This is a genomic window from Streptomyces sp. HPF1205 (genome assembly GCF_020400825.1).
GTDB lineage: Bacteria > Actinomycetota > Actinomycetes > Streptomycetales > Streptomycetaceae > Actinacidiphila.
The window spans coordinates 113,919-227,096 of sequence record NZ_JAINVH010000008.1 but is presented as its reverse complement, the minus strand read 5'-3'; the positions used below and the strand labels follow the sequence as shown (position 1 = coordinate 227,096).

Here is a 113,178-nt window from a genome sequence, read left to right as displayed (position 1 = left end):
GCTCCAGGCACCGCGCCTGGTCGCCCCGGCTGCTGAGCGTGTCCGGGTGCGCCGGGCCGAGGACGCGCTCGCGGGCGTCGGCGACCTCCTCGTAGCGGGCGAGCGCGGCGTCCCAGCGGCCGAGCCAGCCGAGGGCCACGGCGACCTCGCGTTTGCTGACGAGGGTGTCGGGGTGTTCGGGGCCGAGGACGCGCTCGCGGAGCGCGGCCACCTCGTGGGCCTCGGCGAGCGCCCGGTCCCAGTGGCCCAGCCGGCCGAGGTTGACGCCCAGGGCGTGCCGGGCGCGCAGGGTCTCCGGGTCGGCGGACCCGGCGGTGCGGGTACGGGCGGCGGCGAGGTCCTCGAAGAGCGCGAGGGCCTCCGCCGTCCGGCCGAGCCGCCCGAGGCAGATCCCCGTCTCGTAGCGGGCGGCGAGGGTGTCGGGGTGGTCGGCGCCCAGAAGGCGGGCCCGCGCCGCCGCGACCTCCTGGTAGGTCCCGAGCGCGTCGGCCCAGTGCCCGGCCCGGCCCAGCGCGTGCGCCACCTCGAACCGGGTGACCAGCGTGTCGGGGTGGTCCGCGCCGAGCACCTGGGTGCGCGCCTCGGCGACGTCGAGGACCATCGCGTACGCCTCGTCCGTACGGCCCAGTTCCTTGAGGTTGAAGGCCAGGTTGTGCCTGCAGTGCAGGGTGTCGGGGTGGTGCGGGCCGACCGTGCGCTCCCTGGCGGCGAGCACCTCCCGGTAGACCTGGTGGGCCTCCAGGTGGCGGCCGAGCTGCTCCATGGCGTACGCGGCCTCGTGCCGGGCGGCGAGCGTGCCGGGGTCCTCCGGGCCGAGGACCCGGCCGCGTACGGCGGCGACGTACTCGTACAGCGGCAGCGCCTCCTCGGTCCTGCCGAGCCGGGTGAGGCAGTACGCGGCCTCGTACCTGCTGGTGAGCGTGTCGGGGTGCTCGGCGCCGAGGGCGCGGTCGCGGCCGGCGGCGACCGCGCTGTGCCGCTCGTACGCCTGCCGCCAGTCGCCGGTCCCGGCCAGTTCGGCGGCCTCGGCGTGGCGGGCGGCCAGCGCGGCCGGGTCCGGCGGTGCGGCGGAGGGGGCGCCGGAGCGGGTGGACCAGGCGCCGGTCAGCTCGTCGTGCGGGGGCGCGGTGACCTGGGCGCGGGTGGAGCGGGCGGCGGCGCCGGTGGTCAGGCCGCTGGCCCAGGCGGGCACGGGAGCGGGCGCCGGAGCCGGCGGCGGGACCCGGGCGGTGGCCACGGCTCCCGTGCCGGCCCGCATCATCTTCAGCCGGCCGCACACGTCGGCGGCGGTCTGCGGCCGGTCCTCGGGGTCCTTCGCGAGCAGGTCGAGGATCAGGCGTTCGAGGTCGGTGGGCAGTTCCGGGCGCTTCTCGCGCGGCGGTCGCGGCGGGGTGTCGCGGTGGCCGACCAGGATCGCCCAGGCGTCGCCGAGGTCGAACGGCGGCGCGCCGGTGGCGAGTTCGTACAGCACGCAGCCCAGCGAGTACAGGTCGCTGCGGTGGTCCACCTCGGAGTCGCCGATCTGCTCGGGCGACATGTAGTGCGGCGTGCCCATGGCCACGCCGGTGCCGGTCAGCCGGGAGGTGAAGCCGATGTCGTGGCCCAGCCGGGCGATGCCGAAGTCGCAGATCTTCACGGCGCCGTCGGTGAGCCGGATGATGTTGGCCGGTTTCAGGTCCCGGTGCACGATGCCCTGGTCGTGTGTGTACGCCAGGGCCGCGGCCACCTGCTCGGCGATGTCGCTGATGTCGGGGACGGGCAGGGGGTGGCGGCGGGCGTCGTCCAGCACCTGGAGCAGGTTGCGGCCGTCGAGCAGTTCCATGACCAGGAACAGCACGCCGTCGTCCTCGCCGAAGTCGTGGACGACGGTGATGCCGTGGTGCTGGAGAGAGGCGGCGACCCGCGCCTCGCGGCGGAAGCGCTCCTGCAGGACACGGGTGAACCCGGCGTCACCGCTGTGTCCGCCGGTGGGCTTGAGGCACTTGACCGCGACGCGGCGGCCCAGCGACTCGTCCAGCGCGCGCCACACCTCGCCCATGCCGCCCCGGCCGATCAGTTCCTGCAGCCGGTACCGGTTCTGGACGAGCGTGCCGCCGCTGCCGTCGCCCGCCGTACGCCCGGGTGTCCCGCCGCCCGGGCGCTGGTGCCCGCCGTGCTGTCCAGCCGCCATCGCGTGCCGCCGCCCCCGTACTCCTCGGTGCTTCCCCGCACACAGTATGGCCGTGACCAACCGCGCACGGCACAGCGCATCAGGGCATGTCCCCTCAAAGGTGTCGGCGTCGGGCCGAGCGCGGCGAGGCCGCCGGGGGCAGGCGGCGGGGCGATGGGTGCGTGCCGGGACCGAGCCGGCCGACGGCCTTGAGGATGTGGCCGGGCGGCAACTGCCAGCGCAGGGTGGACGGGATCGCGCGCAGCAGCCGCCCGACGGCGCGCAGCCTGCGGTCCGTGGCGGCGGCCGACGGCGGTACCCGGCCGTACAGTTCGTGGGCGTACGGCGGCAGCGCCGCGAAGGCGGTCTCCGCGACGGTCCGCCACAGCGCCAGCCGCGCCGGGAGCAGCGGCCACGGCACGGGCGGCGCCTTCAGGAAGCGGGCCACCTCCCGCGCCTCCGCGGTGGCGGCGAGCCGGGGGCGGACCTCCTCGAAGTAGCGGCTCAGCTCCGCGGTGTCGGCGGGGACCTGGGCGGGGTCGAGACCGACCAGCCGTGCCGCCTCGCGCTGCTCGTCCACGTAGGCGTCCGCGTGCGCGTCGGTGAGCGGATAGCCGGAGCGGCGTGCGACGTCGAGGTAGGAGTCGATCTCGGCGCAGTGCACCCACAGCAGCAGTTCGGGCTCGTCCGTCCCGTAGCGCTCGCCCGTCTCCGGGTCGGTCGCGGAGAGCCTGCGGTGTATGCCGCGCACGCGGGCGCCGGCCCGCTCGGCGGCCAGCGTGGTGCCGTAGGTGATCCCCCCGACGAAGGACGCGGTCCGCAGCAAACGTCCCCAGGCGTCCTGGCGGAAGTCGGAGTTCTGCACCACCGCGCGGACGGCTTTCGGGTGCAGGGCCTGCAGGTACAGCGCGCGTACCCCGCCGATCCACATGATCGGGTCGCCGTGCAGTTGCCAGGTCACCGAATCGGGTCCGAACAGGCCGGGGTCCGCGTCGCGCATGGCGCCTCCTTCTCCCGCCCACGGTAGCCGCTGCGGCCCGCCGTCCGGAGCGGGGCGGCGAAGCGGGTGACGCGCCGCGGCCGGCCGGTGGACGTCCCGCGGCGCCGCCGGCCGGGGGGCGTCCCGGCAGGGGCGGACGCCGGCGGACCGGCGGGGGGGCCGTCGGTCCGCGCACGGGCGTGACGCGGCGCGACGGGGGCGACACGCCGGGTGGCCCGGATCCGGCGCGGTCGTGGGCGATACTGCAGGTTCCGCTGGTGGGCGGCCGGTCCACCGGCCCGCGGACGGAGGCGAGGGCGCACACACGTATGGCCGACGGCCGGGAGCAGGAGCACCGCGACGGGGCGGCCCCGGACCGGCCCGTGTCGGGGCCGCCGCGGCGCGCCGCGCGGTCCGGCCCCGTCCGGGTGCCGCGGTGGCGGGCCGCCGCCCTCGTCATCCCGCGCCGGTCCGCCCGCGGCCCCGGTGTCGCGGCGCGGCCCACGGGCGGGCGCCGGATCGTGCGCGCGCTGGCGGTGGGGCTCGCCGCGCTCGTGCTCCTGACGGCGGGGGCCGGCGCGTACGTGTACCTGCGGCTGAACGGCAATCTCAGGCAGCTCCCGCTGTTCGGCGGTGTGTACGGGGACGCGGGCACCGAGCGGCCGGACGCCTTCGGCCGTACTCCGCTCAACGTCCTGGTCATCGGATCCGACACGCGCGCCGACCCGGCCGACTGCCGGCTCGGCGGGGACTGCGGACCCGGCCGGAACGCCGACGTCGAAATGCTGCTGCACCTGTCGGCCGACCGTTCGCACGCCACCGCGCTGAGCATCCCGCGCGACACCGTCACCGACCTGCCGGCCTGCCGCAGGCCGCGGGGCGGCGTCGCCCCGGCCAGGCGCGGCCCGGTCAACTCCTCGCTGCAGTACGGGCCCGGCTGCACGGTCGCCGCCGTCCACACCCTGACGGGGATCCCGATCGACCACTTCGTCCTCGTCGACTTCGCGGGAGTGGTGCGCATGTCGGACGCGGTGGGCGGGGTGCCGGTGTGCGTGGACCGCGACGTGTACGACCCGTACTCGCGGCTGAAGCTGGCCAGGGGCCGGCACGCGCTCGCGGGGCAGGCGGCGCTGGAGTTCCTCCGCTCGCGGCACGCCTTCGGCGACGGCAGCGACCTGGGGCGCGCCGACGCCCAGCACCTCTACCTGGTCTCGCTGCTGCGCCGGATGCGCGGCAGCGGTTCGCCGGCCGACCCGGCCGGGCTGCTGTCGCTGGCGGACGCGGCGACCAGGTCGCTGACCGTGGACCCGGGCCTGGCCGCGGTGTCCAGGCTGGCCGGGCTGGCCTCGGACGTGCGCAAGGTGCCGGCCGAACGGTTCTCGTTCACCACCATGCCGAGTGCCCCCGATCCGTCGGACCCCGCCCGCCTGGTGGTCGCCCCGGCGGCCCGGGGCCTGTTCGCCGCGCTGGCCGCCGACCGGGCGCCGCGGATCGCCGCAGGGGCCGGCTCCGGCGGCGGTCGGCGCGGGCCGGCCCCGCGACCGGCCGCGACCCCCACCACGACAGGGGCCGCGACCGGGGCCGCGACCGGGGCGGGCACCGCCCGAGCCTCGGACGAGGCGCTGGGGAGCACGGCGCCCGCCCCGGCCGCGCCCGGCATCACCGCGGCGTCGGGCACGGCGTGCGCCGAGGTCGCCACCGGGCGGACCGTGACCGTGGGCGGGCGGGCGATGACCCCGACGCAGGCGTTCGCCGCGACGCCCCGCGTCCCGGTCTCGGCGAAGTGAGGTCGCGCGGGGCGCGGGCTGCGGGAGCGGGAGCCACGGGGGGCGGGGCGAGCGATGGGGCACGGCGCAAGCGCGGGCGTGCGAAAAGGCCGCGTGCGGACGGCCGCGCTCCCCGGTCACCCGTCACCTGTCACCTGTCGGCGGACAGCAGACGGGAAGCACGCCCGGCCCCTGCCCCGGCCGAGGGGCCCGGTCGGGGCTCAGTGGGGGCTCGGTCGGGGCCCGGTCGAGGCTCAGTTGAGGTGGTTGCGCCAGTCCGCGGGCACTCGTCCCCCCGGTCCCGGCACCGGCTGGTCCGCGGGGTGGCTGTGCGGCGCGGCCAGCTCCGGACCGTCCTCGACGTAGGTGCTGGCCTCGTAGTCCCAGAACCAGTCCTCGCCGGGCTCGAAGCTCTGGATGACCGAGTGCCCGGTGGCCGCGGCGTGCCCCCTGGCGTGCTGGGCCGGCGAGGAGTCGCAGCAGCCGATGTGGCCGCAGGTCGCGCACCGGCGCAGGTGCAGCCACCAGCCGGCGGCGGTGTCGCATTCGGCACAGCCGGTGCCGCTGGGCACGGCGGTCGGGTCGATGCCCGGGCTCGTGGTCATCACTTCTCCTCGGTGGATGTCTCAGGTTGCGGGGTGGTCAGCGGAAGGCGGACCAGGAAGCGGGTGTCGCCCGGTTCGGACTCGGCCTGGAGGTCGCCGTGGTGCTTGTTGACCACGATCCGCCAGGAGATGTCCAGGCCGAGGCCGGTGCCCTGGCCGACCGGTTTGGTGGTGAAGAACGGTTCGAAGATCCGCTCGCGGATCTCGGGGGCGATGCCGGGGCCGGTGTCGCGGAACTCGACCAGGAGCTGGTCGTGGTCCAGGGCGGTGCGCACGGTGAGCGTGCCGCTGCCCTCCATGGCGGCCACGGCGTTGTCGATGAGGTTCGTCCAGACCTGGTTGAGCTCGCCCGGGTAGGCGGGGATCCTCGGCAGGCCGCGGTCGAACTCCTTGACGACCCGTACCCCCTCGCCGATCTTGCCGCTGAGCATGTGCAGGGTGCTCTCCAGCAGTTCGTGGACGTCGACCACCTGGTACGGCGCCCGGTCCAGCTGCGAGTACTGGCGGGCGGCGCCGACCAGCGCCTCGATCCTGGTGACGGAGTCCTCAATCTCGTCCATCAGCAGCTCGGTCTCGACCGTGTAGTTCAGCCACCGCACCGCGCTCTCCAGCGTGGCGGAACCGGCGGTGCCCTCCACCTGGTCCAGCCAGGCGGTGTCCAGCCCGGCCTGGACGAAGGTCGACGCGAGGTCCCAGCCGCCGCGTACGCCGTGCTCGTCGAGCCAGTCGGCGATCTCGTCCTCGCGGTCGGAGGCCTCCAGCGGGGTCAGCGGCTCGACCCGGCCGGCCTTCTCGACCGCCTTCTCCTGGAGTTTGAAGAGGGACTCGATGGTGGACCGGTCGTAGTCCTGGTCGGCCCCGGCGATGAAGCTCAGCTTGTGGCGCATGCCGGCGACGCGCTCACGCAGGGTGGAGGTGGCGCGCAGCGCGGCCGCCGCCGGGTTGTTCAGCTCGTGGGTGAGGCCGGCCGACAGCGAGCCCAGGGCGAGCAGCCGCTCGCGCTGGCCGATGGCCTGCTTGGTGGACTGGCCGCCGAAGAACAGCCCCTCCAGCAGGTGCACGGCCATCGGGAACCACTCGTGCATGAGCTTGGCGAAGTTGTCGGCGGACAGCACGTAGAAGCGGGACGGCTCGGTGACCCGGATCGAGTTGGTGTAGACCTGCGGGACGCGGTCGCCGAGGTACGCCTGGAACGCGCCCGCGTACACCCCGCGCTGCGAGGTCCTGCTGGTCTCGATGTCGTCGGCGCCCACCCGGCGGGAGACGACCACCGTGCCTTCCAGCAGGACGTAGAAGCAGGTGGCGGGTTCGCCCTCGCGGTAGAGGAAGCCGGGTTCCGCCGTCTCCACCCGGCCCTGGTCGCACAGCCAGTCCAGCTGCCGCTGGTCGAGCTTCTCGAAGAGGAACAGCGTGCGCAGTTCGTCGACGCTGCACACGTTCCGGCTGACGGTCATAGCCGCTCCAGGTAGCGGTGGACGAGCATGACGGCCATGGCGCCCTCGCCGACCGCTGACGCGACCCGCTTGGCGGACTCGGCCCGTGCGTCCCCGGCGACGAACACGCCGGGCACGCTGGTCTCCAGGTGGTACGGCGGCCGGTCCAGCGGCCAGCCCTCGGGGCGCTCGCCGGCGGCCGCGAGGTCGGGGCCGGCGACAACGAAGCCGCGCGGGTCGCGCAGCACGACTCCGTCGAGCCAGTCCGTCCTCGGCGCCGCGCCGATGAACACGAACAGGAACTGGGCGTCCACGTCCTGCGTCCGCCCCGTCCTGGAGTCGCGCAGGGTGATCCCCTCCAGGTGGTCGGTGCCGTGGACGCCGGCCACCTCGGTGCAGGTGCGCACCCGGATTCGCGGGGTGTTCTCGATCTGCTGGATCAGGTAGTGCGACATGGAGGCGGTCAGGGACTCGCCGCGCACCAGGAGGGTCACCGAGCGGGCGCCCCTGGCCAGGTACATCGCGGCCTGTCCGGCGGAGTTGGCGCCGCCGACTATGTAGACGTCCTGGTCCCGGCACGCCGGTGCCTCGGTGAGCGCGGAGCCGTAGTAGACGCCGCGGCCGGTGAGGACGTCCAGTCCGGGGGCGCCGAGCTGCCGGTAGGAGACGCCGGTGGCCAGAATGACGGTGTGCGCGGCCACGCTGGAGCCGTCGGCCAGCCGGACGGTCCTGGAGGAGCCGTTGATCTCCAGGCCGGTGACCTCGCAGGCGGTGAGGATCTCGGCGCCGAACCTGGCGGCCTGGCGGTGCGCCCGGTCGGTGAGCTGGCCGCCGGAGACGCCGTCGGGGAAGCCCAGGTAGTTCTCGATCCGGGAGCTCTGTCCCGCCTGGCCGCCGGTGGCGGTGGCTTCGACCAGTACGGTGCGCAGGCCCTCGGAGGCGCCGTAGACGGCCGCGCCCAGGCCCGCCGGGCCGCCGCCGATGACGATGAGGTCGTAGAAGCGGGAGCTGGGGCTGGTGGCGAGCCCGACGCTGCTGGCCAGGTCCTGGTCGGAGGGTTCCACCAGGGCCTTGCCGTCCGGGGTGATCACCACCGGCAGCCGTTCGCCGTCCTCCTCGGCGGCCGCGAGCAGAGCCTGCCCCTCGGGTTCGTCCCACGAGTACCAGCGGTAGGGCACCTGGTTGCGGGCGAGGAACTCGCGGACCCCCGAGGAGCGGGCCGACCAGCGGTGCCCCACGACCTTGGTCTCCTTCACCGGCCGGTGGTCCTCGCGGCGCCAGGCGGCCAGCAGGTCGTCGACCACCGGGTAGAGCTTCTCCTCCGGCGGGTCCCAGGGCTTGAGCAGGTAGTGGTCGAGGTCGACCACGTTGATGGCGTCGATGGCGGCGCCGGTGTCGGCGTACGCGGTCAGCAGCACGCGACGGGCGCCGGGGTAGACGTCCATGGCCTGTTCGAGGAATTCGATGCCGTTCATCTCCGGCATCCGGTAGTCGGCGAGGATCACCGCCACCGAGTCGCCGCGCAGCCTGAGGTCCCGCAGCGCCTCCAGCGCCGACCTCCCGGAGTCGGCGCGGACGATGCGGTGCGACTCGCCGTAGCGTCGCCGCAGGTCGCGGGCGACCGCCCGCGACACCGCTGGGTCGTCGTCGACGGTCACGATCACGGTTCGTGTCGCGCCGCCGGGTTGTGTCCCCGGCATGCTGCCCCCATCCGTACGGCCGGGCCCGGGCGGGCCCGGCGTCACCGGCGCCTCGCCGGCCGCGGCCGAGCGCGCCGGAGTGCCTCGCTGTCGTGCGCCGCCGCCGCTCCTCGCGGGTCTTCCTCGCCGCCGTCGGCACCGGTCCCGCGCTGATCGGACGATCAACGCCAGTCCCATCGTATGCACGGCGTCCACTCGGTGCAGTCCTGCTTTACGCGGGATTGTCCGGTTGCTCCCGCCGCTTCCTCCGTGGGCGGACAGCGGGCGGGGGCGACGACGAGGGAAACCGGACGGCACTCAGTTCCCTGGGCCGGCTCCGCTCAGGTGTCCCCGCCGTCGCGCAGGGCGGCCTCGACACGCTGGACGACCTGCCACATGGGGGTACCCGAGCGGGTGATCAGGACGACGGTGTCCTCGGGGCCGCGCCAGGTGCGGCGGACCAGGTCCAGGGCGGCCTCGACGCGCTCGGCGACGTCGCCCTGGCCGCCCGAGCGCAGCCAGGAGCGAAGGCCGTGGTTGTGGGCGGCCACCACCGCGGCGGCAACGAGGTGGGCGCGGACGCCGCCGTCGGGCAGGCCGGCGAAGCGGCGTTCGAGGAAGGAGGCCAGGGCGCGCTCGTAGCGCCACACGACGGAGATCTCGGCCGCCTTGAGCGCGGGCACCCGCCGGGTGAGGGCGTAGCGGCGGACCGAGAAGGCGGGGTTCTCGGCGTACATCCGCAGGACCACCCGGGCGGCGCCGCAGGCGGTGTCCACCGGGTCCTGCCCGGGGTGGTCGGCGTCCAGGTAGGCCACCATGTCGGCCAGGGCGCGCTCGTGGTCGGGGAAGACCACGTCCTCCTTGCTGGGGAAGTAGCGGAAGAAGGAACGCCGCCCGACACCGGCCAGCTTGACGATGTCGTCGACGGTGGTGTGCTCGTAGCCGCGCTCGGTGAACAGGTCGAAGGCGGCGGCCACCAGCAGGTCGCGCATCGGCGGCCGCTCGTCGCCGTGTCCGGCGGGCCGGGGCGCGGCACCCGGGTCCTTGGTCTGGCTCATCGCCCCATTACACCGCAGCCCGGGATCACGTGGCACCCGGTGTGCATAATGAGGGTACTGGGTACCCTCATAAGGAGTCGGGCATGTCAACGTCGTCGGAGTTCGACTTTTTCCGGACGTCCGAGGAGCACGAGATGCTCCGGGACGCGGTGCGCTCGCTGGCGGAGGCCAAGATCGCCCCGTTCGCGGCGGAGGTGGACGAGCTGGGCCGCTTCCCCGAGGAGGCCCGCGAGGCACTGGAGGCCAACGACCTGCACGCGGTGCACGTCCCCGAGGCGTACGACGGCGCGGGCGCGGACGCGCTGTCCACGGTGATCGTCATCGAGGAGGTCGCCCGGGTGTGCGCCTCCTCCTCCCTCATCCCCGCGGTCAACAAGCTCGGTTCGCTGCCGGTGCAGCTCTCCGGCTCCGAGGAGCTCAAGAGCAGGTACCTGGGCGCCCTGGCCCGCAAGAAGGGCATGTTCTCCTACTGCCTGTCCGAGCCCGAGGCGGGCTCCGACGCGGCGGGCATGACCACCCGCGCGGTCCGCGACGGCGACACTTACGTGCTCAACGGCGTCAAGCGGTGGATCACCAACGCGGGGGTGTCGCAGTTCTACACGGTCATGGCGGTGACCGACCCCGGCAAGCGCTCGAAGGGCATCTCGGCGTTCGTGGTGGAGAAGGACGACGAGGGCGTGTCCTTCGGCGCGCCGGAGAAGAAGCTGGGCATCAAGGGCTCGCCGACCCGCGAGGTGTACTTCGACAACGTCCGCATCCCCGCGGACCGGATGATCGGCGAGGAGGGCACGGGCTTCGCGACCGCCATGCGCACCCTCGACCACACCCGGGTGACGATCGCGGCCCAGGCGCTGGGCATCGCGCAGGGCGCCCTGGACTACGCCAAGGGGTACGTCCAGGAGCGCCGGCAGTTCGGGAAGGCCATCGCCGAGTTCCAGGGCATCCAGTTCATGCTCGCGGACATGGCGATGAAGCTGGAGGCGGCCCGGCAGCTGACGTACGCGGCGGCCGCCCGGTCCGAGCGCTCCGACGGCGACCTGACCTTCTTCGGCGCGGCGGCCAAGTGTTTCGCCTCCGACGTGGCGATGGAGATCACGACGGACGCGGTGCAGCTCCTCGGCGGCTACGGCTACACCCGGGACTACCCGCTGGAGCGGATGATGCGCGACGCGAAGATCACCCAGATCTACGAGGGGACCAACCAGGTCCAGCGCATAGTGATGGCCCGCAACCTGCCGTAGCCCCACTCCTGCCGTGGGGGGCGCGCGGGACGCGCGCGGCAGCGGGGACTCCCCCGGCGGGCCGCGACGACGCCGCGTGCCCGCCCGTTCGCGCCCGGCGCGGTCGCGGCGGACCGCGCCCGCCGCGGCCCGCCGCGCTCCCGCCGAGGGCCGCCGTCCTGGAGAAGAACCCGGCCCGACGGCATACCGTGGGTCCTAGCGGATGGGCCCCCGCCGGCGCCGGGCCGGTGCCGGGCTCCGCGGATCCGCCGTGACCTGGAAGGACCACCACCCGAGCCGGGCTGCCGGTAGCACCAGGAGGTAGCGATGAGGATGCTGATCAACGTCCCCGAGACCGTGGTCGCGGACGCCCTGCGCGGGATCGCGGTGGCGCACCCCGAGCTGACCGTCGACGTCGAGCACCGGGTGATCATGCGCAAGGGTGCGCCGTACGAGGGCAAGGTGGGCCTGGTCTCCGGCGGCGGCTCCGGCCACGAGCCGCTGCACGGCGGTTTCGTGGGCCTGGGAATGCTGACCGCGGCCTGTCCCGGCGAGGTCTTCACCTCCCCCGTACCGGACCAGATGGTACGGGCGGCGGCCGCGGTGGACAGCGGGGCCGGCGTGCTGTTCGTCGTCAAGAACTACACCGGGGACGTGCTCAACTTCGACATGGCCGCCGAGCTCGCCGAGGACGAGGGCGTACAGGTGGCGAAGGTGCTGGTCAACGACGACGTGGCGGTCACCGACAGCCTCTACACGGCGGGGCGGCGCGGCACAGGGGCGACGCTGTTCGTGGAGAAGATCGCGGGGGCCGCGGCGGAGGAGGGCGCGCCGCTGGACCGGGTGGCCGCGATCGCGCACCGGGTCAACGAGATGTCGCGCAGCTTCGGCGTGGCGCTGAGCGCGGTCACCACACCCGCCAAGGGCGGCCCCACCTTCGACCTGCCGGACGGCGAGCTGGAGCTGGGTATCGGCATCCACGGGGAGCCCGGCCGGGAGCGGCGGGCGATGATGACCTCGGGCGAGATCGCCGACTTCGCGGTGGACGCGGTGGTGGAGGACCTGCGGCCGGACGCCCCGGTGCTGCTGCTGGTCAACGGAATGGGCGCGACTCCCCTGCTGGAGCTGTACGGTTTCGCGGCGGAGGTGCACCGGGTACTGGACGAACGCCGGGTCCCGGTGGCCCGTACGCTCGTCGGCAACTACGTGACCTCACTGGACATGGCGGGCGCCTCGGTGACGATCTGCCAGGTCGACGAGGAGCTGCTGCGACTGTGGGACGCGCCGGTCTCCACCCCGGCGCTGCGCTGGGGCTGCTGAGCCGACCGTCCGAACCTGCTGCTGAAAGGGCACGGTATGAACGCCCCGACCGGTTCCGCCGTCGACGCGGCCTTCGTGCGCCGCTGGCTCGACATCGCGACCGAGGCCGTCGAACGCGAGGCCGACCATCTCACCCAGCTCGACTCCCCCATCGGCGACGCCGACCACGGCGGCAACATGCGGCGCGGCTTCCGGGCCGCCCGCACCTCCATCGCACAGGAACCGCCGGACACCCCCGGCGGAGCGCTGGTCGCGGTGGGACGGCAGCTCATCAGTACGGTCGGCGGGGCGTCCGGCCCGCTGTACGGGACGCTGCTGCGGCGCGCGGGCAAGGCGCTCGGCGAGGAGGCGTCGGTGACGGCGGCGCAACTGCGCGACGCGCTGCGGGCCGGGATCGACGGGGTGGCGCAGCTCGGCGGCGCCGTGCCCGGTGACAAGACGATGCTGGACGCGCTGCTGCCCGCGCTGGAAGCGTTCGGCGGCGCGCTGGACGCGGGCGGGGCGCTGGCCGACGCCCTGGACGCGGCGGCGCAGGCCTCGGACGAGGGCGCGAAGGCCACGATTCCGATGCGCGCCCGCAAGGGCCGGGCCAGTTATCTCGGCGAGCGCAGCATCGGCCACCAGGACCCGGGGGCCACGTCGTCGGCGCTCCTGATAGCGGCGCTGGCGCAGACCGCTCGGGAGGGCCGGCCATGACCTATCCACCGGATCCGGCCGCCCCCGTACCCCCGGACGCGGCCACGACGGCGCGCCGTCTGGTCGGTGTCGTCCTGGTCTCGCACAGCGCCTCGGTCGCCGCGACCGTCGCGGAACTGGCGGTCGGCCTCACCGGCGGGGCCGCGGACGTGCCCGTGGCGCCCGCGGGCGGCGGTCCCGACGGCGGGCTGGGTACCAGCTCGGACCTGATCGCGGAGGCCGCTCGTTCGGTCGACCGCGGCGCGGGTGTCGCCTTCCTCGCCGACCTCGGCAGCGCCGTGCTGACCGTGAAGGCACTGCTGGCGGACGGCGAGCTGCCGCCGGACTCCCGCCTGGTGGACGCGCCCTTCCTCGAAGGGGCGGTGGCCGCCGTCGTCTCGGCGTCGGCGGGGGCGGACCTCGCCACGGTCGCCGCGTCGGCGGAGGAGGCGTACACCTACCGCAAGACGTGAGGACGCCGCCTTCCCGCCCGCGACCGCACCCGGCACAAAGGGGTGCGGTCGCGGGCGGGACGGGCTTGAGCGGCCCTCGGGACGTCAGCGGCCGTAGGACATCAGCGCGCGGACCATCCGGCAGGTGATGTCGGACGGGGGGTGTACGCCGATGCGCTCGGCGGTGTCGCGTATCAGCCGGTTGCCCGCCTGGGCCGGCTCGTAGACGCCCGAGTCGAGCAGGGCGATCACCAGCCGCATGGTCTTCAGCCGGCGGTTGTGGGCGATGTACCACTCGCGCGGCCGTCCGGCCGGCAGCGGCTTCTTCGGGAACGCGGTCAGGTGGGACGACGGGGTGGGGTGGGGCATCGGCAGGGGCAGTACGGCAGCGGCCATCGGCATCCTCCAGAGCGTCGGCCTACCCTTTCGAACACTCTCGATTTTACCGCCAAGCACTGACAAAGGCCGCTGGCCGGACGCCGTTTGACGCGTCGTCCACGCCGGTTGACGAGCCGTCGGCGGGCGGCCGGGCGCCGCGCACCCGGCCGGGGTTCAGGACACTCCGAACGGCCGCCCGCCCAGCAGTACGTACGCGTGGTGCGCGGCGGCGAAGTAACGCGGGTCGGGGTTCACGGCGTACTCGCGCCGCGCCGCCTCCGAGATCTTGATGGCGTGCTCGTCGCGCATCTCCACCGCCCGCTCGATGATCTGCCGCTGCACATCGGGGTCGTCGCCGTCGACGGCCGGCTCGGCCGGCCGGCGGCCCCGGCCGGTGAAGATGTTCAGCAGCGTTCCGCTGACGTCGCGCACCGCCTCGTAGGAGGGGCGGGCGAACTCGGCGGGCAGGTGCGGCAGCACCATCCGCAAGGCGGCGGGCGCCGTGACCGTGTGGACGGCCGGCACGGGGTTGCCGCCGGGCTGCATCGTCACGTAGTGGCCCGCGCCGATGGCGGTGAGCTCGGCGAGCGCGGCGTCCACGGAGGTGCCGAGCTTGGCGTCGGCGGCGGCGAACAGCTTGGACGCGGGCCGGCGGCCCAGCGTCTTGACGGTGCCCACCACCTTGGCGCCGCGCGCCATGGCGCTGCTCGGCGGCTGGTACATCCCCGCCCAGAAGGCCAGTCCGTTGGCGAGCTCGTGCAACTGGAGCTCGCTGGGGGTGTCGACGGTGGCGATGCCGCGCACCGCGTGTGCGGTGCGGATGAGGCCGTGGGTGAGTCCGGCGAGCATGCCCGGGGTGAGCCGTGGCCACCACCTGACCAGCGTCTCGTGCCAGCCGAGCTCGTCGATCTGGCGGCGGAAGAGCACGGCCCAGTCGGTCAGCCGCCGCGTCTCGCCGAGGGCCGGACGCCACGAGGCGGCGTCGTCGGGGTCGAGGGGGGCGAGGCGGTCCGGCGGCTCGCCGAGGCCCCGCAGGCCGGCGTACCAGTCGACCCATGCGGGCACCCGGTCGCCGTGGCCGAGGGTGGCCAGTGCCTCGGCGCCCATCGGGGCGTGGATGGCGAATCCGCGGAGCTGGTTTCCGTGGCCGAAGAAGAATCCGGCGTGTTCGAGGCGCTCCAGGGCCTCGTTGACAGCGTCGTCGTACTGCGCTTCCGGCATGGCGGTCGGACGTCCCCTCAAAGGCGTGCGGACGGCACCACGGTAAGCGCGGCGGCGGGCCCCCGCACCCCGTGGTGACGGAGTGCCGGGGCCCTGCCGGGTGGCGCCCGGCCGCGGTCGGATCGTGCGTGTCGACGGCCGGCGGCCGCGGGTCAGCTGTGGACGGGCGCGTCCTGTACGGCCGTCCCGGCCTCGGCCGCCGCGATCTCCTCCTCCGTCATCGGCAGGCCGTGCGGGTTGGCGGAGGCGCCCTCGAACTTCTTGACGAACAGGCACGACAGGGCGCCGATGCCCATCACGACGACGCCGACCAGCAGCGTGGGCCGCATCGCGTCGATGAAGCCGTGGCTGAACACCGAGGTGCCGGCGGCCTGGACCTGATGGGCGACGTCCGCCGGGACGCTGCCGGGCAGCTTCATGCCGGAGGTGTTGCCCGCCACCTCCAGGTGCTTGCCGGCGTTGTCGAAGCCGCGCAGGAAGCCCTCGCGGTACGGGGCGGGCACGCTGCCGGCCTGCTTGGCCGCCTGGTCCTTCAGCGAGGACGCCAGCTGCCCCTGCAGGACGGCGCCGATGACAGCGCCGGCCAGCACCGAACCGACCTGCCGCAGCGCGTTGTTGACGCCGGAGGCGGCGCCGGTCAGCCTGGGCGGCACGTTGCGCATCACCTCACTGGCCATCGGCGAGAAGGTGCAGCCGGCGCCCGCGCCCATGATGAACAGCGGCGCGACCAGGCCGGTCCAGCTCTTGCCGACGTCCGCGACCGCCATGATCCAGGCCAGGCCGCCGCCGAAGAGCGTCAGACCGGTCATCAGGATCCACCGGCCGCCGACCTTCTCGGCCAGGACCGTCGCCGGGCCCGCCATCACGAAGGTGCCGATCGACAGCGGCAGCAGCGCCACACCGGCCTTGACCGCGCTGTAGCCGAGCACCGACTGCAGGTAGACGGTGATCGGCAGGAACAGGCCGACGATGCCGAACGAGATCGCGATGCCCACGAAGTTCATCAGCGTGAAGTTGCGGTCCCTGAACAGCGAGAACGGCACGAGCGGCTCGTTGTCCTGCTGGCCGCGCTGGTAGACCAGGAAGATCACGCCGACCACGACGGCGGCGCCGATGACGGCCCAGATACCGCCGTTCCAGTCGTACTTCTGACCCTCGATCAGCGCGAAGGACAGCAGGAACAGCGCGATCGAGGACAGCACCACCCCGGGGACGTCGAAGCGGTGCCTGACCTGCCGGGTGGGCTTGGGGAACCACATCACGCCGCCGATCACGGCGAGCACGCCGAGCGGCACGTTGACGAAGAAGATCCACCGCCAGTCGAGGTCGGACACCAGCACACCGCCGACCGTCGGGCCCGCGGCGCCGGAGACGCCGGCCACGATGCCCCAGATACCGAGCGCGACGCCGCGCTTCTCCGCGGGGAACACGTCGACGATCATCGACAGGGTCTGCGGCAGCAGCATCGCGGCCCCCACGCCCTGCACGGCGCGGAAGGCGATCAGCACCGACGCGCTGCCGGACAGGCCGCACGCCAGGCTGGACAGGGTGAACAGCGCCACACCGTAGACGAAGAGGTTCTTCTTGCCGATCAGGTCGCCGAGACGACCGGAGGTGATCATCAGCACGGCCAGCGCCAGGGTGTACGCGTTGGTGATCCACAGGATCTGGTCCAGCGACGCGTTCAGGTGGTCGACCATGTCGGGAATGGCGATGTTGACGATCGTCAGGTCGAGAAGTGTCATGAAGAACCCGATGGACAGCACCGTCAGGATCGCCCACGGGTTACCCCGCAACTTGTTCACAATTCCTCCTTGTGAGCCCGGTGCGCTTCCGTGCGACGCTCAGCTCCATGCCCCCAAGAGGTGCCGGGCGGCGTGGGGTGTGACATCGGGATCGGACGGTGAGTTCTGCGTCACAGACCCGCGAGTACGTGTCACAGTCCGGGGTCCGTTCCGGCTCCGCGAAAAGCGGCCGGGCCGCCGGGCCCGGGTGATGCCCGGGCCCGGCGCGCCGGCACCGGGTGATCCGCCGGCTTCGCCGACACGTCCGGCACCGCCGGAACAGTCGCGTCCCGGTCGGTCAGAACATGCCGCCACCGGCGTGCACGGTCTGGCCGGTGATCCAGCGGGCCTGGTCGGAGGCGAGGAAGGCGACGATGTCGGCGATGTCCTCGGGTTCGCCCATCCGGCCCAGCGGGGTCTGGAACATCAGCTGCTGCTTGAGCTCGGCGGGCACGTTGTCGCCTTCCTCGGTGCCCGCGGTGACACCGGGCAGCACACTGTTGACGGTGACGTGGCGCGCGCCGATCTCCTTTGCCATGGTCCTGGTCAGGGAGTCGATGGCGGCCTTGCTCGCGGTGTAGAGGCCGGCGGTCGGCCGGTTGCTGGTGACGATGCCGGAGGAGATGTTGATGATCCGGCCGCCCTCCCGCAGCCGCCGGGCGGCCTCCCGCATGGCGACGAAGGTGGCCCGGGTGTTGGTGGCGAAGTGCAGGTCGAAGTCCTCGTCGGTGGCCATGGCCAGCGGCGCGAACCTGCCGACGCCGACGTTGTTGACCAGGATGTCGAGTCCGCCGAAGCTCTCCTGGGCCACGTCGAAGAGGCCGGGCACGGCCTGCGGGTCGGTGACGTCGGCGGCGGCCGCCACGGCCCGGCCGCCGTTCGCCTCGATCTTGGCCACCACCTTGGCGGCGGCGTCGGCGTCGGTGCGGTACGTGACGACCACCGAGACGCCGTCCGCGCCGAGCCGTTCGGCGATGGCCCGGCCGATTCCGCGCGAGCTGCCGGTGACGAGAGCGACCTTGTCCTGGGACATGGGTGTACCACCTTCGGTTGACGGGATGCGATGCGGACCGCTGGTGCGGTGGTGACGGCGAAGGCGGCCGCGACCGCGTTCGGGTCACGGCCGCCTCGGACCTCGCCTTCGCGCGGGGAGGCGCGTGCGGGGCAGCAAAAAAGCCCCCTGATCGCGGTCGGTACCGCGGGGGGCTGATTTCGAACAGGCGAGGTCGCCGCAAAGAGCGTGACAGATACAAGCGGAGGCCGTCAACCCGCTTGGGGGAGGCGGGTGATCCTCCGCGGGCCCGCGCCCGCGAGCCGGCCAGGCCGTCAGGAACGGTCAGCGCCTCACGCCGGGGGCCCCGGGCGCCCGGCGGCGTGATGAGCGTCACCCCGGTGGCACGATGCGATCGCGTCCGCGTGACGGCCGCGAGGTCGCTCGTCCCGCCGGTACGGGAGCGGGCGCGCGCACCAGGGCGTTCGGGCCGCCGCGACGGGGGCGGACGCGGGCGGGGTGTCCGTCCGGGCGCCCGGTAGGCGCTCGTCCGTCAGGGCGCCCGGTAGCCGGTGGCGAGACCGGGGGCGGGCGCGGGCGCGAACCAGGTGGGGTCCTCCCGCAGCGCCAGCTCGATCCTGCCGCGGGCGATGGGGCCGAGCGGCGGCAGCTCGTCGAGGGCGAACCAGCGCACGTCCAGGGACTCGTCGTCGTTCACCCGCGCGGCGCCGCCCACCGCGCGGCAGCGCAGCACGATGTCCAGGTACTGGGCGCGATCGCCGTTGGGGTACACCACCGGCTCGTTGGTGAAGACGCTCAGCACCCGCTCCACCACCGCGGACACGCCGGTCTCCTCCTCGATCTCGCGGACCGCGGCCTCGGCCGGCTGCTCACCGGGATCGGGGATGCCACTGATCAGTGCCCACTTCCCGGTGTCGGCACGCTGGTTGAGCAGGACCCGGCCGCGGTTGTCGAAGACCACCATCACGACACCGGGCAGGAACAGCAGGGTGTCCCCCGCCTTCGCGCGGATGTCCTGGATGAACTCGGGGATCGCCATGCCGAGAGCCTACGAGAACGGCGGTGAACGCCACACCGGTATCAGGTTTCACAGCTTGGTCGAACTTCCCGCACGACCTGTCCACACCTGGTCCTTCACCCGTTACGGTGACCCGGAGACAGCGCCCACGAGGGGAACGCGGGCGTGACGGCATCCCGTCGCGCCCGGGTGCGGCAGGGGGTCCCGGGGGATGGACATGACGGCGGGCGGACCGCCGGACACGGTACGCGCGGCCCGTGCGAGCGGTCCCCGCCCCGAGCGGGCGCCCGCGAACACGGGCGGCGGCGCGCTGGACGCGGCCGGCGTGGTGGTGCTCACGTGCTGCGCGGTCTGGACGCTGGTCACCGCGGCCGGGCGGCAGGCCAGGCCCGAGGGCACGCTGCTCGCCCTGCTCGCCGTCACCGCGGGGTACGCGGCCGGCCGGATCCTCGGCGCCCTGCTGCCGGTTCTCGCGCCCGCGGCGGCCGCGGCGGCCGTACTCGCCCTCGTCCTCGCCCCGCCGTCCCGGCTGACCGGCCGGCCCGACGCTCCCCCGCTCGGTTACCACAACGCGGACGCCGCCCTCCTGGTGCTGGCCGCGGGCGCGGCGTGCTGCGCGGCGTGGGCGGCCCGGGGCGCGTTACGGCGGGCGGGACTGCGGGTGGCCGCCCTCGGCGCCGCCGTCGCCGCGCTGACACTGGGCTCGGCGGCGGGCTTCGCCGCAGGGATCGCGGTCGTGCTGTGCTCCTCGGCCGCCGCCAGGATGCGCGGCCGGCTGCTGGGTCTGGCGGGGCTGGCGCTGGCCGCCGTGGTCGTGGTCGGCGGGAGCTGCGCGGTGGCCGAGGACGCGCTGCCGTCGGGCCTGTCGGCGTCGCTGACCGGCCAGCTGACCCGGCCGCGGGTCGAGCTGTGGCATCAGGCCGTCACGCTGGCGGAGCACCACCCGTTGCGCGGTGTGGGACCCGACCGGTTCGCCGACGTGAGCGCCGAGGTGCCGCCACCCGACGGCGCGGCCGCGTCCTCCCCGCAGTCCGCCCCCTTGCAGCTCGCCGCCGAACAGGGTCTGCCCGGCGCGGCCTTGCTCGGCACCGCTTTCGGCTGGGTGCTGTGCGCCCTGTGGCGCTCCCCCCGGCCCACACCGGTCGTCCTCACCGCGGCGGCCGCGCTGACCGGCCTCGCCCTGCTGGCGAGCGTCGACCACGTGCTGAGCTACGCGGTGGTGACGTCGGGAGCCGGTTACCTCGCGGGAGTGGCGACGGCCCGCCCGCTGGCCGAGGAGGACACCGGTCGACCCGCGCCCGAGACGGTGCCGCCGGGGACGGTGTAAGGACCGCGTCCTTGGGTGTGCGGTCATTACGGCGGCAGCCAGGCGGTCAGGCGCTCAGCGGTCAGGGCTCAAGTGCTCAGGAGTCGCCCGAGGCGCGGGTGCGCACCCGCAGCCGGTCCCGGATCGCCTGGACCGCGCCCTCGGCGTCGTCCACGGTGACGGTGAAGCTGTGGCCGCCGCCCAGGTGGATGACGAACCCCGGGCCGCGCCGGACCACCACGGCGGTGCCCTTCTCGGGACGCCAGCGGTATCCCCAGCCGCCCCAGGCGCGCGGGCTGATCAAAGGGACGGTCTGGCAGTCGCTCACCTGGTCCAGCGGAATACGGCGGCGCGGCACACCGATGTGCCCGCACCGCACGTGCACGGCATCCCGGTCGACGCGCACGTGCACATGGGTGAACGCGACGGTGCCGAACAGCACCAGCAGCCCCACCGCCAGGCACCCCACCACCGACATCACCAGCGGCGCGAGCCCCGAGGTCTCCGGACCGTCCACCGCCAGCAGGATGCCCAGCGCCAGGCAGGCCGCGCCCCCGCAGGCGAGCAGCCACTGGATGCGGTTGCGGGCCCGGCCCGTCCACTCCTGGGGCGCCCGGGCCTCTTGCCGGGGAGCGTGCGTCATGGCACGAAGGGTACTCATCGGACGGACCGATGGCACCGGTCCCGGGTCACGCTGTGACGGACGTCGCCGCCAAAGCCGCACCTTCGGAGTACTCCAGGGCCTCGGGCGGCAGCGCGCTCAGGCGCCCGCCGAGGATCACCTCGAGGGTGCCCGTGCGGCCGTCCGGGACGGGGCCGAGCGCGTCGATCCTGCGCAGCGCCTGGGCGGCCACCGCGTCCGCCGACCCGTACAGCACCGCGCCCGGCACCGCGGCGCCGATCCGGTCCGCGACCAGCTCGTAGTGCGTGCACCCCAGGACGACGGCGCCCACACCACGGGGGGTCAGCACCGCGGCGGCCTTGACCGCGGCGGCCACGGCCTCGGTGTCGGCGCTCTGCACCGCGTCGGCGAGGCCCGGGCAGGGCACCTCGGTGACCTCCGCGCCGTTGCCGAACTCGGCGATCAGCCTGCGCTGGTAGTCGCTGCCGGTCGTCGCGGGGGTGGCCCAGATCGCGACGGCCCGGTGCGCGGCGGCGGCAGGTTTGACGGCCGGCACGGTGCCGATGACCGGCAGCAGCGGCTCGAAGGCCGCCCGCAGCGCCGGCAGGGCGTGCACGGAGGCCGTGTTGCAGGCCACGACGAGGGCGTCCAGCCCGTGGGCCGCCGCGTGCCGCGCGCAGGCGAGCGCCTTGTCGGCCACGTCCTCGGCGCTCCTCGGCCCCCAGGGCATGCTCTGCGGGTCGGCCGCCAGCACGAGGTCCGCGTCCGGGCGCAGCCTTCGTACGGCCGCCGCCGCGGGCAGCAGCCCGATCCCCGAATCCACCAGACCGATCTTCACGCGCCTACCATACGGGGCGCGGCCGCGGGCCCCGCGCAGGGGCGGCGCGCCGCCCGGCGGCCTCGGACCGGCGCGAACTCGCCGTGGCCGGCGGGCCGGACGGCGTCCGGTGGCAGACTGCCCCGCGTGGACGTGATGATCGCAATCGCCTGCGCCTGCCTTGCCGCTTGGGTGTGGCTGGTCGCCGGGCAGGGGATGTTCTGGCGGACCGACGTACGGCTGCCGCGGAAGAGCGCGCCCGAACACTGGCCGGACGTCGCCGTGGTGGTGCCCGCCCGGGACGAGGCCGAGGTGCTCGGGGTGAGCCTGCCCTCCCTGCTCGCCCAGTCCTATCCGGGCAGGGCGGAGGTCTTCCTGGTGGACGACGGCAGCACGGACGGCACCGGAGACCTCGCCAAGGCCCTCGCCGAGCGGCACGGTGGCCTCCCGTTGACCGTGACGTCCCCCGGGGAGCCCCCCGCCGGCTGGACCGGCAAGCTGTGGGCCGTACGCCACGGCATCACCCTGGCGCGCGAGTCGACCGGCGCCGAGTTCCTGCTGCTGACCGACGCGGACATCGCGCACCGCCCGCAGAGCCTGCGCGACCTGACCGCCGCCGCTTGCGGCGGCGGCCTGGACATGGTGTCCCAGATGGCCCGCCTGCGGGTCGAGACGGGCTGGGAGCGCCTGATCGTGCCCGCGTTCGTGTACTTCTTCGCCCAGCTCTACCCGTTCCGCTGGATCAACCGCCCCCGCTCGCGCACCGCCGCGGCGGCCGGCGGCTGCGTCCTGATCCGCTCCTGCGCGGTCACGGCCGCCGGGGTGCCGGACACCATCCGGCAGTCCGTCATCGACGACGTGGCGCTGGCCAAGGCGGTCAAGCGCTCGGGCGGCACCATCTGGCTCGGACTGGCCGACCAGGTGGACAGCGTCCGCCCCTACCCCGGCCTCGGCGAGCTGTGGCGGATGGTCGCCCGCAGCGCCTACGCCCAACTCCGCCACAACCCGGCGCTGCTGCTCGGCACCGTACTGGGCCTGGCGCTGGTCTACCTGGTTCCCCCCGCGGCCGCGATCGGCGGCGCGGCGGCCGGGGCGTGGCCCCTGTGCGCCCTCGGCCTGGGCGCCTGGGCGCTGATGGCGGGCTCCTACCTGCCGATGCTGCGGTACTACGGCCAACCCTGGTGGCTGGCCCCGCTGTTGCCGTACACGGCGGCCCTCTACCTGGGCATGACCGTGGACTCCGCGGTGCAGCACTACCGCGGCCGCGGCGCCGCGTGGAAGGGCCGCACCTACGCGCGGCCGGACACCGGCGCCTGACTACCGGAACGGTCGCCGGGCGCCGGGCGGCGTCGTGAGGGGCTCGCTTCAGCTGTCACATGCGCGCCTTTTACCTGATCACAGCCCCGGGCATTGACCGATTCCGGGGGATTCGCCCACTTGTGGGACCGAGGTCACGGACGGCACCCAAAACAACCTTCTAATCGGTCTCCCCAACGACCACATCGTGGGATTACCTTATGGCCCATGACCACCCCCCGCGGTTCTTACGGTGGCGGCTCCGGCGGCTACTACCCGTCCTCCTCGTCCTTCCCGGACACCCCGATCTACGACAGCCTGGTGGCTGAACGCGGCACCCCGCAGATCGCGCCCATCCGCGTCCCCGCCGCCTACTCCTCGTACGACTCCGGGGGTTACAACTCCTACGGCGGCGGCAACCTGCCCGCGCTGCCCGCCCTTCCGGCGCTGCCGTCCGGTCCGTCCGCGCAGCCGCCGCAGTACGCACACCCCCAGCCGTCCTCGAACGGCTATCCGGCGCCGGGCGGCTACCAGCAGCAGCCGGCCCCGTACATCCCCCAGCAGGCGGCGCCCCGCGCGGGCGGCCACAACGGCTACGGGGGCGGCTACCCGCCCCAGGCGCCGCAGCCCTCGCCGTCGGGGTACGAGGCCGCGCGCCCGGTGCCGCCGCGTCCCGTGCCGCCCCGGCAGGTGCCCGGCGGCCACGCCGAGGAGCCGTACCAGCGGCGCAATCTGGGCCTGGGGGTCCCGCCCGCGCAGCCGGGGGGCTACTACCAGGGCTGACCCGCGCGGCGAGCCTGCGAGGATGGCCTCATGACCACGACCTCGCCCCGAGTGAGCGCGCTGCACATCTATCCGGTCAAGTCGCTGCGCGGAATCAGCACGCGCCAGGCGGTCCTGGAGCCGTGGGGGCTCGCGGGAGACCGCCGCTGGGCGCTGGTCGACGCGCGGACGCAGAAGGTCGTCACGCAGCGGGAGGAGCCGCGCCTGGCACTGGCCGCGGCGCTGCCCCTGGAGGGCGGCGGGCTGCGGCTGGCCGCGCCGGGCATGCCGCCGCTGGAGGTTCCGCCGCCGCGGGGCGGGCCGCTGGAGACCGTGCGGATCTTCACGGACAAGGTCGACGCCGTGGCGGCGGACGACGCGGCCGGCGACTGGTTCGGCGCGTACCTGGGCGTCCCGGTACGGCTCGTGCATCTTGACGACCCGGCGGTGCGGCGGCCGGTCGACCCGGACTTCGCGCTCCCCGGCGACACGGTGAGCCTGGCCGACGGCTTCCCGCTGCTGCTCACCACGTCCGCCTCGCTGGCCTCCCTCAACTCGCTGATAGCGGAGGGCGACCGGGCCGCCGAGGGACCGCTGCCGATGAGCCGTTTCCGGCCCAACGTGGTCGTCGAGGGCACCGAGGCGTGGGCCGAGGACGACTGGCAGCGGGTGCGGATCGGCGAGGTCACCTTCCGTGTGCCCAAGCCGTGCGCGCGGTGCGTGGTCACCACCACCGACCAGGAGACCGCCGAGCGCGGCAAGGAGCCGCTGCGCACCCTCGCCAAGCACCGCAACTTCGGCACGAAGCTGCTTTTCGGCCAGAACATGATTCCCGAAGGATCCGGAACCCTTCGGGTGGGCGATCCGTTGACCAGGGTGGAGTAGCGCGGCGATGCGTCGCGCCCGCGCCCCCGCGGGACGAGGCGGGCCCACGCATGAGTCGCGCCGTCTGCGGTAGTCGAACGGGTGTGAAGGGGGTGGCCGCCGGTGAGTCGACGGAAGGGTCGCGGTCGTCGCAAGAGGCTCAGGAAGGCGGCGTGGCGCTGGCGCCGCAATCCGCTGCGCCGGACCACCGACGTGGTCGAGGCATGGCTCGGGCTGGTCACCGCGGCCTTGCTGTGCCTGGTGCCGCTGCTCGGGTGGTGGGCGGGCCACTCGGCGGACCGCGCCCTGCAGCGTGTGGTGCGCACCCAGCGCGCCGAGCGGACCCTGGTGCCCGCGCGGGTCGCCCCCGCGGGCGGCACGGGCGGCGGGTCGTCCGCCGCCGACCCGGACCCGCGGCACATCCAGCGGCTGAGCTGGACCGCCCCCGACCACTCGACGCACGTGGCCGGCGTGCCGGTCGACCTGGAGGTGTGGAAGTCCGGCCGCATCCTGCTGTGGACGGACCACAAGGGCGCCCTGGTGCCACCGCCGCTGGACTCGGCGACCGCGGCCACCCACTCGGTGCTCGCCGGCACCGCTGCGGCCACCTCGGCGGCGGGTCTGCTGCTGATAGCCCGCAAGCTGGTGATGTGGCGTCTGATGCGCCGCCGGCTGGACTCCTGGGAGCGGGAGTGGGCCCGGGTGGGCCAGGACTGGGGCCGCGCGGGCGCCGGCGGCTGACGGCACGTCCGGGCACGGGGGCCGCCGGCCGGTCCCGACCGCCCATGCGTGTCACGAACACGTCCGCTCTCGCGCTACGGTTGGTCCCCTGGTCGGCCGACGCAAGAGGTGGGGGCAGAGCAGCCCGATGGCACATGGCGTGGTGCAGGTCACCAACCCGAGCAGTTCGCGGTGGCGCCGCCGCACTGGTGAGTACGACACGCTCGCCGCCGCCCTGGAGGCGGCCACCGACGGCGACGTCCTGACGGTGGGCGAGGGAACCTACCGGGAGAACCTGGTGGTGGACCGGGCGGTCACCCTGCGGTGCGCGGGCGGTCCCGGCACCGTGCGGATCTCCCCGCCCGCGGGCGTCGCGGTCACGATCCGGTCGGCCGCCGTCGTGCACGACCTGCAGGTCGAGGGCCAGGACGCCTCGGCGGCCGCGCTGCTGGTGGAGGGCGGCGCCCCGGAACTGACGGGCGTGCGGATCAGCACCCGTTCCGCGGTGGGCCTGGAGATACGCGCCGGGGCCCGCCCGACGGTGCGGCTGTGCTCGGTGGACAACCCGGCCGGCGTGGGCATCAGCGTCCTGGACGGCGGCGGCGGGCTGTTCGAGGAGTGCGAGGTGGTCGCGGCCGGCCAGAGCGGGATCGCCGTACGCGGGGGCGCCACCCCGCGCCTTGAGCGCTGCCGGGTGCACCACACCTCGGGCTCGGGCCTGTCGGTGACCGGCGAGAACACCTCGCTGGAGGCGGTCGGCTGCGAGGTGTTCGAGATCCGCGGCACCGGAGTCCAGCTCTCCGCGCGCGCCACCGCCCAGCTCACCGACTGCCGGGTGCACCGGACCACCGGCGACGGCATAAGCCTGGACACCGACGCCGTCCTCGCACTGGCCGACTGCGACATCCACGACGTGCCGGAGAACGCGGTCGACCTGCGGGCCCGCTCGGTGCTGACGCTCACCCGCTGCACGGTGCGCCGGTTCGGCCGCAACGGCCTGTCGGTGTGGGACCCGGGCACCCGCGTCGACGCCAACCAGAGCGAGATCCACGACAGCACGGGCGACTACCCGGCGGTGTGGGTCAGCGACGGCGCGGTGGCGATACTCGACGCGTGCCGCGTGCACGACGTGCCCGACGCGCTCTTCGTCCTCGACCGCGGGTCGCGCGCCGACGTGGTGGACAGCGACTTCGACCGGATCCGCAACACCGCCGTGTCGGTCAGCGACGGTGCCAACGTACAGCTCGACGACTGCCGCATCCGCGAGGCCGCCACCGGCGCCTGGTTCCGCGACCACGGGAGCGGCGGCACCCTGGCCGAGGTCACCATCGACGGCACGTCGACCGGGGTGATCGTCACCAAGGGCGCCGACCCCACGCTGGAGCGCTGCACGGTCACCGACCCTTCCGAAGCGGGGGTGTACGTCTCGGCCGAGGGCCGCGGCACCTTCACCTCCTGCCGGGTGACCGGCAGCCGCGGCTTCGGCTTCCACATCATCGACGGCTGCCGCTCCACCCTGACCCGGTGCCGTACCGAGCGGTGCGCGCGCGGCGGCTACGAGTTCGCGGAGCCGGGTCCCGTGACCGAGGACTGCACCAGCGACCGCGCCGCGACCGACGATGCGCCGACGCCCGTCCCGGAGCCGGTGCGCCAGACCGCCGGCCAGTCGTACGGGCTGCTGGGCGGGGCACCGCAGGGGCCGCCGGCGGCGACGGGAGCCGGGCAGGACGTACGGGTGGCGGCCCGCGACAGCGAGGACGTGCTGGCCGACCTGGACGCCCTGGTGGGCCTGGACAGCGTCAAGCGCGAGGTGCGCACCCTCATCGACCTGATCTCGGTGGGCCGCCGCCGCGAACAGGCCGGCCTGAAGGCCCCTTCGCCCCGCAGGCACCTGGTCTTCACCGGCTCCCCCGGCACGGGCAAGACCACGGTCGCGCGGCTGTACGGGGAGATCCTCGCGTCGCTGGGCGTCCTGGAGCTCGGGCACCTGGTGGAGGTGGCCCGTGTGGACCTGGTCGGCGAGCACATCGGGTCGACCGCGATCCGCACCCAGGAGGCGTTCGAACGGGCCCGTGGTGGGGTGCTGTTCATCGACGAGGCCTACGCGCTCGCACCCGAGGACGCCGGGCGGGACTTCGGGCGCGAGGCCATCGACACGCTGGTGAAGCTGATGGAGGACCACCGGGAGGCGGTGGTGGTGATCGTCGCCGGGTACACCGCCGAGATGGAGCGGTTCCTGTCCGCCAACCCCGGTGTCGCCTCGCGCTTCTCACGCACCATCACTTTCGGCGACTACAACTCCGACGAGCTGCTGCGGATCGTGGAGTCGCAGGCCCGCGAGCACCAGTACCAGCTCGGCGAGGACACCGCGGAAGCGCTGCTGAAGTACTTCACCGCGCTGCCCAAGGGGCCCGCCTTCGGCAACGGACGCGCGGCGCGGCAGACGTTCGAGGCGATGGTCGAACGGCACGCGGTGCGTCTGGCGCACGTCGCCGAGCCGACGCACGAGGAGCTGCAGCTCCTGTATCCGGAGGACCTGCCGAACCTGCCCTGAACGGGCGGCGGGCCCGCTCGCTCGGGCGGCGGGCGGCCGCGCGCCCGGACCGGCCGCGAGCGCAGGTCGCCGGCGGTCGTGAGCGCTGCCCGGCGGCCACCCGCCGTACACGTGGCACCCGGTGTCATGGTATGGATGACCGCAGCAGTTCGGGGCCCGCCGCCCGGCCGGGCGGCGCACGGCGGCCCCGGCCTGTCGGCGGGGGGACGCCATGGGGGACCATGGATGACGACCGACAACGACACGGACGGGACGGGGTCACGGGTGAGCGACAACCACAACCTCCTCGCGGAGCAGCGGCGAGCCCTGATCCTCGACGAGGTGCGGCGGCGCGGCGGCGTGCGGGTCAACGAGCTGACCCGGCGGCTGAACGTCTCCGACATGACCGTGCGCCGCGACCTGGACGCGCTGGCCCGGCAGGGCGTGGTGGAGAAGGTGCACGGCGGCGCGGTCCCGGTGATCGAGGCGAGCAGTCACGAACCGGGCTTCGAGGCCAAGTCCGGCCTGGAGCTGGGCGCCAAGGAGGCCATCGGCCGGGCGGCCGCCGCCTTGGTGCCGCCCGGCAGCGCCATCGCCCTGGCCGGCGGCACCACGGCCTTCGCGCTCGCCCACCACCTGCTGGACGTGCCCGACCTGACGGTGGTGACCAACTCGGTGCGGGTCGCCGACGTCTTCCAGTCCGGTCAGCGCCGGGGCCAGAACCACGGCGACAACGCGGCGACCGTGGTGATCACCGGCGGCGTGCGCACCCCGTCGGAGACGCTGGTCGGCCCGGTCGCGGACCGGGCCATCCAGTCACTGCACTTCGACCTGCTCTTCCTGGGCGTGCACGGCATCTCGGTGGAGGCCGGCCTGTCCACCCCGAACCTGGCCGAGGCCGAGACCAACCGGCAGTTCGTACGCTCCGCCCGTCGCGTCGTGGTGATCGCCGACCACACCAAGTGGGGGACCGTGGGCCTGAGTTCCTTCGCGTCCCTGGAGGACGTCGACACCCTGGTGACGGACGCGGGCATTCCCGAGGTGCTCCGCGAGGAGATCGCGGAGCACCTCTCGGACCTGATCGTCGCGGGCGAGCCCCCCGCGGAGGGCACCGGGCAGGGCGCGTAGCCCGTACGCGGCGGCCACGGCGCGATTCAGGTGCGGCTGAGCCGCCCGCAGCCGTGCCGGCCGTCGTCGATGGGCTTGCTGCGGTCGTACGGGTCGAGGGCGGGACCGGAAGGGGTCGGCGCCCCGCTGGGGACGGCGGTGGCCGGGCCCGAGGCGAACTCCGGGTGCAGCCTCCCGTCGTCGATCCCGCAGGCGCTGTTGCCGATGTCCGCGTCCCAGTGGCTGACGGTGAGCGTGCCGGGTGGAGTGCGCCGGTAGCGGGCCGGGTCGACGACCTGGAAGGTGACGACCCTGCGCACGATGGTGCGGGCGATCTCCGGTGACGGACCGTCGTCCCGGGTCCTGCGGACCGGGTAGACGAAGGTGTAGTCGGCATCGATGGCGACGCCGCCGTAGCTGCCCTTGTGTACGGTCATCCGGCCGCGCACCTTCACCGTGTCCCCGGCGAGCCGCACTTCGGGCCCGAACCGCGAGAAGAGAGTGTCGGAGGTGGCGTCCTTCGCCGGGTGCGCGAGCTGCCGCTCGATCCTCGCCAGCGTGCCTCCGTCGGGGTCGATGAGCGCGAGGGCGGCGTCCGGTCTCCCGCCGGCCAGCACGGCGGGATCGAGGTTCGCCGCGACGAGGAACTGCTTGGCCTCCTTCAAGGCGGCGGCGACCCGCGCTTTGCCGGTGGTGCCGTAGGCGGCGGCCTCGGGCAGCACGATGGCCGCGGGCCCCGACTGCCAGTCCGCGGCGGGCGAGCCGGCGAACGGCCGCTTCAGCGTGGGCACGTCGGGGTCCACCGGCTGCGGCGCGGCGGTCGGCGCGACGGTCTCCGGCGGCAGCGTGGTGGGGGCGGGGGCCGCCGAGCCGCCGTGCCTCCAGCCCTTGCCGGTCACCAGCGACCAGGCGCGGCCCGGCGCAAGGGCGACGAGCACCAGGAGGACGACCAGCAGGATGCCCAGCGCCGCGCGGAGCCTGCCGCGGCGGCGCAGCCGCCGCTCGGCGGCGTCGGTGCTGCCGGAGCGCCAGGCCGTGGGGCCCGTGGAGCCGCGCCTTCCCGACCAGCGCCGCTTGGCCTCGGCGGCGGCCCGCTCGTCCTCCTCACGCAGTCTGCGGGCGACCATGCGGGCACGGGCGGAGGGTTCCTTGGGGGCGCTGGCCCGTATCGCGCGCTCGGTGTCGCGCGCGAACTGCTCCCACACGTCGTCCGGAAGGGACGGCTCCTCCTCGGGAGCGGGCGTTGCATCTGCGGTCACGGGTCGGCTTCTCGTCTCGTCCGGGTCTTCCGGGCACGGCCGGGGAGGCGAGTGATGCGCTCGGTGCCCCCCACGGGCGGATCCACGGTTGCGGCCCACTATTACCTTCCGGACCGGCGCGCCCACAAGTTCGTTCGAGTTCCGCTCCCCCGCCGAGCGCCACCGCCCCGGCGCCCGCGCCACCACCCGGCACCTATGCCTCTGGCTCGGCGCCTATGCGTCGGACAGGCACACAGGCGCCCGTTCCACGGGCTCAGCGGTACTCGGCGTACCGGCGCCGCAGTCCGACGGCGACCAGGGCCGCGGCCGCCCCCAGTGCGCCGGCGGGTACGGCCGGCCAGCCGTCGAGCGCGCCGCGGGCGTCGTCCACCTGGCGGGTGAAGTCGTCCAGCCGGCTCGCGGCCAGGCCGTCGAGGGTCGTGGCGAAATCCCAGAAGTCGAAGGCGACGGCGCCGCGGGCCACATCGGTGAGGGTCCGCGCGGCGCCTTCGGTGTCACCGGCGGCCTGCTGGGCGCGCAGCTTCCTGTCGTCTGCGCGGAAGTGGCCGAAACGAGTGAGGACGTCCTCGTAGGCGGGGCGCTCGGCCGCCCCGGCGTACCCGTCGGGCGAGAGCAGGACGCCGAGTTCCTTGGTCATCGCGTCGAAGCGGGCCTCGTCCTGGGCGGCGAAGCTCCCGTGCACGAACCAGCGGCTCTCGGTGGCGGCCGCCTGGGCGGCGACGGCCCTGGCCTCGGCGAGCCGGTTCCAGGGGCGCAGGCCCTCGCGGCTCGCGCTGCTCACCGTCCCGGCCGCGGAGACGAGGGCGAGGCCGCCCGCCAAGGCGACGGCCAGGACGGCGGCGGTGGCGGCGACCAGTGCCGGGTTGAGCAGCCGCCGGTAGTCGCGGGCCAGTTCCCGCTGCCACCGCAACAGGTGCAGCAGGGTCAGCGTGCCGAGCACGCCGACGGCCAGGGCCCAGCGCCGCGCGGCGTCGTGGGCCTCGTCCCGCAACTGCCCGGCCTGGGCCTGGTAGCCCGCCGACAGGGCGTCCACGTCTTTGAGCAGGGTGTCCGTCATCACGTCGCCGGCCTGCACGTTCATGGACACGGCGACGGCAGGCGGCTTGCCCGGCGGCCGGACGGGGTCCTGGTCGTCGACGTAGGAGGCCTGGCCGCTGATGTCGTCGTAGCGGCCCAGAGCGTCGAAGATCGCCCGGAGGTCGGTGGCGTGCGCGGTGTCGGCGCTCAGCCGCCGCAGCAGGTCGCTGATCTGGGCACGGCGCTGCCGCGCGGTGATCAGGGCGTTGATCTCGTCGCCGACGATCTCGCTGTGGGTGGCGTCGACGACGACGGTCCCGGGAGCGAGGGTGTCGGCGCGCTGGGCGTCCAGGTCGGACAGGGCGAAGCGCAACTGGTCGGCCACGGCGGCGCGTTCGGCGACCGAGGTCCGCAGCCGGCCGATGTCGTGGCGGACCGACACCGACCCGATGACGGCCGTCGCGCACAGCGCCGCGAGCAGGACCACGGCCATCACCGCGCGGACGGTGAGCTGGGCCGGTCCCCGTCGCCGGCGCGGCCGCCGCCACCGCGGGCGTGGCTCCGGCCGCCGGCCCGCCGGGGCGGCCTGAGGAGCGGACCGTTCACCCTGTGTCACCGGCCGCGTGACCTGAGGCGTCGTCATGCCGTGACGCTAGGCGGCGTGCGCGACGTGCCGGTGGCCTCCAGGTGACCCGGCGGTTGCCTGGCTGTACCGGAACCGCCGCGAAGCGGGATCAGCCGCCTGCGGAGTGACGGGGCGTCATCCCCGCGTCGTTCCCGCGTCGATCCCGTCGGGCGGCGGGTTCCTCGGGGTGGGGCGGTTCCGGCCGCCACAGCGGGTGCTCCTCGCGGACCCACCGCCGCGGCACGTACCCGGTGCGCAGGCCCCGGCGGGCATCGGGGTCCTTCACGGCCAGCCAGACGTGGCCGGTGATCACCACGGCGATCAGCAGCGCCAGCCAGTCGTGCACGAAGGTCGCTCCGGTACGCCACACCAGCGGGGAGAGCCGGGGGAACCACATCAGCAGCCCGGTCCCCGTCATGACCAGGACGGCGCCGACGGTGAAGGCGGCGTAGAGCTTCTGCCCGGCGTTGAACTTGCCTGCCAGGGCGGGCTCGCGCCGGCGGGTGCGGGCCACCGTGCGCAGCCAGCGCCAGTCGTGCGGGAAGAACCTGCCCAGCCGGCCGGCGTCCGCGCGGAAGGCCCGCGAGACCAGGCCCATGACGACGGGGACCGGGAGCAGGATGCCCGACCACTCGTGAACGGTGACCACCAGTCGCCGGCGGCCGACGATCTCGGCGAGCTGCGGGACGTACAGGCAGGCGGCGGTGGCCACGCACACGCCCATCAGCCAGGTGAGCGAACGGTGCACCCACGTCTCGGCGCGGGTGAAGCGGCGCACCCCGGCGGCGGCCCGCGACTGCTCGGCCCGGGCGAGCGCCTCATGAAGTCGGGTCATCGCTCCGGCCGTTCGACTTTCCGACCCAGGCGTCCACGTCATAGCCGTAACGCTCCCAGTACCCCGTCTCGACGTCGTCGGTGACCGTGATGCGGCCCAGCCATTTCGCGGACTTGTAGAAGTACATGGGCGCCGCGTAGAGCCGCACGGGGCCGCCGTGGGCGGCGGTCACCGGTTTGTCGTTCATGGTGAGCGCGACCAGCATGTCGGGGCGGCGGGCCTGGGCGAGTGTGAGGCTCTCGGTGTAGACGCCGTCGAAGCAGGTGAAGTGCAGCGCCTTGCCCTGGGGCTTGACGCCCGCAGCGTCCAGCAGGTCCGACAGGCGCACCCCGGAGAACGCCGTCCCGGGCACCCGCCAGCCGGTGACGCACTGCACGTCGCGCACCAGCCGGGTCTGCGGCAGCGCGCGCAGGTCGGACAGACGGTACGTGGCCGGCCGCTCGACCAGCCCGTCGACGGTCAGCCGGTAGTCGGTCTCACCGCGGTGCGGGATGGAGTTGGACACCGAGTAGAACCGGAACCCGCCGCCTCCCGGCAGCAGTCCGGTCACCCCCGTGGGGTCCTTCGCGCTGATCGAGGCGAGTACGGTGTCCAGCCTGTCCTGCACCGCGCCGCCGACCGCGACCCCCGCGACGCCGAGTCCGAGCATGCCGAGCACCACGCGGCGCCCCACGGGCGTGCCCCGGCCTTCTTCCGCGAGCCCCCCGGCCGGCTCCCCGCTCAGGGGGTACGGCGTGCTGTCGTCCATGTACCGATTCGAGCACGCGCGGGGCCCGGTGACCAGGGGCGGCGGGGGAACGTCAGCGTTTCGTCACATCCTCGGCGGGTGCGCGCCGCGGGCGGCCTCACGCGCGTCGACCTCGGCGAGCAGCGCCGCGAGTTCCCGGTTGAAGGCTTCGGGCCGCTCCAGGTTGGGCATGTGCCCGGCGCCTTCGATGACCGCGAGCCGGGAGTCGGGCAGGCGCTCGTGCATGAACTCGGCGTCGGAGACCGGGGTGAAGACGTCCTCGCGGCCCACCACGACGAGCACGGGCACGTCGATCGCTCCGAGCAGCTCCGTGTAATCCGGCCGTTCGGCCCGCCCGCGCAGCGCGGCCGCGGCGCCCAGCGGGGGCGTGCGCACCATCATCTGCCGCACGTGCGCGGCGACCTCGGGCATGCCGCGTACGTTCGCCGGGCTCACCATCGAGTCCAGCACCTCGTGCGCGTACCCCGCCATGCCCTCCCGCTCCAGCCGGTCCGCCCTGGCGTACCGCTCCTCGCGGCCCCGCGGGGTGTCCGGCCGGGCGAAGGTGTCCGCGAGGACCAGCCCCGCGACCCGGTCCGCGAACAGCCGGCGGAACTCCAGGGCGATCTGGCCGCCCATGCTCAGCCCGCACACGACCACCCGGTCGAGCCCGAGCGCGTCCAGCACCGCGGCCACGTCCCGCGCGAACGTCCCGAATCCGGTGGTGCCCGGCACCACCGTGGTCCGCCCGTACCCCCTGAGGTCCGGCGCGACCTTGCGCCGCGGGCCTGTGCCCGCGCCCGCGGCCATCTGCGGGGCCCACATCGTCCGATCGAACGGGTGGCCGTGCACGAACACCACGGCGGTCCGGTCCCCCGCCCCCGCCTCCTCGTACTCCACCCTGATCCCCGCGACCGCGAGACCGCCCACCGCGTCCCTCCTTCTGCGCCAGCCCGTGAACTCGATGCTATGGATGGCCTTTTCCCGGAGCAATCCCTATATTGATCTCGGTGCAATCGAGGAGCGGCCGCGATGTCGGCCTCCCGTGGGCGCGGAGAACCGGGCGGAGAACCGGGCGGAGGGCGTGGGCGTGGGCGTGGCGCGGGATTACCGGCGGGTCGCCGACATCGTGGCCGGGCAGATCGCGCGGGGCCGGTGGCGGGCCGGGGACCGGCTGCCCACGCAGCGGGCGTTCGCGAAGCGGTACGGGATCGCGCAGTCCACGGCGAGCAGGGTGTACGCGGAACTGACCCGCCGGGGGCTGGTGGTGGGTGAGGTGGGACGGGGGACGTTCGTGCGGGCGGCGCCGCCCCAGGAGGGTCCCGCGCTGGCGGAGCCGGCCCCCGCCCGGGTGGATCTGGAGCTGAACTACCCCATCGTCGCGGGCCAGACCGAACTGCTGGCGGCGGGCCTGGCCCGGCTGGCCCGGCCGGACGTCCTGGCCTCGGCTCTGCGCCCGGCCGCGGCGACCGGGACCGCCCACGCCCGCCGGGCGGTGGCCGCGTTCCTGGCCCACGCCGGCTGGACCCCCGACCCGGACACCGTCCTGTTCGCGGGAAACGGCCGTCAGGCCATCGCCGCCGCCCTCGCGGCCCTCGTCCCGCCGGGCGGCCGCCTGGGCGTCGAGGCGTTCACGTACCCCGTGGTCAAGGCGATCACCGCCCGCCTGGGCATCGTCCCGGTCCCGATCGCCTGCGACGGCGACGGCCTGGACCCCGGCGCGCTGCGCGCCGCCCACCAGGACGCGCCGCTGGCCGCCGTCTACGTGCAGCCGACGCTGCACAATCCGCTGGGGACGACCATGCCGGAGCCCCGCAGGGCGGAACTGGCCGCCGTACTGCGGGCGACGGGGCTCACGGCCGTGGAGGACTCGATCTGGTCGTTCCTGCGCGACGACGCCCCGCCGCCGCTGGCCGCGTACGCCCCGGAGCGGGTGGTCCTCGCCGACAGCCTGTCCAAGCGGCTGGCACCCGGCCTCACCCTGGGCTTCGCGCTCACCCCGCCCGACTACGCCGAGCGGCTGTCGTCGGCCCTGCGGTCAGGGGCGTGGACGACCACGGGCTACGCCCTGGAAGCCGCCGCGGGATGGCTCACCGACGGTTCGGCCGCGACCATAGCGGCGGCCAAGCGCGAGGACGCGGCACGGCGGCAGCACATCGCCGCGCAGACCATGGCGGGCTTCACCCTCCGCGCCGACCCGCGTGCCTATTTCTGCTGGTGGGACCTGCCGGAGCCATGGCGGCCCGACACCTTTGTCGCGGCCGCGGGCCGCCGCGGCATCGCGGTCACGCCGGCCGCCTCCTTCGTGGTCGGTCCCCACCGCGCTCCGAACGCCATCCGTTTCGGCCTCGCCTCTCCCCCGCTGCCGGTCCTGCGCCAGGCGTTGACCGCTTTGGCGTCGCTGGCCCGCGGCGCACCCGACGACGTACCGGAGGGGTGACGCGGTCGGCGCGGTCCGCCGCCAGCGGTTGCGGCCGGGTGGAGTACGGGTCACCCTGAAGACGCATCACGGAGTACTGCAGCAGTCACTCTACGCAATTCCGCTCATGTGTTCCCATCGGAGCGGCGTACGGCCAGGGCCGCGGACAGCGCGGCCCGGCCCCGCCGCGGAGGGAGTCGCAGCCGTGATCATGCAAGCCGACCAAGCCGATCCGGCGGTCCGGGAGTGCGCGCTCGAACTGGAGGCGCATCCCTACCGGATCCAGCAGATCCGCCGCATCGTGTCCGCCCAACTGCGCTACTGGCGCCTCGACCCGCTCATCGACGCGGCGTCCTCCGGCATCAGCGAGCTGCTCGCCAACGTCCACCGCCACGCCCGGCCCGACAAGAAGTGCGCGGTGAGGCTGACCCTGGGAGGCGGCCGTCTGACGGTGGCCGTCACCGACCACGACCGCCGCCTTCCGCATCTGCAGCCCGTCGAGCCCACCGCCACCAGCGGGCGCGGTCTGACCATGGTCGAGGCGGTGAGCGACGCGTGGGGCACGGACCTGCTCCCCGACGACGGCGGCAAGGTCGTCTGGTTCGTCCTGCGCACGCCGGCCCCGGTGCCCGCACCGACCTTGGTGCCGCTGCGGACGGCCGTGCCGTTCGAACGGACCGAACCGTTCGAGGAGATCGGCCGGGCCCTGCCCGGACGGCTCCCCGTCGCCGCCTCTGTCGCGTGACCCCCGCCGCGGCCCAAAGGCGAAGCCCCCGCCCCTGGTGCCGGACGAGCGCCCACGGCAGCACAGGACCGGCCGCCGTCTCCCCACAAGGGAGGCGGCGGCCGGTCCGCCGTGTCGCAGGCCTGCCTGCCGCGGGCGCGTGCCGCGTCGTTCCTCAGTCCGCAGCGATCGCCCGCAGCACGTCCAGCCGCGCCGCGCGCCTGGCCGGCCGCCATCCGGCCAGCGCCCCCGCCAGAACTCCGACCAGCACGACCACGGCCAAGGACACCGGGGGGACCGAGAAGGCGCCCGTGCCCGTGGTGTCGGTGGCCCGTACCAGCGCCCAGCCGATGAACACCCCGAGGCCCAGGCCGCCGGCCGTGCCGAAGGCGGCGACGACGACGGACTCCCACCGCACCATGGCCCGCGTCTGGGCCCTGGTCTGGCCGACCGCACGCAGCAGCCCCAGCTCGCGGGTGCGTTCGTGCACCGCGAGGGTCAGCGTGTTGGCGATGCCGAGCAGGGCGATCAGCACGGCGAGCGCCAGCAGCGCGTAGACCAGGGTCAGGAAGGTGTTGATGCCGGCCGCCGACGACGCGGCGTACTCGCTCTTCGTCCGCACGTCCGGACTGCCGAAGGGCACCACCGCCTTCTCGACGGCCGCCTTACCGGCCTCGATGGTCACTCCCGGCCTGAAGTCGATCGCCACCAGCGTGTCCTTGTCCTGCACGCGGTGCGGCGCCCAGGCGGCACGCGTCATCAGGTAGTCGCCCGCCAGGTCCGCCTGACCGTAGACCGCGCCCACGGTGAAGGGCAGCCGCCTGCCGTCGGTGAAGGCGAGTGTGACGCGGCTGCCGGTGGTCCAGCCGTGCTTGTCGGCCTCGTTCCGGGACACGGCGATGGCGTGGGTGCCCAGACCGGCGAGCGAGCCGCGCACGGTGCCGAGGTCCAGCAGCCGCGACAGCGCCACCGGGTCGGTGACCGTCAACCGGCGTCCGGCGCCATCGACTTCCGCGAGCCCCTGGCCGAGCCCGACCGCGTCCTTCACCTGCGGCAGCCGGGCGACGGCCGGCGCCAGCCGGGGGCTGATGCCGCTGCCGCCGGCCCCGTACACGGGTTCGCTGATGGCCACGTCCCCCGCGAAGGACCGGTTCACCGTCCGGTCCATGGTGGCCTTCATCGAAGCGCCGAGCACGGCGAAGAGGGAGACGACCGCCACGCCGATCATCAGCGCGGTCGCCGTGGCGGCCGTGCGCCCGGGACTGCGCAGGGCGTTGCGGCGGGCGAGCGCGCCCGTAACTCCTCGCAGCCTGGCGACGGGCGCGCCCAGCGCCCTTACCGCGAAGGAGGAGGCGACCGGACCGAGCGCCACGAAGGCCGCGAGGGTGAGCACCGCGCCCAGAGCCGCGGCCGGCACATTGGTGCCCGCCACTCCCACCACGGTGAGCGTGACACCCGCCGCCGCCGTGACCGTGCCGGTGACGGTCCTGCGCCGGGAGGCGCCGGTGGCGTCGACGGCGGTCTCGCGCAGCGCGGCGATCGGCGCGGTACGGCCGGCGCGTACGGCGGGCAGCACGGCGGATCCCACGCACACCAGCACCCCGACCGCCAGTGGTACGGCCATCGCCGCCGCCTTGATGACGAGGCCGCTGCGCGGGAAGGGAAACCCGGCGGCCGGGAACAGCGCCTGCAGTCCCGCCGCGATGCCGATGCCCCCGGCCAGGCCGGCGAGCGAGGCCAGCAGCGCCACGACCGTGGCCTCGGCAATGGTCGCGCCGAGCACCTGGCGGCGGGTCGCGCCGAGCGCCCTCAGCAGCGCGTTCTCCCGGGTGCGTTGGGCGACGACGATCGCGAAGGTGTTGTGGATGCTGAACGTGGCCACCAGCAGCGCGATCCCCGCGAACACCAGGAGCAGGCTCGTGAAGACGGTGAGGAAGGCCCCAGCCGTCGACGATTCGGTCTCCTCGCTCGCCTTCTGCCCGGTGATGGCCTCGTAGTGCGCCGGCAGCACCCGCGCCACCCGCCGGGTCAGCTCCTCCTGCCCGATCCCCGGCTCGGCGCGCACCTTGACGGTGGTGGCCTCACCTGGCGCGGGCATCAGGTGGCGCTGCGCGTCCGCGAGCGTCAGCGCGGTGTACGTGGACCCGCCCTGCTGGTCCTGGCCGCCGAAGGTGGCGATGCCGACGATGGTGATCCTCACCGGGTCGGGGGTGCGCAGGATCGTCGTGTCGCCGATGCGCAGCTTGGCCCGGTCGGCGGTCGAGCGAAGGATCACCGCGTCACCCGGGCGGGCGGGGGCGTGCCCCTGGACAAGTTCGTACGGGTTGAGCCGCGGGTCGGTGATCCAGTTGGAGGCGACGGTCGGGCCCCTGTTCCGCATCGACTTGCCGTCACGGGCGACGAGCTGCCCCGCGCCCTCTATGTCGGGCACGGCGGCCGCCACACCGGGCACCTCGCGGATGGTGCCGATCAGGTCGGTCGGCACGGGTTCACGGCTGCCCGGGCCCGGACCCGCCTTGATCTGGTCGGCGCCGCGCACGACGGTGTCGGTCCCGTTGTTGGCGTCCGCGAACAGCCTGCCGAAACTGTGCCGCAGGGTGTCCCCCATGACCATGGTGCCGGCCAGGAACGCCACGCCCAGGAAGACGGCGAGGAAGGTGCCCGCGAACCGCCGCTTGTGGGCGCGCAGGGCCGCGAGTCCGATCCGCGCCGAGGCGCGGACCGCGCTCCCGCCGGGACTTCGGCGCGCGCCGGGCCCGGCCTTCCCGCCCGGACTTCCACGGTGGGCGGTGCCGGTGGAGACGCTCATCGGGACACTCCCCCGCCGCGCCCGTCGAACGCCTTCATCCGGTCCAGCACCCTGGCCGCGGTCGGCGCGGCCATCCGGTCCACGAGGCGGCCGTCGGCGAGGAACACCACCTCGTCGGCGTGCGCGGCCGCGCCCGGGTCGTGCGTGACCATCACCACGGTGCGGCCCATGTCGCGCACCGCCCGGCCGAGCAGGTCCAGCACCTCGCCGCCGGAGCGCGAGTCGAGGTTGCCGGTGGGTTCGTCCGCGAACACCACCTCGGGGCGGCCGGCCAGGGCACGCGCGACCGCGACGCGCTGCTGCTGGCCGCCGGACAGCTCGCTCGGCCGGTGCCGCAGCCGGCCGCCGAGGCCGACGACGTCGATCAGGGCGTCCACCCAGGCGTCGTCGGTGCGGCGGCCGGCCAGGTCCAGGGGCAGGGTGATGTTCTCGGCGACCGTGAGGGTGGGCACGAGGTTGAACGCCTGGAAGACGAAGCCGACGCGCTCGCGGCGCAGCAGCGTCAACTCCCGGTCGCTCAGGGAGCCGAGCGCGGTCCCGCCGATGTAGGCGGTTCCCGACGTCAGCGTGTCCAGTCCCGCGGCGCAGTGCATGAGCGTCGACTTGCCCGAGCCCGAGGGGCCCATGATCGCGGTGAACCGCCCCGCGGGGAACCCCACGGTCACCGCGTCCAGGGCGCGGACGGCCGCGTCCCCCGAGCCGTACACCTTGGCGGCGTCGACCACGCGGGCCGCGGTCTTCGTGTCCAGGTCCGTCGTTCCGGCGCTCACGCCGCGCCGCCCTTCCGGTCGCGCGGCGCCCTGGCGAAGTGCTCCTCCAGCACCGACATGCGCCGCCAGTACTCCTCTTCGTCGATCTCCCCGGCGGCGAACCGCCTGCCGAGCACGGCCATCGGCGAGTTCTCGCCGCCCGGGCCGCCGGGGCCGCCCACGCGGTGCTGCCACGGCCCGCCGCGCCGCCATCCGGTCCGCCGTACCAGCGTGATCACGGTGGCCACGACGGCCGCCCAGACCAGCGGCATCAGCAGCACCCAGGGGCCGGGGCCTCCGCCATGCCAGGCGAGTGTCGTCATCGCCCGTCACCTCCTTGTCGCCTGTCTTTCGTCCGACACTTCGAGCCTCCCGTTCGGCGGGGGCCGCGTCGTCGTCCCGGCAGCGGCGGCGGCGCTGCTACGGCGGGAGTAGACGGCGGTCGCCCGACTGCTCCGGACGGGGGCCCGAAGGAGCGGGCCACGCGGGCGCACGGCAGGGCGGCGGCAAGCGGACGGCGGCCGGACGCGGTTGTCCCCGGGGGCGGGGAGCGCCCGGCCGGGGCGGATTGTCAGTGGGTGCCCGTAGAGTCCTGGACATGCGGTGTACGGGGATTCGGTGGCGCGACGGGCGGCCCGCGTGGGGCTGGCGCGACGAGCGCGGCGGGACACGGCTGAGCCCGGTGGCGGTGGGCGGGGCCGTGCGGTTCGCCGTGGCGGCGGACGGCCTCAGGCTGTGCGGCGGGGTGGCCAGGGGCGGAAGGTGGACCGCCTGCCCGTACGCGGCCGAGCTGGCTCCGGGCGCGCGCGGCGACCAGTGCGCCCGGTGCGCCGCGCTCGACCGCTCCTCGTCCGTGGCGGCGGACACCCGTGCCGACGACCCCCGCCCGTACAGCGTCTACCTGGCGTACTTCGGCCCGGGCCTGCGCAAGGTCGGGATCACCGCGACCGTGCGCGGTGCCGCCCGCCTGCTGGAGCAGGCCGCGGTGTGCTTCACCTTCCTCGGTGAGGGTCCGCTGATGACGGCGCGCCGCACCGAGGCGGTCCTGGGCGCCGCTCTGCGCATCCCCGACCGGGTCGCGAGCGAGGCCAAGCGCGACGCCCGCTTCCGCCTGCCGCCGGTTGAGCGGCGCGCCGCCGAACTCCGGGCGGCGTACGAGGAGGTGACGGGCCTTGGCGGAAGCCTGCCCGACTCCCTGCGCCCGAGCCCCTTCGCACCGGTCGACCACGCCGCCCTCTTCGGGCTCGACGGAGTGGGAGCGGGCCCGGACGCCGAGGTCACCGCGCTCCCGCCGGGCAGCGTCCTCGCCGGCACCGTCACGGCCGTCGCCGGCCACGACTTGTACGTGCGGACGGCGGGGCGCGGCCTGCTGCTGGTGGACACCCGCCTCACCGCCGGCCTGACACTCATAGCTACGAGCGCCACGGCGACCACGGTTCCGGCCGCCCCGGTGCGCCCGGCGTCGGCGGAGCCCCGGCCGCTGTTCTGACAACGCGCGGCCAAGGCGCCGACCCGCGCCCGCGCGTACCGCGCGTGGACGGCGGCCGTGCGGTCCCGGCCGGATCCGCCGACTCGCGCCCGCGTACCGCACCCCGTGCCGACCGCACCGGTTGCGCCTACCGCCCTGCGTCCGCGCTGGGGAGGGCGCCTTCCGCCACGTCGGCGGCCGTTCGCCGCGCCGAGGGCAGGGACCGGCCCCGCGACCCCTCGCAGCGCCTACCCGAGGACCGAAAGCGGATCGTCGAGCACCGGCTGCCAGGCAAGCTCCGCTGCCCCCACGAGGCTGTTGTGGTCCAGCGCGCACGCGAGCAGCGGCACGCTGCCGCTGCGGCCCCACAAGCTGCGGTCGGCGACCACGGAACGCAGGGCTTCCGGGTCGGCGTCGAGCAGGTGCCGATGCAGCCCGCCGAGGAGGATCCGGTCGGGGTTGAGGACGTTGACCAGTCCGGCCAGCCCCCGCCCCAGCCGGTCGATCAGCACATGGGCGGCGGCCCGCACCGACGGGTCGGCGTACTCCTCCCGGAGCAGGTCGCGCGCCTGCTGGAAGAGCGACACCTCGGGTCCGGGGTCGCGTCCCGCCGCCTCCAGGAAGGCGAGCGGGTCCGCCTCGACGTCCAGGCAGCCGCGGCTGCCGCAGTGGCAGGGCCGGCCGTCCGGCACCACGGTCAGGTGCCCCACCTCAAGGGCGAGGCCGGAGCTGCCGGTGTGCAGCCGTCCCCCGAGCACGAGCGCCCCGCCGACCCCTCGGTGGCCGGAGGCGACCACCAGGAGGTGCTGGGCGTCACGGCCGGCGCCGTGCCGGTGCTCGGCGAGGGCCGCCACGTTGACGTCATTGCCCACGAACGACGGCACCTGCTCGCCGTCCGGCCCGAGTACGCCCAGCCGTGCGAGCTGAGCGGCGAAGATCTCGCGCACCGGCGCGCCCGCGGGCCAGGCCAGGTGGAGCGGATTGAGCGCGGTGCCCTCGGGTTCGGCGACCGCGGACGGCACGGCGAGCCCGGCGCCGACGCAGACGCGGCCCGACTCGCGCAGCAGCTCCGCTCCCGCCTCCACCACCGCGCCCAGGACGTGCGCGGGATCGGCCGGCACAGTCATGCTCCCGGGCGCGGTGGCCACGATCTCCCCGCCGAGCCCCACGAGCGCGGCGCGGAAGCCGTCGGCGTGCACCTGCGCGGCGAGGGCCACGGGGCCGCCCGGGGCCACGTCGAGCCGGTGCGAGGGGCGGCCCTGCGCGCCGGACGGGCCCAACGGCCGGGTGTCGACCCGGATCAGCCCGAGCGCCTCCAGCTCGGCGGCGACCGCCCCCGCCGTCGCCCGGGTGACCCCGAGCCCGGCGGTGAGCAGCGCGCGGGTCGGTGCCCGCCCGGTGTGCACGAGCGAAAGCGCGGGGCCGAGAGCCCCCCGGCCCCGCTCAAGCCTTGTCCGAATCTGCGTCACCCCTCTATTCTCACTTTGTGCCGAAGCTAAACAAAATAGGGACGGCGCTGTCCCGCTCGCACCACCGCCCCGCCGCCGACCCGGTCCTGCGGCGCCTGCGCATCGCCCTCACCGCCTTCTTCGCCGTCGACGGCTTCCTGTTCGCCGGCTGGGTGGTCCGTATCCCCGCCATCAAGGCACAGGTCGGCGCCTCCGCGGGGCAACTGGGCCTGGCCCTGCTCGGCGTGTCCGCAGGCGCGGTGGCCACCATGGTGCTCACCGGCCGGATGTGCCGCTCCTTCGGCAGCGAGCGGGTCACGGTGGTCACCGGGGTGATGCTGTCGCTGAGCATCGCCCTGCCGCCGCGTACCCACTCGGCCCTGGCCCTGGGCCTGGTGCTGCTCTGCTTCGGCACTTCCTACGGCGGCCTCAACGTGGCCATGAACAGCGCCGCCGTCGACCTGGTGGCGGCCCTGCGCCGCCCGGTGATGTCCGGCTTCCACGCCGCCTACAGCCTCGGCGGCCTGATCGGCGCGGGCCTCGGCGGCCTGCTGGCGCCGCACTTGTCGCCCGCGACCCATCTGCTGCTGCTCACTCCGGTGGGTCTGGTCGTGGTCGCGGCGGCCGGCCGGGTCGTGCTGGCTCACCCGATCGGTCGTCCACCGGCCCGCGCGCACGAGGCCGGCGCGCGCCGGGCGGAGGCGCGAGGAGAGGAGGAGCGTCAGGACGGGGCCCGGCGGCGCCGGGGGGAGGGCGGCGCGCTGCTGGTCGCCGTCTTCGGCCTGATCGCGGCGTGCACGGCGTACGGCGAGGGCGCGCTCGCGGAGTGGGGCCCGCTGCACATCCAGCAGGACCTGCACGGCGGTCCCGGCATCGCGGCGGCGGGGTACGCCTGCGTGGCCATGGCCATGACGCTGGGCCGGCTGTCCGGCACCACCCTGATCATCCGGCTCGGCCGAACCCGCGCGCTCGTACTCGGCGGCCTCACGGCGTGCGCCGGCATGCTCCTGGGCGCGCTGGCCCCGGCGCTGTGGCTGGTCATGGCGGGCTTCGCGCTGACCGGTCTGGGCCTGGCCAACCTCTTCCCGACCGCGATCGCCCTGGCGGGCGAACTGACCGCCCCAGCGGGGTGGCCGCCGCCTCCACCCTGGGTTACGGCGGCATGCTCCTCGGGCCGCCCTCGATCGGCTTCCTCGCCGACTCCTTCGGACTGCCGACCGCCCTCACCACGGTCGCGGCACTGGCGGCCGTCGCGGCGGGGATCGCGTGGGCGGTACGGCGCGAGGGGCCGGGCTCCGCCGCCTGAGAGCGCCGGGCCGCGTCGCGTCCCCCGCGGGCCCGGCCGACTTTGACGTACATCACAGGCGCCGGCCGGCCGCCCGCACGGCATGCTTGTCGGTACACTCGGGGCGCCGCCCCGTACCGAGCCGGGCACCCGCAGGAGGAGTGATGCGTATACCGGCGTGGGCGGCCGCCGCCGCCAGGCCCGTGGTCAAGGAGCGGGTCTCGAGGGTGTACCTGTGCGTCGTCGGTGCGGCGCTGGTGCTGGTCCTCCTCGATTCCGCGCTGTTCTCGCAGCGCCGGCTCTCGCCGACCGGGGTGCTGCTGCTCCTGCTGACCCTGCCCTGGACCCCGCCGCTGTGGTCGGTGTTCGCCGCGCTGGGTGGGATGGACAAGTACACGACCGCGTACGGCTGGTGGGGGTGGTCGCTGACGCTGCTGGCGGCGGTGGTGTCGGCCCTGGTCAACGCGACGCTGCTCGGCTGGGCCGCCCGCGTGCGCCGCCGCCGGGTACCGGCGCGCCGAGCGCCCGGACGGCGCCGGTCCGTGTAAGCGCCACCGTCCTCCTGCACAATCCTCCTGTGGAGACCACCGATTTCATCGAGGTACTGCGCCGGGAGGGTCCGCTGCTGGCCGACGCGGCGCACGGCGCGGGTCTGGACGCCCGTGTGCCGCCCTGTCCCGGCTGGAAGGTCCGCGACTTGCTGGTGCACACCGGAGCGGTGCACCGCTGGGCGGCGGACTACGTCCTCGGCTGCGGCACCGAGCCGACCGAATGGGACGAGACCGCGCCGGTGGACACGAAACTGGTCGACTGGTACCGCGAGGTGCACGGCAGGCTCGCCGACGCGCTCGGCACCGCCCCCGCCGACACCGCCTGCTGGTACTTCCTGCCCGCGCCCTCGCCGCTGGAGGGCTGGGCCCGCCGGCAGGCCCACGAGACCACCGTCCACCGGATCGACGCCGAGGCGGCGCTCGGCGTCGGCCACTCGGCGGTGGACGCCTCGTTCGCGGCCGACGGTGTCGACGAACTGCTCACCGGTTTCCACGCCAGAGCCCGCAGCAAGGTCCGCACCGCGCAGCCGCGCACCATGCTCGTACGCTCCCTCGACACCGGCCACGACTGGTTGGTGCGCCTGTCCGCGGAGCCGCCCGTGACCGAGCGCTCGCCCGCGGGCGCCGGCGCCGGCGCCGACTGCACGGTGAGCGGCGAGGCCGGCGACCTCTACCTGGCGCTGTGGAACCGCGGCCCGTACGAGACCCTGTCCGTCGAGGGCGACAGGTCGCTGCTCGAACTGTGGCAGCGGACGGGAGCCATCACATGAGCCGCGCTGCCGCGACAGTGCCGCCCGAACGGGCCCGCGGGTAGCCGGTACCGAGCCGCCGGGTTACCCGGCGGCTCGCGGTGGCCGAGGCGGTCGAACGCCCGGGCGGGCGCGCCGGACCGCCCGGCTCAGCCCAGCTCCGACTCCGTCAGCGCCTTCGCGTCCTTGGGCAGCATCCGTTCGAGTACGGCCAGATGGCCGGGGCGTGCCCGTTCGTACCGCTCGCGGCCGGCGGCGGTGATGGCGACGCGCACCCCGCGCCGGTCCTCGTCGCAGATGCCGCGGTCCACCAGGCCCTCCTTCTCCAGCCGGGCGACCAGCCGGGAGAGGGCGCTCTGACTGAGATGGACGCGGTCGGCGAGTTCCTGGACGCGGAAGGAGCAGCCGCCGTCCTGCGGGTCGCCACCGGCGAGCACGTCGAGAACCTCGAAGTCACTGGCGCCGAGCCCGAACTGGTGCAGTTCGCGATCGATCTCACAGGCCGTACGCGCGTGGATGGCGAGGATCTCCCGCCACTCCGCCATGAGCGCTCGGTCCTTCACATCGCCGGTCATGACCAGAGGGTAGCAAAAAACGGACGAGAATGCACGTTCATTAAATGCGCTTGCATTGAATGCGCGTGCATGTAAGTCTGTCGTCATGACCTCTCCGTCAACTACCGTCCCCCGCACCGAAGACCGATGGAGTGCCCGCCAGTGGGGCACGCTCTTCGTGCTCTGCGGCGCGCTGTTCCTCGACGCCCTCGACGTGTCGATGGTCGGCGTTGCGCTTCCCTCGATCGGTGCCGACCTGCATCTTTCGACTTCCTCACTGCAGTGGGTCGTCAGCGGTTACATCCTCGGTTACGGCGGTCTGCTGCTGCTCGGCGGCCGGGCGGCCGACCTGCTCGGAAGGCGCCGGGTCTTCCTGACCGCACTCGCCGTCTTCGCCGTGGCCTCCCTGCTGGGCGGACTCGTCGACTCCGGTTCGCTGCTGATCGCCACCCGCTTCATCAAGGGCCTGAGCGCCGCGTTCACGGCGCCCGCGGGCCTGTCCATCATCACCACCACGTTCGCCGAGGGGCCCGTCCGCAACCGCGCCCTGACCATCTACTCCAGCTGCGGCGCCACCGGCTTCTCGATGGGCCTGGTGCTCTCCGGCTTCCTCACCGAGGCGGGCTGGCGCTGGACGATGCTGCTGCCCGCGCCCGTCGCCGTGGTGGCGCTGGTCGCCGGTCTGAAACTGATCCCCAGGACCCCGCGGGAGAAGCGCGAGGGCCGCGGGTACGACCTGCCGGGCGCCATCACCGGCACCGGGGCGATGCTCCTGCTGGTGTTCACCGTTGTCTCCGCGGGCCAGGCCGGCTGGGCCTCCACCCGGACGCTCGGTTCCTTCGCCGGGGTCGCCGCGCTGCTGGCCGCCTTCGTCACCATCGAGAACCGCTCGTCCCACCCGCTGATCCGGCTCGCCGTGCTGCGCACCTCCAACCAGGTGCGGGCCAACCTGGGCGCGGCCACGTTCTTCGGCTCCTACGTGGCGTTCCAGTTCCTCGTCACGCAGTACCTGCAGAACGTGCTCGGCTACAGCGCGATGCAGACCGCCCTGGCCTTCCTGCCGGCCGGTGCCCTGGTGGCGATCCTGTCCACGCGGATGGGCCCGATCGTGGACCGCTTCGGCACCTTGCGGGTGATCGCCTTCGGCTTCGCCGCCCTGGTGGTGGGTTACGTCCTCTTCCTGCGGATCAATCTGCACCCCAGCTACCCGGCGGTGATCCTGCCGTCGATGCTGCTGCTGGGCGCCGCCTTCGCCACCGGCTTCCCGTCGCTGAACATCCAGGCGACCAACGGCGTCCGCAACGAGGAGCAGGGCATGGTCTCCGGCCTGCTCAACACCTCCTTCCAGGTCGGCGGTGCCATCTTCCTCGCGGTGGTGACAGCGGTCGTCACCTCCGGTTCCGGCCGGCACGCGGCCGGCAAGCAGGCCGTCCTCGACAGCTACCGGCCCGGCCTGTGGACGGTCACCGGGATCGCCGCCGTCGGCCTGCTGCTCACTCTGTCCGGTCTGCGGTCCCGGCGTCCCTCCTACGGCACGCTGGTCGCCTCCTCCTCGGACGCGAAACCGCCCGTCGAGGCGTCCGACGCGGTCGCCGAGCGGTCGCAGCAGGTCGCGGTGCGCGACTGATTCCGGTGGCAGGGCCGCCCGCCGGCCCCGCCCCCCGGTCGGACCGGCCCCGCGCGAGGAGGGAACGCGCGGGGCCGGTCGGCGTGCGGGGGCGGTCGGCGTGCGGGGGGCGGCTACGGGGGTTCGCCGGGGGCGGCGGCGGGCGGCGGCCTTGCGGGTCCTGGCCTCGCGGGCATCGCCCGGGCGGGCCCTGCCGGGGTGCGGGCCCTGCCGGGGTGCGGGCCCTGCCGGGGTGCGGGGGTCGGGCCTTGCGGGAACGGCCGGTCAGCCGAGCCAGCCCGGTCGGACCAGACCGGATTCGTAGGCGAGGACGACCAGCTGGGCGCGGTCGCGGGCACCGAGCTTCACCATCGCGCGGCTGACGTGCGTCTTGGCGGTGAGCGGGCTGACCACGAGGCGGCGGGCGATCTCCTCGTTGGACAGGCCGATGCCGACCAGTGCCATCACCTCCCGCTCGCGGTCGGTCAACTGGTCGAGGGCGGCGGCCGCGGCGGGCGCCTTGGAACGGGCGGCGAACTCCGCGATGAGGCGGCGGGTGACGCCGGGCGACAGCAGGGCGTCACCGTCCGCCACGGTGCGCACGGCCCGCAGCAGTTCCTCGGGTTCGGTGTCCTTGACCAGGAAGCCGGAGGCTCCGGCGCGGATCGCCTCGAAGACGTATTCATCGAGCTCGAAGGTCGTGAGGATGACGACCTTCACACCGGCCAGGGCGGGGTCCTCGGTGATCCTGCGTGTGGCGGCGAGTCCGTCCATGGCCGGCATCCGGATGTCCATCAGCACGGTGTCCGGGGTCAGTTCGCGTATCCGGCGCAGCGCCTGCTCACCGTCCGCCGCCTCCCCCACCACCTCGATGTCGCCCTGAGCGTCCAGCAGGGCTCGGAAGCCCGCCCTGACCAGCACTTGGTCGTCGGCCAGCAGTACGCGGATCATGGGCGCTCCTCGGCGGGGGTCCTGCGGTCGGCCGGGCGGCGACCGGTACGGGCGGAGGCGGCGCCGTCCGGACCTGTGCTCCCTGCGCCGGTGCGGCCCGCGTCGGCGCGGCCGGCCGCAGGGGCTGCCGGACGGTCGGGGTACCGGGCCGCGGACCGGCCGGACAGGGGATCGGGCGCGGCGAGCGGAAGCCGGGCATGTACGCGGAAGCCGCCGTCGGGGCGGGGGCCGGTCTCGACGGTGCCGCCGAGCGCGGCGGCCCGCTCGCGCATGCCGACCAGGCCGTTGCCGCCGCCGGTCTCGCCGCCGTCGACCGCCGGGCCGTCGTCGTCCACCGAGAGGTCGAGCAGACCGGGCAGATAGGCCAGCCGGACCCGGGCCGCCCTGGCGCCGGAGTGCCGCACGATGTTGGTCAGCGCCTCCTGGACGATACGGAAGGCGGCGAGGTCGGCCCCCGGGGGCAGCGGGACCCGGTCCCCGTGCACCTCGACGTCGGCGGTCAGCCCGGCGGCGGTGGCCTGCTCGACGAGTTCGGGCAGCCGGTCGAGGCCGGGAGCGGGCGATCGGGGCGCCTCGCCGGGGGCCCGCAGGGTGCTGAGCACCTGGCGGACCTCCCCCAGCGCCTCCTTGCTCGCCGCCTTGATGGTGGTCAGCGCGGTACGCGCCTGCTCCGGCCGCTCGTCCATGAGCGCGAGGGCCACGCCGGCCTGCACGTTGATCACCGAGATGCTGTGGGCGAGGACGTCGTGCAGTTCGCGGGCGATCCGCATCCGCTCGCCGTCCACCCTGCGCCGCTCGGCCTCCTCCCGCTCCCTGCGCTCCCTGGCGATCTGCTCCCGGCGCAGCCGGTACAGCTCCGCCGCGGCGAGAACGGCGAGCAGCCAGGCCGCGACGCCCGACTCCTCGGCCCAGGAGGCACCGTGGTCGTGAGCGGGCGGCAGCCAGCGGTAGAGCCACTGGCCGACCACCGCGTGCCCGGCGTAGGCCACGGCGGCGATGATGAGTACGGCCCGGCGGTGACCGGCGGCCACCGCGCTGAAGAACGCCACGACGAAGCTGGCGAAGACCGGCCCCCAGGGGTATCCGAGGGCGAGGTAGAGCAGGGTGATCGCGCCCGTGGCGGCCGCCACGGCCACCGGACGGCGGCGGCGCAGGAGCAGCAGCGCGGGACCGGCCAGCAGCAGGAGGTAGCCCAGCGCGTCGAGCGTGACCCGCTGGGTCTGATGCCGCCCGGCCGCGCTGGAGCCGCCCACCTGGACGAACGCCAGCAGCAGGGCGGGGAACCAGGCGGGGCGCGCGCCTGGACCCCAGCGGCGGCGCCGCCCAGACGGTTCCTCGTACGTCATGCGTCCCACGCTAGACCGGGGCCGGCGGCCCGGGCGTCCGTCGGCAGGGGGCCGTGCCGCTACTTCGCGGGGAGTACGCCGGCCCCCGCGCTCGCCGCGTCGCCGGCGCTCGCCGTGTCGTCGGCGCTCGCCGTGTCGTCGGCGCCTTCCTTGCCTTCCGCGCCTTCCGTACGCTCCGCACCGTCCGCCGGTATGCCCTGGTCCTCGTCGGCGGGCCGGTGAGCGCCCGCCCCGTCGAACCCGGCGACGCGCAGGCCGGTCTGTGCGGCCACAGCGGCGGCGGCCCGGTCGAAGAACTCCGCGCGGGCCTCGACGACCTGGTTGAACTGGCCGAACACCTCGAAGCTGATGATGCCGAAGACCTGTGCCCAGGCGGCCACGAGCGCGGCGATGACGGGCACGGGCAGTTCGGGGGCGAGGTCGGCCGCCAGCCGGGCGGCGTCCACCCGGACGGGACCGGCGAGCGGTCTGCCGGGAGGGGGGCCGAGCAGGCCCCGCCGGTGGGCGTCACGGGCCACGGCGACCAGGGCGAGACCCACCCGGGAGCCGGGCACGACGGTGTCCTGCGGGGCCGAGTAGCCGGGCACCGGCGAGCCGTAGATCAGGGCGTATTCGTGCGGGTGGGCCACCGCCCAGTCGCGGGCGGCCCGGCACACGGCGATCCAGCGGACAAGCGGGTCGGCTTCCGGTCCGACCGCTTCCGCGGCGGCCTCGGCCGCGGCTCCTATGGCGTCGTAGGCGTCGATGATCAGCGCGGTGAGCAGGTCGTCCCGGCTGGGGAAGTAGCGGTAGAGGGCGGAGGAGACCATGCCGAGCTCCCGGGCGACCGCGCGCAGCGAGAGGCCGGTGGGCCCCGCGGCGGCGACCTGCCGTCTGGCTTCTTCCTTTATGGCCGCCGTGATTTCCACGCGGGCGCGTTCCCGTGCTCCTCGGATGACACTCATGCGATCAAGTGTGCCACATGCCGGAGCATCGACCACGAATGAGAGCGGTGCTCTTGTTTTTCGGCGGCCGCTCTGTCACGCTGTTCTCAAGCGAGAGCACCGCTCTCCCGATCGACTGGAGCCGTCATGTCCGAGCAGGTCCTGCACGTCAAGAAGCCCGGCTGGTTCACGCGCAACGTCTTCAACCGGCTGTTGGCCTGGCTCACCCGCCGCGGCCTGAGCGTGTGGGGGTCCCGAGTCCTGGCCGTGCGCGGGCGGAAGAGCGGCCAGTGGCGGCAGACGCCGGTCAACGTGCTGACGCTGGACGGAGAGCGGTACCTGGTGGCCCCCCGCGGCCACGTCCAGTGGACGCACAACATGCGGGAGGCCGGCGGCGGCCGCCTGATACTGGGCAAGCACGTCGAGGAGTTCGCCGCCACCGAGGTCGCCGACGACGAGAAGCCGGTTGTCCTGCGGTCCTACCTGAAGCGGTGGAAGGCCGAGGTGGGAGTGTTCTTCCGCGGCGTCGGCCCGGACTCCACGGACGAGCAGTTGCGGGAAATAGCGCCCGATCACCCCGTCTTCCGGATCCAGGCCCGCTGACCGCGCGGCGCCGCGCAACCGGCGGTGGGACCGGCCTCCCGCCCCGGGCCGAAAGGCCGCGGTCCGGACGCGCGGGCACCCACGCGCCGGCTCACGACCGGTCGGCGGCCTCCAGTGCGCGGCGGGCCAGCGGGTGGGTCCGGACGAGTTCGGCCAGCGAGCGCTTGCCGCGGGTGACGCCCGCGAAGGCGCGCCAGGCCGGTGGGAAGCTGGTGAGAGCCGCGTGCAGGATGCCCGGACGCTTCTCGAACAGGGCCAGCATCCGCCGGCCGACCCCCATCTCGACACCGAGCCCGGCCTTGACGGCGAAGGCGTAGTTGAGTGCCTGCCGACGGGCGTCCACCGCGTCGTGGGCCTCGGCGATGCGCACCGCCCACTCCCCCGCGAGACGTCCCGAGCGCAGGGCGTAGGAGATGCCTTCACGTGTCCACGGTTCGAGCAGGCCCGCGGCGTCCCCGCACACCAGCACGCGCCCGCGGGAGAGCGGGGAGTCATCGGCGCGGCAGCGGGTCAGATGGCCGGAGGAGACGCTGGGCTCGAAGCCGGCCAGGCCCAGGCGGGCGATGAAATCGTCCAAGTAGCGCTTGGTGGCGCCGCCGTCGCCGCGGGCGGAGATGACGCCCACAGTGAGGGAGTCGCCCTTGGGAAAGACCCAGCCGTAACTGCCGGGCAGCGGCCCCCAGTCGATGTGCACCCGGCCGGCCCAGTCCTCGGCGACCGCCGCGGGTACCGGGATCTCCGACTCCAGACCGAGGTCGACCTGGTCGAGTTTGACCCCGACGTGAGCTCCTATCCGGCTGGCGCTGCCGTCGGCGCCGACCACGGCCCGGGCGTAGACGACCTCCTCCTCGCGCTTGCCGCCCGCGCCGCCGCCGTTCAGTATCACGGCGACCGTGCGGCGGTCCGGTACGCCGGGGCCGTGCTGCTCCACCCGGGAGACGGTCGCGCCGGTGCGCACTTCGGCGCCGGCCGCGCGGGCGGCCTCGACCAGGCCGGCGTCGAACTCCGGCCGGTTGATGAGGCCGAAGAGCATCTGCCGGGACCGCTTGGTTCGGGTGAGCCGGCCGTTGAGGCTGAAGGTCACGGCGTGCACCCGGTCCCGCAGCGGGAGTTCGTACCCCGGCGGCAGGGAGTCCCGGGAGGGGCCGATGATGCCGCCGCCGCACGTCTTGTACCTGGGGAGTTCGGCCTTCTCCAGCAGCAGCACCCGGCGGCCCGTCACGGCCGCCGCGTGGGCGGCCGAGGCTCCGGCGGGACCCGCGCCGACCACCACGACGTCCCAGACGGGGGCCGTCCGGCCGTCCCCCGCACCGCTGTCCTGCCCCGCCTGCTCACCGCTCACGTCTGTTTTCGCTCCCGCTCGGCCCGACCGGCTGTCGTCGCTGTTCAGCCGCATCCTATTGCGCCCGACAGGCTCGCCGGGCTGTGGCACCATCGGCAGCGTGCCGTTGGGTGCGCCAACGACCGAAGCAGCTGCCGGATTCCTGCTAGGAGCCCTCATGTCCACCGTCCCGCTTGCCGAGACCGTCGCCTCGCTGATCCCCCGGGCCCGCGCCGAACTGGCGGAGCTGGTCTCCTTCGCCTCGGTCGCGGACTGGCGGCAGTTCCCCAGGAGCGAGTCGGAGAAGGCGGCGGCGTGGATCGCCGACGCGCTGACCGCGGAGGGCTTCCAGGACGTGGCCCTGCTGGACACGCCCGACGGCACCCAGTCGGTGTACGGCTTCCTGCCGGGCCCCGCGGACGCGCCGACAGTGCTGCTGTACGCGCACTACGACGTGCAGCCGCCGCTGGACGAGTCGGCCTGGCTGTCGCCGCCGTTCGAGCTGACCGAGCGGGACGGCCGGTGGTACGGGCGCGGGAGCGCCGACTGCAAGGGCGGCGTGCTGATGCACCTGACCGCCCTGCGGGCCCTGAAGGAGCACGGCGGGGTGCCGCTCAACGTCAAGGTGATCGTCGAGGGTTCCGAGGAGCAGGGCACCGGGGGCCTGGAGCGGTACGCCGAGCAGCACCCGGAACTGCTCGCTGCCGACACCATCGTGATCGGGGACGCGGGCAATTTCCGGCTCGGGCTGCCCACGGTGACATCCTCGCTGCGCGGCATGGCGCTGATGGAGGTCCGGGTGGCCACGCTGGAGGGCAACCTCCACTCCGGCCAGTTCGGCGGCGCCGCGCCGGACGCCCTGGCGGCGCTGATCCACATCCTCGCCTCGCTGCGCGACGAGAGGGGTGACACGACCGTCAATGGCCTCGACGCGAGCGGCCGGTGGGACGGACTCGGCTACGAGGAGGCCGACTTCCGCCGGGACGCCAAGGTGCTCGACTCGGTGGGCCTCATCGGCACCGGCACCGTGTCCGACCGGTTGTGGGCGCGCCCGGCGGTCACCGTACTGGGCATCGACGCGCCCCCGGTCGTCGGCGCCACGCCCTCCGTACAGGCCACGGCGGGCGCCCTGGTGAGCCTGCGGGTGCCCCCGGGCGTGGACGCCCTCACGGCCGCCGAGGCGCTCAGCGACCACCTGCGGACCGCGGCGCCCTGGGGCGCGAGGGTGGAGACGACGCTGAGGGGCGACGGGCAGCCGTTCGCCGCGGACACCGCCAGCCCGGCGTACGGCGCGATGGCGGAGGCGATGCGGGATGCGTACGGGCAGGAGATGGCGGTGGCCGGCCAGGGCGGCTCCATCCCGCTGTGCAACACCCTGGCGACCCTCTACCCGCGGGCGGAGATCCTGCTGATCGGGCTGAGCGAGCCGCAGGCGCAGATCCACGCGGTCAACGAGAGCCTGTCGCCGGAGGAGTTCGAGCGGATGTCGCTGACGGAGGCGCTGTTCCTGACCCGCTACGCGGTCTCGCAGTCGGCGGGTCAGGGGGTCTGAGCGGGCCCGGTGACGCGGGCCCGGTGTCCGGCGCCGCGCAGGCGCGGATTCCGGGCCCCGGCGCCCCGGGGTCCCCGAGCGACCGGGCGGCTCCCGGAGCGCGCCGGGGACGGCCCGGACGCGGTCACTGCGCCGGCCGGCCGGCTTCCAGGTTGAGCGGGCGGCCCTGTTCGCGGGCCCGCAGCGCCCAGCGCAGCCGGTCCAGACGCACCGGAGGCAGCAGGCGCGCGGCCTCCTCCTCGGTGACGAAGCGCCAGTCGCGCAGTTCGGCGTCCGGCAGCAGCAGCCTGTTGATGTCCGCGCTGGTCACCCGGCCGCCGTCGAAGATGAGGCGCAGACCGCCGTGACCGGGCGGTCTCGGCGGTTCCCAGTCGACGACGAGGAGTTCCAGGCCGCCGCTGAGTTCGAGGCCGAGTTCCTCGGCGACCTCGCGGTGCCCGGCGCGGGCGGGGGACTCTCCGGGCTCCACGATTCCGCCGGGGAACTCCCAGCCCGGTTTGTAGGTGGGGTCGACCAGCAGGACGCGGTCGTCGTCGTCGAACAGCAGGACCCCGGCCGCCACCGTCTCGGCGCGCGGTTCCGGGGTCTGGACGATGCCGCAGGCCCCCGCCCCGCGGCTGACCGCCTCGGCCACCGCCACGGCGGTCTGCCTGGGCGTCAGCCCGGCGGTGCGCAGCACATGCGCGTCCATGACCAGCCACGGCAGCGCCGCGGTGTAGTCGGCGATCCGGTCCTGGGCCCGGCGGCGGGCGGCCTTGTCCGCCTCGGCGTCGTCCGGATGGTCGCGGCGGGCGGCGATACGCTGCCGCAGGATCGTTTCTCCAGGCTCAAGGAGGACATGCCGGACCTCGATCCCCCGCGAGGCGAGCCCACCGAAGATCTCGTCCCGGTAGTCCTGGCGCAGCAGCGACATGGGCACCACCAGCACCCCGCCCACCTCGGCGAGCAGTGCGGCCGCCGTGTCCACCACCAGTCGCCGCCAGACGGGGAGTTCCTGGCAGTCCGCGATGTCGCGCAGGCGCTTGTCGGGCAGCAGTTCGCGCAGGCATCGGCTCAGCGGCTCGGGCTCGTACAGGGTGCTCTCCGGTATCAGGTCCAGCATCTCGCGCGCGGCGCGGCTCTTGCCCGCGCCGAACGGCCCGTTCACCCAGATGATCACGGTGCCCCCTTCTCCGTAGACCCCTACGAATTGCCCGGATCATCGGCACCGGCAAACGCGGTGTCCACGGGAGCGCCGCCGCCCGCCCGCGGCGGCAGCGGCAGGCGGCGGGGCGGCGAGCGCGGCCGAGACCGCATCGTCCCGGCGGGGCCCGCCACCTCGGGCCGGTAGCGTCAGCGTCCCGACCACGGACGGTTCGACCGCCGCCGCCCCGCACGCCGGACAGCCGCCCGCCGGGTCCGGCCGGGCCCCGCAGGACGCGTGGCGGAAGGTGCGCGACGGTTCATCCTCCGCGAGGCGCCGGCAGCCTCACGTCATCAGGCCGTGCGGCGGCTGCCGCAGGCCGAGACCGGCGCCGGTGAGGACGCGGTCGTCCCGCGGCGGCGCCTGCTGGTACGTCTTCCCTGCGCAGCGGCGCCGCCGCGGTGAGGGCGGCGAGCCCTCGCGGAAAGCACGTGTCGCGGGACGTCGCGGTGGACCGGGAAGTCGGACCCGCGCACGCCGTAAAAAATCGCCGCCGCCGCGCCGGCCCCGGGCCGGCGCCCGCCCGCGTTCCCGCTACCCCAGCGGCGTGAACGCCTCCAGCCGCAGGGCCACGGCGGCGGCCGCCGCGGCTCCCACCAGGCCCGCGTCCGTACCGAGCTTGGCGGGCACCACCTCGACCCCCGCGGCGAAGGACAGCGTGGCGTACCGGGTCAGGTGCTCGCGCAGCGGGTCGAACAGCAGGGGACCCGCGCCGGCGACCCCGCCGCCGATCACCGCGACGTCGATCTCGACGAGAGTGGCGGTCGCCGCGATGCCCGCCGCGAGCGCCTGGGCGGCGCGGTCGAAGGAGGCGAGGGCGAGGGGGTCGCCTGCTCGGGCGGAGTCGGCCACGGCCGCCGCCGTGGGCGCGGCGCCGGCCGGCGGACACCATCCGGCGGCCAGGGCGCGGCGGGCGATGTTGGGCCCGCTGGCGATGCGTTCGACGCAGCCGCGCGAGCCGCAGGGGCAGGGGTCGCCGTCGAAGTCGACACTGATGTGCCCGATGTGGCCGGCGTTGCCCGTGGGTCCGGGCAGGAGCGCGCCGCCGAGGACCAGGCCGCCGCCGACCCCGGTGGAGACCACCATGCACAGCGCGTTGTCGTAGCCGCGGGCCGCGCCCTGCCAGTGCTCGGCGGCGGTCATGGCCACCCCGTCGCCGGCCAGGACGACCGGAAGGCCGCCGACCGCCTCGGCCACCCGGGCCACGAGCGGGTAGTCGCGCCAGCCGGGTACGTTGACCGGGCTGACCGTACCGCCCACGGCGTCCACCGGTCCCGCGCTGCCGATGCCGACCGCGACCGCGCCGGGCCACCGCACGGCCGCCCGCAGTTCGGCGATCACCTCGGCGACCGCGGCCATCACGGTCTCCGCGTCCCCGTCCGGAGGCGTGGGCCGCAGCGCGCGCCGCACCAGCGCCCCCTTCGTGTCGACGAGCGCCCCGGCGATCTTCGTCCCGCCGATGTCCAGTGCGGCCACGAGTGGACCGGTCGCGCCGTGTGGGGCCTGCATCGCTCGGAGGTCTCCTGTCGTCGATTCGGCGTCGTTGTCGCGCCGGGGCACCGCGCGAGCGGTACCGGAGGTAGTCTCCCCTCTGACTGACAACGTTGTCCATCTCCGGCCGCAGGGAATACTACGACCGTGACACAAACACCTGGACGTACGCCCCGCCCCACCATGAAGGACGTCGCCGCCCGGGCGGGCGTCGGTCTCAAGACGGTCTCGCGGGTGGTGAACGAGGAACCGGGCGTCACCCCGGACACCGCGGCGCGCGTCCAGGCGGCGATCGAGGCCCTGGGCTTTCGCCGCAACGACAGCGCGCGGCTGCTGCGCACCCGGCGCACCTCCAGCGTCGGGCTGGTCCTGGAGGATCTCGCGGACCCGTTCTACGCCGCGCTCAGCCGCGCGGTCGAGGACGTCGCCCGGGCGCACGGCGCGCTGCTGTTCACCGGTTCCAGCGCGGAGGACCCGCGCCGCGAGCAGGAACTGGTGCTGGCCTTCTGCGCCCGCCGGGTGGACGGCCTGGTGGTGGTGCCGGCCGGCGACGACCACCTGTACCTCGGCCCGGAGATAGAAGCCGGTGTCGCGACCGTCTTCGTGGACCGCCCGGCCGGCCGTCTGGAGGCCGACGTGGTCCTGACCGACAACGCGGGCGGGGTACGCGAGGGCATCGCCCACCTGGTCGCGCACGGCCACCGCAGGATCGGATTCATCGGCGACCTGCCGGGCATCCACACCGCGGCCGAGCGGCTGCGCGGCTACCGCGAGGCCATGGCCGGGGCGGGCCTTCCGGTGCGCGCCGAGTGGTGCGCGATGGGCCCGACGACGCCCGACCGCGTACGGGCCGCGCTCGCCGCGATGCTGACCGGTCCCGAGCCGGTCACCGCGCTGTTCGCTGGCAACAACCGCGTCACCGTCACCGCCGTTCGCGTGCTGTCCGGGCAGCCGCGCCCGATCGCCCTGGTCGGCTTCGACGACTTCGAGCTCGCCGATCTGCTCGATCCCGCGGTCACGGTCGTGGCCCAGGACGCCCCCGGGATGGGCCGCAGCGCGGCTCAGCTCCTCTTCCGGCGGCTCGACGGCCTCGCCCCGGCCGAGCCGTCCCGGGTCGAACTGCCGGTCCGCCTCATCCCGCGCGGCTCCGGCGAGATTCCGCCGGCCGAGTGACGGGCAGGGGCCGCGCCCCCGGCTCGACCGCCGCCCCCCGTCCTCCTTGCCGCCGCCCGATCGCCGACCGCTCCGTTGCCGCCCCTCCCTCACCGGCCGGCCCGCGCACCCGCGCGACCGCCGACCGCCCCCCTTGCCGTCGCCCTGCCCCCTGCCGGCCCGCGCGTTCCGCCGTCCCTGCGCCCGCGAGCCGCCACGCCCGCCGCGGTAAGGCCATCGGCACGAAGTGACGAGCCCCTCGATCAGCGCCCTCCGCGGCCCGCCAGCGCGTCGAGGTCCGCCCGGGACAGGCCGGTGCCCTCGGTGACCTCCTCGGCGGACAGGGCGCCGCAGTCGAGCGCGCGCAGGAGGTCGGCGCTCAGGGCGCGGGCCGTCGCGGGTTCGTCCATGACGTCGGCCTCCGCTTTGGCCGTATAGGCGGTCAACCGGGCGGCGGACGCGGGGAATCCCTCGCGGTAGAAGGCGTAGACGGCGGCGTAGCGGGTCGGCAGGTGGGCCGGGTGCATGTCCCAGCCCTGGTAGTACGCGTGGGCCAGCGAGCGGCGGACCAGCCCGTAGTGCAGTCGCCAGGCCGAGTGGACGCGCTCGGTGGTGCCGACCGGCAGCACGTTGGTGGAGCCGTCGCTGAGCCGCACGCCGGTGCCCGCCGCCGCGGCCTGCATCACGGCCTTTGCGTGGTCGGCGGCGGGGTGGTCGAGGGACTGGTGGGCCGCGCTGACGCCGCAGGCCGCGCTGTAGTCGAAGGTGCCGTAATGGAGCGCGGTGGCGCGGCCCCCGGCGGCCTCGATCAGCCGCGGCACGCCGGCGGCGCCGTCCGGGCCGAGGACGGCCTGGGGAGTCTCGATCTGGATCTCGAACCCGATCCGCCCGTCCGGCAGCCCCGCTGCCCGCTCGAACTCCCCGCACAACCGGGCCATGGCCGCGACCTGCGCGGGAAAGGTGACCTTGGGCAGCGTGAGCACGAGCCCGTCCGGCAGCCCCCCGCCGGCCAGCAGCCCGGTCAGGAACAGGTCGAGGGTGCGGATGCCGCGCTCGCGCACCGCCGCCTCCAGGCACTTCATGCGGATGCCGACGTACGGCGGGGCGGTCCCGGCGGCGACCGCCGCGGACACGGTACGGGCGGCGGCGACGGCGGCCGCGTCCTCCTCCGCGTCGGACCGGTGCCCGTAGCCGTCCTCGAAGTCGATCCGCAGGTCCTCGACCGGTTCGCGGCGCAGCTTGGCCCGTACCCGGTCGTGGACGTCGGCGGCCAGGGCGAGGGGCAGACCGAGTACGGCCGCGAGATCCCTCGGGCCGGGCGCGTGGGCGTCCAGGGCGGCCAGGGCCCGCTCGCCCCATTCCCGGACGGTCCGTTCGGTGAACACGTCGGCGGGGACGTAGACGGTGTGCACGGGCTGGCGGGTGCCGGGGTCGCCGGGGTAGCGGCGGGCCAGTTCCGCGTCGGTGGCGGCGAGCGAGGCGCCGATCTCCCGGCGCACCGCGTCGGTCAGCGTGGTCGCGTCCGGCATGGCGGGACCCTCCCGTCCTTCAACAGACCGTTGAAGCGACGCTAGCGGCGGCCTCCACCAGGGTCAACGGGGCGTGGAAGGCGGCGGGTCCGTTCCGTCGGCGTCGACATGACGCTTCGACGCCTTGTCGACAGATCACCGTCGCGGATTCGCGGCGGGCACGGCCGAGCCCCCGTACGTGCGAGCGCGTACGGGGACGTACGGGCACGTTCGGGGGCTCGGCGGGCACCGGCCGGGCGGACCCTCAGCCCTTGCGGGCCTTGATCTCCTCGGTGAGCCGGGGGACGACCTGGAACAGGTCGCCGACCACGCCGAAGTCGACCAGGTCGAAGATCGGGGCCTCGGGGTCCTTGTTGACCGCGACGATGGTCTTGCTGGTCTGCATGCCGGCCCGGTGCTGGATGGCGCCGGAGATGCCGTTGGCGATGTACAACTGCGGCGAGACCTGCTTGCCGGTCTGGCCGACCTGGTTGGCGTGCGGGTACCAGCCCGCGTCCACCGCGGCGCGCGAGGCGCCCACGGCCGCGCCCAGGGAGTCGGCCAGTTCCTCGATGACGTGGAAGTTCTCCGCGCCATTGACGCCGCGGCCACCGGAGACCACGATCGCGGCCTCGGTCAGCTCCGGCCGCCCCGTCGACTCGCGCGGGGTGCGCGAGACCACCTTGGTGCCCCGGGCCAGGTCCGAGAAGGCCACCGTGAGCGGCTCGACCGCGCCGGCCGCGGGGGCGGTCTCCACCGGGGCGGAGTTGGGCTTGACCGTGATGACCGGGACGCCCTTGGTGACACGGGACTTGGTGGTGAACGCGGCGGCGAACACCGACTGGGTGGCCACGGGACCCTCGTCACCGGCCTCGACGTCGACGGCGTCGGTGATGATGCCCGAGCCCAGGCGCAGGGCCAGCCGGGCGGCGATCTCCTTGCCCTCGCCCGAGGAGGGCACGAGCACGACGGCCGGCTCCACGGCCTTGGCCGCGGCTTCCAGCGCGTCGACCTTCGGGACGACGAGGTAGTCGGCGAACTCCGGGGCGTCGGCGGCCAGCACGCGGGTCGCGCCGTGCTCACCCAGCGTCTTCGCGGCCTCCTCGGCGCCCGGGCCCAGGTGCACGGCCACCGGCTCGCCCAGGCGGCGGGCCAGGGTCAGCAGTTCGAGGGTCGGCTTGCGGACGGCGCCGTCCACGTGGTCGACATAGACAAGGACTTCAGCCATGGGAATCGCTCTCCTGCGGGGATGAGTGGTGGGGCGGTCGGCGGACCGCGGGCGTCAGATGAACTTCTGGCTCGCCAGGAACTCCGCGAGCTGCTTGCCGCCCTCGCCCTCGTCCTTCACGATCGTGCCCGCGGTGCGCGGCGGCCGCGCCGTGGCGCCGTCCACCGCGCTCCAGGAACCGCCCAGGCCCACCTCCGCCTCGTCGATGCCCAGGTCCGACAGCTCCAGCGACTCCACCGGCTTCTTCTTCGCCGCCATGATCCCCTTGAACGACGGGTAGCGGGCCTCGCCGGACTGGTCGGTCACCGACACCAGCGCCGGCAGCGACGCCTCCAGTTGCTCGCTCGCCGCGTCCCCGTCGCGGCGGCCGGTCACCGTGCCGCCCTCGACCGCGACCTGGGACAGCAGCGTCACCTGCGGGACGCCCAGCCGCTCGGCCAGCAGGGCCGGCAGCACGCCCATCGTCCCGTCGGTCGACGCCATACCGGTGACCACCAGGTCGTAGCCCACGTGCTCGATCGCCTTGGCCAGCACCAGGGAGGTGCCGATCACGTCGGTGCCGTGCAGCGCCTCGTCCTCCACGTGCACGGCCTTGTCCGCACCCATGGACAGCGCCTTGCGCAGCGCGTCCTTGGCGTCCTCGGGACCGACGGTCACCACGGTCACCTCGGCGTCGTCCGCCGCCTCGGCGATCTGCAGCGCCTGCTCGACCGCGTACTCGTCCAGCTCGGACAGCAGGCCGTCCACCGCCTCGCGGTCGGTGGTCAGGTCCTCGGCGAAGTGACGGTCACCCGTGGCATCGGGCACGTACTTCACAGCCACTACGATCCTCAAGCTCACGCCTGCTCTCCTACTGCTTCGTCCTGCACGTCATCGTCCAGTCGCCCGGCGTGCCGCTGCCCGGCGCGGGGGCGCCGCCACGGGTACGGTCCTGACCCGGTACGGCGCGCGCCGCGGGGCCGGCCCGGGAAAGCGCCCCTGAACCGCAGCATAGGCGCCTGCGGTCGCGGCTCCCGGCCGGGGCACGGCAACTGCCCCTTCCGTTATATTACTCGCCAGTACACCGAGGTCGTGCCGTATCCGCAAGGCTCGTGGACTGTGACCTGCCTGACGCCGCCGACCGGTTCACGCCCGGTTCCGGGCGCTCGCGCCCATGCGCTCGTGCCCGTCAGCGCGGCAGCCGGCGGAAGCCGCCCTGGTGGTACAGCAGCGGGCCGCCGGGGCCGTGCGGGTCGGCGGCGACAACGTGGGCGACGACGATCCGGTGGTCGCCGGCCGCCACCCGCTCCAGCACGCGGCCGACCAGCCACGCCGAGACACCGTCGAGCAGCGGCACCCCGTGCGGCCCGTGCCGCCACCGGGTGGGCGGCGCGAACCGGTCGGCGCCGCTCCGGGCGAAGACCGAGGCCAGTTCCTCCTGGTGGTCGCCGAGTATGTGGACGCCGATGAACTCCGCCTCGGCGACGGCCGGCCAACTGGACGAGCCCAGGCTGATGCCGAAGGACAGCAGCGGGGGCTCGGCGGCGACCGAGGTGAGCGAGGTGGCCGTGAAGCCGGCCGGGCCGTGCCGGCCGGCGGCGGTGATCACCGCGACCCCGGCGGCGTGGCGGCGGAAGGCGGAGCGGAAGACGGCCGGGTCGACGCCGGGACGGTGACCGGTGCCGTGATCCGGATCGTGACCGGGACCGTGAGCGAAGCCGTCGCCCGATCCCTCGCCGCATCCCCCGCAGGCGCCGTCGTCTTCGTCGGGACCGCCGTCGAGGCGGCCGCCGGGAGCGTCAGGGGCGTCATCGGCCGGGGAGGCGGTTCCGGGGGCGGGCCGGGACGCCGCCGGGCGGGCGGGATCGGCTCCGGAACCGGGTCCGGTGGCGGAGCGCCGAGCGCCGCTCCGGTCCGCGGACTCGGCCTCGGGCCGGCTGCCGGGGCGCGGTACGGATCCGGACACGGGCGTGCCGCGGGTGTGGGTCGTTGCGGTCACAGGGTCGTCCTTCTGGAGCGTGCGCGAGCGGGCCGGTGGCGGTGGTTGTGCGGGCGGAAGGTGCTCAGCGGCTCGGACAGCGCGCGCTGCGGTGCCGTCCGAAGTCGACGTCGGCGCGCGTGCACAGAAGGGGGCCTCGCGACATAACGTCAGAGTGACGATTCGACACCCGCCGCGTCAAGGGCCGGCCGCCAGGTGGAACGCCCGTCACATCCGCTGCGCCGCGCCGGGCCCGCCCGTCCGCGCTCGGACCGCCGCGCCCAGCGCGGCTATGACGTCGACCCGCCGGGGCTGTCCGGCCGCGCGGCGGACCACCGCGCCATCGGCGTCGAGCACCAGCACGGTCGGGGTCCTGACGATGTCCAGCCGCCGTACCAGATCGAGATGCGCCTCCGCGTCGACCTCGATGTGGCGGACGCCATCCACCATGCCAGCCACGTCCTCCAGCACCCGCCGGGTGGCCCGGCAGGGCGCGCAGAAGGCGCTGGAGAACTGCACCAAGGTGGCCCGCTCCCCCAGCCGACCGCCCAGGTCCGCCGCCGTCAAGCGCTCGCCGCCGTCCTCGTCCCGCACCCGCGTCCTCCCTTCCCGCGCTCGCGCGCGATGCCGTGCCCGCCCCACAGCCGGCGCGGCCGGTGCCATGGGAAGCGTTCCCCCGGCCGCAGCCATTCCCGCGGACCGCCGTCCTCGCGACAAGACCGCGGCGGCGAGGACCGGTGTACGACGGGCCCGGCGAAGGGGCAGGGTGAGAAGTATCTCGACCCCACGGGGGGCGTGCGGGATGACAGGGATCCGGTCGGCGGGAGACCATCGGTGCGCCGCCGGCACACCCGCGGGCGCGCAACCGGCCCGGGTGCGCCGCCCGGAGAGAGCAGGTCCCCCCGATGGCCGACCTCCTGTACCCGCCCGTGATCGGCGTGGTCCGCGCCCTGTTCAAGGCGCAGGGCCTGCGGTTCGACATCCGCGGCACCGAGCACGTGCCGCGCGAGGGCGGCGCGCTGCTGGTGAGCAATCACATCGGCTACCTGGACTTCATGTTCTGCGGGCTGGCCGCGCGTCCGGCCGGGCGGCTGGTGCGGTTCATGGCCAAGGAGCAGGTGTTCCGGCACCGGCTGTCGGGGCCGCTGATGCGCGGCATGAAGCACATACCGGTCAACCGCGCCGAGGGCATGCCGGCCTACGCCCACGCGCTGGACGCGCTGCGCCGCGGCGAGATCGTCGGGGTGTTCCCCGAGGCGACCATCTCGCAGTCGTTCACGCTGAAGTCGTTCAAGTCCGGTGCGGCGCGGCTGGCGATGGAGGCCGGGGTGCCGCTGCTGCCGATGGCGCTGTGGGGCACCCAGCGGCTGTGGACCAAGGACCGGCCGCGCCGCCTGGGCCGCACCCGGTTCCCCGTGGTGATGCGGGTGGGCGAGCCGATGCTGCCGGACGAGGGCGAGCGGGCGGGCGCCCTGACCCGGCGGCTGAGGTCGCGGATGGCGGAACTGCTGGAGGAGTGCCGGCTCGCCTACCCGGACAAGCCGGCGGGTCCCGAGGACGGTTGGTGGCTGCCCGCGCATCTGGGCGGCACCGCTCCCACTCCCGAGGAGGCGGCGGCACGCGACCGCGCCGACTCCTGGCGGAACTGAGCCGGCGCCGCCGCCACCGCCGTTACGCGGCCATCTCCTCCCTGAGCGCCGCCGCGAACGCGTCCACGTCCGCCTCCGTGGTGTCGAAGGCGCACATCCAGCGGACCTCGCCCGTCGCTTCGTCCCAGAAGTAGAAGCGGAAACGCTTCTGCAGCCGCTCGCTCACCTCGCGGGGCAGCAGGGCGAAGACGGCGTTGGACTGGACCGGCCGCAGCACCGTCACCCCGTCGACCTCCCGTACCGCCTCTTCCAGGCGACGGGCCATGGCGTTGGCGTGGGCGGCGCTGCGCAGCCACAGGTCGCCCGCCAGCAGCGCCTCGAACTGCACCGACACGAAGCGCATCTTCGACGCCAGCTGCATCGACATCTTGCGCAGGTAGCGCACGGACCGTACCCGCTCGGGACTCAGGACCACCACGCACTCGCCCAGCAGCAGGCCGTTCTTCGTGCCGCCGAACGAGAGGAGGTCGACCCCCGCGTCGGTGGTGAAGGCGGCCAGGGGCACGCCGAGGCTCGCGGCGGCGTTGGCGATGCGGGAACCGTCCATGTGGACGGCCATGCCCCGCTCGTGGGCGTGGTCGCAGACCGCCTTGATCTCGGCGGGTGTGTAGCAGGTGCCCAGTTCGGTGGTCTGTGTGATCGAGACGACCTGCGGCTGGGCGCGGTGCTCGTCGTCGAAGCCGTACGCCTGCCGGTCGATCAGCTCGGGGGTGAGCTTGCCGTCCGGGGTGGGCACGGTCAGCAGCTTCAGCCCGCCCATGCGCTCGGGCGCGCCGCACTCGTCCACGTTGATGTGGGCGCTGTCGGCGCAGATCACCGCGCCCCAGCGTTCGGTCACGGCCTGGAGGGCGGTGACGTTGGCCCCGGTGCCGTTGAACACCGGGAAGACCTCCGCCGCCGGCCCGAAGTGGCGGCGGAAGACGTCCTGGAGGTGGGCGGTGTACACGTCGTCGCCGTAGGCGACCTGGTGGCCGCCGTTGGCGAGGGCGAGCGCCGCCATGACCTCGGGGTGCACGCCCGCGTAGTTGTCGCTGGCGAACCCGCGCACCTGCGGGTCGTGGCGGCGGACGGCGTCGGTGGCGCGGCCCGGCTCGCGCCGGGGGTCCTGATGGTGCGGATCGTGCTCCTTGTGCGGCTCTGTTCGGTCTGTCACGGTCGGGGCGTCAGCCACTGTCGGGTCCCGTTCACTTCCGTTGGGCTCTGGTTCCAGACGTCCGCGATGGCCTCGGCCAGGTCGCGCACGTCCGTGAAGCCGGCGAATTTGGCGTTCGGGCGCTGGGCCCGCAGTTCATCGTGCACCAGGGCCTTGATCACCAAGATGGTGGCCGCCGCCCTGGGGCCGTCGTCGCCGCCGAGCTTGCGGAAGGAGTCGCCCATCGCCAGGGTCCACGCCTCGGCCGCGGCCTTCGCCGCGGCGTAGGCCGCGTTTCCCGCCGTGGGCTGACTCGCGCCGGACGCGCTGATCAGCACGTACCGGCCGCCGGGGCTGCGCAGCAGCCCGTCGTGGAAGGCGAGGGAGGTGTGCTGGACGGTCCGGACGAGCAGCTTCTCCAGCACGTCCCAGTCGGCCAGTTCGGTCTCCGGGAACGACGCCGAGCCGCGCCAGCCGCCGACCAGGTGCACCAGGCCGTCCACCCGGCCGTGGTCCTTCTCGATGCGCGCCGCCCAGTCCTGGGCGGCCTCCAGGTCGAGCAGGTCCACGATCTCGCCGGTGATGTCCGCGCCACCCGCGTCGTACCGCGCGGCGTCCACCGCCTGCGCGAGCCGCTCGGGGTCCGCGTCCACCGCGATCACGTGGCCGCCGGCGCGCGCGAGCCGCTGCAGTACCGCACGGCCCGCCGGTCCCCCGGCGCCCGCCACGGCGATCACCGCCCCGTCGAGTCCGCCTCTGTACGTGTCGGTCGTCATCTGCGCCTCCTCGGACTGACCGGTCACGCGGCGCCCCGCAGCACACTGTCGCCGGTGATCCCCTTGGTAGAGGCGATCACTGTACGGAGCTTCTTGGCAAGGGCCTCGTAGAACATGCTGAGCGGGAACTCGTCCGGCAGCACGTCGTCGACGAGCTTGCGAGGCGGGAGCGACAGGTCCAGGGCCTCGGGCCCCTTGGCCCAGACCGAGCCGGGGTGCGGGGAGAGGTAGGTGGCGACCAGATCGTAGGCGGCGAACCAGTGCACGAGTTTCGGCCGGTCGATACCGTCCCGGTACAGCTTCTCGATCTCGGCGCAGAGCTGGTTGGTGACCTGGGGCGCGCGCTCCCAGTCGATGTGCAGGGTGTTGTCCGTCCAGCGTACGGCGTCGTGCTTGTGAAGGTAGGCGAACAGGAGCTGGCCGCCGAGCCCGTCGTAGTTGCGGACCCGCTCGCCGGTGACCGGGAAGCGGAAGAGCCGGTCGAAGAGGATGGCGTACTGCACGCCCAGTCCCATCGGGTGGCCCTCGGCCTGCAGCTCGACCGCCTCCTTGAAAGAGGTCAGGTCGCAGCGCAGCTCCTCCAGGCCGTACATCCAGAAGGGCGCGCGCTGCTTGATCATGAAGGGGTCGAACGGCAGGTCGCCGTGGCTGTGCGTGCGGTCGTGGATCATGTCCCACAGGACGAAGGTCTGCTGGGCCAGCTCCTGGTCCTCGACGAGACGGGCGGCCTCCTCGGGCAGTTCCAGGCCCAGGGTGCCGACCGCGGCGGCGGTGACCGCGCGGAAGCGGGCGGCCTCGCGGTCGCAGAAGATGGCGCCCCAGGTCCAGCGCTCCGGCGCCTCGCGCACGGCGACGGTCTCCGGGAAGAGGACCGCGGAGTTGGTGTCGTACCCCGGGGTGAAGTCCTCGAAGGTGATGGGCACGAAGAGCGGGTTGTCGTACCGACTGCGCTCCAGTTCGGCCAGCCAGTCGGGCCACACCACGCGCAGGACGACCGCCTCCAGGTTGCGGTCCGGGTTGCCGTTCTGCGTGTACATCGGGAAGACCACCAGGTGCGCCAGCCCGTCGCGGCGGTCGGCGGCGGGCTGGAAGGCCAGCAGCGAGTCGAGGAAGTCGGGAACGCCGAAACCGCCGTCGGCCCAGCGGCGCAGGTCCGCCACCAGGGCGCGGTGGTACGCGGCGTCGTGCGGCAGCAGCGGCGAGAGCTGCTCGACCGCGTCCACCACCCTGTCCAGGACGAGCGCGGCGTCCTGGCGGCTGGGCGCGCCGTCGGCGTCGAAGTCGATGGAGCCGTCCTTCCGCTGCCACGGCCTGATGGCTTCGACGGCCTGCTTCAGCACGGCCCACTGAGGGTGGCCCGTCACACTGTCGCCGGATATACCGCCCCGCTCGGCCGCCATCGGCGAAAGAACTTCTGCCACGACCCCTCCTTCACAAAAGAACCTGCTGTCGTCTCACCGTATCCGTCGTATCGACATACCTTCAAGGGGAGCCCGCGGAGATCGTCCCGCACACGGGGCCCGCAACCGGCCTTCTTCCTGCCTCATCCCGAACGGGTCACCAGAATTTGCGCCGCGAACGGTGAGCCGAAAGGGCGACGCCCGGGGGGCGGACGCGGTGGGCGGCGGTGACGCACGACCCCGACTCGTCATGGCGCGTTCGGCCCCGAGACGCCCGCGCTCGCTAGGGTTGCCGCCATGAGCTTCCTCACCGTCGGTCACCGCGGGGTCATGGGCGTGGAGCCGGAGAACACCCTGCGGTCCTTCCGCCGGGCCGAGCGGGCCGGTCTCGACCAGGTCGAGCTGGACCTGCACCTGAGCAAGGACGGCGCCCTGGTCGTGATGCACGACGCGACCGTCGACCGCACGACGGACGGCAGCGGCCAGATCCGCGACCTGACGCTGGAGGAGATCCGCGGCCTGGACGCGGGGCTGGGCGAGCGCGTTCCTGTCTTCGAGGAGGTCCTGGACGCGGTGACGCGGCCGATCCAGGCCGAGATCAAGGACGTGGCCGCGGCCCGGGCGGTCGCGCGGGTGCTGCGCGAACGCGGCGAGACCGAGCGGGTCAGTGTGCTGTCCTTCCACGACGAGGCCCTCGCCGAGGTCCGCGCGCTGCTGCCCGAGGCACGCACGGTGCTGGTCGCCAGCCGGCTCGGCCCGCAGATCGTCGACCGCGCGCAAGCCGTGGGCGCCCGCCTGGTCAGCCTGGACCTGACCCGGCTCAGCCTGGACGTCGTGCGCCACTGCCAGGCCGCGGGGATCGCCGTCATGGCCTGGACGGTGAACACCGCCCAGGACTGGGCGCTGGCCCGCGCGTTCGGCCTCGACGGGGCCGCCACCGACCTGCCGGCGGAACCCGCCGCTGCCTGAGCGCGGGCCGCGCGCCCACGCCCTCTCCCGTCCGCGGCGCCGGCGGCAACCCGGGGTCCGATTCCGCCGTCCGGAGGGCCCGGAGGCAGCTCGCGGCGGCCGGCCCCGAGTCCGTCCGCCCGGCCGGTCCGGGTCCTGTTCCCGCGCCCGCGCCCGCGCCTGCCTCAGGCCAGCTTCTTGGTCAGCAGCTCGAACTGCAGATCGTCGCGGGTCGGGATGCCGAACCGCTCGTCACCGTACGGGAAGGGGCTCATCCGGCCGGTCCGCGTGTAGCCGCGGCGGGCGTACCAGGCCATGAGGTCCTCACGCACGGAGATCACGGTCATGTGCATCTCCACGACGCCCCACTCGTCGCGGGCGAAACGCTCCGCCTCCGCGATGATGATCTTCCCCAGCCCGGCGCCCTGCAGCTCGGGCCGCACCGCGAACATGCCGAAGTAGGCGTGCTCGCCGCGGTGCTCCAGTTGGCAGCAGGCCACGAGCTCGCCGCCGACCTCCACCGCCACGAGCCGGCTGCCCGGCTTGCTCATGACCTCCAGCACGCCCTCGGAGTCGGTGCGCTGCCCTTCCAGGATGTCCGCCTCGGTGGTCCAGCCGGCGCGGCTGGCGTCGCCCCGGTAGGCGGACTCGATCAGCCGGACGAGGGCGGGCACGTCGTCGACCGCCGCGGGGCGGAAGGTGGGGGTCGCGATGTCCATGCGGGAAAGGCTATCCCGGCCCGCCGAGGGGCCGGCGCGCCCCTGTGGACAACCGCGGGGCCGACTCCCCCGGGCAGCGCGGCGTGCCTGTCGCGGCCACCGGACGGGGGCGGGTCGGGCACGACTCGGCGCGGCCGGGCACGTCGGGCACGGCCCGACACGTCCGGCACGGCCCGGCACGGCCCGACACGTCCGGCACGGCCCGGCACGTCCGACACGGCCCGGCACATTTCGGCACGTCCGGCGCTCGGACCGCACGCTTCGATGGCGCGCTCCGGGGCGTGCGTGAGAAGCCGCACGCCCCTCCAGGGATCCCGCGCGCGTGGGTGTGCGCCCTGAGCCCCGGGCACATCCCTGACGAACCGCCGTTCACGTCAGGGGGAACGGGAGAGCGCGCGAGGGGGGAGTGACCATGCACGGACCGCCGCTGGTGGCGTGGCTGCTCGTGGTGCTCAGCGCCGCGGCGGCGGTCATCTGCCTCGTGCGCGGGCAGGCCGGCCACGAGGCGGTGACGAGCACGGGCATGGCCTTGATGGCCGTCCCCATGTCCGTCGTCGACCCCTGGTCCTGGGAGGCGCCGCTGCTCGCCGTCCTCTTCACGCTCACGGCGGTGCGCGCGCTGCTGCTGTCCGGCCGCCGGACCGGGCACCACGTCCACCACGCGGTGTGCTCGGCGGCGATGGTCTACATGGCCGTGTGCATGGCCCGCGCCGACGCGGGCCGCACGGGTCCCCCGGGCCACGAGGCGCACACGACGGCCGCCGGGCTTCCGCTGCTGACCGGCCTGCTGCTCCTGTATTTCGCGGGGTACGCGCTGCGCGCCGGCATGCTGCTGGTCGCCGCCCCCGCCCACGGGCCGCTGATACCCGCGGACGGCACGGCCGCCGCGGGCGCGAACGCGGCACCGCGCTTCGCGCCGGAGGTGGCCGTGGCCTGCCGTATATTGATGGCTCTGGCGATGCTCGCCATGCTCCTGACGCTGTGACGGACGCGGCGGCGCGGTACGTGATGGACACTACGTGTGAGTAATGCGTCACATGTGGTCCCGGGCCGTATCCGGCCGTGACCGCCGCCTCCTAGGGTGAGCAGCATGACGGTCCCGTTCGTGCTGCTGATCCTCGGCGCACTTGCGGCGGCAACGGCGCCGCGTCTGCTCTCCCGTGCCGACTGGCCGGAGCGCGAACCCGTGCTCGCACTGTGGGTGTGGCAGTGCGTGATCGCCGCCGTGCTGCTGTGCTGCGTCTCGGCGATGGCGCTCCTGGCGTCGGCGGCCTGGTGGCAGGTACGCGGGCACGTGTTCGCCTTCGCCCCGACGGGCGTCGTGGACGCCTACGGGCTGTCGTCCTCCTACGGCCGCTGGGCGGGCACGCTGGCGATCCTGCTCGCGCTCGGCGGGCTGTGGACGGCGGCGATGCTCACCCGCGAGGTGCGGGCCACCCGGGCGCGCCGTCGGCGGCGCAGGGCCGAACTGCGCGAGCGCGCGCCCCGGTTGCCGGGTGAGACGGTTCCGGCGACCGAGCGTCTGGTGGTCCTGGAGGACACCCGTACGGACGCCTGGTGGCTCTCGGGCGCGGACCAGCGCCTGGTCATCACCACCGCCGCGCTGAACCGGCTCAAGGGCCGCCAACTGGACGCCGTGCTGGAGCACGAGCAGGGCCACGTCAGGGCCCGGCACGACCTGCTGCTGCACAGCGCGGGCGCGCTGGCCGGGGCCTTCCCGCAGGTGCCGGTGTTCGCGGCCTTCCGCGACCAGGTGCACCATCTGGTGGAGCTGGCGGCCGACGACACCGCCTCCCGCCGGGTCGGCCGGCTGACCACCGCGCTCGCCCTGGTGGAGCTCAACGAGGAGCGCGGCGTGTTCGGCCCGGGCGCGGCGGCGACCGCGACGCTGCCCGGGCGCGTGCACCGGCTGCTGGAGCCTGCGCCCCGGTTGTCGCCGGCCCGGCGGCTGCGGGTGACCGCGTGTTCCCTGCTGATCCCGGCGGTCCCGCTGCTCATCGCCTTCGGACCGGGGATCGGCGCGCTGACCTGAGGACGGACGAGGGGACGGGGACGGGGAGATGACGGTCAAGGGCTGCATGTTCGACTTCTCCGGGACCGTCTTCCGCATCGAGCCCGCCCGGACGTGGCTGCGGGCCGCGCTCGACGCGCACGGCCTGACCGCGGCCGAGGACGACGTCGCCGGGTACGCGCGGCTGCTGGAGCGGGCCGGGGCGCAGCCCGGCGGCGACCTGCCGGGAGAGATACCGCCGCACCTGGAGCGGCTCTGGCGGGACCGCGACCTGAGTCCCGAGTGGCACCGGGCCGCGTACACGGGCCTGTCCCGGACGGTGGCGCTGCCGTGGGACGTCCACGACACGCTCTACGCCCGCCAGCGCGACGCCGCCGCCTGGCAGCCGTACCCGGACGCCGAGGAGGTGCTGCGTGCGCTGCGGGAGCGCGGGGTGCCGGTCGCGGTGGTCAGCAACATCGGCTGGGACCTGCGGCCGGTCTTCCGCGCCCACGCGCTGGACGGGTACGTGGACGCCTTCGTCCTGAGCTACGAGCACGGCGTGAAGAAGCCCGATCCGCGGATCTTCGCCCTCGCGTGCGACGCGCTGGGCGTCCCCCCGCGGGACACCGTCATGGTCGGCGACCAAGCCGCCGCCGACGGGGGCGCCGCGGCGCTGGGCTGCCGGGTCCTGCTGGTGGATCCCCGACCGGTCGCGCAACGGCCGGACGCGCTGCGCGGCGTCCTGGACCTGCTCGGCTGAGGCGGGGTGTCGGTTGTACCGGCGGACGCGGCCACGGCCGTGCGCGGGCGGAGGCGGGCGCGGGGCACCGCGCCCGACGGCGCGGCCGGTGCGGTGCGGTGCGGTGCGGGCCCGCCGTACCGGAGCGGACACGGGGCGGGACAGGACGCGGCGAACGCCGGTCCCGGCGATCCCCCGCGTCGCCGGGACCGGCGTCCGTCCCCTGACCCCACCGGACCGTGGTCCGGCGGGACGCGCTGAGTATATTGGCTCGCAGCCAGTCAACGCAGGAGTAAATCATGTCCCCTCGGAGCGCATCGGTCAATGAAGCGATGCGTCAACGTTCCCGGGAGCGGCTGTTGCAGGCCACTGTGGAACTGGTGGAGGAACGCGGCTACGAGGCAACGACCTTGGCCGACATCACCAAACGCGCCGGCTCGGCGCGCGGTCTCGTGTCGTACTACTTCTCCGGCAAACGCGCGCTGCTGCAGTCGGCCGTGCACCGGTTGATGAACCAGGAACTGGCGGCGGCGCTGGACGCCGAGCCGCGGACCGTGGACGGCGAAGAGCTCCTGGCCCGGGCCATCGACGCGATCCTGCGCCTGACGCTCAGTCATTCGACGCTGATGCGGGTGCACATGGCGTCGATCCTTCAGGAGGGCTTCATCCAGTGCCCCGAGCAGCAGAGGCTGGCGGCACTGCTGCGCGGCGCGGTCGAGGCCTGGGGCGCGGCCGAGGACGCCGAGGAGGAGTACCGCCTGCTGCGGGCGCTGCTGATGGGCTCGACCGTGGCGCTGCTGCTGCCCGGCGCGCCCATGCCGCTGGCACGGCTGCGCGCCGAGCTCTTCCAGCGGTACGGACTGAAGTGGTCGCTTGGCAGGCCCCCGGAGCAGGAACCGGAGCAGGAACCGGCGGCGACGTGAGCCGCCCGCGGCGGGCCGTCCGCCCACCGGCCGCCGGGCCGGCCCCGCGGCGGTTTTAGGACACAGGGACGTCGCCAAACGGTCAACCGGCCCCGAAAAGCGTCCGCATGCCGCATGCTGATCCCAGGCTGCGGAAGGGAGCACCACCGTGCTGCGAGTCGCTGTCATCGGTTCAGGTCCCAGCGGGGTGTACACGGCCGAGGCGTTGACGGGGCAGCACCAGCTCCCGGACATCGCGGTGGACGTGCTGGACCGCCTGCCGTGTCCGTACGGGCTGGTCCGCTACGGAGTGGCGCCCGACCACGAGAAGATCAAGTCGCTGCAGAACAACCTCCGCCGGGTCCTGGAGGACCCCAGGGTCCGCTTCCTGGGCAACGTGGAGGTGGGCGAGGGCCTCGCGCCGGAGCGGCTGCGGGAGATGTACCACGCGGTGGTGTACTGCGTGGGATCGGCCGCCGACCGCAGGCTCGGTGTGCCGGGCGAGGACCTGCCGGGCAGCTACCCGGCGACGCGGTTCGTGTCCTGGTACAGCGCCCACCCGGACGAGGCGGCCGGCGGCTTCCCGCTCGACGCCAAGTCGGCGGTGGTGATCGGCGTCGGCAACGTGGCCGTTGACGTGGCACGGGTGCTGGCCCGGGGCGCGGACGAGCTGCGGCACACCGACGTTCCGGACGCGGCGCTGCGGGCGCTGGCCGCCGGCGAGGTGACGGACGTCCACATGGTGGGCAGGCGCGGCCCCTCGCAGGCGAAGTTCACCACCAAGGAGCTGCGGGAGCTGGGGACGCTCGCCGACGCCGACGTCCTGGTGCGCGAGGACGAGCTGGCGCTGGACCCGGCGTACGCCGACCCGTCCGCGCTGCCCGCGGTGGCCCGCCGCAACGTGGAAGTGCTGCGGCAATGGGCCGGGCGGCCGCCTGCCGGGCGCTCGCGCCGTATCCACCTGCGCTTCTTCCTGCGGCCGCAGGAGCTCACGGCGGGCCCCGACGGCCGGGTGAGCGCGGTGCGCTTCGTGCGGACCGTCCCGGACGGCACCGGTGGGGTGGTCGACACCGCGGCGTCGGAGGAGATCGACGCGCAGCTCGTGCTGCGTTCCGTGGGTTACCGGGGCGTCCCGGTGCCCGGGCTTCCGTTCGACCCGGCACGCGGCGTGGTCCCCAATGACGCCGGCCGGGTGCTGCGCGACGGGGTGGTCGCGCCCGGCGAGTACGTGGCGGGCTGGATCAAGCGCGGCCCGACGGGCGTCATCGGCACCAACCGGCCGTGCGCCAAGGAGACGGCGGCCGGGCTCCTGGCCCACGCCTCGGCACTGATGGCCCGCCCCCTGCCGGCCGACCCCCTGGACGCGCTGCGGGCCGCGGGCGCCCGTCCGGTGGCCTGGCCGGGGTGGCTGGCCATCGAGGCGGCGGAGGCGGCCCTGGGCGCGTCCCTGGGGCGCGGCACCGTGAAGATCCCGGACTGGTCGGGACTGCTGGCCGCCGCACGGGGCGGGGCGGGCTGACCCGCGCCCGCCTCCGCTCCGCTCCGGGCCGGCGGCGGGGTCATTCCTCCCCGATCCGCCCGGCCTGGGCCTCGGCCGCCGCCAGCACGCTGTCCAGCAGGCCGGGGAAGAGCCGGTCGAGGTCGGCCCGCCGCAAGGCGTTCATCTTCGAGGTGCCGCGGTAGTTCTGGGCGATCACCCCCGCCTCGCGCAGCACCCGGAAGTGGTGGGTGGTCGTGGACTTGGTGACCGGCAGCGGCACGTCGCAGCACGCCACCTCGGTGTCGGCCCGCGCCAGTCGGCGCACCACGGTCAGCCGCATCGGGTCGGACAGGGCGTGCAGCACCTCGGCCAGCCGGATGTCCGCGGGGTCCGGGTGCGGCAGTGCGCGACTCGGAGGCGGACCGCCGGCGGCGGGCGCGACTGTGGCTGCGGCGGGCACGGTCCGGGGAGTCATGGGCCCCATAGTACGACAGCCTTCGTAGTTTGACAGGTGACGTATTACGACGCCTATCGTAGGAGGACCGACCCGGAAGAGGAGCGTGCCGTGACCACCTTGTTCGAGCCCCTGACCCTGCGATCCGTGACGATGCGCAACCGGGTCTGGATGGCGCCGATGTGCCAGTACTCCGCGGCCGCGGAGGGCCCGGACCTGGGCGCCCCGAACGACTGGCACTTCGCGCACTACGGCTCCAGGGCGGCGGGCGGCGCCGGTCTGGTCCTCGTCGAGGCCACCGCGGTCGCCCCGGAGGGCCGGATCAGCCCGGCCGACCTCGGCATCTGGAACGACCGCCAGGTGGAGGCGTTCGAGCGGCTCACCCGCTTCGTCAAGGCGCAGGGCGCGGTCGCCGGCGTGCAACTGGCGCACGCCGGCCGCAAGGCGTCGACCCGCCGGCCGACGGAGGGTGGTGGCGCGCTGGGCCCGGACGAGGGGGCCTGGCAGACCGTCGCGCCGAGCGCGCTGCCCTTCTCCGACGGCCACCCGGTGCCGGAGGAGCTGTCCGAGGCGGACATACGGGAGGTCGTCGGGCAGTTCGCCGCGGCGGCCCGGCGCGCCCTGGCCGCCGGTTTCCAGGTCGCCGAGGTGCACGGCGCGCACGGCTACCTCATCGGCCAGTTCCTGTCCCCGCACAGCAACCACCGCGCCGACGGCTACGGCGGGCCGTTCGAGAACCGGATCCGCTTCGCGCTGGAGGTGGTGGACGCCGTGCGCGAGGTCTGGCCCGCAGAGCTGCCGCTCTTCTTCCGCATCTCGGCCACCGACTGGCTGGAGGAGGGCGGCTGGACGGCGGACGAGACCGTGCGGTTCGCCAAGGAGCTGCTGGCCCGTGGCGTGGACCTGCTCGACGTCTCCACGGGCGGCAACGCCTCCCAGGCACGCGTCCCCACCGGTCCCGGCTACCAGGTCCCGTTCGCCGCGCGGGTGAAGGCGGAGACCGACCTGCCGGTCGCGGCGGTCGGCGAGATCACCCAGCCGCGGCAGGCGGAAACGGTCCTGGCCACCGGGCAGGCGGACGCCGTCCTGCTCGGCCGTGAGCTGCTGCGCCACCCCACCTGGCCGCTTGACGCCGCGCGCGAACTGGGCGTGCCGCAGGCGGCACCGGTGCCGGCGCAGTACGCCCGGGCCTACCCGTCCGCGCGCTGACGGTTCGCCCGCCGACCGTCCGCCGGGTCCCGGACGCCGGGGCCCGGCCGGCCCGCCCCGCGGCGCGCCCCTGAGCTGCGACGATCACCCGGACCCGGGCGTTGTCGGTGGCCGGGTGCAGACTCTGTGATGTCGGACACAACGATCATCCGGAGGTGAGACGCCATGGCGGGCGTGCTGCTGGCGGTGGGTACGCAAAAGGGGCTTTTCCTCGGGCGCAGGCACAGCGGCGGCTGGGACTTCACCGGGCCGCATTTCCCGATGCAGGCCGTGTACTCGGTGGCGATCGACACGCGCCGCACTGTGCCGCGCCTGCTCGTCGGCGCGGACAGCTCGCACTGGGGGCCGTCGGTCTTCCGCTCGGACGACGTGGGCGAGTCCTGGCACGAACCGGCCCGGCCCGCCGTGAAGTTCCCCGAGGACACCGGTACCTCGCTGGAGCGGGTCTGGCAGCTCCACCCGGCCGGTCCGGCGGCCCCCGACGTCGTCTACGCCGGGACGCAGCCGGGCGCGCTGTTCCGCTCGGACGACGGCGGCGAGACCTTCACGTTCGTACGCAGCCTGTGGGAGCACCCGCAGCGCCCGCAGTGGGAGGCCGGGTTCGGCGGCCAGGCCGTGCACACGGTGGTGACCCATCCCTCCGACCCCGACCTGATCACCGTCGCGGTCTCGACCGGCGGGGTGTACCGGTCGAAGGATGGCGGCGCGAGCTGGGTCCCGTCCAACACCGGGGTGCAGTGCACGTTCCTGCCCGAGGAGCGGCGTTTCCCGGAGTTCGGGCAGTGCGTCCACAAGATCGCCCAGGACGCGGTGGACCCGGACCGCCTGTACCTGCAGAACCACGGCGGGGTCTACCGCAGCGACGACGGCGGCGCGACGTGGACGGACATCGGCGCCGGGCTGCCCGCCGATTTCGGCTTCGCCATCACCAGCCACAAGCACCGCGGCGACGTGGCCTACGTGTTCCCGGTGCGTGCCGACGCCTACCGCATGCCGCCCGACTACCGCTGCCGGGTGTACCGCACCGAGGACGCGGGCGCCACCTGGACGGCACTGTCGCGGGGACTGCCCGAGGACCCTTCGTACGGCGTGGTGCTGCGCGACGCGATGTGCACCGACGACGGGGATCCCGGCGGCGTCTACTTCGGCAACAGGAACGGCGACGTGTACGCCAGCGCCGACCAGGGCGACTCGTGGGAGCAGGCGATCGCTCACCTGCCGGACGTGCTCTGCGTCCGGGCGGCCGTCGTGTAGCCGCACGGCCGGTCGCGGCCGGCCATCCCCGGACCGGCCGCCCGGGACCGGTCGCCATCGCTGCGGTCGCCGACGCCCGTCACCGGCACGGCTGTTGAGCCAGTAGAGTGACGGACCGTGACAGCGCGACCATTGCACGAGATCGTCGAGGCGGGCTGGGCGAAGGCGCTCGAACCCGTGGCGGACCGGATCGCCGCGATGGGGGACTTCCTCCGCGCGGAGATCGCCGCGGGCCGCACGTACCTGCCCTCGGGCGCCAACGTGCTGCGGGCCTTCCAGCAGCCCTTCGACGACGTACGGGTGCTGATCGTCGGCCAGGACCCTTATCCGACCCCGGGGCACGCGGTGGGGCTGAGCTTCTCCGTCGGGCCCGAGGTGCGCCCGCTGCCGGGCAGCCTGGAGAACATCTACCGGGAGATGGCCGCCGACCTGGGCCTGCCGCGGCCGTCGAACGGCGACCTCACTCCTTGGACCCAGCAGGGCGTCCTGCTGCTCAACAGGGCCCTCACCACCGCCCCGCGCAGGCCGGCCGCGCACCGCGGCAAGGGATGGGAAGAGGTGACCGAGCAGGCGATCCGGGCACTGGCCGCCCGGGGCCGGCCGCTGGTGTCCGTGTTGTGGGGCCGCGACGCGCGCAACCTGCGTCCGCTGCTGGGCGACCTGCCGGCCATCGAGTCGGCGCACCCGTCCCCCATGTCGGCGGACCGGGGGTTCTTCGGCTCGCGGCCGTTCAGCCGGACCAACGACCTGCTCGTCCGGCAGGGGGCCCAGCCCGTGGACTGGCGCCTTCCGTGACCGGCGGACCGGTCCGCGCGGGCGACCGCCGGGGTACCCTGCCCGGGTGACCACGCATTCCAACACCCCGGCGGGCTGGTACGCCGACCCGCAAGGCACTCCCAACCTGCTCAGGTACTGGGACGGATCCCAGTGGACCGAGCACACCCACGCGGGTCAGGTACCGCAGCAACAGCAGGCCGGCGGAAGCGCCTGGGAGTTGAACGTCAGCAGGCCGCCGGACCCGGCCGGGGTCCAGAAGCAGGTGCAGCAGCAGGCGGGCATAGCTCCGGCGGCTCACGGCGGCGGCACGCTGTTCAGCGAGCCCGTCCTGGTGGTCAACCAGAAGGCCAAGCTGATCGAGCTGGTCAACGAGTACAGCGTGTTCGACCAGCACGGCAACACCATCGGGTCGGTGGTCGAGGTCGGGCAGAGCACCGCGAAGAAGGTGCTGCGCTTCGTCTCCAGCGTGGACCAGTTCCTCACCCACAAGCTGGAGGTCAGGGACGCGCAGGGCCGGCCGCAGCTGGTGCTCACCCGCCCGGCGAAGTTCATCAAGTCCAAAGTGCTGGTGCAGCGCCCGAACGGCGAGCCGCTGGGCGAGATCGTCCAGCAGAACGCCATCGGCAAGATCCGGTTCGGGTTCATGTACAACGGCCAGCAGATCGGCGCCATCAAGGCGGAGAACTGGCGGGCCTGGAACTTCGCCATCGTCGACCACACCGAGACGGAGATCGCCCGGATCACCAAGACGTGGGAGGGCCTGGCGAAGACGATGTTCACCACGGCCGACAACTACGTCCTGCAGATCCACCGGCAGCTCGCCGACCCGCTGCTGAGCATGGTGGTCGCCTCGGCGCTGACGGTGGACACCGCGCTGAAGCAGGACTCGCGGGGGCTCGGCTGACCGTGCCGCCGCGCCCCGCCCGCCCCGAACCCCCCGGGCCGCCCACGTCCGGATCCTCCGGGAACGGCGCCCGCGCGGCGGCCGGTTCCGGCCCCGCTTCCGGCGCGGCCCCCGGCGGCGACGCATGGGTACTGGGCGTGGACTCGGGCGGTTCCGGCCTGCGGGTGGCGCTCGCCCGCGCCGACGGCTCGGACCGTACGGCGCCGGTGTCCGCCGCGCGGCCCGTCGTCACCGGGGAGCACGGCATCGATGCCGCCGACCTGCTGTCCCTGGTACTGCCGCTGGCCGGTGACCTGCTGCGGCAGGTCGCGGGAGCAAAGGGGGCGCCGGGCGGCGAAGGAGCCGGGCCCGCGGCCGCCTGTGTGGGAGCGGCCGGCATGGCCTCGCTCGGCGACGACCTGCGGGCCCGGCTCCCGGCGGCGCTCCACCAGGCGCTGGGAGTGCGCAGGCTCGCGCTCGCCGGGGACGCGGTGGCGGCTTACGCGGGCGCGCTCGGCGTGCGTGCCGGGGTCGTGGTCGCCGCCGGCACCGGCGTGATCGCGCTGGGCACCGCGGCGGACGGCACCGGCTGGCGGCGCGCGGACGGCTGGGGCCATCTGCTGGGCGACGCCGGCAGCGGGGCCTGGATCGGCCGGGCCGGGCTGGACGCCGCACTGCGCGCGCACGACGGCCGGGAGGGCGGCTCCCGCGCGCTGCTGGCCCTGGCGCGCAAGCGGTTCGGTCCGATCCACACACTGCCCGGGCAGCTGTACCCCCGCCCCGACCGGCCGGCCGTCCTGGCCTCCTTCGCGCCCGACGTGGCCGACTGCGCCGAGCGGGACCCGGTGTCCTCGGACATCCTGCGGCGGGCCGCCACCCACATCCTGGAGTCGGCCGCCGCCGCCCGCCCCGGACCCGGTGAGATCGAGGTGGCGCTCACCGGCGGGCTGTTCCGTATCGGCGAGCCGCTGCTGGGACCACTGCGCGACCAGGCGCCATGGCTGCTGCCCGACGCCACGCTCGTGCCCGCCGAAGGCGATCCCCTCGACGGCGCGCTGGCGCTCGCGACCGCTCTCCACCTCGGCACCCTCAGCCTGCCGGCCGACGGCGTGCTGCTGAGCGTGGCCGACAGCGCCTGAGCGGTGCGGCGGCGGCCGGCGGCCCCGCCCGCGCCCCCGTGCCCGTACACGCATGGATCTCTCCCGGGACGGCCCCCGTACGCACAGGCGGTGAGCACCGCGCCGCCGCCTTCGCGCCTCGCGCCGGCCTCGGGCCGCCCGCAGGCCGCCCGCAGGCCTCGCACCGCGGGCTCGCACCGGCTCCGCACCGGTTTCACACCGGCCCCGCGCCGCCCGCGGGGCCCCGCGAAGACGGGCGACCGCCACGGCCCCGGGCCGGACACGCACCGGTCCGGTTCGGGTGGTGACCAGCGGTGATGAGCGAAACGGACAGTTGCGGACAGGTCCGGCCGGGCGCGTACCCACGCGAACACGAGGGCGCCGCAAGGCGTTAGCATGCGACGCCATGAGCACTGCCACAGGCCCAGGTTCCGGCCTCCCCGTTCGAATGCCGCGTCCGCGACAGCCCGGGCGACACCGGCGACCGGAGGCGCTGGCCGCGCCCGAAGGCGCTCCGGTGCTGGTGCTGGCGGTCCCCGGCACCCCGACCGCCGCCGCGCTGAGCCTGGCCGAGGAGGTCGTGAGCATCGCGCGTTCCGAGCTGTCCGGGCTCGACCCCCGGATCGCGTTCGTCGACGGCGACGACGGTGAGGGGGACTTCCCGGGCCTGCGCGCGATGCTGGACCAGGTGGCCGCCGAACGCCCCGGGGAGGAGACCTCAGCGGTCGTCGTACCGCTGCTGGCCGGTCCCGAGGCCTCCGTGCTGCGGCGCATCAGGCAGGCCGTCGCGGACAGCAAGGCGCAGGTCGAGCTGACCGAGGTGCTCGGCCCGCACCCGCTGCTCGCCGAGGCGCTGCACGTCCGGCTGTCGGAGGCCGGTCTGGCCAGGGCCGACCGCGCCCGGCTGTTCACGGTCGCGACTGCGGCCGACGGCATCATCCTGGCCACGGTGGGCGGCGAGGAGGCCGCGCAGGCCGCGGGCGTCACCGGACTGCTGCTGGCCGCCCGGCTGGCCGTGCCCGTGCTGGCAGCCGCGCTCGACGAGGACGGCGCCATCGCCCGGGCCGCCGAGCAGTTGCGCGCCTCCGGGTCCGGCACGCTGGCCTTGGCGCCGTGCCTGATCGGCCCGGAGGTCGCCCCCCAGTTGCTGCACACCGCCGCCGCCGAGGCCGGCTGCAGCGGCGCCGACGCCCTCGGCCCGTACCCCGCGGTCGGCAAGCTGGTCATCACGCGGTACGCGACCGCGCTCGGCATCGCGCCGCAGCAGCCTCAGAGCGCGCCCGCGCAGTAGCGGCGAGCGCACGGGCACGGCACGAGACGACACGGCAGCGGGCGGCCCCCCTTCCCGGGGGACCGCCCGCCTTTGTGTTCGCCGCGCGGTCCACGCGGCTACGCGCCCCGCACACGTTTCCGGCCGGCCCGGGTACGGCAGCCGTCGGCCTGGGCACCCATCAGTACCCGTCAGTACCCATCCGTACCGTACCCGTCCGTACCCGTCGGTCCCCGGCGCGCTCAGTCGAACAGCACGCAGGACACCGCGGGCAACGGCAGCGAGCCGGCGAGGCGGGGAATGCCGTCCGCCGGGTCGACGTCGAACCAGGTGACGTCGCCCGAGCGCTCGTTGGCCGCGTAGAGGCGCTTGCCGGTGGGGTCGAGGGTGAGGTGGCGCGGCCAGTGTCCGCCGCAGGGGACGGTGGCGATCAGTTCCAGCCGCTCGCCCGACTCGTCGAGGGCGAGCACCGCGATGCTGTCGTGGCCGCGGTTGGCGACCCACACGAAGGTGCCGTCGGGCGAGACGACCACCTCGGACGGATAGTTCTCGGCCTCGGTGCCCTCGGGCAGTACACGGGTTTCGGACAGCGGCCGCAGCGACCCCTTCTCGGCGTCCCAGCCGCACACGGTCACCACGGAGTCGAGTTCGTTGACGACGTAGGCGTGGCCGCCGGACGGATGGAAGGTCAGATGGCGGGGGCCGACGCCGGAGCGCAGGCCGAGTTCCCGCTCGATCTCCAGTTCTCCGCCGTCGGCCGGCAGTTCGCAGACGCGTACCGAATCGGTGCCCAGGTCCACGGTCAGCAGCCAACGGCCGCTCGGGTCGGGCACGACGGCGTGGGCGTGCGGGGCCTCCTGGCGGGCCCGGTTGGGCCCCTCCCCCTCGTGCCGCAGCACGGACCGGAGGGCGCCGGGCGCACCGCCCGGCCCGAGCGACACGACGCTGATGCTCCCCGGGGCCGCGTAGTTGGCGGTGATGAGGTGGTCGCGGTGGACGCACAGGTGGGTGGGGGCGCCGCCGCCCACCGGCACCGGCGCGCCGAGCGGCGCGGGCGCCGCCGGGTCGGCGAGGGAGAAGGCGGCGACCGCGCCTTCCGGCTCGTTCTCGCTGACCGCGTAGAGTGTGCGCCCGTCGGACGACAGGGCGAGGAAGGAGGGGTTCGGCACCACGGCCGTGTCCCCGAGCGTGGTGAGCGCCCCCGTCCGCGGGTCGACGGCCGCCGTGGTGAGGCCGCGGCCCCCCGCCGACGTGAACGACCCGATGTATGCGTGCCCGGCCACTGCCGTACCTCTTCCGCCCGATGTCCGTACGGCGGCTGAGAGTAGTACCTGCGGCCCGGCGCGTCGCGTCCGGGGCCCGGTGTGCCGCGGGGTCGGCGGCCGCAATCGCCGTCATGGCCGCGGATACGGCCGGTTGGCCACGGTACGCCCTGTCCGTGACATGAATGGCTCGATTTGATCGCTCGCCGGTAGGCCATTGGTAGCGTGCATATGCCAGATGACGGACCGTCGAAGGGACCAGGGACCCATGGCAGTCGACGCCCTGGACGCCCGGATCCTGCGGCTGCTGCTCGACCAGCCGCGGACCAGCGTCCGTGAGTACGCGCGGATCCTCGGCGTGGCGCGCGGCACCTTGCAGGCCCGGCTCGACCGGATGGAACGGGACGGGGTGATCACCGCCGCGGGCCCGCGGGTCTCCGCGGCCGCCCTCGGCCATCCGGTGCTGGCATTCGTCAGGATAGAGGTCACCCAGGGCCGGTTGGACGGCGTCGGGGAGGCGCTCGCCGCCGTACCGGAGATCATCGAGGTGTTCTCGGTCACCGGTGGCGGCGACCTGCTCGCCCGCGTGGTGGCCCGCGACAACGCCCACCTGGAGGACATCATCCAGCGGCTGACCCGGATGCCGGGCGTGGTCCGCACCCGTACCGAGATCGCGCTGCGGGAACGGGTGCCGCACCGGATGCTGCCGCTGGTCGACGCGGTGGGGCGGCGGGCCCGGGACCCCCGGGCGACGGTCCGGGACGCCGCGGGCGGCGTCCCCGGTCAGCGGGTGGGCGAATAGCCCTTCAGGACCCGCCCGCTTCCACCCTGCGGCCGCCTTCCGCCCGCTCCCGTTCGCCCGGTCCCCGCACCCGCCCTCTTCCGGACGCGCGTAGACCGATGCATCATGGCCGTGCTCCATCTGCACTGCCGACTCGTCCGACGCACACGGCGCAGCAGTTCGCTCCTCCGGTACCGTCGCGGCCCCCCACTTCGCGGCAACACCTCCTGCGCCGTCCGAATTGTCATGCACAGGACATTCTCCTGTGCGGCGCGAAGGGAATCGACATGGCTTGCGGATCGACCGCCCTGTGGGCGGGGGAAACCACCTGGTTCTGCTGCGGGAGCTCCTGGGGACCGTGCGGGAGCGCCGGCACCGGCGCCTGCGGCACCTGCCAGTCCGCCAAGTACCAGGCGGCCTGGCCCAACACCTCGTCGGCCTGCTTCAGCATCACCCGGCCCGACCTGTGCGGCGAGACCATCGTCCGGCGCGGCTGCGGTTCGGTGATGAACGTCCGTCACCAGTGCTCGGGCGCCACCGTGTGCGTCACCGTCTCCGACTGCGGTCCGCGCACCCAGAGCTTCTGCGGCGAGGAGACCTGCTGCAACGGCTCGTGCCGCACCAACCGGGTCATCGACCTGACCCCCGCCGCGTTCTCCGCGATCGGGAACCTCAGCTCCGGCAAGCTCCCCGTCTACATCTACGAATGACCAGGCAAGGGAGGGACACGCAGATGAGCCAGAACCCGCAGCGGCGGTTCGACCGCAGGCGCTTCCTGACCACGGCCGCCCTCGGCGGCGCCACCATCGTCGGCGCCTCCGCGCTGGGCGGACTGGACGCGGACGCCGCCTTCGCCGCGCCCATGCCCCCGCTCGACCCGGCGATCGGCAAGGCGGCGTTCGCCGAGGGGCGGATCACCCAAATCAAGGGCAGCGTGCTGGAGGTCGCGGGCTCGTACGGCGAGCGGCACCTCATCCAGCTCACCAACGCCACCAGCATCTGGAAGCTCCGCGAGACCACCGCGGAGGCCGTCAAGGTCGGTGACGGCCTCTACGCGCGTGGCGTCGACATGCCCGACGGGACGATCGCCGCCGACGCGGTGTGGGTGAACATCGTCAACCTCTACGTGACCATCCGCGGCATCGCCAAGGACCGGCTGCACTTCGCGCACGGCGGCCACGAGGTGGTCGGCCACGTCGTCGCCGAAACCACCACCGCCTCGTACCTGGGCGGGGCCCTGACCTCCGACCTGTCGCGCGTCAGGATCGGCCAGGCGGCGCAGATCCTCGGCGCCTGGCGGCCGGAGGACGACACGATCGACATCGCCCGCGTCACCGTCGGCCACTGAGGAGGCGGTGCGATGATCCCCGTCGTGTCGAATCTCGCGCCCCTGGTCTGCGGGGTGCTGTTCGCGGTGACAGGCGCGGGCAAGCTGTTCGGCCCGCGGACCGCGCAACTGGCCGCGAACACCGTACTGGTACGGGTGCTGGGCGACGCCGGGCGGGCCACGGCGGCGCTGCGGGCCCTCGGCGGCGCCGAACTCGCCCTCGCCGCCGCTCTGCTGGCCGCGCCAACCGCGGTCGTGCCCGGGGTGGCGACGGCCGCGCTCGGTCTGGGCTTCACCGGCTATCTCTGGTACGCCGGAGCGACCGCCCCGGAGTCGTCGTGCGGGTGCAGCGCGCGCGACGAGGGCCCGATCGGCGTGCGCTCCTTCGTCCGGGCCGCCCTCGTGGTCCTCGGCGGCGCGGCGGCCGCGACGGCGGACACCGGCTGGTGGTCGGAGGTCTCCCGGCGCCCGGTCGCGTCGGCGGTCTTCGCCGCCGCGGCGGCGGCCCTGGTGCCCGCCCTCGGCTCCGGCCTGGACCGGCCGTGGCTGCTGCCGCTGCGCAAGGCCCGGATCAGGCTGTTCGGCAACCCGCTCCCCGCCGTCGCCGAGCGCGTCCCGGTGGCCGCCTCCGTGGAACTCCTGGAACGCTCGCTGGCCTGGCAGGCGGCCTCCCCGATCGTCCGCTCGGCCCTCCTGGACTCCTGGGACGACGAGGGATGGCGGGTCCTGCGCTTCGCGGGCGTCTACGAGGACGCCCGCGGCGCGCATCCCGCCAGCGTGCTGTTCGCGCTCGATCGCGCGGCGACCATCGACACCGCGCCGGACCCGGCGGTGCGGGTGTCCGTCATCGACGACGAGACGGAGGAGATGGTCCCGCACGACGTGCTCGCGCCGGTTCCGCGGCGCGCGCCGCTGCCCATGGCCGGCTGACCGCGGCCGGTCCGCCGCGCCGGCGGCACGCCCGTCGGCGCGGCAGGGGCCGGTGGCCGGGGAACGGGGAGCGCGGAGCGGGGAGCGGCGGATCCGGGCCTCGGGCGCGGCGGCCGGGCGCCGTCCCCCGTAGCAGGCGAAGCCCCGGTCCCGGGGGACCCGGTGACGCCGGAGCCGGCCCGGTTGCCCCCGGTTCACAACGCACCTGGTCCGCATCGCGCCCGGTCCGCATCGCGCCCGGTCCACATCGCGCCGGGGCGCCGTCGCACGCGGTCCCGGTCGCCCCACGTCACTCCCCGTCCGGCGGCCCCGTCCCCTTCTTGGCGCGGCTGGGCTGCACCCGCTTCGGCTCGCCCTTCATCTTGGGGTGCTCGGGCGGGTACGGGAGGTCGCCGAGGCCGTGCTCGCGTTCGTCGCGGGCGGCCAGTTCCAGGGCGGCCTCCAGCCGGAAGGCATGCCGGTCCATGTCCGCGTGCACGTCCCCGACGTCGGCGAACCGGGCCGGCATCGTGGCCAGGTCGAAGTCCGCGGGCACGGCGTCCGGCACCTCCTCCCAGCGCAGGGGCGCGGAGACGGGCGCGTGCGCGAAGGGCCGCACCGAGTACGCGCTGGCGATCGTGCGGTCGCGCGCCGTTTGGTTGTAATCTACAAAGATCTTGGCGCCGCGCTCCTCCTTCCACCAGGCGGTGGTGATCCGCTCGGGGTCGCGCCGCTCCAGCTCGCGGGCCACCGCGATCGCGGACCGCCGTACCTGGACGAAGGTCCACTCGGGGGCGAGGGGCACGAAGACGTGGATGCCCCGGCCGCCGGAGGTCTTGGGCCACCCGGCGAGGTCCAGCTCGTCCAGCACCTCGCGCAGCAGCAGTGCCGCGCGTACCGCGTCGGCGTAGTCCGTGCCCGGCTGCGGGTCGAGGTCGATGCGCAGTTCGTCGGGGTGGTCGGTGTCCGCGCGGCGCACCGGCCACGGGTGGAAGGTCAGGCAGCCCAGATTGGCCGCCCACAGCACCGCTGCCGCCTCGGTGGGGCAGATCTCGTCGGCGTAGCGGCCGCTGGGGAAGGCGATACGTCCGGTCGGGATCCAGTCGGGCAGGTTCTTCGGGGCCCGCTTCTGGAAGAAGGACTCGCCGTCGACGCCCTCGGGGTAGCGCTGCAGGGTGGTCGGCCGGTCGCGCAGCGCGCGCAGCGCCCCCTCGCCCACGCTCGCGTAGTAGCGGGCCACGTCGCCCTTGGTGAAGCCGCGCCGAGGGAAGTAGACCTTGCCGGGGTTGGACACCGCGACCGTGCGCCCGCCGACGGTCAGCTCCAGCCTCTCTGCCATGCCCTCAACGCTAGGCCGCCGGGGCGCGCGCCGCGCGTCGGGCCGGGGCCGGTGCGGGCCGGAGCGCTCCTCGCACGCCGGCCCGCACGCGCCGGGGCGCGCCGCGGCCGTGCGCGCGCCGCGCGCCGCTCGCACAATCGGAACATGGACCTGCCCGTCATGCCTCCCGTGCCGCCGATGCTGGCCAGGACCGCCGCGGCCATCCCGCCGGGCATGCAGTACGAGGCGAAGTGGGACGGCTTTCGCGCCATCGTCTTCCGCGACGGCGACGAGGTCGAGCTGGGCAGCCGCTCGGGCAAGCCGCTGACCCGCTACTTCCCCGAGGTGGTGGCCGCGGTGCGGGAGCAGTTGCCGCCGCGCTGCGTGCTGGACGGCGAGATCGTGATCGTGCGGGACGGACGGCTGGACTTCGACGCGCTGCTGGAGCGGATCCACCCGGCCGAGTCCCGGGTGCGCCACCTGGCAGAGGTCACCCCGGCGAGCCTCGTCGCCTTCGACCTGCTGGCGCTCGGCGACCGGTCGCTGATGACGGTGTCGCAGCGGGACCGCAGGCAGGCGCTGGTGGAAGCCCTGCGCGACGCCGGGGCCCCGGTGTACACGGCGCCGGCCACCGACGACCTGGAGCTGGCCCGCACCTGGTTCGAGCAGTTCGAGGGCGCGGGTCTGGACGGGGTGGTCGCCAAGCCGCACGACCTGCCGTACCGTCCGGGCGAGCGGGTCATGGTGAAGGTCAAGCACGAGCGCACCGCGGACTGCGTGGTGGCGGGCCTGCGGCTGCACAAGAGCGGCCCGGTCGTCGGCTCGCTTCTCCTCGGCCTGTACGACGACGCCGGCCGGCTGCAGCACGTCGGCGTCTGCGCCTCCTTCCCGATGGCCAGGCGCAAGGCCCTGATGTCCGAGCTGGAGCCGCTGCGGATGGAATCGGTGGCGGGCCACCCGTGGGAGTCCTGGACCAGCGAGGAGGCGCAGGCCGCCGGCCGGCTGCCGGGCGGCGTCAGCCGGTGGACGGGCAAGAAGGACCTGTCCTGGCTGCCGCTGCGCCCGGAACGGGTGGTCGAGGTGCGGTACGACCACATGCAGGGCGACCGCTTCCGGCACACCGCGCAGTTCCGCCGCTGGCGGCCCGACCGCACGCCGGAGCAGTGCACATACGCGCAACTGCAGGAGCCGGTGAACTTCGACCTGGCGCGGCTGCTGTCGTAACCGGTCGCGGACGGTGCCGTCAGCCGGCCAGGAAGCTGAGCCCGACGTGCCGGCGGGCGTTGTCGACGTTTTGATCGGTGACCGCCCCGACCGACGGCGCGGCCCGCGTCATCCCCGCCGTCCTGCACTGCTGCGTCAACTTCGTCGCCGACGGCGGTTCGCAACCGTGGTGACGCGGCGGAGCCTCCAGGCAGCCTCCCTTCCGGAAGGGTGCGGCATAGTCCGCTTGCGCGACTGTGCTGGCCTGTCGGGCTCGCGTCGTACGGGTCGGATGATCTGATGAAGGGGTGGCCTGTATCACTCCGCGGGTGAACGCCCGAAAGCGCGCGCCTCCCCCGGAACACGTTCGGAAGACCCAACTGATCTGCAACGCACGGCTGGACGGCGAACAGGGCGGACGGGCAGAGGAATGTCGCAATGGCGATCCACCCCGGAAGGGCGTTCTTGGCTGAGGGTGACGGGTTCGGTCACCGTGGCGGTAGTGGTGATGGCTGCGTTGTTCTCCGCGCTTCTGGCCCCGCGTGAACCCGGCAAGGCCACCGTTGCCCGTGACCGGAAGGAGCGGCCGGAACGGACGGCGCCCGCCACGCCGCCGGCGCCCGCGTCCTCCCCCCGGGCCGCGCCGCCGCGGGCCGCGCCTCTCACCCCTGCGGTGCCCGACTCCATCCAGCACCAGGCCGAGACGCCTGGCAGAGCGGTGAACATCACCTTTGACGACGGTCCGGATCCCCGGTGGACGCCACAGATCCTGGACGTCCTGCGTTGGCACCACGTGCACGCGACGTTCTGCATGATCGGGCCGCAGGCCCTGGCTCACCCCGACCTCGTCAGGCGAGTCGTGGACGAGGGGCACCGCTTGTGCGACCACACCGTTCACCACGACACGACGATGAACCACAAGCCGCTCGGCTACCAGGAGTCGGAGACCCTCGACGCGCTCGCGATGATCGAGGAGGCGTCGGGCGGTGCCCGCGTGGAGTACTTCCGCGCTCCTGGCGGGGCGTTCACCCCCGGGAACCGTGCCCGGGCCGCGCGCAACGGCATGCGACCACTCGGCTGGAACGTCGACACCAAGGACTACGAGGAGCCCGGTGCGACAGCCATCCTGCGCACCCTCCGGGACGAGATCCACAACGGCCCCACCATCCTCTTCCACGACGGCGGCGGCTACCGCGGTCAGACCGTTGAGGCTCTCGACCTGGCTCTGACGTGGCTTCGGGCCCACGGTTACGCCTTCAGTTTCCCGAAGGTCGGCTGACACGGCGGGGGCACCTTCCTGGCCGCTGCTTCCCCTGCCACCGGGATGATCCTCCACGCCACCTGTCACCTGACGCACGCCAACGCGTATTCGGCGGCGTTCTCGGCCGGGGCGGTACCGGCGTCGGCCTGCCCTCGGCCCGGCCCGAGGACGCGGGCGACACGCGCGGGGGGGCGGTACCTGGCTGCCAGGTGCGGGTGAGGGCGCCGTCCACACCGGCCGGGTGGACGGCGGGTGGTTCACGAGACCAGTTGCTGCCAGGTGTTGGGGCCGACGATGCCGTCGGCGGTCAGACCCTCGGCCGTCTGGAAGGCGATCACCGCGCTACGGGTTGCCGGCCCGAAGTCCCCGTCGACCGTCACCGACCGGCCATGCGCGGTCAGTTCGTCCTGTGCCGCCTTCACGGCGGGACCGGAGTCGCCCTGACCGACGGTGACGATCAGGGCCTGCCAGGTGTTGGGGCCGACGATGCCGTCGGCGGTCAGACCCTCGGCCGTCTGGAAGGCGATCACGGCACTACGGGTTGCCGGGCCGAAGTCGCCGTCGACCGTCACGGACCGGCCGTGGGCGTCGAGCAGGTACTGGATGGCTGTGACGCTGTGACCGGTGGCGTCCTGCGAGACCACGGGCCAGCCGCCGCCCGACGGCGGCGGGGGCGGTGTGTAGGTGCCGTGTGCGAAGGTCCTGAGGTCCGCCAGGCCGCCGTTGAAGAGGTCCTGGTCGCCGGGGAAGGTGCCGCTGCTCGCGTTCTGCCAGATGGTCCAGGTGGTCCAGCCGGCCGGGAGCGGCGTGGCGGAGCCGCCGTAGTTCGCGATCCACAGGGGGTCGTGCTGACCGGGGGCGGCGGAGTTCCCGGTGCAGGTCGACCACCAGTCCCGGGTGGAGTAGACGATCGGGTAGCGGCCGGTCCTGCTGTGGTACTCGGTACTGAAGGCGGTGATCCAGGAGACCATCGCGCTCGGGCCGAGGCCGTAGCAGGTGCTTCCGTAGGGGTTGTACTCGATGTCAAGCGCGCCGGGGAGGGTCTTGCCGTCGTCGGACCAGCCGCCGCCGTGGGCGACGAAGTAGTCGGCCTGGACGCTGCCGCTGGAGACGTCGGGAAGGGCGAAGTGGTAGGCGCCACGGATCAGGCCGGCCGCCGCCGAGCCGTTGTACTGCTGGGAGAACTGGCTGCTGGTGTAGTCGACGCCTTCCGTCGCCTTGGCGTAGGCGAAGGACGCCCCCTGGGACGCCACCGACGCCCAGTTGATGTTCGCCTGGTACGCGCTGACGTCGAGGCCCTTGAGCGTGCCGGAGGAGTCGGGCACGGCGGCCGGACCCGGATCGGGTACGGCCCCGGCCCGCGAACGGGCGGCCGCCCCCGAACCCATGTGGTCGGCGTCCTCGTGCCAGGGGCGGGACGGTGCCGGCGCCGCGCTCGCCACCGCGTGCGGCACGGCGGTCAGTCCGGTCAGTACGGCGAGGCCGACGGCGGCGGCCGCGAGTGTTCTGTGCATCAGAGGGTCTCTCCACGTCTCGGGGCGGGCGGGGCGGTACCCGGACCGGCGCCGGCCGAGGGGCCGGCGCCGGTGCGCGGGGTGGAGCGGGGTGGAGCGGCCGGTGGGCGCGGCGCGCCGGGACCGGCGGGCGACGTCGTTCAGGCCCGGACCAGGCCGTAGAAGACCGAGCTCGACAGCGGATAGCTCTTGTCGTAGACGCCGATCTGGCTGGAGTTGCTCGGGTTGGAGGTGTTGCCGGAGATCACGTAGACCGTCGATCCGCTGACGTGGTCGACGATGCCGATGTGGTAACGGTTGGTGGCCGTACCGAAGATGATCATGTCGCCCGGGAGCGCGTCGTGCAGCAGGCTGGTGCCGTACCAGCGGTTGTGGCTGACCGCCCAGTCGTAGACGTTCGGCACGTACGTCATGAACGGGATGTTCTCGCCGGCGTCACGCCACACCCAGGTGGCGAAGGCCGCGCACCAGTCCGCGCAGATGCTGTACGGCTTGCCGGGGACGCAGTTGCCGGAGTCGGCGCGCACCCCCAACTGGCTCTTGGCCACGCTGACGATCTCGTCGCGCTGGGCGTTGCCGGTGTGGCAGCTCGCGACGAGCCGCGTGATGCCCATCGACTTCATGGTGTCCGGCCCGGCGATGCCGTCGGCCGTCAACTGGTGGGTGCTCTGGTAGTTCTTGACGGCGTCGGCGGTGCCACTGCCGTAGTCGCCGTCCTGGCTGACGCCGGCCTTGCTCTGCACCGCCTTCACGACGGTCTCGAGTTCACCGAGCGTCTGCGTGCCGATGATCCCGTCGACGCTCAGGCACCGGTCGCTCTGGAAGGTCTCCGCCGCCGCCTCGGTCTGCGGTCCGCTGATGCCGTCGACGGTGCCGGCGTTGTACGCCAGCCCGTTCAGATCGGCCTGTCCCAGCTTGATGTCGGTCGAGTCCGCCGACGCCGCGGTGGGTCCGGCCAGTACCGCGCCGGAGACGAGTACGGCCGCCAGAGCGCCGATCACAGCCCTCCGCGTACGTCGCGGCGCCTGGGATTTCACCGTGCTGCTGCTCATGGTCGTGCGTTCCCCCTCGGTCGGTTGTCCCCGCCACGTGAATGCGGCGGTGGCTCGTTTGTAAGGGAGGAGGCGTTGTCCGCTGTCGGTCGCTGGACGCCGGACAACAGCCCTCGCACAATGTGCGGTTACCGGAAAGGAACAGGAGTCACAGGTGCCACGCAGTGAACGTCCGTTGGACGAAGAGGACAGCCCGCTCGGCGAGTTCGCGGCGGATCTGCGGAAGCTGAGGGAGAAGGCCGGTGCTCCCCCCTACCGGAAGCTGGCCCGGACCGCCCACTTCTCCTCGACGACGCTCGCGGACGCCGCGGCCGGCCGCAGACTGCCGAGCCTGCCGGTGACCCTCGCGTACGTCCGGGCCTGCGGCGGCGACCAGGCGCAGTGGGAGGAGCGCTGGCACCGGCTGTCGGCGGAACTGAACGGCGCCGGGGATCCGGTGGACGCCGGGGGCGAGGCGGGCGAGGACTGCCCGTACGCCGGCCTCAGCGCGTTCCAGGCCGGCGACGCCGCGCGCTTCTTCGGCCGCGAACGGCTCACCGACGACCTGGAGACCCGCGTCCGCGGCAACCGGTTCGTGGCCGTGTTCGGCGCCTCCGGGTCGGGGAAGTCCAGCCTCCTGCGGGCCGGCCTGCTCCCCCGGGCCTCAGCCGGGACCGCGCCATGGACCACGCTCGTCCTCACCCCCGGCCCGCACCCCCTCGAGGAGTGCGCGGCCCGGCTCAGCGCCCTCACCGGTGCCTCCCCGGTCGCTCTCCTCGACGACCTGCGCACCGGCCCGCGGGCACTGCACCTGACCGTGCTCCGGATGCTGGCCGGACAACCGCAGGACGCCGAACTCCTGCTCGTGGTCGACCAGTTCGAGGAAGTCTTCACCCTCTGCGCCGACGAGGAGGAACGCGCCGCGTTCATCACCGCGCTGCTCGCGGCGGCCGGCGCGGCCAACAGCCGGACGCGGGTGGTCCTCGGCGTGCGGGCGGACTTCTACGGCGCCTGCTCGCAGTACCCGGAGCTGGTGGACGCCGTGCAGCACTGCCAGCTGCTCGTCGGCCCGATGACCACGGAGGAGCTGCGCAGGGCCGTCAGCAGGCCCGCGGTCGAGGCCGGGTGCACGGTCGAGGGAGCACTGCTCGCCCGGGTGGTGGCCGACGCGACCGGTCAGGCGGGCGTCCTCCCGCTGGTCTCCCACGCGATGCGCGAGACCTGGCGCCGCAAGCGCGGCAACACGCTGACGGTGAGCGGGTACGAGGCCGCGGGCGGCATCCCGCACGCCCTGGCCAACACCGCCGAGACCGTGTACGCCGGCCTCACCGGCCCTCAGCGGCGCCTGGCCCGCGGCATCTTCCTGCGGCTGGTCTCCCTCAACGACAAGGTCGAGGACTCCAAGCGCCGCCTGGCCAGGGACGAACTCGACTCCAGCGCGGACGCCGTCCTGGACGCGCTGGCCCGGGCCCGGCTCGTCACCCTGGACACCGGCACCGTGGAGATCACCCACGAGGCGCTGCTGCACGCCTGGCCCCGGCTGCGCGACTGGATCGGCGAGGACCGGGCCGGCCTGCTCGTCCAGCAGCAGCTCACCGAGGCCGCCGCGGCGTGGGACAGGGAGCAGCGCGACACCAGCGCGCTGTACCGGGGAACCAGACTCGCCGTGGCCCAGGAGTGGGCGAGGGACCACGCCGACGACGTACAACTGAGCACGTGGGTGCGGGAGTTCCTGGCCGCCTCGGCCGGGCACCAGGGACGCGGCGTCCGGCGGCGCCGCGCGGCGGTCGCCGCCCTCGGCCTGCTGACCGTGCTCGCCGTGGCCGCGGCGGGACTTGCCTTCCAGCAGCGGTCGACCGCCAGGTCCGAGCGTGACAGCGCCGTCTCGGGCGAGGTGCAGGCCCGGGCGAACGAACTGCGGGGCACCGACCAGTCGCTGGCCGCCCGGCTGGACGTCGCCGGCTACCGCATCCACCCCACCCGCTTGCTGTCCACCGATCTGCTCGGGACCCGGAGCGAACCGCTGTCCACCGCCGTCACCGGCCACACCGGCACCGTCTTCGCCGTCGCCTTCAGCACGCGCGGCCACCTCATGGCCACCGCCGGCGGGGACGACACCGTCCGCCTGTGGGACGTCACCGACACCACGCGCCCGGCACCGCTCGGCCCCGCGATTCCCGCCCGCAGCAAAGGCGTCATGTGGCTGGCCTTCAGCCCGGACGGCCGGACGCTGGCCGGCGCCGGCCGCGACGGCTCCATACGGCTGTGGAACCTCGCCGACGCCAGGCACCCGACCGCCTGGCCCGCCCCGCTGCGCGGCCACTTCGGTGTCGTCTTCTCGGTGTCGTTCGCTCCCGACGGGCGCACGCTGGCCAGCGCGGGCGACGACGGCACCGTCCGGCTGTGGAACGTCGCCGACCCCGCCCGTTCCGCTGAGATCGGCCCGCCCCTGCGCGGCCAGGAGGGTGCCATCGCCTCGGCCGTCTTCAGCCCGGACGGCCGCACCGTCGCCGCCGCCGGCCACGACCACACCATCCAGCTGTGGAACGTCAGCAACCCCGCCGAGCCCGCGAAGTGGGGGAAGCCGCTGGCCGGCCACACCGACACCGTCTACGCGGTCGCGTTCAGCCCGGACAGCCGGATCATGGCCAGCGTCGGCAACGACTTCAGGATGCGGTTGTGGGACGTCTCCGACCCGGCCGCGCCCGTGGCGCTGGGAAAGGTCGACCACGCCGGGGCCGACACGATCTACGCGGTCGCCTTCAGCCCGGACGGCAAGGAGGTGGCCACCGCGGGCGCCGACCAGACCGTCCGGCTGTGGAACGTCACCGACCCGGACGACCCGCTCCCGCTGGGGTCCCCGCTCACCGGCCACACCGGTTACGTCTACTGGCTCGCCTTCAGCCCGGACGGCCACGCGCTGGCCAGCGTCGGTGCCGACCGGACAGTGCGCCTGTGGGACCTGCCCGAAACCGTGCTGCCCACTCCCAGTTACGAGAACACCGTGGCCTTCGGCCCGGACGGCCGGGTCCTGGCCGCGGGCAGCACCGACGGCGCGGTCCGGCTGTGGAGCACCGCCGATCCCCGCCGTCCCGAAGCCCTCGGCGACCCGCTGCCGGGCAACACCAACGCCGTGAACCACCTCGAGTTCAGCCGGGACGGCCACCTCCTGGTCAGCGCCGGGCGCGACGGCACGGTCCGGCTGTGGGACGTCACCGACCCGGCCCACCCGCGCGGGTACGAGCCGTTCGGCCACGGCACCGCGGCCGTCACCACCGCCGTCTTCAGTCCCGCCGGCCGCGTCCTGGCCAGCGCCGGGTACGACGACGCCGTGCGGCTGTGGGACGTGGCCGACCCCGCCCACCCCCGCGAGATCGGTGGCCCGCTCGCCGGGCACACCGCGGCGGTCCGCACACTGGCCTTCAGCCCGGACGGCCGTACCCTCGCCAGCGCCGGCGCGGACGACACCACCCGGCTGTGGAACGTCACAGACCCCGCCCACCCCCGGCCGTGGTGCCCCCCGCTGAACGCGCACGCAGGGGGCGTCGGATCCGTCGCCTTCAGTCCCGACGGCCGAGTCCTCGCCACCGCCAACGACGACCACACCGTACGGCTGTGGGACGTGCACGACCCCCGCCGACCCGCCGTCCTGGCCGCACCGCTCACCGGACACACCGCCTTCGTGCTGTCCGTGGCGTTCAGCCGGGACGGCCGCACCCTGGTCAGCAGCGGCAGCGACGGGACCATCCGGCTGTGGGACGTGGCCGACCCTGCCGCGCCGGCCGCCTCGGGCGGCGCCATCAGCGGCCACACGGGACCGATCGACCAGGCGGTGCTGAGCCCCGACGGCCGCACCCTGGCCAGCGCCGGCGACGACCACACCGTCCTGCTGCAGGCGATGGACACCGGCGAGGCCGTGCGGCGGATCTGCGCCACCACGACCGGCGCCCTCACCCGGCAGGTCTGGGGCCAGTACATCTCCGCCCTGCCCTACCGGGAGGTCTGCGGATGAGGCGGCGGGAACGAGTTCGTACGCCCCTGGCCGCGGCGCGGCTCAGCGGAGCGGAAGATGCCTCCTGCGCCATTCCCCGGGGGGCAGGCCGTACGCCTGCCGGAAGGCGCGGGAGAACACGGCGTCACAGCTGAACCCCCAGCGGGATCCGATCCTGCCGGCGCTCACCCCGCACATCGCCGGATCGGACAGGTCGGCCCGGCAGCGCCTCAGCCGCTGCTCCAGGACATAGCGGGTGACGGTCCGGTCGTCCCGCCGAAACAGGTACTGCAGGGTGCGCACGGACATGTGGTGCGCCCGCGCGATCCCCGAGGGGGACAGTCCGCGATCGTGCAGATGCAGGGCGATGTACGCGGTCACGTCATCCAGGAGCGCGTCGTGGCGAGCGGCTCGCGCGACCGGCGCGTGAGCGGCCGAAAGACTCGCCAGGAATACGGCGGCCAGGTCGATGGCGGCCGACCCGAGCCGCTCGGTCGGGGCCGCCTCCAGGGTCGGGGCGACATCGGCGACTCCCTCAAGAAAACGGGCGAGAAGCGCAGCCGGTCCCGAGACGGACGGCACCGGGCGGCAGGCCAGCCGGCCCAGCGCCCCGGGGGGAATCGGCAGGGCGCGCGGGGGCAGCCGCAGGACCGTCGCGCGGGTCGAGGCGCCGGCGGTCTTCGAGACGGCCACCGGCCGGGCCGGGTTCCACAGGACCAGGTCTCCGGAGTGCAGGCGGGTACCGCCCTGGTCGTGCCGCACCAGCAAGGGCGCCCCCGACACCAGCGTCAGCGGCCAGGTGACCGATTCGCTGACCGCCTCCCGCGCGGCGAACGCGGCCGACACCCCGTACCGCAGCACCGCCACCCGTACCCCCGCGCCGAGCGCGACTTCGGCGTCCGCCGGTGACCGGCTCCCTTTTCCCTCGACCATGTTCCGACCCCCGTTGCTCCACTCCAGTGACGGCTTCCGCCCTGCCGTTCTACGGCCGGTCGCCATGTCAGGGGTCGGGGCCGAGGCGCCGGACAACGCGGTCGGGACAACGCGCGGCGGCGGGCGAGGTGAGGCAGGACGACGCGGACGGCAGGCGGGGCGCTCGGCGTGGCTATCCCGCGAGGTGCGCCTGGACGGCCGCGGCGGTCGCGTCGCGCTCGCGCTTCACCTTCTCCAGGTCGGCGCGGTGCCGGGCGATGTCCCGGACCTGGTAGGCGGACTCCACGGCGAACCACACCTGGACCAGGCCGGTCCGCTGCTTGCAGGCGACGTCCGCCACCGCCTGGGCGATCTCGGCGCGGTCGGGCCGCGCGTCGTGGAGCGTACGCAGGCCGGCCGGAGCCTTGAGCGGATCGGCCGGCAGGTGGTAGCCGTGACCGCGCATGCAGGAGTTCCAGGCGGCGAAGACGCGTGTCACCCGCGGATCGGCGGCGGACGCGGCGAAACTGTCCGACTTGATCGTGGCGACTGTCTGCCCCGGCGCCGTACCCGGCCCCTGCGGGCTCGCCACGTCAGGGAACAGGTCGGCGCTCTCCGCGGAGCACCCGCCGGCCGGAAGAGGCTTCCCGTGGAAGCGGGTGACCGGCTTCCCGGTGCGCGGGTCGGTACCACCGAAAACGGTGCTCTGGGCGTCGGTCAACGGGGCCAGGACACGCGATGACGCCGGCGAGGGCGCGGAACGCGCGAGGTGGTAGCCCCACACCGCCGCCGCCGAGGGCGCGCTGACACCGTATCGGCGGTTCATCACGGCGAACTCCTGCCCGGCGTCCGGGCCCGAGGGCGGCGGCCCCGCGTCGGGGTAGTCGAGCCCGAACCGGGCCATGCACGCACGCAGCGCCCGGTCCTGTTCCCAGCCGAGCCGCGCGCCCTGCAGCGGCGTCAGCATGTAGGCCTCGATGGGCAGATGAAGCGCCGAGGCCGGGACGTCCGTGGGGACGGCGGCCACGGTCGGGGGCGGCGCGGCGGCGGTGCTCTCCGTGACGTGCGCGCTGGTCGTGCCGGTCGTGGTGTTCGCGCCGTTCGCGCACCCGGCGAGGACGCTGATGCTGGTCGCCAGCAGCGCGGCGGCTGCGATGCCCGCGCGGGATGACGCGGCAGCCATGATGCCTCCGGTAAGGGGGTCGTATCGGTGTTTCCGGACTCGGGCGTGTTCCTCCGGGGCACGAACGGGCGTGACCGACGCGCGGACACGACGGGCCGCGGACACGACGGGCCGCGGACACGGTGGGCCGCGGACACGGTGGGCCGGGGGCGCGCGGCGCCCCCGGCCCGGACGACCGTGGTGCGACGGGGTACGGCTGTCCGCGCTCAGTAGGTGGGGGTGGAGCAGCCGCTGCGGCTGTCGTCCACGGCGACGGACTTGTCGAGGTTGCGCAGGGCGGGGCCGAAGTTCCCGCCCTTGTGCGGGCTCAGCCAGTCGGAATCGCCCCAATAGTAGGTGGAGTTCCAGATGGCGACGTTGCAGCCGGTGTTGTTGTCCGCCGAGGCCGCGTCGTTGTAAACCCGGTCACCGACGCCGGCTCCCGACCCGCCGAAGGTGAAGCCGCTCAGGTCCTTTTCCGCGGAGTACTTGGTCCCGAACCGCCCCCCTGTGCCGCCGGGCGAGTAGAACAGGCAGATCTTGAAATAGGTCGGGCAGGAGCTGGAGCTGACCGTCCATGCCGAGATGTTCGCGCTGTCCGCGTGGGCGGAGCCCGCGAAGCCCCCCATGGCGAGCGCGGCACCCGCGGTGAGCACCGCGGACCGGCTCAGCAGTTTCTTCCCGAACCCGGAAGTAATGTTCATGCGCATGCCACTCCGTTCCATGGGAACGCGGCGAGTTCGTGCGCCGCGTTCCGGCTGAAGAGTCCAGAGGGCGATGACCGGGTGCGCTCCACGACGGCTTCCGGCAGCCCTGTGCCAGGACGTGCGCCGTGATTCCCCCCGGGGTATCGACCCCTGCGACAACAATGCCGACCGTCCCCGCGGCCGTCTTTGCGCGCCGGCGAAACATCTTTGACCAGTCGCGAACAGCGAGCCGCCACCATGATCGGATCGGATCGGATCGGATCGCGGTCCGGCTCGGACCCGGCAACCGGCGACGCCGTTTCGCCCTCTTTACCGGTGATCGAACTCCTGGAAGCACGGTGAACCGGTCCGGGCCCGTGGCAGTCGCAGCGGGGTGTCTCGTGCTGTGCGGGTGCGCCACCTCGGTGAGCGCGGCCGGAGCGGCGCACAGCACGAGCGCGTCCTCACAAGACCGCGATCACCACGCCTGGCGGTCCGCAGTCCACGAGCGGCAACCCGATCCGATCCTCAACGGCCGGACCGATGCCCGGGATCGGCGGCAGCACCCTGGCCGGACGATCAGCCCCCCAGGAACGAGAGCCGAACCCTGCGGTTGACATTGTCGACGTTGGTGTCCACGAGCACGACCGACTGCCAGGTGCCCAGTTCCAGCCGGCCGCCGATCACCGGGAAGGTGGCGTGCGGGGCGACGAACGCGGGCAGTACGTGGTCCCTGCCGTGCCCGGGGCTGCCGTGGCGGTGCCGCCAGCGGTCGTCGGCCGGCAGCAGGTCGCCGAGCGCGGCGAGCAGATCGTCGTCGCTGCCGGAGCCGGTCTCGATGACGGCCACCCCGGCGGTCGCGTGCGGGACGAAGACGTTGAGCAGCCCGTCCCGGCCGCGGGCGACCTCGCGCAGGAAGGACGCACAGGCTTCGGTCAGGTCGTGCACGGCTTGCGAGGACCCGGTGGTGACGTCCACGACGCGGGTGGTGAAGGTGTCGGCCATGCGTCCATGGTCCCCGAGCCGCGGCCGCCCGCCACACCGGCCCCGGTGACCCCGACGCCGTCGGACCGGCCCCGACACCCCGACACCCCGACGCCCCGGCACCCCGGCACCCGGCGCCCCGCCCGTACGGCCGAGCGTCCGGGAAGCAATGCCCGGGCCGGGCGGTTGGTAGAACTATGAACGAAACAGGCGTGCGGGAGGTCGAGGTCGCGGTCGCGGGCGCGGGGCAGGCGGGCCTGTCGGCCGGGTACTTCCTGCGCCGCGCCGGCTTCCGGCCGGAGCGGGACTTCGTCGTGCTCGACCACTCCCCCGGCGCGGGCGGCGCCTGGCAGTACCGCTGGCCGTCCCTCACCTACGGCAAGGCCCACCGCGTGCACGACCTGCCCGGGCTGCCGCTCGGCGAGGCCGATCCCGGACGTCCCTCCGCGGAGGTGGTGAGCGCCTACTTCGCCCGCTACGAGCGCGCCTTCGACCTGCGCGTGCGGCGTCCCGTGGACGTCCGCGCGGTGCGCGACGACGCCGGCGGGCGGCTGCGGATCGAGACCGGGGAGGGCGCGTGGTCCGCGCGGGCGCTGCTCAACGCGACCGGCACGTGGGACCGGCCCTTCGTGCCGTACTACCCCGGTCAGGAGACCTTCCTGGGGCGGCAGTTGCACACCGCGGGCTACCGGGGCGCCGCCGAGTTCGCCGGGCGGCACGTGGTCGTGGTCGGCGGCGGGACCTCGGCGGTGCAGTTGCTGCTCGAACTGGCGAAGGTGGCCCGCACCACCTGGGTGACCCGCAGACCGCCGGTCTTCCGCACGGGTCCGTTCACCGAGGACTGGGGCCGCTCGGCGGTGGCGCTCGTCGAGGAGCGGGTCCGGGCCGGGCTGCCGCCGCAAAGCGTGGTCAGTGTGACGGGCCTTGCCGCCACCGAGGAGGTCCAGGACGCGCGGGCGCGCGGCATCCTGCGCCCGGAGCCGGTGTTCGACCGCGTCACGCCGCACGGCGTGGCCTGGAACGACGGCCGCACCCTGGCGGCGGACGTCATCTTGTGGGCCACCGGTTTCCGCGCCGCTCTCGACCACCTCGCCCCGCTCGGGCTCCGCGAACCCGGCGGCGGCGTACGCCTGGAGGGCACGCGTGTGCTGAAGGACCCCCGCGTTCACCTGATCGGGTACGGACCGTCGGCCAGCACCATCGGAGCGAACCGGGCGGGCCGCACGGCCGTACGCGAGGTCCGCGCGCTGCTCGCGGGCGGACAGCGGGCGCGGACCTCGGCCGCGGCGGACGCCGTCCGCGCCCAGGAGCCGGTGCCGGCGACCGGCTGACCGCGCCCTTCCTTACCACGGCCCGGGCCGGTGTCCGTGTTGGTCCACCGCGGGCCGCGCGCAGCCTCTAGGTTGTGGGGAATGGGGACTGAGAGCTGGAAGTCGGTGCTGTCCGGCGTGTCGGCGTTCGCCGCCTTCTGCGCCGTCGTGCTGATCGTCGTGGCCGTACTGGGCCAGGTGGGCTGGTCCGCCGTCATCTCGGTGGCAGCGGTCGCCGTGGTGAGCGCGGCGCTCTCGCTCGCCGCGGACAGGCGCGCCCACGCGGACGGCCGCCACCAGTAGGGGGTGCGGCGAGTCGCCGGCGACCCGCCGTACCTCTGACACGAGATACATCCGATGTATCCTTCCGTGCCGCGCGGGCTTGCGGCAGGATGGGCGCATGCGTGAGCCACAAGCGTCCAGCGGGCGCCGCGCGGCACTCCCGGGGAGCCGGCCGTGCGCGTAGCCCTCTTCGTGACCTGTGTGAACGACCTGCTGTACCCGGACACCGGGCGGGCGGTCGTCCGGCTGCTGGAGCGGCTCGGCGTGACGGTCGACTTCCCGATGGCCCAGTCCTGCTGCGGCCAGGCCCACTTCAACAGCGGCTACCGGCGCGAGGCCGAGCCGATGGTGCGGCGGTACGCGGAGGCGTTCGCGGGCTACGACTACGTGGTGGCGCCCTCGGGGTCGTGCGTGGCGATGGTGCGGGACGCCTTCCCGCTGATCGCCCGGCGCGCCGCCGACGAGGGCCGGTCGACCGGGCTCGGCGAGGCGGTCGCCGCCGTGGCGCCGAGGACGTACGAACTCACGGAATTCCTCGTCGACGTGCTGGGGGTGACGGACGTGGGCGCGTACTTCCCGCACACCGTCACCTACCACCCGTCCTGCCACGGGCTGCGGATGCTGGGCCTGGCCGACCGGCCGCTGCGGCTGCTGTCCGCGGTCAGGGGCATCGAGTTGCGCGAGTTGGAGGGCGCGCAGGAGTGCTGCGGCTTCGGCGGCACGTTCTCGATGAAGAACCCCGACGTGTCGGCCGCCATGGGCGAGGACAAGGTCCGCCACGCCGTCGGCAGCGGGGCACGGGTGCTGTGCGGCGCGGACAACTCGTGCCTGATGCACCTGGCCGGGATCGCCGAACGGCAGGGCGCGCCCTTGCGGACCGTGCACCTGGCGGAGATCCTCGCCTCCACCGAGGAGAAGCCGTACCGGCCGCCGGACGGGGCGGGAACGCGGAGCCGGTGACCCGGTGACGGTCGGTCCGCGGGCCACGCGCGAACGCGGACCGGGGCGGTACGGGCGGCCCGGGGAGGGACGGGCGGGTGCGGACGGCGCGGACGCGCGCGTGCGGGCGGCACGGACATGAGCGGCGCGCGTGCGGGCGGCGCGCGATACGGACCGCCCGGGTCCTGGACGGCCTAAGGCACGGTGGTCGCCAACTGCGTGTCGCGGCGGATCAGCGCGGCATAGCGGCCGTCCAGGGCGAGCAGTTCGTCGTGGGTGCCGCGTTCGACGATGCGGCCGGCGTCCAGGACGACGATCTGGTCGGCGTCGCGAATGGTGGACAGCCGGTGGGCGATGGTGATGGTGGTGCGCCCGGCCGACAGGGAGTCGATCGCGTCCTGTACGGCGGCCTCGGTGCGGGTGTCCAGCGCGCTGGTGGCCTCGTCCAGGATGAGGACCGGCGGGTCGCGCAGAATGGTGCGGGCGATGGCGAGGCGCTGCTTCTCGCCGCCCGAGAAGCGGTAGCCGCGTTCGCCGACGAGGGTGTCGTAACCGTCGGGCAGACCGGCGATGTGCTCGTGGATCTGCGCGGCCCGCGCGGCGGCCCGGATCTCCTCGTCCGTGGCGTCCGGTTTGGCGAACCGGAGGTTGTCGGCGACGGAGGCGTGGAAGAGATACGTCTCCTGGGAGACGACGCCGACCGCGGCGGAGAGCGTCTCGAAGTCGAGGTCACGGACGTCCGTGCCGTCGAGGGTGACGCGGCCGCCGGTGACGTCGTACAGGCGCGGCACCAGGTAGCTGAGGGTGCTCTTGCCGGAGCCGGTGGCGCCGACGACGGCGAGGCTGCCGCCCGCCGGGACCGTGAGGTCGATGCCCCGCAGGGTCGCGTCGCCGGATTCCGGGTCGTAGGAGAAGTCGACGTTCTCCAGGCGGATCTCGCCGCGGACGGTGGCGAGATGGACGGCGTCGGGCTTCTCGGTGATGTCGATCGGCAGGTCGAGGTACTCGAAGATGCGCTGGAACAGGGCGAGCGAGGTCTGCACCTGCACGCCGGTGGCCAGCAGGGAGACCGTCGGCCGGAACATGCCCTGCTGCAGGGAGACGAAGGCGACCAGGGTGCCGATGGAGACGTCCGGGCCGTTGTGGCCGGAGGTGAGGCCGGCCGCCCAGTACAGGAGGGCGGGCATGGCCGACATGACGATGCCGATGACCGCCATCCGCCAGCGGCCTTGCATGTTGGACCGTACCTCCAGGTCCACCAGCCGTTCGGACTCGGCGGCGAACTCGCGGGTCAGCGAGTCACCGCGGCCCATGGTGCGGCCGAGCAGGATGCCGCTGACGGACAGCGACTCGGTGACGATGGCCGACATGGCCGCCATCTGCTTCTGCCGCTCGCTCGCGATCTTCTTGCGCTCGCGGCCGACCTTGCGGGCGACCCAGACGAAGACCGGGAGCAGCGCCAGGGACACCAGGGTCAGCCGCCAGTCGAGGGCGGCCATGGCGACGACCGAGGCGACCACGGCCGTGGCGTTGGACACCAGCGAGGTGGCGGTGGAGGTGACGGTGGCCTGCATGCCGCCGATGTCGTTGGCGATGCGGGACTGGACCTCACCGGTGCGGGTCCTGGTGAAGAAGGCCAGCGACATCCGCTGCAGCCGCTCGTAGACGGCGGTGCGCAGGTCGTGCATCACTCGCTGGCCGACGGTCGTGGAGATCAGGGTCTGCACGACGCCGAAGACCCCGTTGGCGGCGGCGGTGGCGATCATGCCGAGGACGAGCAGGCTGAGCAGCCCGGTGCGGCCCTGCGGGATCGCGGTGTCGAGGACCGCCCGCAGCATGAACGGCGAGGCGACGGAGACGAGGGAGGACAGGGCGACGAGCAGGCCGACGACGGCGAGCCGGCCGCGGTAGGGGCGGAACAGCCGCATGATGCGGCGGACGTCGGTGGGGCCGGTCGGCTTCTTGGGCGCCGACCAGCGGGCGGCGAGATCGTTTTCGGGGCGCAAAGGACTCCTCGGGGAACGAAACGCGGATGTCGGCGCGACCCCGGCGCGATGGGCCCGCGGCAGGGTGCGGCGTTCGACATCGAGAGTGTAGTTCATTGTTACCTACGTTCACAATGAACACCGCTCCTGGTACCCTCGACACATGGAAACGCGCACCACCCTGGTCGTCGACGCCGCGCGGTCCGACTCCGCCGGTACGGGAACCGACGAGGTCACCGGGCGTCTGGCCGATCAGTTGATCGCGCTGAGCAGGCGGCTGCACCGCTCCCAGCGGCGGCTGCTGGAGCCGCTGGGCATCACGCCGGCGCAGGCCCGGCTGCTGCGCGCGCTCGCGCACTGCGAGGAGCCGCCGCGGATGGCCGACCTCGCCCAGCGCCTCGAAGTGGTCCCGCGGGCGGTGACCACGCTGGTGGACGCCCTGGAGGCACAGGAGTTGCTGCGGCGTGTGCCCGACCCGCACAACCGCCGGGTGACCCGGATCGAACTGCGGCCGGGGGGCGCCCGGGCGCTGCTGGAGCTGCGTCGGGCCCGCCGGGCGGCGGCCGCGGAACTGCTCGCGCCGCTGGACGACGCCCAGCGCGCGGCGCTGACCGGCCTGCTGGAGGCACTGGGCGAGCCGGACCGGCCGCGGGACTGAGCCGGGGCCGGTCGCGTACGTCACCGGGTCCGCCCGCCGAACCGGCCGGGTCCGCCCGCCGACCTCACCGGCCCCGTCGGAGTGCCGCCCGCCGACGGCCCGCGGACGGCACTCGCCGCGAAAGCCGCGGGCTACTTCGCCAGGTCGGCCGGCTCGCCCTGGACCGTGCCCTGCGGGCCGACCGGGGCGGTGCAGGCGCTGCACCGCTTGGCGGCGGCCGGTATCGCGGTCAGGCACTCCGGGCACTCGCGCATGGGCGCCGAAGTCGCCTTCGGGAAGAACCGCTCCTGCATGCGGTTCATCGGAAGCACCACCAGGAAGTAGATCACCGACGCGACGAGGACGAAGCTGATGAGCGCGTTGATGAACACACCGTAGGGAAAGGTGACGCGCGAGGCGTGGAAGGACTTGTCGGTGAAGTCACCGGTGGCGCCGGACACCAGGCCGACGATCGGCGTGAGAAACGCCTTCACGAAGTTGCTCACCAGGCTGGTGAAGGCGCTGCCGACGACGATGCCGACGGCCAGGTCCACGACGTTGCCGCGCAGCAGGAAAGCGCGAAAACCCTTCATGGGTCGGAGGTCCCCTCTGTGGTGATGATCCCGCGGAATGCGGAAGTCCACAGTGTGCCGTGTACCGCCGCAGAGTGGCCAACCGCGTGTGTTGCGTCACCTCGGGCGGGCCTTCGCCCGCCCGAGGCCGGGGAAGGCCCTGGTCAGCCGCAAGGAGCGCCCACGTACAGGGCGACGGCGTCACCCGCGCCCACCGTGGCGGTGAAGGTGCCGTCGGAGCCGACCGTGTACCTGGTGCCGCTGTGCTGGACGTCGCAGTACGTGCCGGCGGGCAGCGAGGTCGCGAAGGTCCGGGTGATCGCGCCGCCCTCGTGGTTGATGGCCACATACCCCTTGTCGCCGCGGCCGAAGGCGATGGCGTTGCCGCCGTCGTCCCACCAGTCGGTGACGCCGGTGCCCGCGACGGCGTTGTGGAAGCCGACCATGTTCGCGATCTGCGGCCAGGCGTGCTGGCACTTCCAGCCGTCGGCGTAGCAGGCGTTGACGGTACCGCCGTTGGGAGGTCCGGCGTCGTTGTCGGAGAACTCGTAGCCGGAATAGACGTTGGGCGAGCCGTACGGCCAGGCCAGCAGGTAGACATTGGCCAGGGTGTAGGTGTTGCCGTACTTGTAGTTGAGCGTGGAGCCGTTGCGCTCGGTGTCCCAGTTGTCGACGAAGGTGCGCGACTGGGAGCTCGGCAGGTATCCCGCTCCCCAGGCCGCGCCCCAGCTGCCGAGGTAGGCGAGTTTCTCGCTGGTGAAGATCCGCTTGAGGTCGTAGGCGCCCTGGAAGACGTCCACGTCGCCGGTGCCGGTGTACTCACCGGGCTGGACCGCCTCGCCGGCCCCGTAGATGACCTCCTGCGCCCAGAAGATGTTCGGGTTGGTGAGCTTGGCCTTGATCGCGGCCAGGTCGGAGGCGGCGATGTGCTTGGCGGCGTCGATGCGGAAGCCGTCGACGCCCATCGAGATCAGGTTGTCGAGGTAGCCGGCGATCGTGGAGCGCACGTAGTCGCTGCCGGTGTCCAGGTCGGCAAGGCCCACCAGTTCGCAGTTCTGGACGTCGTAGCGGTTGGTGTAGTCGCTGATGCTGGTCCGGCAGGAGTGGAAGTCCTGGACCTGGTACGTGCCGGGGTAGTCGTACTTGGTGTAGTTCGTGCCGCCGGTGCCGGTGCCGGAGCCGGCGGTCATGTGGTTGATCACGGCGTCGGCAATGACCTTCACTCCGGCGGCGTGGCAGGTGGCCACCATGTGCGCGAATGCGGCGGCGTCCCCGAGCCGGCCGGCTATGCGGTAGCTCACCGGCTGGTACGAGGTCCACCACTGCGGGCCCTGGATGTGCTCCTGGGCCGGTGAGACCTCGACGTAGCCGTAGCCCTTGGGGCCGAGGGTGGTGGTGCAGGCGGTGGCGACCGAGTCGTACTTCCACTCGAAGAGCGTCGCGGTGACGTCCTTCGCGCCGGGCGGGCTCGCGTGGGCCGGCTGCTGCGCCGAGACGGCGAGCAGTCCGGCCGCGGTGACAAGCGCTGCCAGCGCCCCGTTGAGGACGCGGGATCTCATGGGCGGCTCCTTCGATGAGCGGGCGCACGCGGGTGTGCCCGGCGAAGGCAGCCACGCGCCTGGCCGCCGATGTGGGGTAACGGATCCGGTACTCCCGGATCCGGCAGGAGCTTCCCGCTATCGATGCGTACACGTCAATAGAAGGCGCGGAAGAAGTTGCGCCGTCTTGCTGCAAGCGATTGCCGTCCGAAGGAGGGAGTCGCGGGGGCGGGCGGGGGTCGAGGGGGCGGGACGAGGCCGAGGGGTCGGGCGGGAGCCGAGGGGTCGGGCGGGGGCCGGCGGGTCGGGCGGGGGCCGGCGGCGAGCGCCGCCGGGCGGTCGCGGCGGGAAAACCGGTTGACCCGAGGACGTCGGCGAGGCGAACCTTGTGCGGCTCCTGACCGAGCCCGGTACGTTTCCTCCCCCTTCGTTCCCCGCCCTCTTCCCCCATGCGGCCGTGCCTGCCGACGGTCCCCCGCCGAGAACCCATCGAGCCCAGGACATCATGCCGTCCCTACGCAGTCTTCCTCTTTCCGATCCGGGCGACCCCGATGTGCGGTCGGGATTCCGCTTCCTGCTCTGGCTGGAGCTGCGGCAATGGCGCGGGCAGGCGGCGGCGGCCGCCTGGGGCCTGCTCCACATGGCCGCCGTCGCCTCCTTCCCGGCGGCCGTGGGCATGTCGGTGCAGGCCGTCGTCGACCGTTCCGGTACCCGGCTGGCGCTGGCCGGCGCCTGGATGCTGCTGCTCGGTGTGCTGACCGCGGTCGGCGACACCATGCTGCACCGCACGGCGGTCACCAACTGGATCGCCGCGTCCGCGCGCCTGCAGCAACTGCTGTCCCGCAAGACCGTCGAACTCGGCTCCGTCCTGACCCGGCGCGTCGCGGCGGGCGAGGTGGTGGCCGTGAGCACCGGCGACGTGGAGAAGATCGGCTGGTTCGTGGAGGCCGTGGCGCGCTTCACCTCCGCGCTGCTGGCCACGGTCGGTGTCGCCGTCGCCCTGCTGGTCTACGAGCCCGCGCTCGGCGTCGTGGTGGCCGCCGCGGTGCCCGTGCTCGCCCTGGCCGTCCTGCCGTTGCTGCCCGCCGCCACCCGGCGCGCCGACCTGCAGCGGGAGAAGGCGGGCCGGGCGACCGAACTGGCCTCGGACACGGTGGCCGGCCTGCGGGTGCTGCGCGGCATCGGCGGTGAGGACCTCTTCCTCGACCGCTACCGCCGCGCCTCCCAGCAGGTGCGCGCGGCCGCCGTGCACAGCGCCCGGATGTGGGCGCTGATCAGCGCCGTCCAGGTCGTCCTGCCCGGGCTGCTGCTGGTCGGCGTCGCCTGGTACGGGGCCCGGCTCGCCCTCGACGGCCGGATCTCGGTGGGCACGCTGGTCACCGTCTACGGATCGGTGGCCTTCCTGATGCTGCCCCTGCAGAACTTCCAGGAGATCGCCATGGCCTGGTCGTTCTCCCGTCCCTCCGCCAAACGCGCGGCGCGTGTGCTGGCGCTGAACCGGACGGACGCCGACTCGGGCCGGGGCGGGGGGCCGGGTGCGGGCAGGGACGCCGGTGTGGCGGCGCCCTCGGGCGACCTGCACGACCCGCGGTCCGGGGTGACGGCTCCCGCGGGGCTTTTGACCGCGGTGGTCTGCGGTGATCCGGACGCGGCGGGACGGCTGGCCGACAGGCTGGGCGGGCACAGTCCGGCCGGAGCCGGGGAGGGCGCCGACGCCGACAGCGCGGCCTCGGCGCTGCTCGGCGGGCAGCCCTTGGACGCCCTGCCGCTGGCGGTCGCCCGCGCGGTCGTCCTCGTACAGGACAAGGATCCGGTGCTGCTGTCCGGCACGCTGGCCGAACTCCTCGACGTGCCGTCGTCCGGCGCGGTCTCCCCGCGGGCGGCGCTGGCCGCGGCGCAGTGCGGGGACGTACTGGACGCACTGGCGCAGTCCCTGGCCGGGTCCGACGCGGACGGCGCCGACCCGATGCGGGCGCGGATCACCGAACGCGGCCGTTCACTGTCCGGCGGCCAGCGACAGCGGCTAGCCCTGGCCAGGTCGCTGGTGGCCGACCCGGAGGTGCTGGTGCTGGACGAGCCGACCTCCGCGGTGGACGCCCACACCGAGGCCAGGATCGCCCGCGGGCTGAAGGAGATCCGGGCCCACCGCACGACCGTCGTCTTCACCTCCAGCCCGCTGGTCCTGGACCGCGCCGACCGGGTCGTGTTCGTGGAGGACGGCACCGCCGCCGCGGTCGGCGGCCATCACGACCTGTTGCGGACGAATCCGCGGTACCGGGCGGTGGTCACCCGAGAGTCCGGCACCGAGAACGGCACCAAGAACGGGGCCGGGACCGGGGCGGGAGACCCGGCCGAGCCGAGAGAGGGAAGCGAGCGCGGTCCCGGAACCGACGCCGAGGCGCTGAACGGCGCCCTGCCGATGGAGGAATCAGCATGATCGGCGTACGTCCGCCGGAGTACGACCCGGCAGCGCCCAGGCGGAGCACGACCCTGCCGGTGGGCTCCTCCGCGACCGTACGGGCCTATGTGCGGGAACTGGCCCGGCGCCACCGCAGGTCCCTCGTCCTGCTGGTCGCCGTCAACACCGCGGCCGTTCTCGCCTCGATGGTGGGCCCCTACCTGCTCGGCGGCCTGGTCCAGAAGCTGTCGTCCGGCCACCGCGACCTCCACCTCGGGCGGACGGTCGCGCTGTTCCTGACCGCGCTGGCGGTGCAGGCGTTCTTCGTGCGGCTGGTCCGGCTGCGCGGGGCGGTGCTCGGTGAGCGGATGCTGGCCGACCTGCGGGAGGACTTCCTGGTCCGGTCCGTCGCCCTGCCGCCGGGGGTCCTGGAGCGGGCCGGGACGGGTGACCTGCTGTCGCGGATCACCACCGACATCGACCGGCTGGCCAACGCCATGCGCGAGGCCGTGCCGCAGCTGACGATCGCCGTGGTGTGGGCCGGGCTGCTGCTCGGCGCCCTCACGGTGACCTCGCCGCCCCTGGCGCTGTCGGTGCTGGTCGCGCTGCCGCTGCTGCTGGCGGGGTGCCGCTGGTACTACCGGCGGGCCCCGTCGGCCTACCGTTCGGAGGCCGCCGGGTACGCGGCCGTCGCCGCGGTCCTGGCCGAGTCCGTGGACGCCGGGCGCACCATCGAGGCACACCGTCTGGGCGCTCGCCGCGAGGAACTGTCCAGGCGCCGGATCGGCCAGTGGGTGGCCTGGGAGCGGTACACCATGTGGCTGCGCACCGTCCTGTTCCCGGTGGTCAACCTCACCCACGCCCTGATCCTCACCTCCGTTCTCATGATCGGCGGGACCTTCGCCCTGCACGGCTGGGTGAGCGCGGGCGAGCTGACCACCGGCGCCCTGTTCGCCCAGATGCTGGTGGACCCGGTCAACCTCATCCTGCGCTGGTACGACGAGCTGCAGGTCGCGCAGGTCTCGCTCGCCCGCCTGGTCGGAGTGCGCGAGGTCGCCGAGGCGGAGGGCGACGAGTCGCTCTCCCCGGACGGGCGCCGGGTGACGGCGGACGAGGTGCGGTTCGGCTACCGGGCGGGCAGCGACGTCCTGCACGGGGTGTCGCTGGACGTCCCGCCGGGCACCCGGCTGGCACTGGTCGGCCCGTCCGGCGCCGGCAAGTCCACGCTGGGCCGGCTACTGGCCGGGATCTACGCCCCGCGGGCCGGCGAGGTGACCCTCGGCGGCGCGCAATTGGCGCTCATGCCGGCCGAGCGGGTCCGCGCGCACGTCGCGCTGGTCAACCAGGAGCACCATGTCTTCGTCGGCTCGCTGCGCGACAACCTGCGCCTCGCCAGGTCCGGCGCTACCGACGAGGAGCTGTGGGAGGCGCTGCGGGCGGTGGACGCCGAGGGCTGGGCACGGGCGCTGGGCGACGGCCTGGACACCGAGGTCGGCTCGGGCGGCGCCGCGCTCACCCCGGCCCAGGCCCAGCAGCTCGCCCTGGCCCGCCTCGTGCTGGCCGACCCGCACACGCTCGTGCTGGACGAGGCGACGTCGCTGCTGGATCCCCGCGCGGCCCGCCACCTGGAACGCTCGCTGTCGCGGGTGCTCGACGGCCGCACGGTGGTGGCCATCGCCCACCGGCTGCACACCGCGCACGACGCCGACGTCATCGCCGTCGTCGAGGACGGCCGGATCAGTGAGCTGGGCAGCCACCAGCAACTGGTCGCCGCGGACGGGGCCTACGCGGCCCTGTGGCGGTCCTGGCACGGTTAGCCGCTCGCCGCGGCCGCGGGCGCCCGCGGCCGCGCCGCCGCCGTCAGCCGTCAGCCGTCAGCCGTCAGCCGTCAGCCGTCAGCCGTCAGCCGAAGACTCCCAGCGCGCCGAGCGTGCTCGCCCCGCCGACCAGGAAGAACACCGGGGTGAGCACCTTGACCTCGACCCAGCTCCCGGCCCGGAACCGCATGAACTTCGGCGGACCCACCGGATACCACCGCTTGCGGCCGACGGGTATCGGCCACAGGATCGGGCAGCCGGACACGGTCAGCGCGTCCCCGACGCAGTGCACGAGCGCGCCGAGCACGATCGGCAGGCCGATCCACATGTAGTGCTGACCGGGGTGGGTGAACAGCCACTCCTTGCCGTTGCCCGGGTCGTCCAGGACATCGGCCAGCACCCAGGCGCTGGAGGCGCCCAGCAGCCAGACCAGGACATCGCTGGACACCCTCGCCTGCCGCCACAGCAGGCCCTCGACGGCCAGCACCATGTGTACGAACAGGATGGCCAGCACCGCCCAACGCCCACCGTAGACGGCGGCTGCCGAGCACCCGGTGCCGAGCAGGAGCGCCCACGGCCAGGTGTGGGTCAAGGTGCGGTGTCCACCGGACCGGCGGGGGTCGCCGTTCTTCCGGGTCGCCTTGTAGGCGGCGTGGGCGATCCCGTCGATGAGGCCGCACAGGACCCGCGAGACGGGCCCGAAGGCCCGCGAGATCGTGGCCGCCTGGTGGTCGAGGTCGGGTGCCAGGGCGGCGCCCGCGCAGATCAGCGCGCCGACCACCAGCGTCGGCCATGGCATCGGGTGCCCGTACCCGGCCGCGACCGCCCCGGTGAGCAGCCAGGCCGTTGCCCCCGACAGTGAGTGCGCAGGTCCCATCATGGTGGTGCTCAGTCCCCCCTCTACCGCCGCCCGCAGGCGCAGTTGACGCTTCATCGATCGCACACCCTACCGGCGGTGATCACGCTCTCCACCTCCGGTTCCGCCGCCGACGGCCGGTACGGGCAAGATGGAGGGGTGACCCTCATCGATCAGTTGCCGAGCGAGCCCGATCCCGATGCCCTCTTCGAAGCGTTCTCGACATGGGCCGAGGGGCAGGGCATCTCCTTGTACCCCGCCCAGGAGGAGGCGCTGATCGAGGTGGTCTCGGGGGCGAACGTGATCCTCTCCACCCCGACCGGCTCGGGAAAGAGCCTGGTCGCGGCCGGTGCGCACTTCGCGGCGCTGGCCCGGGACGAGGTCACCTTCTACACCGCCCCGATCAAGGCGCTGGTCTCGGAGAAGTTCTTCGACCTGTGCAAGCTGTTCGGCACCGAGAACGTCGGCATGCTCACGGGCGACGCGTCGGTCAACCCGGACGCTCCCGTGATCTGCTGCACGGCCGAGGTGCTGGCCTCCATCGCCCTGCGCGACGGCAAGAACGCCGACGTGGGGCAGGTCGTCATGGACGAGTTCCACTTCTACGCCGAGCCCGACCGCGGCTGGGCCTGGCAGATCCCGCTGCTGGAGCTGCCGCAGGCGCAGTTCCTGCTGATGTCGGCGACGCTGGGCGACGTCTCCCGCTTCGAGGAGGACCTGACCCGGCGCACCGGCCGTCCCACGGCGGTCGTACGGTCCGCGACCCGCCCGGTCCCGCTGAGCTACGAGTACCGCACCACCGCGCTGACCGAGACCCTCACCGAACTCCTGGAGACCCGCCAGTCGCCGGTCTACATCGTCCACTTCACCCAGGCCGCCGCCGTGGAAAGGGCGCAGGCGCTGATGAGCATCAACATGTGCTCGCGCCAGGAGAAGGACGCGATCGCCGCCCTCATCGGCAACTTCCGCTTCACCACCGCCTTC

Annotated in this window: 97 protein-coding genes and 3 pseudogenes (2 of these 100 running past the window's edge); 49 read left to right on the top strand and 51 right to left on the bottom strand. The window is 74.0% G+C overall.

All coding sequences use genetic code 11. The features are described 5' to 3' along the window. Both K7G61_RS12175 and K7G61_RS12170 read right to left on the bottom strand, forming a co-directional pair. Positions 1-2,170, bottom strand: the 5' portion of a protein-coding gene (locus K7G61_RS12175; protein WP_225846765.1) for a serine/threonine-protein kinase. It extends 47 nt beyond the left edge of the window; the window shows 2,170 of its 2,217 coding nt (coding positions 1-2,170); it begins with the start codon at positions 2,168-2,170; its stop codon lies off the left edge, out of view. A 94-nt stretch (positions 2,171-2,264) separates the two neighbouring features. Beyond that, the gene (locus K7G61_RS12170; protein WP_225846764.1) at positions 2,265-3,149 is read right to left on the bottom strand and encodes an oxygenase MpaB family protein; all 885 of its coding nucleotides are present in this window, start codon (positions 3,147-3,149) and stop codon (positions 2,265-2,267) included. 308 nt (positions 3,150-3,457) lie between these two features. Between K7G61_RS12170 and K7G61_RS12165 the strand changes: the two genes are divergently transcribed. Next, positions 3,458-4,915 (top strand): LCP family protein, encoded by a 1,458-nt coding sequence (locus K7G61_RS12165; protein ID WP_225846763.1) that lies wholly within the window; start codon positions 3,458-3,460, stop codon positions 4,913-4,915. Positions 4,916-5,148: 233 nt separating this feature from the next. On the opposite strand, the gene K7G61_RS12160 is transcribed toward K7G61_RS12165, so the two are convergent. From K7G61_RS12160 to K7G61_RS12145, 4 genes are all read right to left on the bottom strand, one after another. After that, positions 5,149-5,499 carry a UBP-type zinc finger domain-containing protein gene (locus K7G61_RS12160; protein WP_225846762.1) on the bottom strand — a complete coding sequence of 117 codons (351 nt, stop codon included), beginning with the start codon at positions 5,497-5,499 and terminating at the stop codon, positions 5,149-5,151. After that, complete coding sequence (locus tag K7G61_RS12155; RefSeq protein WP_225846761.1) at positions 5,499-6,953, bottom strand: ATP-binding protein; 1,455 nt, start codon at positions 6,951-6,953, stop codon at positions 5,499-5,501. Before K7G61_RS12155 ends, K7G61_RS12160 begins: the two co-directional genes overlap by 1 nt. Next, entirely contained in the window at positions 6,950-8,632 is a 1,683-nt protein-coding gene (locus K7G61_RS12150) for an FAD-dependent oxidoreductase (protein WP_225846760.1), read from the bottom strand. The genes K7G61_RS12155 and K7G61_RS12150 overlap by 4 nt, the downstream gene beginning before the upstream one ends. A gap of 320 nt (positions 8,633-8,952) precedes the next feature. Continuing rightward, entirely contained in the window at positions 8,953-9,669 is a 717-nt protein-coding gene (locus K7G61_RS12145) for a TetR family transcriptional regulator (RefSeq protein ID WP_225846759.1), read from the bottom strand. Positions 9,670-9,752: 83 nt separating this feature from the next. On the opposite strand from K7G61_RS12145, the gene K7G61_RS12140 reads away from it, so the two are divergent. The 4 genes from K7G61_RS12140 (at position 9,753) to K7G61_RS12125 (ending at position 13,357) form a co-directional block, all read left to right on the top strand. After that, on the top strand, positions 9,753-10,910 hold the full coding sequence (locus K7G61_RS12140) for an acyl-CoA dehydrogenase family protein (RefSeq protein ID WP_225846758.1): 1,158 nt from the start codon (positions 9,753-9,755) through the stop codon (positions 10,908-10,910). A 306-nt stretch (positions 10,911-11,216) separates the two neighbouring features. After that, positions 11,217-12,209, top strand: coding sequence for a dihydroxyacetone kinase subunit DhaK (gene dhaK / locus K7G61_RS12135; RefSeq protein ID WP_225846757.1), 993 nt, complete (start codon positions 11,217-11,219; stop codon positions 12,207-12,209). A gap of 36 nt (positions 12,210-12,245) precedes the next feature. Further along, complete coding sequence (dhaL, locus tag K7G61_RS12130; protein WP_225846756.1) at positions 12,246-12,905, top strand: dihydroxyacetone kinase subunit DhaL; 660 nt, start codon at positions 12,246-12,248, stop codon at positions 12,903-12,905. After that, entirely contained in the window at positions 12,902-13,357 is a 456-nt protein-coding gene (locus K7G61_RS12125; RefSeq protein ID WP_225846755.1) for a PTS-dependent dihydroxyacetone kinase phosphotransferase subunit DhaM, read from the top strand. The genes dhaL and K7G61_RS12125 overlap by 4 nt, the downstream gene beginning before the upstream one ends. 84 nt (positions 13,358-13,441) lie before the next feature. Here the strand turns inward: K7G61_RS12125 and K7G61_RS12120 are convergent, their stop codons facing one another. The 5 genes from K7G61_RS12120 to K7G61_RS12100 form a co-directional block, all read right to left on the bottom strand. After that, positions 13,442-13,738 carry a hypothetical protein gene (locus K7G61_RS12120; protein WP_225846754.1) on the bottom strand — a complete coding sequence of 99 codons (297 nt, stop codon included), beginning with the start codon at positions 13,736-13,738 and terminating at the stop codon, positions 13,442-13,444. 150 nt (positions 13,739-13,888) lie between these two features. Then, positions 13,889-14,935, bottom strand: coding sequence for a hypothetical protein (locus K7G61_RS12115; RefSeq protein ID WP_225846753.1), 1,047 nt, complete (start codon positions 14,933-14,935; stop codon positions 13,889-13,891). Positions 14,936-15,087: 152 nt separating this feature from the next. Further along, a complete protein-coding gene (locus K7G61_RS12110) occupies positions 15,088-16,740 on the bottom strand; it encodes an MFS transporter (protein ID WP_225846752.1) in 1,653 nt (550 codons plus the stop codon). Positions 16,741-17,017: 277 nt separating this feature from the next. Then, positions 17,018-17,752 carry an SDR family oxidoreductase gene (locus K7G61_RS12105; RefSeq protein ID WP_225846751.1) on the bottom strand — a complete coding sequence of 245 codons (735 nt, stop codon included), beginning with the start codon at positions 17,750-17,752 and terminating at the stop codon, positions 17,018-17,020. Between the two features lie 511 nt (positions 17,753-18,263). Next, the gene (locus K7G61_RS12100; RefSeq protein WP_225846750.1) at positions 18,264-18,770 is read right to left on the bottom strand and encodes an NUDIX domain-containing protein; all 507 of its coding nucleotides are present in this window, start codon (positions 18,768-18,770) and stop codon (positions 18,264-18,266) included. A gap of 190 nt (positions 18,771-18,960) precedes the next feature. Here K7G61_RS12100 and K7G61_RS12095 point away from each other — a divergent pair, with 190 nt between their 5' ends. Beyond that, on the top strand, positions 18,961-20,076 hold the full coding sequence (locus K7G61_RS12095; RefSeq protein ID WP_225846749.1) for an O-antigen ligase: 1,116 nt from the start codon (positions 18,961-18,963) through the stop codon (positions 20,074-20,076). A 76-nt stretch (positions 20,077-20,152) separates the two neighbouring features. On the opposite strand, the gene K7G61_RS12090 is transcribed toward K7G61_RS12095, so the two are convergent. Next, the gene (locus K7G61_RS12090) at positions 20,153-20,698 is read right to left on the bottom strand and encodes a hypothetical protein (RefSeq protein ID WP_225846748.1); all 546 of its coding nucleotides are present in this window, start codon (positions 20,696-20,698) and stop codon (positions 20,153-20,155) included. A gap of 46 nt (positions 20,699-20,744) precedes the next feature. Further along, positions 20,745-21,515 (bottom strand): glutamate racemase, encoded by a 771-nt coding sequence (locus tag K7G61_RS12085; protein WP_225846747.1) that lies wholly within the window; start codon positions 21,513-21,515, stop codon positions 20,745-20,747. A gap of 135 nt (positions 21,516-21,650) precedes the next feature. Between K7G61_RS12085 and K7G61_RS12080 the strand changes: the two genes are divergently transcribed. From K7G61_RS12080 to K7G61_RS12055, 6 genes are all read left to right on the top strand, one after another. Beyond that, the gene (locus tag K7G61_RS12080; protein WP_225846811.1) at positions 21,651-22,811 is read left to right on the top strand and encodes a glycosyltransferase; all 1,161 of its coding nucleotides are present in this window, start codon (positions 21,651-21,653) and stop codon (positions 22,809-22,811) included. Positions 22,812-23,018: 207 nt separating this feature from the next. Beyond that, positions 23,019-23,573: a DUF6643 family protein gene (locus K7G61_RS12075; RefSeq protein WP_225846746.1), complete on the top strand. Its 555-nt coding sequence runs from the start codon at positions 23,019-23,021 to the stop codon at positions 23,571-23,573. Positions 23,574-23,603: 30 nt separating this feature from the next. Further along, the gene (locus K7G61_RS12070; protein WP_225846745.1) at positions 23,604-24,437 is read left to right on the top strand and encodes an MOSC domain-containing protein; all 834 of its coding nucleotides are present in this window, start codon (positions 23,604-23,606) and stop codon (positions 24,435-24,437) included. Positions 24,438-24,539: 102 nt separating this feature from the next. Continuing rightward, on the top strand, positions 24,540-25,157 hold the full coding sequence (locus K7G61_RS12065) for a hypothetical protein (protein ID WP_225846744.1): 618 nt from the start codon (positions 24,540-24,542) through the stop codon (positions 25,155-25,157). 127 nt (positions 25,158-25,284) lie between these two features. Next, positions 25,285-27,690, top strand: a complete 2,406-nt coding sequence (locus K7G61_RS12060; protein ID WP_225846743.1) for a right-handed parallel beta-helix repeat-containing protein — start codon at positions 25,285-25,287, stop codon at positions 27,688-27,690. Positions 27,691-27,954: 264 nt separating this feature from the next. Beyond that, a complete protein-coding gene (locus K7G61_RS12055) occupies positions 27,955-28,797 on the top strand; it encodes a DeoR/GlpR family DNA-binding transcription regulator (protein ID WP_225846810.1) in 843 nt (280 codons plus the stop codon). A gap of 26 nt (positions 28,798-28,823) precedes the next feature. Here the strand turns inward: K7G61_RS12055 and K7G61_RS12050 are convergent, their stop codons facing one another. From K7G61_RS12050 to K7G61_RS12030, 5 genes are all read right to left on the bottom strand, one after another. Continuing rightward, positions 28,824-30,035, bottom strand: a complete 1,212-nt coding sequence (locus tag K7G61_RS12050; protein ID WP_225846742.1) for a hypothetical protein — start codon at positions 30,033-30,035, stop codon at positions 28,824-28,826. 253 nt (positions 30,036-30,288) lie between these two features. Beyond that, positions 30,289-31,548 (bottom strand): hypothetical protein, encoded by a 1,260-nt coding sequence (locus tag K7G61_RS12045; protein ID WP_225846741.1) that lies wholly within the window; start codon positions 31,546-31,548, stop codon positions 30,289-30,291. Positions 31,549-31,786: 238 nt separating this feature from the next. Beyond that, positions 31,787-32,512 carry a cytochrome b/b6 domain-containing protein gene (locus K7G61_RS12040; RefSeq protein WP_225846740.1) on the bottom strand — a complete coding sequence of 242 codons (726 nt, stop codon included), beginning with the start codon at positions 32,510-32,512 and terminating at the stop codon, positions 31,787-31,789. Then, positions 32,496-33,260, bottom strand: coding sequence for a molybdopterin-dependent oxidoreductase (locus K7G61_RS12035; RefSeq protein WP_225846739.1), 765 nt, complete (start codon positions 33,258-33,260; stop codon positions 32,496-32,498). Before K7G61_RS12035 ends, K7G61_RS12040 begins: the two co-directional genes overlap by 17 nt. A gap of 63 nt (positions 33,261-33,323) precedes the next feature. Continuing rightward, the gene (locus K7G61_RS12030) at positions 33,324-34,169 is read right to left on the bottom strand and encodes an alpha/beta fold hydrolase (RefSeq protein WP_225846738.1); all 846 of its coding nucleotides are present in this window, start codon (positions 34,167-34,169) and stop codon (positions 33,324-33,326) included. A 115-nt stretch (positions 34,170-34,284) separates the two neighbouring features. Here K7G61_RS12030 and K7G61_RS12025 point away from each other — a divergent pair, with 115 nt between their 5' ends. Together K7G61_RS12025 and K7G61_RS12020 are read left to right on the top strand one after the other, a co-directional pair. Beyond that, on the top strand, positions 34,285-35,679 hold the full coding sequence (locus tag K7G61_RS12025; RefSeq protein WP_225846737.1) for a PLP-dependent aminotransferase family protein: 1,395 nt from the start codon (positions 34,285-34,287) through the stop codon (positions 35,677-35,679). Between the two features lie 190 nt (positions 35,680-35,869). Further along, positions 35,870-36,403: an ATP-binding protein gene (locus K7G61_RS12020; RefSeq protein ID WP_225846809.1), complete on the top strand. Its 534-nt coding sequence runs from the start codon at positions 35,870-35,872 to the stop codon at positions 36,401-36,403. Positions 36,404-36,557: 154 nt separating this feature from the next. Here K7G61_RS12020 and K7G61_RS12015 read toward each other — a convergent pair whose 3' ends face one another. Genes K7G61_RS12015 through K7G61_RS12005 form a run of 3 tightly spaced genes read right to left on the bottom strand, consistent with a single transcriptional unit; the run spans position 36,558 to position 40,263 of the window. Beyond that, positions 36,558-39,191: an ABC transporter permease gene (locus K7G61_RS12015; RefSeq protein WP_225846736.1), complete on the bottom strand. Its 2,634-nt coding sequence runs from the start codon at positions 39,189-39,191 to the stop codon at positions 36,558-36,560. Continuing rightward, entirely contained in the window at positions 39,188-39,961 is a 774-nt protein-coding gene (locus tag K7G61_RS12010; protein ID WP_225846735.1) for an ABC transporter ATP-binding protein, read from the bottom strand. Before K7G61_RS12010 ends, K7G61_RS12015 begins: the two co-directional genes overlap by 4 nt. After that, positions 39,958-40,263 (bottom strand): SHOCT domain-containing protein, encoded by a 306-nt coding sequence (locus K7G61_RS12005; protein ID WP_225846734.1) that lies wholly within the window; start codon positions 40,261-40,263, stop codon positions 39,958-39,960. Before K7G61_RS12005 ends, K7G61_RS12010 begins: the two co-directional genes overlap by 4 nt. Before the next feature lie 275 nt (positions 40,264-40,538). Between K7G61_RS12005 and K7G61_RS12000 the strand changes: the two genes are divergently transcribed. Continuing rightward, positions 40,539-41,429, top strand: a complete 891-nt coding sequence (locus K7G61_RS12000) for a DUF2797 domain-containing protein (RefSeq protein ID WP_225846733.1) — start codon at positions 40,539-40,541, stop codon at positions 41,427-41,429. 227 nt (positions 41,430-41,656) lie between these two features. On the opposite strand, the gene K7G61_RS11995 is transcribed toward K7G61_RS12000, so the two are convergent. After that, a complete protein-coding gene (locus K7G61_RS11995) occupies positions 41,657-42,877 on the bottom strand; it encodes an ROK family protein (protein ID WP_225846732.1) in 1,221 nt (406 codons plus the stop codon). A gap of 17 nt (positions 42,878-42,894) precedes the next feature. On the opposite strand from K7G61_RS11995, the pseudogene K7G61_RS11990 reads away from it, so the two are divergent. From K7G61_RS11990 to K7G61_RS11980, 3 genes and pseudogenes are all read left to right on the top strand, one after another. Further along, positions 42,895-44,162 (top strand): annotated as a pseudogene (locus K7G61_RS11990) (MFS transporter). Positions 44,163-44,305: 143 nt separating this feature from the next. Continuing rightward, positions 44,306-44,689 (top strand): SCO4225 family membrane protein, encoded by a 384-nt coding sequence (locus K7G61_RS11985; RefSeq protein WP_225846731.1) that lies wholly within the window; start codon positions 44,306-44,308, stop codon positions 44,687-44,689. A gap of 29 nt (positions 44,690-44,718) precedes the next feature. Next, entirely contained in the window at positions 44,719-45,462 is a 744-nt protein-coding gene (locus K7G61_RS11980) for a maleylpyruvate isomerase family mycothiol-dependent enzyme (protein ID WP_225846730.1), read from the top strand. Between the two features lie 128 nt (positions 45,463-45,590). Here the strand turns inward: K7G61_RS11980 and K7G61_RS11975 are convergent, their stop codons facing one another. Next, a complete protein-coding gene (locus K7G61_RS11975; RefSeq protein WP_225846729.1) occupies positions 45,591-46,016 on the bottom strand; it encodes a MarR family winged helix-turn-helix transcriptional regulator in 426 nt (141 codons plus the stop codon). Between the two features lie 85 nt (positions 46,017-46,101). Between K7G61_RS11975 and K7G61_RS11970 the strand changes: the two genes are divergently transcribed. Beyond that, positions 46,102-47,622: an MFS transporter gene (locus K7G61_RS11970; protein WP_225846728.1), complete on the top strand. Its 1,521-nt coding sequence runs from the start codon at positions 46,102-46,104 to the stop codon at positions 47,620-47,622. Between the two features lie 264 nt (positions 47,623-47,886). Here K7G61_RS11970 and K7G61_RS11965 read toward each other — a convergent pair whose 3' ends face one another. The 3 genes and pseudogenes from K7G61_RS11965 to K7G61_RS11955 form a co-directional block, all read right to left on the bottom strand. Beyond that, complete coding sequence (locus K7G61_RS11965) at positions 47,887-48,552, bottom strand: response regulator transcription factor (protein WP_225846727.1); 666 nt, start codon at positions 48,550-48,552, stop codon at positions 47,887-47,889. Then, positions 48,549-49,898 (bottom strand): sensor histidine kinase, encoded by a 1,350-nt coding sequence (locus K7G61_RS11960; protein WP_225846726.1) that lies wholly within the window; start codon positions 49,896-49,898, stop codon positions 48,549-48,551. Before K7G61_RS11960 ends, K7G61_RS11965 begins: the two co-directional genes overlap by 4 nt. 248 nt (positions 49,899-50,146) lie before the next feature. Beyond that, positions 50,147-50,842 (bottom strand): annotated as a pseudogene (locus K7G61_RS11955) (TetR/AcrR family transcriptional regulator); the annotation flags it as partial. Positions 50,843-50,968: 126 nt separating this feature from the next. Here K7G61_RS11955 and K7G61_RS11950 point away from each other — a divergent pair. Further along, entirely contained in the window at positions 50,969-51,424 is a 456-nt protein-coding gene (locus K7G61_RS11950; protein WP_225846725.1) for a nitroreductase family deazaflavin-dependent oxidoreductase, read from the top strand. A gap of 91 nt (positions 51,425-51,515) precedes the next feature. On the opposite strand, the gene K7G61_RS11945 is transcribed toward K7G61_RS11950, so the two are convergent. Continuing rightward, positions 51,516-52,766: a geranylgeranyl reductase family protein gene (locus tag K7G61_RS11945; RefSeq protein ID WP_225846724.1), complete on the bottom strand. Its 1,251-nt coding sequence runs from the start codon at positions 52,764-52,766 to the stop codon at positions 51,516-51,518. A 157-nt stretch (positions 52,767-52,923) separates the two neighbouring features. Between K7G61_RS11945 and K7G61_RS11940 the strand changes: the two genes are divergently transcribed. Further along, positions 52,924-54,297, top strand: a complete 1,374-nt coding sequence (locus tag K7G61_RS11940; RefSeq protein ID WP_225846723.1) for a dipeptidase — start codon at positions 52,924-52,926, stop codon at positions 54,295-54,297. A gap of 124 nt (positions 54,298-54,421) precedes the next feature. On the opposite strand, the gene K7G61_RS11935 is transcribed toward K7G61_RS11940, so the two are convergent. Both K7G61_RS11935 and K7G61_RS11930 read right to left on the bottom strand, forming a co-directional pair. Continuing rightward, entirely contained in the window at positions 54,422-55,456 is a 1,035-nt protein-coding gene (locus tag K7G61_RS11935; protein WP_225846722.1) for an NUDIX hydrolase, read from the bottom strand. A gap of 558 nt (positions 55,457-56,014) precedes the next feature. Continuing rightward, the gene (locus K7G61_RS11930; protein WP_225846721.1) at positions 56,015-56,989 is read right to left on the bottom strand and encodes an ROK family protein; all 975 of its coding nucleotides are present in this window, start codon (positions 56,987-56,989) and stop codon (positions 56,015-56,017) included. A 165-nt stretch (positions 56,990-57,154) separates the two neighbouring features. Between K7G61_RS11930 and K7G61_RS11925 the strand changes: the two genes are divergently transcribed. Further along, positions 57,155-58,144, top strand: a complete 990-nt coding sequence (locus K7G61_RS11925) for a LacI family DNA-binding transcriptional regulator (protein ID WP_225846808.1) — start codon at positions 57,155-57,157, stop codon at positions 58,142-58,144. A 242-nt stretch (positions 58,145-58,386) separates the two neighbouring features. On the opposite strand, the gene K7G61_RS11920 is transcribed toward K7G61_RS11925, so the two are convergent. The 5 genes and pseudogenes from K7G61_RS11920 to K7G61_RS11900 all read right to left on the bottom strand — a co-directional run bounded on the left by K7G61_RS11920 (position 58,387) and on the right by K7G61_RS11900 (position 63,479). Next, entirely contained in the window at positions 58,387-59,652 is a 1,266-nt protein-coding gene (locus K7G61_RS11920; protein ID WP_225846720.1) for an aldolase/citrate lyase family protein, read from the bottom strand. A gap of 244 nt (positions 59,653-59,896) precedes the next feature. Beyond that, positions 59,897-60,859: an electron transfer flavoprotein subunit alpha/FixB family protein gene (locus K7G61_RS11915; protein ID WP_225846719.1), complete on the bottom strand. Its 963-nt coding sequence runs from the start codon at positions 60,857-60,859 to the stop codon at positions 59,897-59,899. Positions 60,860-60,913: 54 nt separating this feature from the next. After that, on the bottom strand, positions 60,914-61,699 hold the full coding sequence (locus K7G61_RS11910; protein WP_225846718.1) for an electron transfer flavoprotein subunit beta/FixA family protein: 786 nt from the start codon (positions 61,697-61,699) through the stop codon (positions 60,914-60,916). 328 nt (positions 61,700-62,027) lie between these two features. Continuing rightward, positions 62,028-62,495: pseudogene (locus K7G61_RS11905) on the bottom strand (flavin reductase family protein); the annotation flags it as partial. 549 nt (positions 62,496-63,044) lie between these two features. Then, positions 63,045-63,479: a thioredoxin family protein gene (locus tag K7G61_RS11900; protein ID WP_225846717.1), complete on the bottom strand. Its 435-nt coding sequence runs from the start codon at positions 63,477-63,479 to the stop codon at positions 63,045-63,047. Between the two features lie 242 nt (positions 63,480-63,721). Between K7G61_RS11900 and K7G61_RS11895 the strand changes: the two genes are divergently transcribed. Beyond that, positions 63,722-64,465, top strand: coding sequence for a 1-acyl-sn-glycerol-3-phosphate acyltransferase (locus K7G61_RS11895; protein WP_225846716.1), 744 nt, complete (start codon positions 63,722-63,724; stop codon positions 64,463-64,465). A gap of 22 nt (positions 64,466-64,487) precedes the next feature. On the opposite strand, the gene K7G61_RS11890 is transcribed toward K7G61_RS11895, so the two are convergent. The 3 genes from K7G61_RS11890 to K7G61_RS11880 form a co-directional block, all read right to left on the bottom strand. Further along, complete coding sequence (locus K7G61_RS11890; RefSeq protein ID WP_225846807.1) at positions 64,488-65,513, bottom strand: low specificity L-threonine aldolase; 1,026 nt, start codon at positions 65,511-65,513, stop codon at positions 64,488-64,490. 101 nt (positions 65,514-65,614) lie between these two features. Beyond that, a complete protein-coding gene (locus tag K7G61_RS11885; protein WP_225846715.1) occupies positions 65,615-66,373 on the bottom strand; it encodes an SDR family oxidoreductase in 759 nt (252 codons plus the stop codon). Positions 66,374-66,396: 23 nt separating this feature from the next. Then, complete coding sequence (locus K7G61_RS11880; protein WP_225846806.1) at positions 66,397-67,773, bottom strand: DUF6421 family protein; 1,377 nt, start codon at positions 67,771-67,773, stop codon at positions 66,397-66,399. A 297-nt stretch (positions 67,774-68,070) separates the two neighbouring features. On the opposite strand from K7G61_RS11880, the gene K7G61_RS11875 reads away from it, so the two are divergent. Continuing rightward, entirely contained in the window at positions 68,071-68,742 is a 672-nt protein-coding gene (locus tag K7G61_RS11875) for a glycerophosphodiester phosphodiesterase family protein (protein ID WP_225846714.1), read from the top strand. Positions 68,743-68,906: 164 nt separating this feature from the next. Here K7G61_RS11875 and K7G61_RS11870 read toward each other — a convergent pair whose 3' ends face one another. Beyond that, positions 68,907-69,440: a GNAT family N-acetyltransferase gene (locus tag K7G61_RS11870; protein ID WP_225846713.1), complete on the bottom strand. Its 534-nt coding sequence runs from the start codon at positions 69,438-69,440 to the stop codon at positions 68,907-68,909. A gap of 412 nt (positions 69,441-69,852) precedes the next feature. Here K7G61_RS11870 and K7G61_RS11865 point away from each other — a divergent pair, with 412 nt between their 5' ends. The 5 genes from K7G61_RS11865 (at position 69,853) to K7G61_RS11845 (ending at position 74,593) form a co-directional block, all read left to right on the top strand. Next, positions 69,853-70,425: a DUF5134 domain-containing protein gene (locus tag K7G61_RS11865; protein WP_225846712.1), complete on the top strand. Its 573-nt coding sequence runs from the start codon at positions 69,853-69,855 to the stop codon at positions 70,423-70,425. 105 nt (positions 70,426-70,530) lie between these two features. After that, positions 70,531-71,472 (top strand): M56 family metallopeptidase, encoded by a 942-nt coding sequence (locus K7G61_RS11860; protein ID WP_225846711.1) that lies wholly within the window; start codon positions 70,531-70,533, stop codon positions 71,470-71,472. Positions 71,473-71,500: 28 nt separating this feature from the next. After that, on the top strand, positions 71,501-72,193 hold the full coding sequence (locus K7G61_RS11855) for an HAD family hydrolase (RefSeq protein WP_225846710.1): 693 nt from the start codon (positions 71,501-71,503) through the stop codon (positions 72,191-72,193). Positions 72,194-72,471: 278 nt separating this feature from the next. Next, complete coding sequence (locus tag K7G61_RS11850; protein ID WP_225846709.1) at positions 72,472-73,095, top strand: TetR/AcrR family transcriptional regulator; 624 nt, start codon at positions 72,472-72,474, stop codon at positions 73,093-73,095. A gap of 148 nt (positions 73,096-73,243) precedes the next feature. Beyond that, the gene (locus tag K7G61_RS11845) at positions 73,244-74,593 is read left to right on the top strand and encodes an FAD-dependent oxidoreductase (protein ID WP_225846708.1); all 1,350 of its coding nucleotides are present in this window, start codon (positions 73,244-73,246) and stop codon (positions 74,591-74,593) included. A gap of 40 nt (positions 74,594-74,633) precedes the next feature. On the opposite strand, the gene K7G61_RS11840 is transcribed toward K7G61_RS11845, so the two are convergent. Next, entirely contained in the window at positions 74,634-75,029 is a 396-nt protein-coding gene (locus tag K7G61_RS11840) for a helix-turn-helix transcriptional regulator (RefSeq protein WP_225846707.1), read from the bottom strand. A gap of 90 nt (positions 75,030-75,119) precedes the next feature. Between K7G61_RS11840 and K7G61_RS11835 the strand changes: the two genes are divergently transcribed. The 6 genes from K7G61_RS11835 (at position 75,120) to K7G61_RS11810 (ending at position 81,540) form a co-directional block, all read left to right on the top strand. Continuing rightward, positions 75,120-76,217 carry an NADH:flavin oxidoreductase/NADH oxidase gene (locus tag K7G61_RS11835; protein ID WP_225846706.1) on the top strand — a complete coding sequence of 366 codons (1,098 nt, stop codon included), beginning with the start codon at positions 75,120-75,122 and terminating at the stop codon, positions 76,215-76,217. 165 nt (positions 76,218-76,382) lie between these two features. Continuing rightward, positions 76,383-77,471 (top strand): sialidase family protein, encoded by a 1,089-nt coding sequence (locus tag K7G61_RS11830; RefSeq protein ID WP_225846705.1) that lies wholly within the window; start codon positions 76,383-76,385, stop codon positions 77,469-77,471. Positions 77,472-77,588: 117 nt separating this feature from the next. Next, positions 77,589-78,266, top strand: coding sequence for a uracil-DNA glycosylase (locus K7G61_RS11825; RefSeq protein ID WP_225846704.1), 678 nt, complete (start codon positions 77,589-77,591; stop codon positions 78,264-78,266). A gap of 46 nt (positions 78,267-78,312) precedes the next feature. Then, entirely contained in the window at positions 78,313-79,152 is an 840-nt protein-coding gene (locus tag K7G61_RS11820) for a phospholipid scramblase-related protein (RefSeq protein ID WP_225846703.1), read from the top strand. A 131-nt stretch (positions 79,153-79,283) separates the two neighbouring features. Then, entirely contained in the window at positions 79,284-80,270 is a 987-nt protein-coding gene (locus K7G61_RS11815; RefSeq protein ID WP_225846805.1) for an N-acetylglucosamine kinase, read from the top strand. A 385-nt stretch (positions 80,271-80,655) separates the two neighbouring features. After that, positions 80,656-81,540, top strand: coding sequence for a sirohydrochlorin chelatase (locus K7G61_RS11810; RefSeq protein WP_225846702.1), 885 nt, complete (start codon positions 80,656-80,658; stop codon positions 81,538-81,540). 221 nt (positions 81,541-81,761) lie between these two features. On the opposite strand, the gene K7G61_RS11805 is transcribed toward K7G61_RS11810, so the two are convergent. After that, a complete protein-coding gene (locus tag K7G61_RS11805) occupies positions 81,762-82,802 on the bottom strand; it encodes a lactonase family protein (protein ID WP_225846701.1) in 1,041 nt (346 codons plus the stop codon). A gap of 247 nt (positions 82,803-83,049) precedes the next feature. Here K7G61_RS11805 and K7G61_RS11800 point away from each other — a divergent pair, with 247 nt between their 5' ends. The 4 genes from K7G61_RS11800 (at position 83,050) to K7G61_RS11785 (ending at position 85,819) form a co-directional block, all read left to right on the top strand. Then, a complete protein-coding gene (locus K7G61_RS11800) occupies positions 83,050-83,583 on the top strand; it encodes an Lrp/AsnC family transcriptional regulator (protein ID WP_225846700.1) in 534 nt (177 codons plus the stop codon). A gap of 266 nt (positions 83,584-83,849) precedes the next feature. Then, entirely contained in the window at positions 83,850-84,272 is a 423-nt protein-coding gene (locus tag K7G61_RS11795) for an RlpA-like double-psi beta-barrel domain-containing protein (RefSeq protein WP_225846699.1), read from the top strand. A gap of 23 nt (positions 84,273-84,295) precedes the next feature. Next, a complete protein-coding gene (locus K7G61_RS11790; protein ID WP_225846698.1) occupies positions 84,296-84,910 on the top strand; it encodes a cell wall protein in 615 nt (204 codons plus the stop codon). 12 nt (positions 84,911-84,922) lie between these two features. Then, a complete protein-coding gene (locus K7G61_RS11785) occupies positions 84,923-85,819 on the top strand; it encodes a MauE/DoxX family redox-associated membrane protein (protein WP_225846697.1) in 897 nt (298 codons plus the stop codon). 289 nt (positions 85,820-86,108) lie between these two features. Here K7G61_RS11785 and ligD read toward each other — a convergent pair whose 3' ends face one another. Further along, a complete protein-coding gene (gene ligD / locus K7G61_RS11780) occupies positions 86,109-87,137 on the bottom strand; it encodes a non-homologous end-joining DNA ligase (protein WP_225846696.1) in 1,029 nt (342 codons plus the stop codon). Positions 87,138-87,281: 144 nt separating this feature from the next. Between ligD and K7G61_RS11775 the strand changes: the two genes are divergently transcribed. Next, positions 87,282-88,340 carry an ATP-dependent DNA ligase gene (locus tag K7G61_RS11775; protein WP_225846695.1) on the top strand — a complete coding sequence of 353 codons (1,059 nt, stop codon included), beginning with the start codon at positions 87,282-87,284 and terminating at the stop codon, positions 88,338-88,340. A 652-nt stretch (positions 88,341-88,992) separates the two neighbouring features. Beyond that, a complete protein-coding gene (locus tag K7G61_RS11770) occupies positions 88,993-89,598 on the top strand; it encodes a polysaccharide deacetylase family protein (RefSeq protein WP_374204118.1) in 606 nt (201 codons plus the stop codon). A 239-nt stretch (positions 89,599-89,837) separates the two neighbouring features. Here the strand turns inward: K7G61_RS11770 and K7G61_RS11765 are convergent, their stop codons facing one another. Beyond that, a complete protein-coding gene (locus K7G61_RS11765) occupies positions 89,838-91,094 on the bottom strand; it encodes a GH25 family lysozyme (RefSeq protein WP_225846693.1) in 1,257 nt (418 codons plus the stop codon). A gap of 140 nt (positions 91,095-91,234) precedes the next feature. Then, the gene (locus tag K7G61_RS11760) at positions 91,235-92,095 is read right to left on the bottom strand and encodes a peptidoglycan-binding protein (RefSeq protein ID WP_225846692.1); all 861 of its coding nucleotides are present in this window, start codon (positions 92,093-92,095) and stop codon (positions 91,235-91,237) included. Positions 92,096-92,300: 205 nt separating this feature from the next. Between K7G61_RS11760 and K7G61_RS11755 the strand changes: the two genes are divergently transcribed. Then, complete coding sequence (locus K7G61_RS11755; RefSeq protein WP_225846691.1) at positions 92,301-96,137, top strand: hypothetical protein; 3,837 nt, start codon at positions 92,301-92,303, stop codon at positions 96,135-96,137. A gap of 42 nt (positions 96,138-96,179) precedes the next feature. Here K7G61_RS11755 and K7G61_RS11750 read toward each other — a convergent pair whose 3' ends face one another. The 4 genes from K7G61_RS11750 to K7G61_RS11735 all read right to left on the bottom strand — a co-directional run bounded on the left by K7G61_RS11750 (position 96,180) and on the right by K7G61_RS11735 (position 99,881). After that, the gene (locus tag K7G61_RS11750) at positions 96,180-97,049 is read right to left on the bottom strand and encodes a helix-turn-helix domain-containing protein (protein ID WP_225846690.1); all 870 of its coding nucleotides are present in this window, start codon (positions 97,047-97,049) and stop codon (positions 96,180-96,182) included. Positions 97,050-97,221: 172 nt separating this feature from the next. Continuing rightward, the gene (locus tag K7G61_RS11745) at positions 97,222-98,211 is read right to left on the bottom strand and encodes a hypothetical protein (RefSeq protein WP_225846689.1); all 990 of its coding nucleotides are present in this window, start codon (positions 98,209-98,211) and stop codon (positions 97,222-97,224) included. Positions 98,212-98,417: 206 nt separating this feature from the next. Continuing rightward, positions 98,418-98,894, bottom strand: a complete 477-nt coding sequence (locus K7G61_RS11740; RefSeq protein ID WP_225846688.1) for a peptidase inhibitor family I36 protein — start codon at positions 98,892-98,894, stop codon at positions 98,418-98,420. 561 nt (positions 98,895-99,455) lie between these two features. Beyond that, a complete protein-coding gene (locus tag K7G61_RS11735) occupies positions 99,456-99,881 on the bottom strand; it encodes a YjbQ family protein (RefSeq protein WP_225846687.1) in 426 nt (141 codons plus the stop codon). 176 nt (positions 99,882-100,057) lie between these two features. On the opposite strand from K7G61_RS11735, the gene K7G61_RS11730 reads away from it, so the two are divergent. The 3 genes from K7G61_RS11730 to K7G61_RS11720 all read left to right on the top strand — a co-directional run bounded on the left by K7G61_RS11730 (position 100,058) and on the right by K7G61_RS11720 (position 102,412). After that, positions 100,058-101,191 (top strand): NAD(P)-binding domain-containing protein, encoded by a 1,134-nt coding sequence (locus K7G61_RS11730; RefSeq protein ID WP_225846686.1) that lies wholly within the window; start codon positions 100,058-100,060, stop codon positions 101,189-101,191. Between the two features lie 81 nt (positions 101,192-101,272). After that, a complete protein-coding gene (locus K7G61_RS11725; RefSeq protein WP_225846685.1) occupies positions 101,273-101,473 on the top strand; it encodes a hypothetical protein in 201 nt (66 codons plus the stop codon). A 153-nt stretch (positions 101,474-101,626) separates the two neighbouring features. Continuing rightward, on the top strand, positions 101,627-102,412 hold the full coding sequence (locus K7G61_RS11720; RefSeq protein WP_225846684.1) for a (Fe-S)-binding protein: 786 nt from the start codon (positions 101,627-101,629) through the stop codon (positions 102,410-102,412). Positions 102,413-102,585: 173 nt separating this feature from the next. On the opposite strand, the gene K7G61_RS11715 is transcribed toward K7G61_RS11720, so the two are convergent. Continuing rightward, a complete protein-coding gene (locus K7G61_RS11715) occupies positions 102,586-104,319 on the bottom strand; it encodes an ABC transporter ATP-binding protein (RefSeq protein ID WP_225846804.1) in 1,734 nt (577 codons plus the stop codon). Positions 104,320-104,539: 220 nt separating this feature from the next. On the opposite strand from K7G61_RS11715, the gene K7G61_RS11710 reads away from it, so the two are divergent. Next, entirely contained in the window at positions 104,540-105,034 is a 495-nt protein-coding gene (locus tag K7G61_RS11710; RefSeq protein WP_225846683.1) for a MarR family winged helix-turn-helix transcriptional regulator, read from the top strand. A 131-nt stretch (positions 105,035-105,165) separates the two neighbouring features. Here the strand turns inward: K7G61_RS11710 and mscL are convergent, their stop codons facing one another. Continuing rightward, positions 105,166-105,606, bottom strand: coding sequence for a large conductance mechanosensitive channel protein MscL (gene mscL, locus K7G61_RS11705; RefSeq protein WP_225846682.1), 441 nt, complete (start codon positions 105,604-105,606; stop codon positions 105,166-105,168). 143 nt (positions 105,607-105,749) lie between these two features. Further along, a complete protein-coding gene (locus K7G61_RS11700) occupies positions 105,750-107,144 on the bottom strand; it encodes an alpha-amylase family protein (protein ID WP_225846681.1) in 1,395 nt (464 codons plus the stop codon). Between the two features lie 484 nt (positions 107,145-107,628). On the opposite strand from K7G61_RS11700, the gene K7G61_RS11695 reads away from it, so the two are divergent. Next, positions 107,629-109,560 (top strand): ABC transporter ATP-binding protein, encoded by a 1,932-nt coding sequence (locus K7G61_RS11695; RefSeq protein ID WP_225846680.1) that lies wholly within the window; start codon positions 107,629-107,631, stop codon positions 109,558-109,560. Further along, complete coding sequence (locus tag K7G61_RS11690) at positions 109,557-111,338, top strand: ABC transporter ATP-binding protein (RefSeq protein ID WP_225846679.1); 1,782 nt, start codon at positions 109,557-109,559, stop codon at positions 111,336-111,338. Before K7G61_RS11695 ends, K7G61_RS11690 begins: the two co-directional genes overlap by 4 nt. A gap of 85 nt (positions 111,339-111,423) precedes the next feature. Here the strand turns inward: K7G61_RS11690 and K7G61_RS11685 are convergent, their stop codons facing one another. Further along, positions 111,424-112,218 carry a metal-dependent hydrolase gene (locus K7G61_RS11685; RefSeq protein ID WP_225846803.1) on the bottom strand — a complete coding sequence of 265 codons (795 nt, stop codon included), beginning with the start codon at positions 112,216-112,218 and terminating at the stop codon, positions 111,424-111,426. Between the two features lie 135 nt (positions 112,219-112,353). Between K7G61_RS11685 and K7G61_RS11680 the strand changes: the two genes are divergently transcribed. Beyond that, on the top strand, positions 112,354-113,178 hold the 5' end (the start) of the coding sequence (locus tag K7G61_RS11680; RefSeq protein ID WP_225846678.1) for an RNA helicase. Its footprint extends 1,689 nt past the window's final position; the window shows 825 of its 2,514 coding nt (coding positions 1-825); the start codon lies at positions 112,354-112,356; its stop codon lies beyond the right edge, outside the window.

What these genes read in the sequence shown, in the direction of transcription:
- K7G61_RS12060 (WP_225846743.1), top strand. Translation starts at nt 25,285, where the DNA reads ATGGCACATGGCGTGGTGCAGGTCACCAACCCGAGCAGTTCGCGGTGG.
- K7G61_RS12155 (WP_225846761.1), bottom strand. Translation starts at nt 6,953, where the DNA reads ATGACCGTCAGCCGGAACGTGTGCAGCGTCGACGAACTGCGCACGCTG.
- K7G61_RS11865 (WP_225846712.1), top strand. Translation starts at nt 69,853, where the DNA reads ATGCACGGACCGCCGCTGGTGGCGTGGCTGCTCGTGGTGCTCAGCGCC.
- K7G61_RS12105 (WP_225846751.1), bottom strand. Translation starts at nt 17,752, where the DNA reads ATGTCCCAGGACAAGGTCGCTCTCGTCACCGGCAGCTCGCGCGGAATC.
- K7G61_RS12040 (WP_225846740.1), bottom strand. Translation starts at nt 32,512, where the DNA reads ATGACCCGACTTCATGAGGCGCTCGCCCGGGCCGAGCAGTCGCGGGCC.
- K7G61_RS11735 (WP_225846687.1), bottom strand. Translation starts at nt 99,881, where the DNA reads ATGGCCGACACCTTCACCACCCGCGTCGTGGACGTCACCACCGGGTCC.
- K7G61_RS12095 (WP_225846749.1), top strand. Translation starts at nt 18,961, where the DNA reads ATGGACATGACGGCGGGCGGACCGCCGGACACGGTACGCGCGGCCCGT.
- K7G61_RS11855 (WP_225846710.1), top strand. Translation starts at nt 71,501, where the DNA reads ATGACGGTCAAGGGCTGCATGTTCGACTTCTCCGGGACCGTCTTCCGC.
- mscL (WP_225846682.1), bottom strand. Translation starts at nt 105,606, where the DNA reads ATGAAGGGTTTTCGCGCTTTCCTGCTGCGCGGCAACGTCGTGGACCTG.
- K7G61_RS11740 (WP_225846688.1), bottom strand. Translation starts at nt 98,894, where the DNA reads ATGAACATTACTTCCGGGTTCGGGAAGAAACTGCTGAGCCGGTCCGCG.
- K7G61_RS11885 (WP_225846715.1), bottom strand. Translation starts at nt 66,373, where the DNA reads ATGACGACCGACACGTACAGAGGCGGACTCGACGGGGCGGTGATCGCC.
- K7G61_RS11790 (WP_225846698.1), top strand. Translation starts at nt 84,296, where the DNA reads ATGAGCCAGAACCCGCAGCGGCGGTTCGACCGCAGGCGCTTCCTGACC.
- K7G61_RS11940 (WP_225846723.1), top strand. Translation starts at nt 52,924, where the DNA reads ATGTCCACCGTCCCGCTTGCCGAGACCGTCGCCTCGCTGATCCCCCGG.
- K7G61_RS11715 (WP_225846804.1), bottom strand. Translation starts at nt 104,319, where the DNA reads ATGCGGCTGTTCCGCCCCTACCGCGGCCGGCTCGCCGTCGTCGGCCTG.
- K7G61_RS11730 (WP_225846686.1), top strand. Translation starts at nt 100,058, where the DNA reads ATGAACGAAACAGGCGTGCGGGAGGTCGAGGTCGCGGTCGCGGGCGCG.
- K7G61_RS11920 (WP_225846720.1), bottom strand. Translation starts at nt 59,652, where the DNA reads ATGCCGGACGCGACCACGCTGACCGACGCGGTGCGCCGGGAGATCGGC.
- dhaK (WP_225846757.1), top strand. Translation starts at nt 11,217, where the DNA reads ATGAGGATGCTGATCAACGTCCCCGAGACCGTGGTCGCGGACGCCCTG.
- ligD (WP_225846696.1), bottom strand. Translation starts at nt 87,137, where the DNA reads ATGGCAGAGAGGCTGGAGCTGACCGTCGGCGGGCGCACGGTCGCGGTG.
- K7G61_RS11830 (WP_225846705.1), top strand. Translation starts at nt 76,383, where the DNA reads ATGGCGGGCGTGCTGCTGGCGGTGGGTACGCAAAAGGGGCTTTTCCTC.
- K7G61_RS12090 (WP_225846748.1), bottom strand. Translation starts at nt 20,698, where the DNA reads ATGACGCACGCTCCCCGGCAAGAGGCCCGGGCGCCCCAGGAGTGGACG.
- K7G61_RS12145 (WP_225846759.1), bottom strand. Translation starts at nt 9,669, where the DNA reads ATGAGCCAGACCAAGGACCCGGGTGCCGCGCCCCGGCCCGCCGGACAC.
- K7G61_RS12015 (WP_225846736.1), bottom strand. Translation starts at nt 39,191, where the DNA reads ATGAGCGTCTCCACCGGCACCGCCCACCGTGGAAGTCCGGGCGGGAAG.
- K7G61_RS11965 (WP_225846727.1), bottom strand. Translation starts at nt 48,552, where the DNA reads ATGATCCGCGTACTGCTGGCCGACGACCAAGTGCTGGTCAGGGCGGGC.
- K7G61_RS11900 (WP_225846717.1), bottom strand. Translation starts at nt 63,479, where the DNA reads ATGGCACCGGCCGCGCCGGCTGTGGGGCGGGCACGGCATCGCGCGCGA.
- K7G61_RS12075 (WP_225846746.1), top strand. Translation starts at nt 23,019, where the DNA reads ATGACCACCCCCCGCGGTTCTTACGGTGGCGGCTCCGGCGGCTACTAC.
- K7G61_RS12115 (WP_225846753.1), bottom strand. Translation starts at nt 14,935, where the DNA reads ATGCCGGAAGCGCAGTACGACGACGCTGTCAACGAGGCCCTGGAGCGC.
- dhaL (WP_225846756.1), top strand. Translation starts at nt 12,246, where the DNA reads ATGAACGCCCCGACCGGTTCCGCCGTCGACGCGGCCTTCGTGCGCCGC.
- K7G61_RS11685 (WP_225846803.1), bottom strand. Translation starts at nt 112,218, where the DNA reads ATGATGGGACCTGCGCACTCACTGTCGGGGGCAACGGCCTGGCTGCTC.
- K7G61_RS12035 (WP_225846739.1), bottom strand. Translation starts at nt 33,260, where the DNA reads ATGGACGACAGCACGCCGTACCCCCTGAGCGGGGAGCCGGCCGGGGGG.
- K7G61_RS11950 (WP_225846725.1), top strand. Translation starts at nt 50,969, where the DNA reads ATGTCCGAGCAGGTCCTGCACGTCAAGAAGCCCGGCTGGTTCACGCGC.
- K7G61_RS11930 (WP_225846721.1), bottom strand. Translation starts at nt 56,989, where the DNA reads ATGCAGGCCCCACACGGCGCGACCGGTCCACTCGTGGCCGCACTGGAC.
- K7G61_RS11745 (WP_225846689.1), bottom strand. Translation starts at nt 98,211, where the DNA reads ATGGCTGCCGCGTCATCCCGCGCGGGCATCGCAGCCGCCGCGCTGCTG.
- K7G61_RS12080 (WP_225846811.1), top strand. Translation starts at nt 21,651, where the DNA reads ATGATCGCAATCGCCTGCGCCTGCCTTGCCGCTTGGGTGTGGCTGGTC.
- K7G61_RS11750 (WP_225846690.1), bottom strand. Translation starts at nt 97,049, where the DNA reads ATGGTCGAGGGAAAAGGGAGCCGGTCACCGGCGGACGCCGAAGTCGCG.
- K7G61_RS11875 (WP_225846714.1), top strand. Translation starts at nt 68,071, where the DNA reads ATGAGCTTCCTCACCGTCGGTCACCGCGGGGTCATGGGCGTGGAGCCG.
- K7G61_RS12150 (WP_225846760.1), bottom strand. Translation starts at nt 8,632, where the DNA reads ATGCCGGGGACACAACCCGGCGGCGCGACACGAACCGTGATCGTGACC.
- K7G61_RS11810 (WP_225846702.1), top strand. Translation starts at nt 80,656, where the DNA reads ATGAGCACTGCCACAGGCCCAGGTTCCGGCCTCCCCGTTCGAATGCCG.
- K7G61_RS11960 (WP_225846726.1), bottom strand. Translation starts at nt 49,898, where the DNA reads ATGACGTACGAGGAACCGTCTGGGCGGCGCCGCCGCTGGGGTCCAGGC.
- K7G61_RS12160 (WP_225846762.1), bottom strand. Translation starts at nt 5,499, where the DNA reads ATGACCACGAGCCCGGGCATCGACCCGACCGCCGTGCCCAGCGGCACC.
- K7G61_RS12000 (WP_225846733.1), top strand. Translation starts at nt 40,539, where the DNA reads ATGCGGTGTACGGGGATTCGGTGGCGCGACGGGCGGCCCGCGTGGGGC.
- K7G61_RS12100 (WP_225846750.1), bottom strand. Translation starts at nt 18,770, where the DNA reads ATGGCGATCCCCGAGTTCATCCAGGACATCCGCGCGAAGGCGGGGGAC.
- K7G61_RS11880 (WP_225846806.1), bottom strand. Translation starts at nt 67,773, where the DNA reads ATGGCGGCCGAGCGGGGCGGTATATCCGGCGACAGTGTGACGGGCCAC.
- K7G61_RS11800 (WP_225846700.1), top strand. Translation starts at nt 83,050, where the DNA reads ATGGCAGTCGACGCCCTGGACGCCCGGATCCTGCGGCTGCTGCTCGAC.
- K7G61_RS11725 (WP_225846685.1), top strand. Translation starts at nt 101,273, where the DNA reads ATGGGGACTGAGAGCTGGAAGTCGGTGCTGTCCGGCGTGTCGGCGTTC.
- K7G61_RS11970 (WP_225846728.1), top strand. Translation starts at nt 46,102, where the DNA reads ATGACCTCTCCGTCAACTACCGTCCCCCGCACCGAAGACCGATGGAGT.
- K7G61_RS11840 (WP_225846707.1), bottom strand. Translation starts at nt 75,029, where the DNA reads ATGACTCCCCGGACCGTGCCCGCCGCAGCCACAGTCGCGCCCGCCGCC.
- K7G61_RS12120 (WP_225846754.1), bottom strand. Translation starts at nt 13,738, where the DNA reads ATGCCGATGGCCGCTGCCGTACTGCCCCTGCCGATGCCCCACCCCACC.
- K7G61_RS11765 (WP_225846693.1), bottom strand. Translation starts at nt 91,094, where the DNA reads ATGCACAGAACACTCGCGGCCGCCGCCGTCGGCCTCGCCGTACTGACC.
- K7G61_RS11915 (WP_225846719.1), bottom strand. Translation starts at nt 60,859, where the DNA reads ATGGCTGAAGTCCTTGTCTATGTCGACCACGTGGACGGCGCCGTCCGC.
- K7G61_RS11690 (WP_225846679.1), top strand. Translation starts at nt 109,557, where the DNA reads ATGATCGGCGTACGTCCGCCGGAGTACGACCCGGCAGCGCCCAGGCGG.
- K7G61_RS11710 (WP_225846683.1), top strand. Translation starts at nt 104,540, where the DNA reads ATGGAAACGCGCACCACCCTGGTCGTCGACGCCGCGCGGTCCGACTCC.
- K7G61_RS12070 (WP_225846745.1), top strand. Translation starts at nt 23,604, where the DNA reads ATGACCACGACCTCGCCCCGAGTGAGCGCGCTGCACATCTATCCGGTC.
- K7G61_RS11895 (WP_225846716.1), top strand. Translation starts at nt 63,722, where the DNA reads ATGGCCGACCTCCTGTACCCGCCCGTGATCGGCGTGGTCCGCGCCCTG.
- K7G61_RS12165 (WP_225846763.1), top strand. Translation starts at nt 3,458, where the DNA reads ATGGCCGACGGCCGGGAGCAGGAGCACCGCGACGGGGCGGCCCCGGAC.
- K7G61_RS11700 (WP_225846681.1), bottom strand. Translation starts at nt 107,144, where the DNA reads ATGAGATCCCGCGTCCTCAACGGGGCGCTGGCAGCGCTTGTCACCGCG.
- K7G61_RS11775 (WP_225846695.1), top strand. Translation starts at nt 87,282, where the DNA reads ATGGACCTGCCCGTCATGCCTCCCGTGCCGCCGATGCTGGCCAGGACC.
- K7G61_RS11925 (WP_225846808.1), top strand. Translation starts at nt 57,155, where the DNA reads ATGAAGGACGTCGCCGCCCGGGCGGGCGTCGGTCTCAAGACGGTCTCG.
- K7G61_RS11785 (WP_225846697.1), top strand. Translation starts at nt 84,923, where the DNA reads ATGATCCCCGTCGTGTCGAATCTCGCGCCCCTGGTCTGCGGGGTGCTG.
- K7G61_RS11975 (WP_225846729.1), bottom strand. Translation starts at nt 46,016, where the DNA reads ATGACCGGCGATGTGAAGGACCGAGCGCTCATGGCGGAGTGGCGGGAG.
- K7G61_RS11795 (WP_225846699.1), top strand. Translation starts at nt 83,850, where the DNA reads ATGGCTTGCGGATCGACCGCCCTGTGGGCGGGGGAAACCACCTGGTTC.
- K7G61_RS12140 (WP_225846758.1), top strand. Translation starts at nt 9,753, where the DNA reads ATGTCAACGTCGTCGGAGTTCGACTTTTTCCGGACGTCCGAGGAGCAC.
- K7G61_RS11850 (WP_225846709.1), top strand. Translation starts at nt 72,472, where the DNA reads ATGTCCCCTCGGAGCGCATCGGTCAATGAAGCGATGCGTCAACGTTCC.
- K7G61_RS12125 (WP_225846755.1), top strand. Translation starts at nt 12,902, where the DNA reads ATGACCTATCCACCGGATCCGGCCGCCCCCGTACCCCCGGACGCGGCC.
- K7G61_RS12005 (WP_225846734.1), bottom strand. Translation starts at nt 40,263, where the DNA reads ATGACGACACTCGCCTGGCATGGCGGAGGCCCCGGCCCCTGGGTGCTG.
- K7G61_RS11985 (WP_225846731.1), top strand. Translation starts at nt 44,306, where the DNA reads ATGCGTATACCGGCGTGGGCGGCCGCCGCCGCCAGGCCCGTGGTCAAG.
- K7G61_RS12020 (WP_225846809.1), top strand. Translation starts at nt 35,870, where the DNA reads ATGCAAGCCGACCAAGCCGATCCGGCGGTCCGGGAGTGCGCGCTCGAA.
- K7G61_RS11695 (WP_225846680.1), top strand. Translation starts at nt 107,629, where the DNA reads ATGCCGTCCCTACGCAGTCTTCCTCTTTCCGATCCGGGCGACCCCGAT.
- K7G61_RS11870 (WP_225846713.1), bottom strand. Translation starts at nt 69,440, where the DNA reads ATGGACATCGCGACCCCCACCTTCCGCCCCGCGGCGGTCGACGACGTG.
- K7G61_RS11860 (WP_225846711.1), top strand. Translation starts at nt 70,531, where the DNA reads ATGACGGTCCCGTTCGTGCTGCTGATCCTCGGCGCACTTGCGGCGGCA.
- K7G61_RS12170 (WP_225846764.1), bottom strand. Translation starts at nt 3,149, where the DNA reads ATGCGCGACGCGGACCCCGGCCTGTTCGGACCCGATTCGGTGACCTGG.